Below are 111,622 nucleotides of genomic sequence, written 5' to 3'. Positions count from 1 at the left end.
CTGTTCGCACCAGGGCGTCTGCTTGATCGGGGTGAGGAAAGCGATGTCGACGTCGGAATGGGGCGCCATCTCGCCCCGGCCGTAGCCGCCGACCGCCATGATCGTCAGCCGCTCTCCCTTGGAGCGGTTGCCCGCCGGGTAGACATTGGTGACGACATGGTCGTGGATCACGCGGATCAGCTGGTCGGTCAGGAACGCCTGGGCTTCCGCCACTTCATGACCGGCAGAAGGCTTGGCATCAAGGCGGCGGGCGATTTCCTCGCGTCCTTCGGCCAGCGCGCTGCGCAGCGTCTCCACGATATAGCGCCGCCCTTTGGCCGCCCCATAGGCTTCCACCAGCTTCTCGATCGTCTGCACGAGTTCGCGCCGGTCGATCACGGAACGCGGGGAAGGGATTCGGATCACACTCATGGCGGGATGATCTAGTCACTGGCGATGAATAGGAAAAGCATTCGTGGCGGGCACCCTGGCACCCAAAAGTGAAAACTCGGCTACCATCGCGCACCGGCCTATGCCAGAAGGCCGCCCATCGAGGCCGACAAGGCCCATTTCCATAAACTTCGTCCAGGTCGAAACACGAGGTCCGCCACTTGTCCCTGACACTGCTTGCCGCCGCCGCTCAGGCGCCAGAGCCCATCTACTGGGTCAACCTTGGCCTCAAGAACTACCTGTTCCGCATCGGCAGCTTCGAACTGCGCTGGTACTCGCTGGCCTATCTTGCAGGCATCGTGCTGGGGTACTGGCACCTCAGCCGCATGATCCGAGAACCCGGCGCACCGATGGCGCAGCGCCATGCCGACGATCTGTTCTTCTACTGCACGGTGGGCATCATCCTTGGCGGACGCCTTGGCTATGCCACGTTCTATACCGGCGGCAGTTCCGATATTCCCAGCCTGTGGCTGCATCCGGCCGAACTGGTGAAGCTGTGGCATGGCGGCATGAGTTTCCACGGCGGCCTCATCGGCGTGATGCTGGCGATGGCCTGGGTTTCCTGGCGCAACCAGCTGAGCCTGATCCGGGTGGCGGACTTCATATCCGTCTGCGTGCCTTTCGGCATGCTGTTCGGCCGTCTGGCCAACTTCGTCAACGGCGAGCTGTGGGGCCGCGTGGTCTCCGGGCCGCTGCCCTGGGCGATGGTATTCCCTGACGCCGGGCCGTTGCCGCGCCACCCCAGCCAGCTTTACGAAGCCGGGCTTGAGGGACTGTTGATGATCGTCATCATGGTGCCGCTGTTCTGGAAAACCCGCGCCCGTTTCCGGCCCGGCCTGCTGGTTGGTGTGTTCACCACCGGCATCGCCTCGGCCCGCTTCATCGTCGAGTTCTTCCGCGAGCCTGACGCCCAGTTGCAGCGCTTCGCGCAGGTTACCGGCCTGTCGATGGGCCAGTGGCTGACGATCCCGCTGATCCTGCTTGGCCTGTTCCTGATCAGTCGCGCACTGACCCGGCCCGAACTGTCGACCCGGCGCCCGATCGAGATCACCTGATGGCCGAAGAAACGGCGGGTCAGGAATCTCTGGCAGCCGTCTTCCGGCGGCTGATCGCCAACTACGGGCCGATCTCGCTCCAGCAGTACATGGGGGAATCGAACGCCCGCTATTACTCCGGCAAGGATCCGCTTGGCGGAGCGGGCGATTTCGTCACCGCACCCGAGATCAGCCAGATGTTCGGCGAACTGATCGGCCTGTGGCTGACCGATATCTGGATGCGCGCGGGCGCACCCGCGATGGTCCACTATGTCGAGCTTGGCCCCGGTCGCGGTACGCTGGCGCGCGATGCGCTGCGGGTCATGCGCCGTCAGGGGCTCAATCCGCAGGTCCATCTGGTCGAGGGTTCCGAGGCCCTGCGTGCCGAGCAGCGCAAGGTGGTGCCCGAGGCGCAGTGGCACGACGACATGGACAGCCTGCCCACAGACGGCGTGCTGCTGCTGGTCGGCAACGAGTTCCTCGACGCGCTGCCGGTGCGTCAGATGGTCAAGACTGCGGCGGGCTGGCGCGAACGTATGGTCGGCCTTGAAGGTCACCGTTTCGTGCCGGTCGCAGGCGATCGCCCGATGGATGCCGCCGTGCCCGAAGCATGGCTCGACGCGCCCGAGCAGACCCTGATCGAGACATGCCCCGGCGCCGCCGCCGTGGTGGATGAGATCGCTCGTCGCCTTGAAAGCCAGGGCGGCGCTGCCCTGCTGATCGACTATGGCTATGCGCAAAAGCGCACCGGTTCGACGCTTCAGGCCATTCGCGCGCACACCAAGGTCGATCCCTTCGCGCATCCCGGTGAGGCGGACCTTACCTGCCTGGTCGATTTCGCGACGATGGCCGAAGTGGCCGTTGCGGGTGGGGCGCGCCACCTGGGCACGGCGCCGCAAGGCGCGTTCCTGCGCGCGCTCGGCATCGAAACGCGCGCGGCGCAATTATGTAGCGTTGCGCCGCAGCAATCTTCTGCCATAAACTCCGACAAGGATCGACTGATCGACGAGGGGCAGATGGGGCAATTGTTCAAGGTCATGGGGCTGGCTGCACAAGGCTGGCCCGACGGTGCCGGTTTCGGCGCAGGCGTGTGATGGCCGGCGCAGCAAGGTCCATCGCACCTGATCGGCTGGAAAAGCTGCTCGGGGCACTGGCGCTCGTCATGCTGGGTTTCGTCGCGGTCGCGGTGCTCAAGGGCATGGCGGAATGGGCCAACATTCCCGGCGTCATCTGGCTGCACCTGCTTACCATCGTCGTTGCGCTGGCGCTGACGCCGGTCCTGCTGTGGAAGCGGCGGGGCACGCCCGGCCATCGTGCGCTTGGTTATGCCTGGGCAGCGGCGATGTTCCTCACTGCCGTCGACAGCCTTTTCGTGACGACGAAGCCCGGCCATTTCAGCCTGATCCATATCCTTTCGGTCTTCACCATCATCATGGTGCCGGTACTGGTGCTCGCCGCCCGCAGCGGCAACGTGGCGCGGCATCGCCGCACGGTGCGCGGGCTGATCATCGGCGCGCTGCTGATCGCGGGCTTCTTCACTTTCCCGTTCAACCGGCTGCTGGGGCACTGGCTGTTCAGCTGAAGGCGTCTGTCGATGGGCCATGGCCGCTCGTCGATTGCAAACCTTCTGTGCATCGATAGTCTGGCATCGCCACTCGGCTGCGCGCCTTTCAAGGTGCGCATCAACAGGGACACATCCGGGAGCACCATCGCCATGAGATTCGGCACCGTTCGTCGCGCCGTTCTGCTTGCCGCCGCATCGTTCGCCACGGCATCCGCCGTTCTGGCCGCACCGCCAGGGATGGCGGCCCCCAAGGTGGCGGCTGCTGCTGCCCCTGCGGCGGCGCAAGTGCCGGTGGAATATCACAAGCTGGCCAATGGCCTGAAAGTGGTGATCTCTCCCGACCATTCGGTGCCCACCGCCACCGTCGGCGTCTATTACGGCATCGGTTTCCGCATCGAGCCCAGGGACCGCACCGGCTTTGCGCACCTGTTCGAGCACATGATGTTCCAGGGCTCGAAGAATCTCGGGAAGGCGGAGTTCATCGGTCTCGTCAACGCCAACGGCGGGGTGCTCAACGGATCGACCCGGTTCGACTTCACGAACTACTACGAAGCGATCCCCAGCAACACGACCGAGACCTTCCTGTGGGCCGAAGCGGACCGCATGAAGGGGCTGGATATCACGCAGGATAATCTGACCAACCAGCAGGGCGTCGTGAAGAACGAGGTCAAGGTCAACGTCCTCAACCAGCCCTATGGCGGCTTTCCGTGGCTCGACCTGCCGCAGCTGGCGAATACCAACTGGTACAACGCGCATAACTTCTACGGCGATCTCAAGGAGATCGACGCGGCCACGTTGACCGACGTGCAGGCGTTCTTCAAGGATTACTACGCCCCCAACAACGCCGTGCTGGTGGTCGCCGGAGACGTTGACCCCAAACAGGTCATGGCATGGACCCAGAAGTATTTCGGCTCGATCCCGGCCTCGGCAAGCCTGAAATTCCCCGACATTTCCGAACCGCGCCAGACGGCGGAAAAGCGCTCGGAAAAAGTGGATGCGCTGGCGCCGCAGCCGGCGCTGGCATGGGCCTATCACGTCCCGCCCCGCAACACGCCCGAATGGGCGGCGATGCGGCTGATCGACCTTATGCTCATCCAGGGCGCGGACAGCCGGCTGACGCGTGTGCTCGTCAACCAGAAGGGCTATTCGGGCGATGTCTCGGGCGGGATCAACTGGCCGCTGGGCAGCGCCTATGATTACAACGGGCCGATGCTGTGGTCGGCGTTCCTGATCCATGGGCCGGAAGTGACCGACGATGCCATCCTTGCCGATATCGACGCGGTGGTTAAGGATCTGACCGACAACCTCGTCACCCCGGCGGAACTTGCCCGCGCCAAGACCAAGGCGCGTTCGGAGATCTACGATACCATGGGCGACGGCTATCGCTTCGGGCTGGTCAACCTGCTCGCCAGCTTTGCATTGTTCGATGACGATCCCGGCCGGATCAACCGGATGGAGGCGGAGATCGAGAAAGTCACTCCCGAACTCATCCGCAAGACCGCGCGCGAATATCTGCGTTCCACCAACCGTACCGTGATCAGCCTGAAGCCCGGCGCCGCCAGCACCACGACTGCTGCCGCTACGGCTCCGGCGGCAGCGAAGTAAGGGAGGACACAGCGATGACCATGATCCGCAATCTTCTCCTCTGCGCCGGCGCACTGGTGCTGACCGCCGCTCCAGCGATTGCCAGGGAAGCGGCGCCGCTACCGGCAGCTCCCAAACCTTTCGCGCTGCCGCCGCTGACCGAATTCACGCTGGCCAATGGCATGAAGGTCACGATGGCGCAGCACGGCAATGTGCCCAAGGTGACGATCGTCGCCAGCGTGCGCACCGGCAACATCGATGACGGGCAGAACGTCTGGCTGGCTGACCTTACCGGCGCGTTGATGAAAAAGGGCGCAGGCGGGCGCGACGCTTCGCAACTGGCCGAGGCTGCAGCCGGGATGGGCGGTGCGCTGGCGTTGTCGACCGGGCTGGATTCCAGTTCGGCCACGATCGACGTGCTGAGCGAATCGACGCCTGCCGCCGTCGCCCTCGTCGCCGACCTGCTCCAGCGCCCGGATCTCAAAGCGGAAGAACTGGAAAAGGTGCGCGCCGACATGCTGCGCAACCTGATGGTGGCCAAGTCCACTCCCGGCTCGATCGCGTCCGATGCGTTCGCGGCGGCGCTCTATCCCGAACACCCCTATGGCCGCACGTTCCCGACACCGCAGCAGCTGCAAGGCTATACGCTGGAGCAGATCAGGGCGTTTCATGCGGCAAACTTCGGCGCGGCGCGCACGCACCTTTACATCGTCGGCCGCTTCGACCCGGCGGCGGTGCGCGCGGCGGTGGAGAGGGCGTTCGGCGGCTGGGCGGCAGGCGCTGCGCCCACCGCTCTGCCCGTGCCTGCCGAGCCTGCGGCCAGGGTCGTGCTGATCGACCGACCCGGCGCGCCGCAGTCGACCGTGTGGATCGGCAAGCGCGTGGCAAGGCCCGGCTACGACATGGATTTCCGCGCCGCCAACACGCTGCTGGGCGGGTACTTCTCCTCGCGCATCACTCGCAATATCCGGGAGGACAAGGGCTATACCTATTCGCCTGGCGCCTCGCTGTCGCAGCGGGTGCAGGGGGCGTTCTGGGTGGAGGACGCGGATATCACCGCCGAATCGACCGGGCCTGCGATCACCGAGATCTACAAGGAAATCCGGCGCATGCAGGACACCTTGCCGACCGACGCCGAAGTGCAGGGCATCCGCAACTACATGAACGGGACTTTCGTGCTGGGCCTGTCATCGCGCGATGGGCTGGCGGGATCGCTGGCGAACCTCGACGTGCAGGGGCTGGGGGTGGACTACCTAAACGGCTACGTCAGTCGGGCCGGTGCGATCAGGGCAGCGGATTTCCAGACCGCCACGAAGCGCGAACTGCCGGTGGACAAGCTGAGCGTGGTCATCGTGGGGCCGCTGGAAAGCGTGCGGCCGCAGCTTGAACAGGTGAGCGAGATCGCGGCGAAGCTGCCGAAGAAGTAACGCTCCAGCGTCGTGCGCGGCGCTTCGACAGGCTCAGGGCGAGCGGGGTTGGGTTGGAGCAACCTCGCGAACCCGCTCAGGCTGAGCTTGTCGAAGCCGCTGCGTCCAAACCTACCCACCCGCCTTTTCCGCCAGCAACGCGGGCGTCAACACCTGAGGCAGCGTTTCGGCGCGGCCATTGCGGCCGTACCAGACGTAGAGCGGCACCCCGGCCGCACCCTGCTCGGTGAGGTAGCGGGTGATCGCCGGATCGCGCCGGGTCCAGTCGCCGCGCAGCACCGCGACCCCGGCCTTTTCGAAGGCGTTGCGGGTATCTTCGCGCTCGATCGCGGCGGCTTCGTTGACCTTGCAGGTGAGGCACCAGTCGGCGGTCATCCACACGAACACCGGCTTGCCGCTGGCGCGGGCCTTTGCCAGTGCTTCGGGCGAGAAGGCTTGCGCCTTGATGATCGATGCTTCTTCCTGCGCATGCGGTTGGGGTTCCGGCATCGTCAGCACGCCGACGGCCAGCACCGCCACTGTGGCGAAAGCGGGCATGAGCGCGCGCTTTCCGGCACGCTGCGCACGCCCGACGAGGCCGAGCAGCGCCAGTACCAATGCCGCCAGCGCGCCGACATAGGCCAGCGAAGCCGATCCGCCGAGGCGCCAGATCAGCCAACCCAGCGCTAGCGCGGTCAGCCCCATCGGCACCGCCATGACCCGCCGGAAGGTCACCATCCACTTGCCCGGCCGGGGCAAACGGGCGCGCAGGGCTGGGACGAAAGCGACGGCAAGGAACGGCAGCGCGATGCCAAGGCCCAGCGTTGCGAACAGTGCCATCGCGGGCGCGACCGGCAGCAGCAGCGCCGCGCCCATCGCGCTTGCCATGAACGGGCCGGTGCAGGGCGTCGCCACGAATGCAGCCAGCAGGCCGGTCGCGAAGGCGCTTTGAGGTGACCCGGCCGAAGCGAAGCCGGGAACGGAAAATTCGAACAGTCCCAGTAGGTTGGCCGTGATCGCCACCGCCAGCGCGAAGAGCGCGACGACGACGGCCGGCTCCTGCAACTGGAAGGCCCAGCCGACCTGCTCGCCGCCGGCCCGCAGCGCCAGCAGCATCGCGCCAAGGCCAAGGCAAGCGATGATCACGCCCGCCGCATAGGCGAGGCCCTCGATCCGCGCATGGGCCTCGCTCTCTCCGGCGCGGGCGAGGCTGAGGGCTTTGAGCGAAAGGATCGGGAAGACGCAGGGCATGACGTTGAGCAGCAAGCCGCCCGCCAGCGCCGCCAGCAGCAGCCAGGGCAGGGCGGGGAGCTTCGGCGCCTCGCTGCCCGCCAGCATCGTGCCGCCGCTGGGCACCGGGCCGGGCTTTGCGGTCAGGGAGATGCCGTTGCCCGCGGCGTCGAGGCGCAGGACGGCGTCGATTCCCTCGGCATTCTGCGCGGCGAAGCGCGCGCGGGGGATCGTCACCAGCAGCATGTCACCCTTGCGCGCAAAGGCTTGCGGGGCGGCGTAGTCGATCAGCTTGTCCTGCCCGACGAAGAGGTGCGGGGCATCCAGCGGGACCGTCGCGGGCAGCGGGATGGCAAGGCGCAACGCCTTGTCGTTCAAGGAAAAAGCGGCTGGTGCATCAAGCGGCGCGGGCAGGCGCTGGGTCCATGTGTCGAAGCGCGGATCGTGTGCCGCGTCGGCGACGATCTCGGTCGCGAGTTCGGTGCGTTCGGGGACGCAGATCTGTTCGGTGCAGGCCAGCCACTGGGCTTTGAGACGCACGGGAATCCGCGCCTTTCCGGCAGGCACCGTGACCGGGACCAGCACCGCGTATTCGCTTTCGTAGACGTGGTTCATCAGCCCCTGAACCACCAGCGTCTGCGGCACCGGATAGCGCGGCTGGCCGGTCTTCACGCCCTCAGGCATGTCCCACGAAAGCTGCATGCCAAGGCCCGCATCGCCCGGATTGAGCCAGTATCCGTGCCATCCCGCCTCGGGTGTCATGCGGATGGCAAGGGTCGCTTTCCCATCCTTCACCGGCCCGGCGAGCAACTGAGCCGCGATATGGGTGGGCGCGGCGCGGGCGGGGACCGAACCGGCACCCAACAGCACCATAACGGCACCTAGCAGGACCATAAGATGACACAGAACTGTCACAGGCAGTCGGTAGCGGCGCTTTTGCATGGTGCTCCGTGGGTTAGGCGAGTCTTGCGCCCGGTCGACGATCGCGTCATCGCAGCATCTGCATCCAACGCTCGGACTTTTCAAGGAACCTCCCCCGATGCGCCTGCCGCTCTCCTCGCTCGTCGTTGCTCTCGCGCTCGGCACTTCCGCCCCCGTCTTCGCGCAGGAGGCGGCCCCGTCCTCGGCCCCGGCCCCGGCCCCGGCCCCGGCGGCAGAGGCCGCTCCCCGGACTCCGCCCAAGCTGATCGTCGCCATCTCGGTCGATCAGTATTCGTCGGACCTGTTCCAGCAATATCGCGAGCGTTATTCCAAGGGCCTCAACCGGCTGCTGACCGGCGCGGTGTTCCCTTCGGGCTTCCAGTCGCACGCGGCGACCGAGACGTGCCCCGGCCACTCCACCCTGCTGACCGGCGTTCACCCCAACCGTACCGGCATTCCGGCGAACAGCTGGTTCGAGCCGGGCATCGGGCGTGAGGACAAGGAGGTCTACTGTTCGGAGGACGAAACCAACCCTGCCAGCAATTCGCAGGATTCGGTGATCAGCCCGATGCACCTCAAGGTGCCGACGCTGGGTGATCTGCTGAAAGCGAAGAACCCCGCCACGCTCAACGTCGCGGTTTCCGCCAAGGATCGCGCGGTGGTGATGATGAGCGGGCATACCTCGGATGCGGCCTACTGGATCAAGGGCAAGGGCTTCGTCACGTATGACGACCGCAAGCTTTCCGCCGCTGCCGTGGCGCAGAATGCCGCGATCACCAAGGCGGTGGAGGCCGGCGACGGCGATCTGCCCGCGCCAGGCTGGTGCGCGCCTTACGACCATGCGGTCAACCTTGGCAGCTTCTCGATCGGTACCTTCCGCTTCCCGATCAAGCCGGGCGATTACAAGAGCTACCTCAACGGCCCGCGCGTCGATGACGTGACCACGGACATGGCGATCCGCCTGCTCGACGAGATGCCGCTGGGCAAGGATGACGTGCCCGACGTGCTTTCGGTCAGCTATTCGGCGAACGACAAGGTCGGTCATGCCTTCGGGACCGAGGGCGTGGAGATGTGCATCCAGCAGAACGTGCTGGATGCGACGATCGGCCGCCTGCTTGCCGCGCTTGACGCGCGCGGGATCGACTATGCGGTGGTGCTCAGCGCCGACCATGGCGGCATCGATGCGCCCGAGCGCCTGAAGCTGCAGGGCGTGCCCGAAGCCAGCCGCCTTGATCCGGCGCTGACCGACAAGGGCCTCTCCGCCTTGGTCTCCAAGGCGACTGGCATCGTCCCCAAGGACGGTCCGCTGCTCTACGGCGCGGGCGCTTCGGGTGACATCTGGCTGAACGCAGGGCTTACGGCGGCGCAGCGCAAGAAAGTGATCGCCACCCTCATGACGCAGCTCAAGGCCAATCCGCAGATCGCGGGCGCCTATACCGCCGACGAACTCGCGAAGGTGAAAGTCCCCGCCGGTCACCCGCAGGACTGGACCCTGATCGAGCGCGTTGCCGCATCGTTCGTGCCGGGCCGTTCGGGCGACGTGCTGATGATGACAAAGCGCGCGGTCGTTCCCGGCGTGGCCCCGCGTCCCGGCGGCGCTTCGACGCACGGCAGCCCGTGGGATTATGACCGCCGCGTACCGATGCTGTTCTGGCGCAAGGGCCTGACCACGATGGAGCAGCCCCAGCCGGTGGAAACCGTCGATATCGCACCCACCCTTGCCGCGCTGGTCGGTTTGAGCGAACCTGCAGGCACGTGGGACGGAAGGTGCCTCGACATCTACGCCGGGGAGGCCGATAGCTGCTCGCGATGAGCGACTCGAATATCGTTAGTGCAGCGCCGGAAAGGCGCGACCTGATCATCCTGGGCGGCGGCCTTGTCGGCATGACGCTGGCGCTTGCCGCTGCCCGCGCGGGGATCACCGCCCACGTGGTCGACCGGGCCGACCCGGCTGACCTCGTGGCCGAAGGTGCGGATGGCCGCGCCTCGGCGATCTCGACGGCAAGCTGGAACCTGTTCGCCAATATCGGGCTGGGGCCGCAACTGGCCGCGCTCGGCTGCCCGATCGATTCGATTGCGGTGACCGACGGGATGAAGCCGGGCCGCATCGATTTCACGCCCAAGGGCGATGAGGGCAGCCTTGGCCGCATGTACGCCAACCGTGACTTGCGCATCGCCCTGTTCGATGCCGCGCGCGATGAGCCGAACATCGCCTGGCACGTGCGCACCGAAGCCGTGCGCAAGGATCGCAGCGCCCACGGCGTCGAAGTGGAGCTGTCCGATGGGCGCGTGATCACCGGATCTCTGCTGGTGGCGGCGGAGGGGCGCCAGTCGCCCACCCGTGACGAAGCCGGCTTTGCGCTGGCGAAATGGGAATACCACCACCGCGCCTTCGTGACCGGGTTGTTCCACGAAAAGCCCCACGGCAACACTGCATGGGAAATCTTCTATCCGGCCGGCCCCTTCGCGCTGCTGCCGCTGCTGGATGACGATCAGGGGCGCCACCGCAGCGCGCTGGTGTGGACCGTGGCGGAAAAGGACGCGGCGGGCGTCATCGCCATGCCTGACGCGATGTTCGTCAACGAAGTGATGGAGCGGATGCATGGCGTGTTCGGCAGGATCGAACTGTCCGCCCCGCGCATGAGCTATCCCTTGCGCTTCCACCATGCGGGCCGCGTGGTGGACGACCGGCTCGCGGTGATCGGCGATGCCGCGCACGGGATGCACCCGATCGCCGGGCAGGGCCTGAACCTGGGCCTGCGCGATGTCGGCGCGCTGGTCGAAGTGCTGGTCGAAGGGATGCGCCTTGGGCTTGAGCCGGGCGATGCGCAACTGCTTGCCCGCTACGAAAAGTGGCGCAGTCTGGACAGCCTGATGGTCATGGCCGCCACGGACGGGCTGACCCGCCTGTTCGGCGTTCCCGGCCGCAGCGCCAGTGCGGTGCGGCGCCTTGGCATGGGCGTGGTTCAGCGCACCCCCATGCTCAAGCGCTTCTTCATGGACGAGGCGCGCGGCATGTCGGGCAAGCTGCCCGAGCTGCTGCAGGCGTAAGCGCCGGTCTGCAGGCCCGCCGCCGGCGGACCTGCAGAAGATTGTTCAGAAATCGACGCTCAGCGATGCGCTGAAGCGGCGGCCGTCGAGGATGTAGGCAAAGCCGTCTTCCGGCGTGACCTGCTTGTTGGTCAGGTTGTAGACGCCCAGGTTCAGGCGCAGGTCCTTCTTGGGCTTGATGACCAGCCCCAGGTTGTAGAACGTATAGGGCGGATAGCGGAAGTCGTTGGTCGCCGAACCGCTTGAGTTCGTGGTCCGGCCCGAAGTCTTGCCGCGATAGTTCAGCTGCCCCCAGACCTTCAGGTTGTCGGTCGCGTCCCAGTCCAGTGATGCGTTGAACATGTGTTCGGGGATGTCGTTGAGCGGCTTGCCCTTGTTGTTGCCCGAAGTCTGCTCCGTCTGCGAATAGGTGTAGCTGTGGCGATAGCGCAGGCCGTTCAGCACGCGCCAGTCGAAGGTCCACTCCACGCCCTTCAGTTCAGCCGTGTCGACATTGACATAGGTGGTGTAGCCGTACTGGTGCGCCGGATAGGTCACGCCGCCGTAGACGCATTCCACGTTCGCCTCGCAGATGCGCCCGGTGCGCAGCAGCTTGTCCTTGAAGTCGCTCTTGTAGGCGGTCAGGCTGGTGGAAATCCCGGCGCTGCGGCTGGAATAGCTGATGCCGGCTTCGTAATTGGTGGTCTTTTCCGGCTTCAGGTCGGGGTTGCCGATGATCACGCCGCCCCTCGACGTCGATCCGAAATCGGTCGCCGCCATGCGCAGGCTGGGCACCTTGTAGCCCGAAGTGATCCCGCCCTTGACCGTCAGGTTTTCGGTCACGGTATAGACCGCGTAAGCCTTGGGGCTGAAGCGGGTGCCGAAGGTTTCGCTATGGTCAAGACGCCCGCTCAGCAGCAGCGAGAGGTTGTCGATGATCTCCCAGTTGTCTTCAAGGAACGCTGCGTACTGCTTGCGATCCATCGTCACCACGTCGGTGGGCACCACAAGGCCGGGCAGGTTCAGGCCGTTGGTGGCGCCGTCCTGCAGCTTTTCGTGGAAGTAGTTGAGGCCGCCGACAATCTTGTGGCGCGATAGCGACAGCGCGGCCTGGGTATTGGCCACCAGCGTGTCGAAGCCGATGGAATTGCCCGTGGTGGCGTTCACGCGGGTCGGGTTGGATGAGGTGTCGTAAGTGACGTAGCTGTTCCACACGAGGTTGCCGTAATCGCCCTCATGCGTGATGAAGTAGTTGTCGCGCAGGGACTTGCTGAAGGTCGTTTCCTCGCCTTCGGCAATGCTCTTGCCGGGGTGCGCGGTGCGTTCCTGGATGGTGTGGCCGCCCCCTGCGGTGAAGGTGTTGGCATCGTCCAGACGGAAGCTCAGCTTGCCGCCGATGTTGCGGCGCTTGAATTCGGGGTCGGCCGCCGCGCTGTCGCTGCCGCCGACGAAGTCCGCCTCGTCCTGATAGCGAAGGCCGCCGGTGATCTGCAGCGAAAGGCGGTCCCTGATGATCGGCACGTTGAGCGCAAGGCTGGCATTGATGCCGTCCTTGGTCACGTCGTTGCCGGGGCCGGCCTTGATGTATTCGGTGGTGAAGCTGCCGCCGAAGTCGTTCATCACCTTCTTGGTGATGACGTTGATCACGCCGCCGATCGCGTCCGACCCATAGAGCGAGGACGCCGGGCCGCGGATGACTTCGATGCGTTCGATCGAATCAAGCGGCGGCAGGAAGTTGACGGGCGTACCTGCCTGCGCGCCGTTCAGGCCGAATGCCTGATTGTCCTGCATGCGCTTCCCGTCGACGAGGAACAGCGTGTAGTCCGAACTCATGCCGCGCATCATGATCGACTGCTCGACGCCGCCGCCCTGGATATGGACGCCGGGCACGTTCATCAGCACGTCGGTGATATCGGTATAGGAGCGCTGCTTGATCTCGTCGGCGGTGATCACCGAGATCGTCGCCGGGGCGTCCTTGACGTTCAGTTCATAGCCGGTGGCCGAAACGACGATATCGTCCGGGATCGGTTCGGATCGAGAATAGGAACTGCCCGCCTGAGCGTCCGCTGCCTCCGCAAGCGCCGCGGTGGGCAGGGCCGAGAACATGGCGAGCGACGTCGTCGCGAGAATACGCGTGCGAATAGTGATCACTGAAAACCCCCTTTTGATTCAATGCATCATGGCGCTTCCCGCGCGCCCGGTAACAGGCTTGAGTAAAGCGCCCCGCCCGCATCCCTCCCTGGAACGAACCTGCTTTGCATCGTAATTTCTGCTAATGCGAATTGTTCGCGGCCAATATGGGGGAGGTTGGGGGATGGCAATAATCAGGGATGGATAAGCGCTATTCGCTGGCGCATGCGGCCAGTATCGGGCGCATCAGTCCGAAAGAAAAAGGGGCGCCCGACCGATGTCGGGCGCCCCTTCCTGATTCCAGCACGCCGTCTGAACGGCGCGGTTTTTGTTAGACGTCGAGGTTGGCGACGTTGAGGGCGTTTTCCTGAATGAAGTCGCGGCGCGGTTCGACGATGTCGCCCATCAGGCGGGTGAAGATTTCGTCGGTCACGTCGGCGTCCTCTACCTTGACCTGCAGCAGCACGCGGTTTTCCGGGTCCAGCGTGGTTTCCCAAAGCTGTTCCGCGTTCATTTCGCCCAGACCCTTGTAGCGGGCGATCGACAGGCCCTTGCGCCCGGCGGCCAGCACCAGCGCGAGGAGCTGGCTGGGGCGGGTGATCACGTCGGCGCCGTGCAGCGGGCGAGCGGTGGCGGGGGCTTCTTCCTCACCCTCAGCCGCTTCGGTGGCTTCGGGTTCGACTTCGGCGGCGCTGGCGCGCACGAAGCGGGCGGTACCGGCGTAAACTTCGGCGTTCTCAGCGGCAAGGCGGGCCAGCTTGCGGGCCTCTGCGCTGGACAGGAAGCTGCCTTCGATCTTGTGGTGATCGGTGACGCCGCGCCACAGGCGCTCAACCTCGACGGTGCCGTCTTCGGAGAGGCGGGCAGACCAGCGCGCTTCGGTGTCGCCGCGATCGAGCCATGCGGCGGTGCGGGCAAGCGCGGCGCTGCGGGCTTCGGCCGACAGGTCGGGCTCGAAGGTGCCGGCCAGCGCCAGTGCCTCGACGATCATCGGATCGTAGCGGCGCGGCACGAAGGCCATCAGGTTGCGCATGCGGATCGCGTGTTCGACCAGACCTTCAAGGTCGGAACCGAGGCGTGCCCCGCCCGATGTTTCCAGCACGCGGCCATTCAGCCCGGCTTCGACAAGATAGCGATCGAGCGCCGCGTTGTCCTTGAGGTAGACCTCGCTGCGGCCCTTCGACACCTTGTAGAGCGGCGGCTGGGCGATGAAGAGATGCCCGGCGCGGATGATTTCGGGCATCTGGCGGTGGAAGAACGTCAGCAGCAGGGTGCGGATGTGCGCACCGTCGACGTCTGCGTCGGTCATGATGACGATCTTGTGGTAGCGCAGCTTCTCAAGATTGAAATCGTCGCGGATGCCGGTGCCCATCGCCTGGATCAGCGTGCCGACTTCCTTGGAAGAGATGATGCGGTCGAACCGCGCGCGCTCGACGTTGAGGATCTTGCCCTTGAGCGGCAGGATCGCTTGCGTCTTGCGATCGCGGCCCTGCTTGGCGGAGCCGCCTGCCGAGTCACCTTCGACCAGGAACAGTTCGCAGAGCGAGGGATCGCGCTCCTGGCAGTCGGCCAGCTTGCCGGGGAGCGAGGCGATGTCCATCGCGCCCTTGCGGCGGGTCAGTTCGCGGGCGCGCTTGGCGGCTTCGCGGGCGGCCGCAGCGTCGATGATCTTCTGGACGATCGACTTGGCGTGCGCGGGGTTCTCTTCCAGCCACTCCGTCATGCGGTCGGCCATCAGGCTTTCCAGCGGCTGGCGCACTTCGGAGGAGACCAGCTTGTCCTTGGTCTGCGACGAGAACTTGGGATCGGGCAGCTTGACCGAGACGATCGCGGTAAGCCCTTCGCGCATGTCGTCGCCGGTGAGCGAGACCTTTTCCTTCTTCAGCAGCCCGGACTTTTCCGAATAGCTGTTGAGCGTGCGGGTCAGCGCCGCGCGGAAGGCTGCAAGGTGGGTGCCGCCGTCACGCTGCGGGATGTTGTTGGTGAAGCACAGGACGTTTTCGTAATACGAATCGTTCCATTCCAGCGCCACATCGATGCCGATGCCGTCCCGCTCGGACGAGATCGCGATGGGCTCCGCCAGCAGTGCGGTCTTGTTGCGGTCAAGGTACTGCACGAAGGCCGCGATGCCGCCTTCGTAGAACAGGTCGTGCTCCTTGACCTCTTCGTGGCGCTTGTCACGCAGCTTGATGCGCACGCCCGAGTTGAGGAACGCCAGTTCGCGGTAGCGGTGCTCCAGCTTGTCGAAGTCGAATTCGGTGACGTTCTTGAACGTGTCGGTGGAGGCGAGGAAGGTCACGCGGGTGCCCTTCTTGAAGCCGTCTGCGTCCGGGTTCTGTTCGGCCTTGGGGGCAGGGCCCTTGACCACCAGCGGGCCAACGGCATCGCCGTGGGCGAACTTCATCCAGTGTTCCTTGCCTTCGCGCCAGATGGTCAGCTCCAGCCATTCCGACAGCGCGTTGACGACCGAGACGCCTACGCCGTGAAGGCCGCCCGAAACCTTGTAGGCGTTATCGTCCGAGGTGTTCTCGAACTTTCCGCCCGCGTGAAGCTGGGTCATGATGACTTCGGCCGCCGATACGCCTTCTTCGGGGTGGATGCCGGTCGGGATGCCGCGGCCGTTATCCTCCACCGAAACCGAGCCGTCCGGGTTCAGTTCGATCAGCACGAGGTCGCAGTGACCTGCCAGTGCTTCGTCGATGGCGTTGTCCGAAACCTCGAAGACCATGTGGTGCAGGCCCGAGCCGTCATCGGTATCGCCGATATACATGCCGGGGCGCTTGCGGACCGCGTCGAGGCCCTTCAGCACCTTGATCGAATCGGCGCCGTAGGAGTTCTGGTTCTTGTTTTCGGAAGTGCTGGACATGCCGAGCATATAGGGTTTGCGGCCCCTAAACCCAAGCGAAACCGGGCGCGCGGGCCATGTTTTCCACAAGGGTGCGACGGTCATCCGACGAGGCTGCGGCCAATGGATGGGCAGGGGATGCGGATCGATATGACGACCTTGTGACTTCGGCGCGCGCAATCGCGATGAAGCGGCGGGGCGCAAAGGTTTGCAGCGCAGTAAAGATGATCAGTATTAATACTCAAATAAGTATATCAACGTAGCTTCACCGCCGAATCAACGGGGTGAAGCACAGGTGACAACAGCCATTTCCAGGCGCGAACTCGTCTGGCCGAATCTGGCCAAGGCGGGGTGCATTCTGCTGGTGGTGCTCATGCACCTGGGTGAGCAGGTAGGGCAGATGCCCTGGGTCGCCAATTCCGAACTGGAGGCGGGCTGGCACGTCGTCAACGGTTTCATCCGGCCGGTACGCATGCCCCTGTTCTTCCTGGTGTCGGGGCTGCTCGCGTCGGATTCGATCATGCGGCCACGTGCCGATACGCAGCGCAACCGGCTGGTAAAGCCGCTTTACCTCTACTTCACATGGGGGCTGATCTATCAGTTCTTCTTGCCGATGGACGCGGCGGCATCGTGGACCGAACTGACCTACCACAACCATCTGGTGCCCGTCCTGCTGCTCGCGCGGATGTCGTGGTATCTGGTGGCGCTGGGCATCTATTACCTGCTGACGCGCATCACTCTGCCGCTGCCGGTCTGGGCAACGCTGCTGCTGTGCGCGGTGCTCTCGGTGCTGGGCACGGTGTTCGAAGGCCAGCTTGCCGCGCATGAGCCCAAGATGCTGCGTTGCGCGATCTTCTTCGTTGCGGGCGTGCGCATGAAGGATGAGATCCTGGCCTTCGTCGAACGGGCGAGCGCGTCGCGGGTGCTGCTGCTGGGGGCGGGCTATCTGGCGGGTGCGGCGCTGGCGCTGAAGTCCGACACGTTCCTGCTGCCGGTGGACGTGCTGGCGGTGGCGGCCGGCGCTATGCTTTGCGTGCTGGTCGCGCGGCGTGGCTCGGTGCTGATCCGGCCTGCGTCGTGGCTGGCGAAGCGGACCCTGCCGATCTACCTGCTGCATTTCCTGATGATGCCGGCGCTGGCGTTCCTGATCGAGCGCTGGGCTGCGCCGGTGCTGGGCAGCGTCTGGGCGGGGGCCATCTATCCGCTCGTCGCGGTGCCGGTGGTGGTGGTGGCGTGTCTTGCGGGCAATGTGTTGCTGGTGCGCACGCGTGCGGCAGGCTGGCTGATGGACCTGCCGACGTGGCAGCGGCCTGCGCCAAAGCCTTCGGCCACGGTTCAGGCAGGCATGGAAGGGCCGGTCAAACTGGCCGCCTGATCCACATACGAAAAAAGGCGGCCCAAGGGCCGCCCTTCTCGTGGGTAATTCAGGGTTACGCCCCCTGGGCCTGATGATCAGGCGAGGGTGAGCGCAAACGCCAGCGCGCTGGTGCCCAGCGCGGCAGCGAACCCGAACGTCCGGTGGACGAGGGTCATGATAAAGGCTCCTGCAAACATTCTTTTGGTTTCATCGCATGTGCGGAACGTTCCGGCGTTCCGCCCTGCTAGCCGCGTGAAGCGTTCCGGCGCCTCATGCTGCGATGCGGCAAATAGCGATGCTTAAAAATTGCGCAAATTCAAAAGCGTCAATTTATGTTGCATGAAACGCAATGAAACCCGTTTGTTTCGTGCAAGACGCTCAATCTGCAGTCGGAAACCGGCAGTTTTGCGTTGCCTCTTTGGTTTTTACGCTTTTCAATCGACGTCTCCGCCAATTGCGTGACGGTGCGATGTGAAAGCTGCTGCCTAAAAAATGGGCAGCAATCCACCCTGCGGTCAATGCTGCATTGCGAGCGTGAAAAGCAGGTCGTGGCAGTGCCAGCTCGAATAGTGCGCGCGGGCGGCGTTCGGGGAACGAATTATGCGCCGATCGCCCCCTTTCTGGGACTGGACAGCAAACGCGCGCGCGACTAGTGGCTCGCCATGAATATCCAGCCCACCGAATCCGTTCTGATCGTCGACTTCGGCAGCCAGGTGACGCAGCTGATTGCGCGCCGTGTGCGCGAGGCCGGCGTCTATTCCGAAATCGCCCCCTTCAATGCCGCCGAGGAAGCCTTCCACCGCATCAATCCGGTGGGCGTCATCCTTTCGGGCTCGCCCGCTTCGGTGCTGGACGAGAACGGCCCGCGTATCCCTGACGTGATCCTTGAAAGCGGCCGCCCGATCCTGGGCATCTGCTACGGCCAGCAGTCGCTCATGCATCAGCTGGGCGGCGAAGTGACCGGCGGTGACGCGGGTGAGTTCGGCCGCGCTTTCATCGAGATCGCGGACGAATGCGCGCTGTTCAACGGGCTTTGGAAGGTCGGCGAAAAGCATCAGGTCTGGATGAGCCATGGCGACAAGGTGACCAGCCTTGCCCCCGGCTTCCGCCCGGTCGCCTCCAGCCCCGGCGCTCCGTTCGCGGTCATCGCCAACGACGAGAAGCGCATCTACGCGATGCAGTTCCACCCCGAAGTCGTGCACACGCCCGACGGCGGCAAGCTTCTCAAGAACTTCGTGCGCCACGTCTGCGGCCTTGCCGGTGACTGGACGATGGCGGAATTCCGCAAGACCAAGATCGACGAGATCCGCGCCCAGGTTGGCGAAGGCCGGGTGATCTGCGGTCTGTCGGGCGGCGTCGATTCGGCGGTGGCGGCAGTGCTGATCCATGAAGCGATCGGCGATCAGCTCACCTGCGTCTTCGTCGACCACGGCCTGATGCGCATGGGCGAGGCCGATCAGGTCGTCAGCCTGTTCCGCGGCCACTACAACATCCCGCTGGTCCACGTCGATGCGTCGACGCTGTTCCTCAAGGGGCTGGAGGGCGTCACCGACCCCGAAGCCAAGCGCAAGTTCATCGGCAAGACCTTCATCGACGTATTCGAGGATGAGGCGAACAAGATCGGCGGCGCCGAATTCCTGGCGCAAGGCACCCTCTACCCCGACGTGATCGAGAGCGTCTCGTTCACGGGCGGCCCCTCGGTGACGATCAAGAGCCACCACAACGTCGGCGGCCTGCCCGAGCGCATGAACATGAAGCTGGTCGAACCGCTTCGCGAACTGTTCAAGGACGAAGTGCGCGAACTGGGCCGCGAACTGGGCCTGCCCGACGTGTTCGTCGGGCGTCATCCGTTCCCCGGACCCGGTCTGGCGATCCGCATCCCCGGCGAAGTCAGCCGCGAACGTTGCGACATTCTGCGCAAGGCGGATGCCGTATACCTTGAGGAAATCCGCAACGCGGGCCTCTACGACGCGATCTGGCAGGCTTTCGCGGTGCTGCTGCCGGTCAAGACCGTGGGCGTCATGGGCGACGGGCGTACATACGACAGCGTCTGCGGCCTGCGCGCGGTCACATCGACCGACGGCATGACGGCGGACATCTACCCCTTCGATGCCGCGTTCCTCAGCCGCGTGGCAACCCGCATCATCAACGAGGTGAAGGGCATCAACCGCGTGGTCTACGACTACACATCGAAGCCGCCCGGCACGATCGAGTGGGAGTGATTTGCCGTCTGGCACCGACAGGTAGTCAGTAGCACGAAAACGGAACTAAGCCCGCAGAGATGCGGGCTTATTTTCGTTTTGGCGTTTGCCTGCCCGATGTTCGCCGTCGCGATCAGTGGCGACGGGCCGTGCGAATGCATGCCCTTTTCCGACGCGTTTTGAGGGTCGTTGGGCTGGCAGCATTCCGATCAGGGGATGTCCCGAGTGCGGCATGGGGAAAACCCCGATGATCGATGACGGCGCCGGGGCGTAACGTTCCGCAAGGCAAGGTGATCTGCGGTTGCAGAGCCGCCGGGCCCAATGTGGCTGTCCTGCTGTTGGTCAAGGCAGGCTGTTCTTGTGAGGAACATTCTATGGAGCGTCACTTCCGATCGAAGTACCCTTGCCGGATCCGTTCCGGTTCTGCCGTTGCAACTGCCACGCTCCGTTTGGGCAGGGCCATTCGCCCCTCTGCTTCGCTGGGTGTCATCGCTGCAGCGCTGCTGTGGCAGGCACCCGTGCAGGCGCAGACGCTGTCGGACGATTTCTGGATCAATGTCCAGGCCTATTACCCCAAGGTCGATACCAGGGTTCGGGTGGACGCCAATACCGAACAGGCCATCGGGACCGATATCGATCTGGAGCGCGATCTTGATCTGGACGGCAAGGAAGTGCTCCCCGCAGTTTCGGCCGGAGCCCGGTTCGGGCGGGTCGTCGTGGGCGCGGACTTCTTCAGGCTCAAGCGCAGCGGATCGGTGGGGCTGGCCCGCGAGATCGAGTTCGACGGTACGACATATCCGGTCAATGCCCGCGTCGACAGCGGGTTTTCCAGCGACGTGTACCGCCTGACGGTCGGCTATGCCTTCGTCAGCCAGCCCGATCTGGAAATCGGTGCAGCGCTGGGTCTGCATGCGACCAATTTCCGCGTGTCTTTGTCCGGAGAGGCGTCAGCAGGCGGTGAGGGGGTAGAGGTCACCGCGCGGCGCAAGGAAGTGTTGGCTCCGCTGCCGACCATCGGCCTGTTCGCCACCTGGCAACCGGCTCCGCGCGTGGAACTGACGGGCCGCGTGGACTACCTCTCGCTCAAGATCAGCGATTACGATGGCAAACTGCTGAACCTGCAGGCAGGGGCGGCCTATCGCCTGTTCGAGCACGCCAGCCTGGGTCTTGCCTATCGCTATGTCGATTATCGACTGGGGGTGGAGAAGGATTCGTGGAGCGGCCGGGTGCGCTACAAGCTGCGCGGCCCGGCACTGATCCTGCAGGCGTCCTTCTGAACCACGCGTTCTTTTGAACCAGGGGGTGGCGCGTCAGCCCTGCGACGCGCCGCCCTGCTTCGTCAGCAGATGGAGCAGCGGCAGGGAGATGAGCGTCGAGATCACCATCGACATGACGATCGCTGCCGGCGCGAGCTTCGCATCCGGGAAGCTGTGGGTGGCAATGGCCACGGCGACGCCGGGATGGCGCGATGCAGCGGCGAGGGCCAACGCGGTACGATCGCCCGGATCCTTGCCGCCCAGCATGTAGCCGGCGGCAAGCCCGGCGATGATTGCCGCCGTCAGCACCGCCAGCGTGCCTTGTCCGATCAGATGGATGATCGCGGGCATCAGGACGATGACCAGGCCCAGCATGGCCACCACCAGAAGCAGCGACCCCAGTTTGCTGCCGATGGAGCTGACGATATCGACGTGGCGGCCCAGAACCGGTCCCGCGATCAGCCCAAGGAACAGCGGGAGGAGAATGGAGATCACCAGCGGCATCGCCACGCTCATCGGGGTGATGCTTGCTTCCGCGTCCAGCAGATATGCGCCCAGCGACACGCCGAAAGGCGCGATGACGATCGAGGCGAGGGTGGCGAGGATCAGCAGCCCGGTTACGTAGCAGGCATGACCGCCTGCCTTGATCTGCTTGCTGGGCAGAACCGGCGGTATGGGCGACAATGCGATGGCCACAAGCGCGATCTTCACGGCCGGGTCGATATCGAACATGCTGGCAAGGATGATCGAGACGGCGGGAACGACGATGAACATCGCGATGATCGCGCCGAGGCCCAGCTTCCAGTGTGTGACCATGTAGCCAAGGTCGGCAAATCGCGCCCTCATCGAAAGAGAGAAGAGCAGCAGGATGATGCTTACCGTAAGCATCAGTTGCAGGATGGTGACGATGCTCATGCTGCTCTCCTCAGTCGGGGGGAATTGGCCGCTCAGCGCGGGGGATTGACGACGACATACTGGACCGAGGAGCCGGCATATTGCGGCTGGTACCAGGTGCTGCCGCACTGGGAGTAGTTGATGCCGTTGACCATCACGGAGTTGCAGCTGGGCGGGACGCTGCGCACGATGCTGCCCACAACGGCTGCAGTCACCGCGACGGTTGCGGCGGTTTCCAGCGGGTGCCAGCCATCGTCCCAGTCATCCCAGTGATCGTGATGACCGTGGTGGCGGCCATTGTCGTAGTAGTTGTGGTTGATGTTGACGTTGGCACCGCCGCGCGCCGGCGGACGCCCGTGCGAGTGGCCGCCCCCGTGGGGCCGGTTGTGAGAGCCTCCCCCATGCGATCCGCCATGCGATCCGCCTCCGGGGCGCGAAGCGTGGCCGCCGCCGCCGGGGCGTGAGGCATGGCCGCCCCCGCCACCCTTGGGCGGGCGCTTTGCGCCGCCGCGTCCCTTGGGAGCCATCTGCGCGTCTGCCGGGGTAACCGCAGGTGCGGCGATGTCGCCATGCGCGACCGGATAGGCGGCCAGCGGCATGCCGGTCAGAGCCAGTGCGCCGACGCCGATCGCCAGCGCGGACTTGCCGATGATCCTGATCACTTGCCTTCTCCCTGGTCGGCCGCAGCCTGAGCGATGGAGATCTTCTTGGCGTCGGCCGGCGGCGCGAAGGCGATTGCGGCGGGGTCTACCGGCGTGCTCAGATCCCAGTTCAGAACTGCGATGTATTGAGGCTGCGATGCATCCTCGGTGCTGGTGATGACGATCTTGCAGGGCAGCGGCTTTTCGCCCTGATCGATCCAGACCTGCCAGTCGACCTTCTCCTGGCGGAAGGCGTAATGCATGCAGGTGCGGCTATCGATCCGTTCGGGTCGGATCACCATGGCTTCCTTCACGCGGGCGCGGATGGTCTGGTCGGTGCCCCAGATGAACAGGTCGGCCAGCGGCACTTCCAGCGCATATTCCGTGCGCGCCTTGTCAAGCGTCTGGCCGATCGTGGCCGGCGCATCGAACGCAGCGTAATAGCCAAGGCGCGGGGCGAAGATGGTGAAGGTCTTGCCGTCGTAGTACATCTCGCGCGTCTGGGTGTCGGCCTCGGCGGCGACGCGGAAGGCGTTGGGGCGCTTGACCTTGAGATCGACGTGGCCGGAGAACTGGATCTTCTGCCCCTTTTCAAGAACGATCTCGGTCGTCGCTTCGGACTTGACGGAGAAGAACTGCAGGGTCTGCAGCGCGGCGCTCATCCGGTCCATTGCGGCCATCGCTTCGGGATCGATGAGGGGGGGCTCGCTGTCGGCAGGGGCGGCGGTGGTGGTCGCCGTATCCTGCGCGGCTGCGGTCAGCGGCAATCCCGCTCCTACACAGGCAAGCGCCAGTACCACGTGTCGCAAATTCGCATTGGCCATCGCTTCGTCTCCTCCACATCCCGGCCTGGTTCCGCACGCCCTGCGGCGGGCGGAGGGGCAGGGGCTGTCTTCCACTGACTGCGTGACTATCGAGCGCACTTGCAGCGCGCCCCATCGGGGATTGTGCTGAGTGGGCAGGGTACGAACCCTGCCGTGCGGCTCAGGCGATCCGCGATTTCACTTGGGGAACAGGAGCGTCATCACGAAGCGCGCGCCCCAGCTTGGCCCACCTTCGGGTCGCTCTGCATAATAGCGGGCCCCGACGCCGAGGCTGACCGGCTGCTTGCCGAACGCAAAGACGTGGCTGACGGTGGCGTTCACCGGCACCACCCAGCTTTCGGATTTCCAGTCGTAGCTGGTTTCCACATTGAGGCCGAATGCGGTCGAATCGGGCAGCGTCTTGGTGACGAAAGGCTGGATGAAAGTGGCGCTGACATCGGGCCGGTGCGCATTTCCGGCATCGGCGAAGGACCAGATGTGGTTCGCCAGCAGGCCAAAGGTCATGCCGCCGCCCTGCTTGAGCATCACCGCCGTTGGCCCCGCGCCGAACTTCTTCGCGGAAAAGGCGTCCGCGCCGGTCGGCCACAGGATGACCGGGCCTACGCCCCAGACGAAGCCGTTGCTGGCATTCTTGGGGGACAGGAAGAAGCTTTGCACCGTATCGCCCAGTCCGCTGGCGCCGCCGACGCCGCGCACCGTTTCTCCCTGCGTGACGACCGGCAGGATGGTACGGGTGATGAGATTCCAGTCGCTTCCCACAGAGATCGGGATGACGGGCTGGATGTTCACGGTCAGCTTGTCGCCGTCGGCCGGGCCGTAGCAGCAGTCGTAGTTGAACTGGAACGGCACCGAGATGAGGTTGGCCACGGGGTTGGCAAGCTGGTCGGCAAGGCCCTGGCTCGAAGTTTCCGCAGCCGGGGGAGCAACGGGCGCCACAGTTTCGGCCTCCTGCGCATGCAGGGGCGTGGTTAAGGTCGCCCAAGAGGCGGCAACAGTGACGAAGGTCAGGACGCGTCGCTTCATGAAAATGGTTCCGTTGTCATGTCTGCGAGGGAAAGCATTCGTCAGATGCGAATAGGGAGCCATCGGGGATTGCCCCCATCGACCATGGGGACGACCCCGCAGTTCGAACGGTGTCGTCTCTCGGCCTTCCCGTTCTAGGGGCTATCCCTTGGAGATGCCGGGGTTGGCCCCCGATTGTCGGGGCAGGGGCACTGCGGGAAACATCAGTTTTCCTGACAACCAAAGCCGGAGCCAGCATGGAACCGATCCGTCCCGAGCGCGTAGTGCCCGAAACCGTGCCCGACCTTCCCCAGATCGCCGCCGAAGAGGCATCACAGGCCTCGACGATCTATTCGCGCTTCCGCACCGGGCTGTCGCGCCGGCGCACGGGCCTTTCGGAACATCGGACCGATCTTTCGGAATTCCGCACCGACCTGTCCGAGCATCGCACTGAACTGGGCATGCGGCGCACCGGGATGGCCATCCAGCGCACGCGCATGGCGGCGGATCGTACGCTGATGGCCGAACTGCGCACGTCGCTGTCGATGATCGGGTTCGGCTTCACGATCTACGAGACGTTCCGCAGTCTGGCCAAGGCAGATATGCTGACGGGCAGCCACGCCCCGCGCAATTTCGGCCTCGCGCTGATCCTGCTGGGCATGCTGATCCTTGCAGGCGGCATCTGGCGTCACATCCAGTTCGCCAACGAATTGCGCAGGCGGCGCCTCGAACTGACCGAACAGGGCCTTATCCACGGGGAAAGCGCCTATCCGATCTCGGTAAGCCTGGTCGTGGCGCTGGGGCTGCTTCTGGTAGGCTGTGTGGCCGCCGCCAACATCATCTTCGGGCTGACCTTATTCGGCAGCTGACCCTGAGGGCCGGGGCTTCTTTTCCTCCCCCGGCCCGAAGGCTTCGATATCGCGTTCAAGGAAGAAGCTGAGGCCCGTGCGGATCGCCGCGATCGCCGCCAGCTTGCCAACGTCGTCCCAGGTTGGCGCGATGGCGGTGCGGATGATGTCGGCCCCCAGCGCGAATTCCAGCGCCAGGATGATCCACTGGGCAAAGTTCATCCATATCCGCCGCCGCATCACCGGATCGGAACGGTCGAGCGCCAACCCTGCCATGCGCACCAGTGCCTCCAGCGCGCCGTACATCACCAGCAGGGCGACGACCGCCTCCAGGATCAGCGCCGACCATGATGCGACAAGACCGAGCAGTTCTTCCATCGCGCAATCCTTTCAGTTGGATCAGTTGGACGGCAGGTTCATGTGGATCGGCACGGAGAAGTCGAGCCAGAACGAGGTGCCCTTGAGGCGGTTGGTGGTGTCGAGTTCGCGGAATACGCGGCCGCGGAAGGTGGCGGGCACCCCGGCCATCGTCACCGTAGTGGCGGCGGTGGCGCCGACCGCGAACACCTCGCCCCGGAAGGGGCCAAGCGCACCGTCGTCGTCAGTCACCTGTTTCTGGTAGTACGTCTGCAGGCCAAGCGAGAACTTGGGCGAGAACGCCTTTTCGATCGAGCCTTCGAGATGGATCTCGTTGCCGCTGTCATAGCCTGTCGTATCGTTATGGCCGTTCCAGGTGTGGCCGGCCTTGGCGGTGATGTCCCAGCCCGAATCGGTGTCATGCCAGCTGAGTGCCAGCGAGCCGTCCACTGCCCAGCGGTGCAATGACAGGTTGGCAAGCGCGCCCTCGCGGTAATTGCCCACCGGCACGTTGACCATCGTGGACAGCTGGATGTTCAGCTTGTCCGCCTTCCAGCCCAGCATGCCCACGGCAACCGGATCGCCGGTGGTGAGCGCACTGTCGTGACGGCGTCCGGACAGGGAAGGCCCGCCGGGCGTGGTCAGCAGCGCTTCGACGTCGATCATCGGCGCGCCGAACGGCACCGTCACGCCCAGCGCCAGCGTGCCGCCCAGCGCGTTGGTGGTCGGCACGAAGAGCATCGTCGGGAAGTCCGCGACGATCGTGGTATCGAGGCCGGCGGCGATGTTGCCGTTGATCGGGAAGCTGCGCTGGGCGCTGGCGCTGCCGTCATAGACCCAGATCACGTTATCGAAGTAGACGCCTTCTACCGGCGCCATGACCGCAGTGCCGGGCCCGCCCGAACCGAGCAGGTACAGCGACGCCCCGCTTTCCGTGGCGTGCGCGGCGCCGGGCAGCGCGAAAAGCGCCGCCGCGCCGACCGCAGCGGCAAGCATCGTGCGATGTGTCCGTTGTTCCATTGGCTTTCTCCGCCAGACCTGATCGAGCGTCGAGCCTATGCGCGCGGAAGGAAAGGCGAATCGGGATTTACCCCGAGCCGGGGCATAGACGGTTCCCCGCGCGCGTGGTCAGAACGCCTCGCCGATGCCGAAGTAGACTGCGGCGCCGTCCTTGCCCCAGGCAACGTCCAGGCGCAGGTTCACGTTGTTGGCCTTTGAGGCAAGGTAGCGCAGACCCGCGCCGCCCGATGCCAGCACGTGGCTGTGCTTCCAGATATCCTTGCTGCTGGCCGCGATGCCGCCGACCCCCGCGAAGCCGACCACGCCAAGCTTGCCCGTCACGCGCTGGCGCACTTCGGCCTGCAGCGCCCACGTGGCGCCATCGCGGTAACGCCCCGCTTCGTAGCCGCGCAGGTCGTTGTTCCTTCCGAACATGCACAAGTCGTAATAGGGGGCATTACCTGACGTCGCGCACATCGTCTTGCGCACGGCAAGCACCGTCCCCTTGCCCAGCGGGAAGAAGGCGGTGGACAGGATCTCCAGCTTGCGATGTTCGAAGTCGCTGCCAAGAAAGCCCGCGCCGAACATCCATGTGCCTGTTACCAGCACGCCCTTGCGGGGGGTGAAGGGGTGGTTGCGGGTGTCGAAGGTAAAGGACGGCCCGATCGCGGCCACGCCGCTGCGCAGTTCGAAATCGGGCAGTTCCAGTTCGGGATGGTTCGGTGTCGGAATGCTGATCGACGAACGCACGCGCAGGAAGCTGACCCGCGCGCCGACATGGAGATTGGACAGCAGGCCCTTGTCGAAGATCCGCATCTGCCCGTCCAGATATGTCATCAGGCCCCGGTCGCGCAGCTTTACGGAGACGCCTGCGTCACCGGCATTCGACCCGATACCGTAGAACTTGAGCCGTACATCGCCGTAGCCTGCAAGCGCGGTGATGCGAAAGCGGTCGTCGTCCAGCGCCATGTTGTGGAAGAGCCCCGCCGCCCAGCTGTCAGTGCTGGTGTAGCCGGCGGCGACGGCGGTGACCCATGGTTTTGGGGAATTGTTGGGGTTGTAATAGAGCACGCCTGCCAGCGCCCCCCCGGTGCCGAAGGCTGGATTGGAAACCGGTATTGGGGCGATCAGCAAGTCCGGCTTGACGCGGTCATCTGGGGCGGCCTCCGTTCCATGCGGGGGTTCCCCTGGTTCGGAAGGCGCGGGGCCAAGGGTGTCGGTCTGCCGATCGAGTTCTTCGGGCATGATGGCCGCCTGACCCCATGCCGCCGGGGCCATGGCCATCGCGGCCACAGTGATCGTGCCCATCAGCCAGCTTCTGACACGGCGCATGCACAATTCTCCCTGCGTGCCCGGCGCTCAGGCTAGGGTGGGCAGGGAAGGGTGCCCATCGGGACTTCCACCCAGACCCGATGCTGGCGTGCCCCGGTTGGGTGGGGCGCTCCGGGAAGGATCGGGCCGGGAAGGATCGGGCCGGGAAGGATCGGGCCGGGAAGGATCGGGCCGGGAAGGATCGGGCCGGGAAGGATCGGGCCGGGAAGGATCGGGTTGGGCTGGGCCGCCTGTCGGCATGTCTTGGGAGTAACCCCGATACCGCCCATGCATTGCGGCATGCATGCTGGCCTGATGATGCAACGCCCTGTGCTCGCCTCGCTCCTTGGTTGCCTGATCGGCAGCGCTCTTCTGGCGCCGTCTGGTGCCTATGCAGGGGAAGGGGATGGCGAAGGCGGGGTGGCTGATCCCGAACCCCTCGCAGGCCCTCAGATCGAGGGCGTAGATGACGGCCCAGAACAGGGCGCAGCCCGCCCTGTCGATAGTCAACGCCTCGCACTGGCGGAGAGCGCGCCGGATCCTGCCCAACCGCCCGAAAAGGAGCGGCACCGGCTGTTCCCGCTGGGCGGGCGTGCCGCGATCGCGCGGGGCTACCGCATTCCCGAGCCGTGGGGGCTGGGGGCGCTGATGGTCTGGACCGATACCCGCTTCGATACGCGCAACTTGTCGGCGGCCGTGCGCAAGGGCGGCGATCCCAGCCCCGACGTCCAGATGACGGCGCTGCCTTCGGTCACCACGCACAGGCTGGAAGGCGACAACCGGCTGATGGGTTTCAAGGCCGACCTGTGGCTGTTCCCCGGCGTCAATTTCTTCGCTTCGATCGGGAAGGTTAAAGGAAACAACCGGATCGACGTGGACGTCGATCTTGATCAGGTCGTGCCGTTCCCCTTTTGCCGGCCTGCCAAGCCCTGCGGGACCGTTCGCCTGCCGATCGATACCCGTGTGAGCAACACCACGGTCACGCTGGGGACCATTCTTGTCTACGGCAACGAGAAGTGGTTCGTGCTGGGCACCGTGGCAAAGACCGTGAGCATTTCGTCCAAGCAGCGCTCCGACGTCGAATCGACGAACCTGGGCCTGCGGGGAGGAACTCGCTTCCGGCTTGGGGAAAACACTTATCTCGCCCCGTACTTCGGCGCGAATTACTTCGATCTCGACACCACGGTCAAAGGCGTGGTCGCCAGCGGCCCTCTGTTCGAGGACGGAGAAGGCATCCACTTGCGGTACAAGGTCGATATGTCCGCGCGCAAGCCCTGGGCAGCGGTGGCCGGCTTCAACGTGGAACTGAGCCGCCACCTGACATTCCAGGCCGAATTGCAGGCCGGGGCCGAATCCACGCGCATCCTTGCCAGCACCGGAGTTCGGTTCTGACCCGATCTTTCTCTCAGGGTTTTCCCTAAGCGGAAACTACTGATGACACCGATATCCCTGGCGGCAAGGGAGCGGTAACTTGTCAATCAAAGTGGTTAGGAGGATGGAAGTTGGCCACGCGTGCAGAGGCGAACCTCGCCGGAATGATCCATCTTGATGGCGGCATCTACTGGATGGGGTCGAACGACCACTATCCCGAAGAAAAGCCATCCCATCCCGTTGCGGTCGATCCTTTCTGGATTGACGAGACCCCGGTGACAAATCGCGATTTTCAGGCATTCGTGGCGGCGACCGGGCATGTTACCAGCGCCGAGATCGCGCCCGACCCGGCGGACTATCCGGGGGCCGATCCCGCATTGCTCAAGCCCGCCTCGCTGGTGTTCGAACCGCCTGCCCGCAGGGTTTCCCTGCACGACTTCTCGCAATGGTGGGATTACCGACTCGACGCTGACTGGCGCCATCCACTGGGGCGCGGGTCTTCGCTGGAGGGGTTGGAGGATCACCCGGTCGTGCACATCGCGTTCGAGGATGCGCAGGCTTACGCAAAGTGGGCGGGCAAGGAACTGCCCAGCGAAGCGGAATGGGAATTTGCCGCACGTGGCGGGCTGGACCGCACGGAATTTGCCTGGGGCGATGAACTCATGCCCGATGGCGTTCCTCAGGCGAACACCTGGCAGGGAGAGTTTCCCAATCAGAACACCATGATGGATGGCTTCATGCGCACGTCTCCGGTGCGCAGCTATCCGGCGAATCGGTATGGCCTGTTCGACATGATCGGCAATGTCTGGGAGTGGACGGCGGATTATTACGCCGACCATCATGCCGCAGCGCCGCTCAAGGCCTGCTGCGCACCGCGCAATCCACGCGGCGCGGCGCTTGATGACAGCTATGATCCGGCGATGCCCGCGATCCGCATCGCCCGCAAGGTGCTCAAAGGCGGTTCGCACTTGTGTGCGCCCAATTATTGCCGCCGTTACCGGCCGGCAGCCCGCCATGCGCAGCCGATCGATACTTCAACCAGTCACGTAGGATTTCGTTGCGTAGTACGCGGCGGCCGTCAAGATTGATGGCTTTTTGGCAAGTGTATCTCGGTAAATTAGCGTTAGTTTACCTATATATTTTTAAAATAGGTGAATATTGCATGAATTTATTTGCCACGCTTAGGGGTTTTCCCTAATCTTATCGGGACATTGGCTTGAATGAGGAAAACTCATCAAGTTGTCGCAGGCTAAGGGGGAATGTATGCACGCCGTCAATTCGGATGCTTTCAACAGGGCACTGCGGGTCGGAACAGTATTGGAGCGGGAAGCGGCATTTGGTACGGACCGCCGGGATGACACCGCGCTTTGCGTACTGCGGGCAAGAAACGACGAACGAAGGCAGATAGCGCGTGAACTGCACGACGTTACCGCCCAGCTTCTTCTTGAACTGGATTTTGCGCTCAATGTCATGGGCAAGTCGGGCGATCTGCCGCCCCAGGCCGACGCCAGAGAAGTCGTGGCACGGTTGCAGGAGCAGATGCGGTGCCTTTCCTATATTCTTCACCCCCCCGAACTGGAACGTTATGGCCTGGTCGGAGCGCTTGAGGCGCTGACGCTGGGCATGGCGGCGCGCACGGGCATCGACATTTCATTCAGCACGCGCGGCTATCGTGATGGCCTGCCGCCGGAAATGGAACTGGCGGTCCTGTGCATCGCGCAGGAAGCCCTGATGAATGTCTTCAAGCACAGCGGTTCGCAGCGGGCGGAGGTACGGCTGCATTGCAACTGCAACTGGATGTGCCTGCGCGTGCGGGACTATGGTATCGGCAGCGGCGCGCGCGATGCGATCTGCTCGGGCCTCGGCGTAGGCGTCAGGGCCATGACCGAGCGCATGGAGGAAGTGGGCGGCCGGGTGCGGATCAGCCTGTTCGAACAGGGCACGGCGGTTTCGGCCATCGTGGGCAATCCCTTGCGGATCTGCGCGACGACCGAGGGCCCGATGGGATGGGCGCCGGGAGGGCGCTGAGCCTTACGGTTCGATGATATTGTTGCGCACTGCGTAGCGCACCAGATCGGCGGTGCTGTTGAGGTCGAGCTTGTGCATCGCCGCCGCCCGGTGCGTCTCGACCGTCTTGATCGAAAGGCCAAGGATGGCCGCGATTTCCTTGTTCAGCCGACCTTCCGCGATCAGCTGCACGATCTCGCGTTCGCGCGGGGTAAGCGCGGTCGCGGATGTTTCGCGTGCGGCCATCTCCACGAAGCGGTCCAGCAGCGTTTGCGATACGTTGCCTGAGAAATAGGGCCGCCGGATCGACAGTGCCTCCACCGCCGCGATCAGGTGCTTGCTGGCGTCCGATTTCAGCAGGTATCCGCGCGCGCCGGCCGTCAGCAGTTCCGCCAGAACGTCTTCCCGATCGTGCATGGTGAAGATCAGGACTTCGGTTCGTGGAAGTTCCTTCTTGATCGCCCGCGTCAGTTCGAGGCCGTTCATCATCGGCAGCGAATAGTCGAGGATGGCGATGTCCGGGCGTACCGACCGGATGATTTCCAGGGCCTCGCGCCCATCCGATGCCTCACCGACGATGCGCCAGTCGGGATGGGCGGACAGGACCGAGCGGACGCCCAGCCTGATGGCTTCATGGTCGTCTGCCAGAACGATACGACGAACAGGACTGCTCATTTCCCCTCCTGAGCCGTTCGGCGGCGATGTGTGGCGCGCTGCATTGTAGGATGATCGTGATATTCAGGCGGTGTCGCCATCGGGATTGCCCCCTAGACACGCGGATGCTCGCCCCAATCCACGCATGATTACTGGTCCTTGCAGAACATTCCTCCGGCGCTTGGGGGTGTTCGCTCCTGACTAGCGGGTTTCTACTGATGGAAACAATAGCCCTATTTCAACAACCTACCGGCGGATTGAAATAATGCCGGAGTATCCGCAGTGGGGCAGTGGTTGTTGACGGCGCCGATCTGGATGATCGGCATTGTGATTTACCTGGGCATGCTGATCGCTGCCCTTGTCGGCTGGAAGCTGCGCAAGCGGTTTACCGACAGTGAAGGCGAACGTTCGCATAATGAAGAAGGCTATGTCGTCTCATCGGTGATGGGGCTGCTGGCGCTGCTGGTCGGCTTCACTTTCGCGCTTGCGATTGACCGCTACGACACCCGCCGCGCCGTCGTGCTGGAGGAAGCGAACGCGATCGGCACCACGTACCTGCGCACGCAGCTTCTCGAAGAGCCGCACCGCACCCGTATCAGCAAGCTGCTGACCGACTATACCGCGAACCGCGTGGCGCTGGCGCGCGAGAAGGTGGGGGCCGATCAGGAAAGGCGTCTTGCCGCAAGCGACGCGCTGATCATCGAACTGTGGCAGGCGACGGTGGCGGCATTCCCGACGATGCAGACGCGCCCGTTCTCGGGCTCGTACCTCACCACGATGAACCAGATGATCGACATGGACGCGTCGCGCCAGCAGTCGCGCCGCGCGCACGTGCCGATGGAGGTGTTCCTGGTGCTGGTCATCTATCAGATGATCGCAGCGGGCGTTCTGGGCTATGTATTGGGCGGGCGCAGGGGGCGCACTACGGCGTCGCTGTTGCTGGTTCTGTTCGGCGGGTCGCTGTTGCTGGTGATCGATATCGATCGCCCCAATTCGGGCGGCATCATCGAAACGCAAAAGCCGATGGAGCTGCTGCTCGACATGATGCGCAAGAACCCGGCGGGAAGCTTTGACCGGATGGCGCAGGCTGTACCGGCCCAGCCGGTGCCATGATTGTCAGGCGGCGGTCGATGCGGCAGCGGACGGGTAAGGCCCGCAAGCCAAACTCAGGCGTTTTCCCGATGGCCGCCCTGCCGGCGCGCGCTCAAGGTATCGATCGGGCCGGTCCCAACAGCCACCGGGTATCCGGCCCGAACCTCGCAGTTTTTCGGCAAGCTGTGGGGGGACCAAGTGCCGTTAGCGAAAGGCTGCCGTCACCCGTCCGCAGCGGTGTGACGCAGTCGCCGGGCCGCTGAGTGAGACACCCCCCTGTGGCGGCCCGGCACCCTCGAATGAACATCACAATCCTATCCGGAGGTTTCGCATATGGCCGTGCGCCTGAAGCTAGAACGTATGTCCGGCAGCCTGGCTGTCCTTTTGGCGATCGCGGGCTGCGCATCGATCAATGAAATGGCGGCGCGCGAAAGCTCGCTCATCGGGCCGACCTGGCAACTCCAGTCGATCCGGCAGGGCGATGCGGTCAACAACCTGTCGTCGGAGCAGGCCGCCCGCTACACCATAGAGTTCGTGGCGCACGACAATGCGCGGCTTCGGCTGGACTGCAACACCGGGACGGCTGGCTGGTCTGCATCGGTGATGCGGCGCGTGCTGCGCATTGATGAAATCCGATCGACGAAGATGAAGTGCCCTGACGACCGGATCGCCGGGGTGGTGCTATCGGGTCTTCCGGGCGGCAACACATATGGCTTCACCGATGACGAGCGCACCCTGATCGTGCAGTCCGGGACCGCGACCTTCACGTTCAGGGATGCGGCTCATTAAGGGCGGACAAACTCGGGCGCGGGCAGGATCGTGGGGAAGGGATTTAAAACGGCTGGCCCTGCCGATGACGCTTGTGTGGAGCGGGGCCATTGTCCCGCAGGCCGATGCGCACGAAGCTGCGCCCGCGGCCGGGGCCGAGGGATCGGTCAGCGGTCTGGACATTACCCGCCCCTTGCACCGCATCGAATTGCGCACGGAATTTGCGGATGAGGGGGAAGAGGACAAGACCACGTTCACCCTGCGCCATGTCCGGCCGGTACAGGTCGCTGACGATTTTCGCCTGAACCTGCGGGTGGAACTGCCGCTGGTCATCGCCGACAGCCCCGAGGAAGGTTCGGAAACCGGGATCGGCGACATTCGCCTGCAGGCAGTGGTCGTGCATGACGATGGAGGGCCGCGCGCCTGGGGCGTCGGCCTTCAGGTACAGGCGCCGACCGGCAACGAGCGGCTGGGGCGCGGCCAGTGGCAGCTGCTGCCGCTGGCGGGGTATCGCTGGTCGTTGGCCGGACTGTCCGAGGAAAGCTTCTTTCAGCTCGTGGCGCGTTACCGCATGAGCTTTGGCGGGGACCGCGACCAGTCCAACATCAGCGAGCTGCAACTGGCGCCCAACCTGGAAATCGGTCTGCCCGGCAAGGTCTACCTTTCATTCTTTCCCAGCAACGACGTGCGCTATGACTTCAAGCGAGACGGCATATTCGTTCCCCTCAATGTCGAAGTGGGCAAGGAATGGGACAGGACCGTCTTGTCGCTGGAAGCTGCCGGGAAGGTGATCTCCACCAACGGCGTCAGCCCCTACGACTGGCGGGTAGAGGCGCGCGTGGGCTATCGTTTCTGATCCGGGTTCAGTAATCGAATTTCACCGTGACCCCGTAAGTCGTGGGGGCGGCGCGGTTGGTGGTGGCGCCAAGGCCGGTGGAGATCTTCTGCTCGTAGTATTTCGTGCCGGTCAGGTTCTTGCCCCAGATTTCCACGCCCCAGTTCTCGTTCAGCCAGTAGGCGACAGAGCCGTTGAGCAGGGCGAATTCCTTTTGTCGCAGCAGGCCATCGGACTCGAAGGGGAAGCCGCTGTTGTAGTTGCCCAGCACGTTGAAGCGCAGTTCGCCCGTCTCGTTCACCGGCACCGTCAGGCTGGCGCCAAGGCTGGCGGTAAAGTCCGGAGCGCCGGGAGTCTGGAAGCCCGATGCATTGCCGAAGCATGTCGTGAAGCCGCCGGTAGGGGCGCCGGTTGTGGTGCCCGGATCGGCGGTGCCCGGCGCATCGCAGACGGCAGGGTTGGGGTAGATGAACGGCGCCAGATAGTCCGAACCGGGCTTGCCGAAATTGCTGAAGCGCGAATTGAGCCAGTTGAAGCCGCCGAAGATGCGCAGATGGTCGGTCGGCGCGGCATCGAATTCCACATCAAGGCCGTCCACCTTCACGGACGCCGCGTTGAGCAGCACGGCAGCGGCAAGCGCGCCCGCTGCGGCCGAGCGCAGCTGGTAATTGGAGATGTCGTAATGGAACACCGCCGCGTTGAGGCGCAGGCGGCGGCCGAACAGTTCCGACTTCACGCCCGCTTCATAGGCGTTGATGTACTGCGGCTGGACCGCTGCATTGGTCGGGCTCTGCAGCGAATACGTGCCCGCCTTGAAGCCGCGGTTGTACGATGCGTAGACGCTGATATCGTCGGTCAGTTCCTGCCGGATCGCGGCGCGCCAGGTGAACTTGCCGTAGCTGATCGAATCCTCGGTGGGGGTAAAGGCGCCCAGCGTGTCATTGGCGACGACATATTGGCCGCCGCCCAGCTTGCGGGTGTCCTTGGTGTAGCGCAGGCCGCCGATCACGGTCGTGGTGGGCGTCAGCTTGTAGCTCAGTTCACCGAACACGGCATAGGAATCGGTGTCGAGCGTCGCGTCGATGAAATTGCCCGCGTTCACGCCGCCCACGCCCAGCCCCCGGAAACGGGACGCGTTGTCGACTTCGGAACGCAAGTAGAAGCCGCCGATCTGCCAGCTCAGTGGGTCAGTGGCTGCCGATGCGAGGCGCAGTTCCTGCTGGTACGCGCGTGAGCCGGATTCGAAGCTGATCCGCAGCCAGGGCACTTGCGTGGCGTCGACGTCGAAGTCGGAATTGTTCAGGCTGTCGCGGATCGAACTGATGCTGGTCAGACTGGCGAAGCCAAGGTCGGCCTCGATCGTGCCGCTGAAGCCCCAGGTCGTCAGGTGGGTGAGTGAATAGGTGTCGGATGCCGCATCCATGCTGCCGATCGAATAGATCGGGCCGGTCAGCCCGCGCACCGGGAAATCCTCGTCCACCGACCAGGCGATGGAGGTATTGTCGTCCATGTCGTAATAGTCGCCCGAAAGCGTGACTTTCACGGCATCGCTGGCTTTCCAGACCAGTTTGGAGCGGGCGCCCCAGTATTGCATCTTCTTGATGTCACGGTCGAGAGTGACGTTGCGGCCCCAGCCCTTGGCCTGATCGTAGCCGGTCAGCGCAAGGTCCATGGAGAGGCCATCGGCAATCGGGCCGCCGACGTAGAGCTTGCCTTGCGCGGTTTCATAATTGCCGTAGCCGCCTTCGCCCTTGGCCTCGAACGTCTCGCCGGGTTCCTTGGTGATGATGTGGATCAGGCCGCCGAAGGCATTGCGTCCGAACAGGGTGCCCTGTGGCCCCTTGAGCACTTCGATGCGTTCTATGTTGTTGAACTGTGTGACGGTTCCGGAAAGGTCGGGAATGTACACGCCGTCGACGTAGAACGCGTTCGATCCTTCATCTCCGACAGACGCGTTGGTGGTGCCTACCCCGCGCACGAAGAACAGTCCGCTCGCCCCCGAACGCTGGAAATTGACCGATGGGACGACCTGGCTGATGCTGTTGGTATCGTTGACGCCTGCGCGGCTGAGCGCATCGGCGGTGACGGCGGCGATGGCGATCGGCACTTCCTGCAGGTTTTCCGCGCGGCGCTGGGCCGTGACGATGATCTCGTTGAGGCCGCCGGAAGGCTCGCTTTCCGTCTGGGGCGGCGCATCCTGCGCCATGGCGGGCGTGGTGAGTGCCAGGGTGCCCGCAGATGCAGCGGCGAACCAGGCGTGCAGGCGCAGTCGATCGTTGCGATCACCCATCATCGTCTCTCTCCTCCATGGACGCCGCGGTATTTATGGTTCTTCCGGGTCGCCGTGCGCGCGGCCGGGCGGTTGTCACTCCTGAAGAGGATGTCCGCCCGATCGCTGTTGATCGTATACATTCGGGGCGGTCGATGGATTGTCAAGCAAGGCGGGGAGCCTGATCCTGCGCTCGATCTTGACCTTGCAGGCAGGGCGCGCGCAATGCGGGCGAAGCCGGCGCATTCGCGGGCGCCAGTCGGGCATCGTCGGTGCGATCAGTGTCACAGGCATCGCAAACAGCGAAGAAGGCGGCCGGGGATTATTCCCCGACCGCCTCCTGCGTGCGACCGCTCTGGGCTCAGTTGGCCGATGCGACCTTTTTATAAGGGACGAAATCCTGCAGGCCGACGAAACCGTTCCACATGAAGTTTGCGTTACGGTCGTGCAGTTGCACGGTATCGAGGCGGCACAGCTGCGAGGTGTACAGCTTGGTCACCATCACGTCATCGTCGGTCAGCCGGTCCACGTTGGTGGGGCGATTGACGTAGAGGGTGCTGCCCACCCGGTAGACGATCGCGGTCTTGTCGATCACGGTCGTGTTCTGGGTCTGCGAATAGGGGATGCAGTTCACCGGCTTTCCGGCTTCACGCCCTTCGAGCAGCTTGGCAAGCTGCTGTTCACCGGTCAGTTTGGTGCGCGCCTCGGCGGCAGGCACGGCGAGCAGCGAAATGGCGGCGAGCGCCGCATAGATCGCAAGCGTCTTCATGGCCTTCTTCCTTGTTAACGCACCCCGCGTTGATCCTGTGTGTAGCACGATTCGTCTGAACTGACGCTGACTGTTCGCGAGCGGGGTGTGGCGCCTTGCCCCTTCGACAAGCTCAGGCTGCGCTTGTCGAAGTCCCGTCAGCCGAAAAGTGCCTCAGGCCGTGCCGCCCACCGTCAGCCCTTCGATCAGCAGGGTGGGCTGGCCTACGCCCGCAGGCACGCTCTGCCCGCCCTTGCCGCACACGCCCACGCCCCGATCCAGTTCAAGATCGTTGCCGATGCCCTTCACCCTGGTCAGCACCGAAGGCCCGTCTCCGATCAGCGTGGCACCCTTGATCGGGGCGCCCAGCTTGCCGTTTTCGACCATGTAGGCTTCCGTGCAGGAGAACACGAACTTGCCCGATACGATATCGACCTGACCGCCGCCGAAGTTCTTGGCAAAGATGCCCTTCTTCATGCCCGCAAGCAGTTCTTCCGGGTTGTCGTTACCGGCCTTCATGAAGGTATTGGTCATGCGTACCTGCGGGGCATGGGCGTAATTCTCGCGGCGGCCGTTGCCGGTGGGGTCGACGCCCATCAGGCGCGCGTTGAGGCGGTCCTGCATGTAGCCCTTGAGGATGCCGTCCTCGATCAGCACGGTTTCGCGGGTGGGGGTGCCTTCGTCGTCGATCGTCAGCGAGCCGCGGCGGCCTGGGATCGAGCCGTCGTCGACGATGGTGACACCGGGCGCGGCCACGCGTTCGCCGATGCGGCCGGAGAACGCCGATGTGCCCTTGCGGTTGAAATCACCCTCCAGACCGTGGCCGATCGCTTCATGCAGGATCACGCCCGGCCAGCCGGGGCCGAGCAGCACGGGGAATTCGCCGGCAGGCGCATCAACGCTTTCGAGGTTCACCAGCGCGGTGGCAAGCGCGGTGTCGATGCCTTCGTTCCAGTTTTCCGGCTTGAACAGGTCGTCGTAGAGGAAGCGACCGCCCATCCCGAACGATCCGGTTTCGCGCCGTCCGTTGCTTTCCGCCACGATCGAGACGTTGAGGCGCACCAGCGGGCGCACGTCGGTGGCGATGTAGCCGTCGGGCCGGACGATCTCGACCACCGACCATGATCCCGAAAGGCTGGCGCTGACCTGGGCCACGCGCGGGTCGCGGGCGCGGGCGGCAGCGTCGATCGTTTCGAGCAGGCGCACTTTCTCGGCGAAGGGCACGAGATCCAGCGGGGAAACGTCGGTGTAGAGCTTGGCGTTGGTGCGCTGCGGCGCGGCCGGGCGGATGCCGGTGGCGGGATCGAGCAGGCGCAGCGTTTCACCCGCACGGCGGATGGCTGCGGCGGAAATCTCGTTGGCGTGGGCAAAGCCCGTCATCTCGCCCGAAACGCCGCGCAGGCCGAAGCCCGCGTCGCGCGAATAGTCGGCGGTCTTGAGGCGGCCGTCGTCGAAGCCGAATGCTTCGCTGGCGACGAACTGCATGAACAGTTCGCCGTCCTCGCAGGACTTGAGCGTCTCGGCGGCAAGCGCCTGTGCCTCTTCGGGCGAGAGCTGGGTATAGAGCAGCGAGCGCGGATCGGTCATGGTCATGCTGCCGATATAGGCAGCATTATCCGCCCCGGAAAGACAAGAACCGCGAAGGGATCAGGCGGCCTGCTGATCCGCAGGGCCACCCCTAAGAACGAAGCGGCGATCGCAATAGCCGCATTCTACATAGCCCTTCTCGTCGATTTCGAGCCAGACGCGCGGGTGGCCAAGGGCCGCTCCGGCGCGGATGTCGGTGGCCCCGTCGCAGGAGACGCGGTGGGAATCGGTGAAGACGGTTTCAGGCGCGTTGGTCATGGTGGGGCCGGAATACCAAGGCTCTGCGCTAATTTCCAGATGGAATGCGCAAAGTGCGGCCCCTGCAAAGCCCCCGTCCCGCAGGACGGGGGAGAAGCCCGATCAGGCGGCGACGGCGAGCGCGCCGGCCTGCTCGATCGCGGTGGCAACCGATTTGGCGCGGGTGTCGGCATCGATGGCGATGCCTTCGGCCAGCACGAAAGTCGGCTCGGTGATGCCGATGAAGCCGAGCACGGCGCGCAAGTAGCTTTCGGCATGTTCGAAGGCGGCGGCGGGCTGGCCTTCGCCGTAGTAGCCGCCGCGTGCAAGCGCGACGTAGACCTTCTTGTCGCCGACCAGACCGACCGGGCCTTCGGCGGTGTAGCGGAACGTCTTGCCGGCAATGGCGATGCGGTCGATCCAGGCCTTGAGCTGGCTGGGGATCGAGAAGTTGTAGAAGCCCGCGCCGATCACCACCACGTCCGCATCAAGGAACTGCGCCAGTTCGGGCGTGCCTTCGGGATTGCCCAGCACGTCCAGCGTCAGGTGCGCCAGCGGCTCTGCGGCGAGATCGCGGTAGGTGACTTCGAGCGAAGGGTCAGCCTTGGTCAGCGACGCGACGATGGCGGCGGAGATGGCGCGGCTGGCGGAATTGTCGCCAAGGATGCTGGAATCGAGGTGGAGGAGCTTCATGGGAGGGTGCCTCAGTCTGGAAATGTGACCAGGTCTAGCTATGTTGCCAGGGTGCCTCAGCCAAGAGCGCATATTTTCGGGACCTGGTATGATGAAGCTGACTACGTTCGATGAAGCTGACCGGCCAGTGGTTGCCGTTGAAGAGCCGGTCGTTCACGATCAGGTCTTCCATGAGCCCAATGGCCGCGATTGCCGCCTTGTCGGCGATATCCTCGCCCGTGTTGGGGACAAGTGGTCGATGCTGGTGGTGATGACGCTGCTGGACGCCCCGCTTCATTTCAACGAGCTGAAGCGGGCGATCCGCGGCGTGTCGCAGCAGATGCTCTCACGCAACCTGCGCGCGCTGGAGCGGGACGGGCTGCTGACGCGTACCGTCCATGTCGGTGTCCCGGTGCGCGTGGAATATGCGCTGAGCGACCTTGGCCGGTCGCTGGCGGGGCCGGTGCAGGCACTGGGCGCCTGGGCGGTAGAGGCGCGCCCGGCGATCGAGGCGAGCCGGGCGGCCTTCGACCGGGAACTGGATAAGATCTAACTCTCCAGCCGCAGGTGGAGGTTCGCCAGCCCCCGGATGATATAGCTGGGTTCGTAGTCGATCCGGCGGGCGCCTGCGGGCCCGTGGTGGGCCTCGTCCAGCGTGATCGCGCTGGTATGCTCCAGGAACCGGTCAAGCAGCACTGCCACTTCGGCGCGCGCCAGCGGAGCCCCGGCGCACGTATGTGCCCCGCGCCCGAAAGCCAGATGTTCCTTGATGCGCGGGCGGCCGATACGGAAGGTGTTGGGATCGTCCCAGCGGCGCGGGTCGCGGTTGGCGGCTGACAGGGATACCACCACGCGCTGGCCCGCCGGAATCTGCCTGTCGCCGATCTTCGTGGTGCGTGCGGCGATGCGGAAGGTGGCCTTGGTGGACCCTTCCACGCGCAGCACCTCTTCCAGAAACGGGCCGATCAGCGTGCGATCTTCACGCAGGGCCTGTTGCATCGGCTGGTCTTCGCACAGGCGGCGCAAGGCATTGCCGATGAGCTTGGCGCTGGTGTCCTGTCCGGCCGCAAAGAGGAACATCGCGGACTTCACCACTTCCATCGCGTCGGGCGTCGAACCGTCCGGATACTTGGCAAGTGCCATTTCCGTCATGACATCGTCCTGCGGCACGGCGCGACGTTCAGCGATGTAACGGGCGAAGTATCCGGCCATGACCATCAGCGGATGGATGCTTTGCGCATCGGGCGTGTCCATGTTGCCGGGGGGCGGGGCATCGTCGATGATCTTGCGGAATGCCTCGCGGTCTTCGGCCGGAACGCCCAGCAGGTCGGCGATTACCATCGTGACGAAGGGCGTGGCGATGGCGCCCACCAGTTCGCATTCACCCGCCGCGACGGCGTCCTTCACCATATCATCGGCATAGGCGCGCATGAACGCCTCGTTGGCCTTGAGGCGCGAGGGCACGAACAGCGGGTTGAGCAGGGAACGGGCGGCAAGATGCTTGTCGCCATCATAGGACACCATCAGTTCCATCTGCCCGCTGGGGTTGGCGTCAAGCAGGTCGGAAATGTCATCTCCTTCCACCGCGAAGGGCAGCGGGGCCAGCGGATCGGGGTTCAGCCAGGATGAGAAATCCCGCTTGTTGAGAAGCACTTCGAGCGCTTCGGCAAAGCCCGTCACCACGATCACGTCGCGGCTCTGCATCTGGTAGACCGGACCGTGGGCGCGGATGGTTTCAAAGTAATCGTAGGGATCGAGCAGAACCGAATGGTCGGTGAAGTAATCCTTCTCCACCTGTGCGGCTGCGGTTGCCATGGGCGCTCTCCTTCATCGGTCGCTCGTTATGCGACACTTAGTGATATATGGTGGATCATATCATCTGCCGGGTACGCGTCAACGCGCTACCTGCGGTCTTTACGCCGTGGCGATCATGGCCCACATGCACGGCCATGAGCACTTCGACTCCCGCAATCGCCATCCGTGATCTCGTCAAGCGCTACGCCCCGGCCGGGGGCGGAGAAGGCAAGCTGGCGCTGAAGGGCGTCTCGTTCGACGTGCCCGAGGGCGGGATCTTCGGCCTGCTGGGGCCGAACGGGGCGGGCAAGTCGACGCTGATCAACATCCTTGCGGGCATGGTCATGAAGACGTCCGGCTCGGTGGACATCTGGGGCTTCGACATCGATCGCGACCAGCGCAACGCCAAGCGCGCGATCGGCATCGTCCCGCAGGAAATCGTGTTCGACCCGTTCTTCACTCCGTTCGAGGTGCTGGAGATCCAGGCCGGCCTCTACGGCATCGCCAAGACGCTGCGCCGTTCCGAAGACCTGCTTCGCGCGGTCCATCTGGCGGACAAGCGCGATGCCTATGCCCGCACGCTGTCGGGCGGCATGAAAAGGCGTCTGCTGATCGCCAAGGCGCTGGTCCACCGCCCGCCCGTGCTGGTGCTGGATGAACCGACGGCGGGCGTCGACGTCGAGTTGCGTCGCCAGCTGTGGGAACTGGTGGGTGAACTCAACAAGGAAGGCGCGACGATCGTGCTGACCACGCACTACCTCGAAGAAGCAGAGGAACTGTGCGACCGGATCGCCATCATCAACCATGGCGAACTGATCACCAACAAGCCGACGCGCGAACTTGTTGGCATGGCGCGTGAGAAAATCATCGTCCTGACGCTGGATCGCGACGTGACCGAACTGCCCAGTCACCCCGGTTTCATGAAGTGCGCAAAGACCGGCGACCGGGTTCTGGAGATTACTTACGACAAGGATCGCGCCAACGCCGGTGAGATTATGTCCGCACTGCAGTCACAAGGCTTCTCGATCGTCGATGTGACGACTCGCGAAGCAGACCTTGAGGACGTGTTCGTTAGCCTGACCACGGCGGTTCAGTCCGCCGCCTGACCGGCCAGCCGACTGTCGTATGACAGGCACAGCTCACCGAGCAATCAAGTTATGGTACGTGTGTATCATAATTTCCGGGCGATGCCTGGGAATTGATCTGTCGTGCGTTGGACAATGACAAGATTGTAAGGGTGCCTGCGGCAAGCATTCGCGGGTTTTCGGCGATGTGCGGTGCAGTATCAGTCAAGAAAAATCAAATTCTGTAAAGCTAAGGATTCTTACTTACTTGTCGTCTGCTTCGGCGCTTTCAAGTTTCCAGACCTTATGTTTGATGCGCCTGATGGGTTTGCCGCAGTTTTTGCAGCATCCAACGTAATTAAGTCCATCCCACTTGACCTCGTTGCGGATCGGTTCATGCCTATTAGCAAAGCAAAGGGGAATCGAAATCGCCACGAGATATTTCCTCAATGAGAATCGCAAGCTGCCTAGACTAAACATCAGGCTTGGCAAGTAGTAAAATGTCGTAAGTTAACCGTCTTTGTAATGACTTGGTCTATCATATATAAAAACCATATCGCGCCGCAACATAGAAGTATGGCGTTCGCGTAAACTGTTGCAGTGGTGATAAAGGCTTGCCGGAGCAGCCACGGCTCTGCCGCGCACGCCTGATCGCTCCACGCTTGTCTGCATGACGCGCCTTTCCGAGAGATCAGATGATGACATCGGGTTGGAAAACGCTCTAGGAGCGCGTCATGGAAACGCCATCCAGCGCCTCCGGCGCATTCGATGTCCTCGTGATCGGTTCCGGCGCGGCCGGGCTTACGGCGGCGCTTGCGCTTGCCGACAAGGTGAGAGTCGCGGTCGTTGCCAAAGGCACGCTGACCGGCGGGTCCACCGCCTGGGCGCAAGGAGGCATCGCGGCGGTGCTCGATGCGGGCGACACGTTCGAGGAACATGTCCACGACACCATGGTCGCCGGCGCGGGCCTCAACCGGCGCGACACGGTGGAGTTCGTGATCGAACGCGCGCCCCATGCGATCGAACGACTGGTGGAACTGGGCGTCCCCTTCAACACCGAGGGTGAGGCCCTGCACCTCACGCGCGAGGGCGGGCATTCGCACCGCCGCATCGTCCACGTCGCCGATGCGACCGGCTGGGCGGTGCAGCAGGCGCTGCTGCAGGCGGCAGAGGCGCATCCCAACATCACCCTGCTACCGGGCTATTCGTGCATCGACCTCATCACCGGGCGGCACGAACAGCGCTATTCCGGCTCGGGCCGCGTCTGGGGCGTCTATGCGCTAAACGAAGCGAGCGGGCGGGTCGAAGCCTTCACTGCGCGCGCCACGGTGCTGGCGACGGGCGGCGCGGGCCGCGTCTACCAGTTCAGCACCGCCCCGCGCGGCGCCACGGGCGATGGCATCGCGATGGCGTGGCGTGCGGGGGCGCGCGTCTCCAACATGGAGATGATGCAGTTTCACCCGACCTGCCTCTACAATCTGGAGGTCAAGAACTTCCTCATCACCGAAGCCGTGCGCGGGGAGGGCGGGCACCTCATCAATCCGCGCACCGGCAAGCGGTTCATGACCTTCTACGATCCCGAGCGGCTGGAACTGGCCCCGCGTGACGTGGTGGCCCGCGCCATCGACTCCGAGATCAAGCGCTTCGGCCTCGATTACGTCCACCTCGATATCAGCCACCAGCCCGAAGCCTTCGTGAAAGAGCACTTCCCCAACATCTACGAGAAGCTGCTGGGGCTGGGTATCGACATGACGAAGCAGCCGATCCCGGTGGTGCCCGCGCAGCATTATACCTGTGGCGGCATTCTGGTGGATCTGGATGGCCGCACCGACCTTCCCGGCCTCTATGCGGCGGGGGAGTGTACGGAAAGCGGACTGCACGGCGCCAACCGTCTGGCGTCCAATTCGCTGCTGGAATGCTTCGTCTTCGGCGAGGCGGCCGCCGCCGACATCCTCGCGAAGTGGGACAGCTTCGAGGCCCCGCCGCAAGTGCGCGCCTGGGACGAAAGCCGTGTTACGGATTCGGACGAGGAAGTCGTCATCAAGCAGAACTGGACCGAAATCCGCCGCTTCATGTGGAACTACGTGGGGATCGTGCGCACCACCAAGCGGCTGGAGCGGGCCATGCACCGCATCCAGATGCTCAATGGCGAGATCGAGGAATACTATCGCCACTTCCGCGTTTCGACCGACCTGATCGAACTGCGCAACCTGCTGCAGAGCGCGGAGCTGATCGTCGAATCGGCGCTCAAGCGGCACGAGAGCCGGGGGCTGCACTATACGCTGGACTACCCCGCGGCCGATGCGCAACCGCTCGATACGGTGCTGGTGCCCTGATGCGGACGGGGCTTCGACAGGCTGAGCCTGTCGAAGTCCCATCCGCAGGGCGCCGCCTCAGCCGATATGAAGCAGCCGCCCGATGAAGATCAGCGCGATCGCGCCGATCACCGAGGCGAGGCACCCGGCGCGGCTGAAATCGCCGCGGCCGCGACTCGTCACCAGTCCGGCCATCAGAGAGCCGCCGATGCCCAGCAGGATTGTCGGGATCCAGCCCATCGGCACGGAGCCGGGATAGAACCAGCGCGCCAGTGCGCCGATGACAAGGCCGCTGATGATGGCGCCGATGATGTTGAGCATGTCTTCGGTAAACTCCCCTTGCGCCGCAGTGGCGCTTCGCAACCACGCTCATAAGCGTCGAGGCGCAACGAGGTTGCAGTCGCTCTGCCAGCGTCGGATGCGCATCGATCAAAGGCGATGCATCTTCGGTGGAAAGCATGGCTGGGGAAGGTTGACGCCCTCTGTTCGTCGCACGCCCGATTCGTTCCATCGGTGATTTATGTGGAAAAATTTACGCGCCGAAGGATGATTCAAAGGGTTGCGCTTCTGAAAGACAACGGAAACTCGGCGCGTCGCGCAGGGGGCATGACGGCTCCGTGACGAAAGCGGCGGGCAATGTCGCGTATGGTCCCCCTCTTGAACCTGTCGCTGGAAAGGGCACTATAGGTTGTGTCGCGCCGATGAAGGTGCCTCAATACCTAGAGTGCAGTGCGGAATGCCGAAAGGCGTGCGCAGGCTCTCGAAGGGCGTTTGAGGCAAGGCCTTCGTCCCGGCGCGCCGGTTGTCTGGCAGGGAATGTCGTTCTCTTTTTGTGCTGGTTCTGGTAAGTAGGACGTTCTTTGGCGCCCTTCGACTCAGTGCTGGCCCATCAGGCCGCCGCAAGCAGTTTGGATCGTCCCCGTGGCGGTTCGATGACAGGTTTTGACGATACATTGGGGGCGCACCAGTGGATTTCAGGAATGGAAGCGACGGACACGTGTCTGAATCGGATGTGAGCTACGCGGACCCCGCACAGGTCGATATGGAGGCGCTGCTCGCCGGCCATGTCTCCGAAGCGCGGATGAAGAAGGAAGCCCCGGCAGTGGCCATGGACAAGACTGACGCTGCAACGGCCGATCTGGTCGCCGGCGATGCGGTGAAGCCCAAAAAGAAGGCCGTCGATTCCAAGACGATCCACGATCGCCGCTTCACCATCGTCACCGACGAATCGCGCAATGCGCTGCTGACCGACTTCGGCAAGGAAACGCTCGACGACCGTTACCTGCTGCCCGGCGAGAAGTATCAGGATCTGTTCGCCCGCGTGGCCGATGCCTATGCGGACGATCAGGAGCACGCCCAGCGCCTGTACGACTATATCTCGCGCCTGTGGTTCATGCCCGCTACCCCCGTGCTGTCGAACGGCGGCACCGGTCGCGGGTTGCCGATCTCGTGCTATCTGAACTCGGTGGAAGACAGCCTCGAAGGCATCGTCGCCACCTGGAACGAGAACGTCTGGCTTGCCTCGCGCGGCGGCGGCATCGGCACTTACTGGGGCAACGTGCGCGGCATCGGTGAGCCGGTCGGCCTCAACGGCAAGACCAGCGGCATCATCCCCTTCGTGCGCGTGATGGATTCGCTGACCCTCGCGATCTCGCAGGGCTCGCTGCGCCGCGGTTCGGCCGCCTGCTACCTCGACGTCTCGCACCCGGAGATCGAGGAGTTCCTGGAGATCCGCAAGACCTCCGGCGACTTCAACCGCAAGGCGCTCAACCTGCACCATGGCGTGCTCTTGACCGACGAGTTCATGGAAGCCGTGCGCGACGGCACCGACTTCGCCCTGCGCAGCCCCAAGGACGGTTCGGTGCGCGGCAAGGTCCACGCCCGCTCGCTGTTCCAGAAGCTGGTCGAAGTGCGCCTCGCCACGGGTGAGCCCTACCTTGTCTTCTCCGACACCGTGAACCGCATGATGCCCAAGCATCACCGCGATCTCGGCCTCAAGGTGTCAACTTCGAACCTGTGCTCGGAAATCACGCTGCCCACCGGCCGCGACCATCTGGGCAACGACCGCACGGCGGTGTGCTGCCTCTCCTCGCTCAACCTGGAAACCTGGGAAGAGTGGAAGGGTGACAAGCGCTTCATCGAGGACGTGCTGCGCTTCCTCGACAACGTGCTGCAGGACTACATCGACCGCGCGCCGGACGAAATGGCCCGCGCCCGCTATTCGGCAGAGCGTGAACGCTCGGTCGGCATGGGCGTGATGGGGTATCACTCCTACCTGCAGAAGAAGGGCATCGGCTTTGAAAGCGCGATGGCCAAGGCGCTGAACCTGCAGATGTTCCAGCACATCAACGCCAAGGCCAACGAAGCCTCGATGATGCTGGCGAAGGAGCGTGGTCCGTGCCTCGATGCGGCCGATCAGGGCGTGATGGAGCGTTTCAGCTGCAAGATGGCGATCGCGCCCACCGCGTCGATCTCGATCATCTGCGGCGGCACGTCGGCCTGCATCGAGCCGATCCCGGCGAACATCTACACCCACAAGACGCTTTCGGGCAGCTTCGTGGTGAAGAACCCCTACCTGCAGAAGCTGCTGGCCGCGAAGTCCAAGGATTCCAACAACGTGTGGAATTCGATCCTGGAGCACAACGGTTCGGTCCAGCATCTGGACTTCCTCTCTGCCGAAGAGAAGGCGGTGTACAAGACCAGCTTCGAGATCGACCAGCGCTGGCTGCTCGAATTCGCGGCGGACCGTACCCCCTACATCGATCAGGCGCAGTCGCTGAACCTGTTCATCCCGGCCGACGTCGACAAGTGGGATCTGATGATGCTCCACTATCAGGCGTGGGAAAAGGGCATCAAGTCGCTCTACTACCTGCGCTCCAAGTCGGTCCAGCGCGCCGGCTTCGCGGGCGGCGTCGAGGCCGACAACACCAGCGAGCTGCCCAAGTTCGAACTGGCCGCCAGCGGCGGATCGACCGACTACGACGAGTGCCTGGCTTGCCAGTAATGGCCTGCCGATAGACGTCAGACTTCACCGAGAGCGGCCTTCCGGGTGACCGGGAGGCCGTTTTCGTTTGTACGGTGCTGCCGTTGGCACATCGCACTCCGCTCATGCTGAACTTGTCGAAGCATGAGGGGCAGGGCCCGGCCTCGGGGGCCTCGACAGGCTCAGCCTGAGCGGGGTGGGGAGGTCTGATTTAGGTGGTCAGTTGCCGCTCTCGGTAGGCTGTTTGGGCGGTATGGTGCCGATCTTGAAAGAACGCTGCCAACCCTTTGCTTCGATAACCCGACCGCCTTTGAATTTAAATTCGACGCGCGAGACTAAATGGTCGTTCGCATCTATGAATTCTACAGAAACCTTTTGCTCCGCGCATCCCCGCGCCGGACCGTCCATATAGTCCCAGCCGAAAAACCTAAATTCGGTAGCTTTCATCGTGGCGGCTAGAGCCTTCGCACCGATAATGCCGGTTCCAAGAGGCCTACCTACATCTCCCCCTCCGAGACTGAATTCGGCAGTGCTATCAAGCAAGCGTGATAGCTTAGGATCGACGCCAGAACCTGTCGCAGTGGATGCAGCGACCACCAAACTTACAGCTCGATGGGCAAGCACATCATGCAATTCACTTGCAGAGGTGACATTCTCCAGTTCGCAGGATTGAACGGGAGTAGCAACTGCGAGGAGAAGTAGAGCGGCGATCATTAGCGAATGTTGCCGCCAACCGCAGGCGTCTGCAATGGGGCGTAACACCATTGCCCGCCTGCGGGATTTCCCGCCCCTCACAGGCACTTGACGGACCTGACCGTTGTGTCATCCTTTGCCCTTGCTGCACCGCAAGGTGGCGGTGCCGGAAGGAGGGCTATGGCTGGTCGACCGGTTGGAGCTTCGTCGGATTTCGGTGCCTCATCGGATTTCCTCAGGCAGCTTGAAGGCTATGGCCTCACGACTGTCGAAGTGCATTATTTCCTGCCCGACCACCCCCGGCTCTTACAGCTTTTCGCCTTCCAGCAATATGACGTGGCGCCACGCTTTCCGGTGCTGCGCGGGTTTCTCGACTACTGGACCCGCGAAATCGACGGGCCGCTGCATTCGGTTCGCATCGCTCATAACCACCTGATCGGACCGCAGGAGTGGCGGGCGGTGGATGGCATCATCTCGATTCATTGATGGCGCGCAACCGCCGGAAGTGCGATCCGTTGCCTTACGGAAATTTCGTGCTCACCAACCGAAGGATCTGCAGCCATGTCCAAGATCGCCGTCGTCGTCGGCAGCCTGCGCGCCGAATCGTTCAACCGCAAGCTGGCGGACGCGCTGATCCGCCTGCCCGCAGCGCAGGGGCACGACTTCACATTCGCCGATATCGGATCGCTGCCGCTCTACGATCAGGATGATGACGGCGATCAGGCGGACAGCGTCAAGGCGCTGAAGACGCTGATCGCGGGCTCTGATGGGGTGATGTTCGTGACGCCGGAATACAACCGGTCGATGCCCGGCGTGCTCAAGAACGCGATCGATCACGCCTCGCGGCCTTATGGGCAGAGCGCATGGGCGGGCAAGCCTGCGGGCGTCATCGGCGTATCGGTGGGGGCGATCGGGACGGCGCTGGCGCAGCAGCACTTGCGCAATGTGCTGGCCTATCTCGACATGCCGACGCTGGGTGCGCCCGAGGCGTTCCTGCAGTGGAAGGACGGGCTTCTGAACGAGGACGGCACCGTAGGCGCACAGTCTGCCGATTTCCTCGGCGGCTGGATGGCGGGCTTCCTAAGCTACGTGGCCATCCATAGCTGACCCATCGTAACAGGCAGGTTCCTCCCCGAGACAAGCACGGGGAGGAACCGGATATCAGATGATGCTGACGGCCTGACCGGCGCGGGTGAACATGCCGATGATCTGCTGGACCTGCTCTGCCGAATGTTCGGCGCAGAGCGAGCAGCGCAGCAGGGTCATGTTCGCAGGCGTTGCCGGCGGACGCGCGAGGTTCACGTAAAGCCCTTCGCGCAGCAGCGCTTCCCACATCATCGCGCCGCGTTCCAGATCGGGCATGATGACCGAGATGATCGCGCTTTGCGGTTCGGTGGTGCCCAACTGGAAACCGGCGTCGGTCAGCCCCTTGTGCAAGGTGCGCGAGCTATCCCACAAGTGGGCGCGCTTTTCCGCCGCGGTCATCAGCTTGCGGATCGAGGTGGTCGCGGTGGCGACGACGCTGGGCGGCAGGCTGGCGGTGAAGACGTAAGGGCGGCAGACCAGGCGCATGATCTCGAACTTGGGGTGGTTCGAAACGCAGAAGCCGCCGACGGTGCCGACCGACTTGGAGAACGTGCCGATCACGAAGTCCACGTCGTCGAGGCAGCCCTGTTCCTCGGCCACGCCGCGCCCGTTGGGGCCGATGAAGCCCATCGAGTGCGCTTCGTCCACCAGCACCATGGCGCCGTACTTCTTGGCGACCGCGATCATCTCCTTGAGCGGGGCGATATCACCCAGCATCGAGTAGACGCCTTCGAGCACCACCAGCTTGCCGGCGCCTTCGGGAATGCGCTTGAGGCGCTTTTCCATCGCTTCGATGTCGTTGTGCTTGAAGGGCACGACTTCGGCGTCGCCCATCTTGCAGCCGTCCCAGATCGAGGCGTGGCTGTCGATATCAAGGACGATGTAATCGCCCTTTCCGGCGATCGTCGAAATGATCCCGAGGTTGGCCTGGTAGCCGGTCGAGAACACCATCGCGTGCTTCATGTCGTAGAAGTCGCATAGCGCTTCCTCGACCGCCTTGTGGCCCGCGTAAGTGCCGTTGAGTACCCGGCTGCCCGTGGTGCCGGAACCGAAATCGTCAAGCGCCTGCTTGCCCGCCGCGATCACGTCGGGGTCGAAGGTCATGCCCATGTAGTTGTAAGTGCCCAGCAAGATCGTCTCGCGACCGTTGCACATGGCGACGGTGGGCGAGATCACCCGCTCCATGACGAGGCCGAACGGATCGGTCACGCCGGTAGCGAGCAGGTCGCTCCGCATCTTGATCAGCGGGTCGAACTTGCTGAAAAGATCAGTGGTATCAGACATTTAAAATCAGCCCTTGAGCTTGACCACGGCGTCGACGAGCTGGCCGAAATTCTCGATTTCAGCCTGCTGGTTCATCGAGATGATGATGTCGAACTCGTCCTCGATCGCGGCGACGAAATCCATCACCGTCAGGCTGTCGAATTCCAGATCGTCGGTGAAGCGGGTGGCGTCGGCCACTTCGATGCCCTTCTTGTTGAAGGGTTCGATCAGTGCGGCGATGCGGGCCGAGGTCTCTGCGCGGTCCATGGGTACTTAACTCCGAAAGCGTCGGGCGGCTCTCTGGCCGGGAATTGCGGCGCAAAAGCGGCGCAGGTGTAACATGTCAAGGCCGCTCGTCAGAGCAGGGCACGAACGGCCTGCATGAACGGACCGATGGAAACCGGTTTCGCCAGATAGCCTTCGGCCCCGGCTTCACGGATGCGTTCCTCGTCGCCCTTGCCGGCATAGGCGGTTACCGCCAGCACCGGAATCGTGCGAAGTACCGGATCTTTCTTTGCCGCTTCGATGAGGTCGAGGCCGGAAACGTCCGGCAGCTGGATGTCCATGATCACAAGGTTGGGCACGAACTGGCGCGCCTTGTCCAGAGCGTCGAGGCCATCGGCGCACGGCTCCACCGCGTAGCCCTGACTGCGGAGCACGTCGCAAAACAGTTTCCGGTTAAGATCGTTGTCCTCGACAACGAGGATTCGCTTTGCCATTCGACGCCCTGATGACCATCTGGGTTTGAGCCCCTTCCTATGCGACGCGAGCGAGACTGACAATTCTTCGAGAATCATCATCCCCATCTGACCCGCAGACGCTGGTGCTCAATGCCCTTGGCTGGCTGCTGAGCGAACAGAGCCGCGCCGAACGCTTCCTGTCGCTGACCGGCCTGACCCCGGATGACTTGCGCGGATCGCTGGGCGAACCTGCAACGCTGGGCGCGGTGCTCGATTTCCTGTGCTCGCACGAGCCGGACCTGCTGGGCGCGGCGGATGCGCTGGGCGTGCCGCCCGAAACGCTGGTGGCCGCACGCAGGGGGCTGGGCGCATGACGAAACCGTTGCTCATCACCGATTGCGATGAAGTGCTGCTGCACATGATCAAGCACTTTCGCGACTGGCTGGCCGAGGAAGAAGGCGTCCATTTCGATATCGAGAACGGAGAGTTCTACAAGTCGATGCGCCGGATCGGCAGCGACACCCCGCTGGAACAGGCGGAGATGTGGGCGCTGCTCAACGGCTTCTTCGATTCGCAGATGCACCGCCAGACCGCGATCGAGGGCGCGGTGGAAGGCATCGCCGCGATCCGCGAACATGCCGATGTGGTTGTGCTTACCAATCTCATGGATTTCCGCCGCGAAGCGCGCGCCGCGCAGTTGATCGAACACGGGATGCCCTTGCGCGTCTTCACCAACCAGGGGCCGAAAGGCCCGGCGCTTCAGGCGATCCTCGATGAGTACCAGCCCAGCCGGGCGGTGTTCATCGACGATCTTTCGCAGCATCACGGCTCTGTCTTCGAGGTTTCGCCCCATGTTCGCCGCCTGCACCTGTGCGGCGAACCGAAGATCGCCCCCAATATCAAGTGTGCCCTCCAGCTTGGTCACGCGCATGCGCGGATCGACGATTGGGCCACGGCATTGCCCTGGCTGCTCGACAGCCTGACCCGCGAAGAAGAGGAATTTCATGAGCAAGATTGATGCCCGTCTGGCCGAACTCGGCCTGACCCTGCCTGCCGCAGCAGCCCCTGTCGCCGCCTATGTCGCGGTGGTCGAGACGAACGGTCTTGCACACGTTTCGGGTCAGCTGCCCTTCGTCGATGGCAAGCTCGTCACCGGCCGTCTGGGCGAGGATGTCAGCATCGAGGCAGGCACCGAAGCGGCGCAGGCTTGCGGCGTGATGATCCTGGCGCAGCTGAAGGCCGCGCTTGGTTCGCTTGATCGCGTGGAGCGGATCGTCAAGCTGGGCGGCTTCGTCAATTCGACCGGCGATTTCACCGACCAGCCCAAGGTCATCAACGGCGCGTCGGAACTGATGGTCGCGGTGTTCGGCGATGCAGGCAAGCACGCGCGCAGCGCGGTCGGCGTTCCCGTTCTGCCGCTGGGCGCCGCCGTTGAAGTGGATGCTATCGTTGCCGTTCGCCCTGCTTGATCGCTGGTGTTCGCCGGCACCCGATCCGCGCAAGGTCGCGTGGATCGGGGCGCAGGACTATGCCCATCGCGGGCTGCACGGCGTCTTCGAAAATGGCGGGGACGGGGGCGGGGGCGGGGGCGTGGACGGGGGCGTGCCGGAAAACTCGCGCGCGGCCTTCGCGAAGGCCATCGCCGCGGGCAATGGCATCGAACTGGATGTGCAGCGTTCCAGCGACGGGCAACCCATCGTCTTCCATGACGATACGCTTGACCGCCTGACCGCCGAGAGCGGCCCGACCGATCGCCGCAGCGCCGCGCAACTGGGCGCGATCACGCTGTCAGGCACCACCGAAACCATCCCCACGCTGCGGCAGGTCCTGGCGCAGATCGGGGGGAAGGTGCCGGTGCTCATAGAGATCAAGTCCGACCGCAAGGTGCGCATTGCCGCGCTGTGCCTTGCCGTGCGCCGGGTGCTGGAAGGCTATACGGGCAGCCATGCGGTCATGAGCTTCGACCCGCGCGTCTCGCGTTGGTACTGGCGCCATTCGCCACATACCGTGCGCGGCCTGATCGTCTCGGAAGGAGAGGATCGCGCGCTTCCCGGCAAGATCCGCCGCCACTTGTGGCTATGGCACGCCCGCCCCGATTTCCTTGCCTACGACGTGCGCGACCTGCCGAGCCGTTTTGCAGGCGCCCAACGCCGCCGCGGCCTTCCCGTAGCGACATGGACGGTGCGCGAACCCGAGCACGACGAACGCGCGGCAGCCCATGCCGATGCGGCGATCTTCGAAATCCGCGAAGGGGACGCGTGAGCGAGGGCAGCTTCACCGCCCGCCTTCTGGGCGCCGTGGGCGATCTGCCCGCCGACCAGTGGGATGCACTCACCGCAGGGGCTGGGGGCGGCCCCAATCCTTTCGTCAGCCATGCCTTCCTGACCGCGATGGAGCAATCCGGCAGCGTTGGCGGGCGCAGTGGCTGGACCCCGTTGCCGCTGGTTATCGATGGTCCCGACGGTACGCTTGCGGCCGCATTGCCCGCCTATCTGAAAGAGCACTCTCAGGGGGAATACGTCTTCGACCATGCCTGGGCCGATGCCTGGCATCGGGCAGGGGGGGAGTACTACCCCAAGCTGCAGATCGCGGTTCCCTTCACCCCGGCGACCGGCCCGCGCCTGCTCACCCCGCACCCGGAACTGATGGTGCCCCTGTTGCGCGCGGCGGAAACGCTGTGCCGGGACAACGGCCTGTCCTCCGCCCACGCGACTTTCATCGAACCCGCGCAAGTGCCGGTGTTCGAGAAGGCGGGCTGGCTCATGCGCGAAGACATCCAGTTCCACTGGGAGAACCGGGGCTACGCAACCTTCGACGACTTTCTTGCCGCACTGTCCTCACGCAAGCGCAAGGATCTGCGCAAGGAACGCGAGAAGGCGCAGGAAGGCGTCGAAATCCGGGCGCTGTGCGGCGATGATATCACCGAGGCACACTGGGACGCGTTCTGGGACTTCTATCAGGATACCGGCGCGCGCAAATGGGGGCGTCCCTATCTTACGCGTGAGGCGTTCAGCCTGCTGGGCGAGACTATGGCCGACCGCATCCTGATGGTCCTTGCCTTCATGGACGGGCATCCGGTGGCAGGCGCCCTGAACTTCATCGGCGGCGATGCGCTATACGGCCGTTACTGGGGTGCCGTGGTGGACAAGCCGTTCCTGCACTTCGAACTGTGCTATTATCAGGCGATCGATGCCGCGATCCGCCTTGGCCTGAGCCGGGTAGAGGCCGGGGCCCAGGGCGGGCACAAGCTGGCGCGGGGGTATGAACCTGTTCGCACGATATCGGCCCATTACATCGTGCACGATGGCCTGCGCGCCGCGATCGCCGACTATCTGGAGCAGGAGCGAGCAGGCATAGCGCGCGACCAGATCGTGCTCGATACCCGGTCCCCCTTCCGCAAGGGAGAGGGTTAGGCGGCGATGCGGACGGTCGCGCCCAGCCACTGGCGCGCGCGGCGCTGGGCTTCGGCGATTTCGCGGGCGGTCATGTCGTCGGCCACTTCGGCGCGGCAGACGGCGGCTTCCTCGTGTCCGCCGACGGCGGCAAGGTTGAACCACTTGTGCGCTTCGATCAGATCGCAGGGCGCGCCGTGGCTGCCGGTCGAGAACGCCACGCCCAGATCGAAGTAGGCGGATGCGTCGCCCTGGGCTGCGCTGGCCAGCGCCTCGGCGATGAGCATGTCTCCTGCGAAGTCGTTCGCGGCGGCAGGCATGGACAGGTTCTGGTTAATGCAGACAGTTTCCATCGTAATCCCCGTACCTTCGGAAAAGGGTTGTGACCGCGTGGACCTAAATCGTTTGCAACTGGCCTCTGCGTTCGATTTGGCGAATCTGGATGATGCCGATCAAGAAATGGTTAATCGCAATTGCGCAGCCTTCCCTGCGCAGATTAACTTTGTGTCATCCCGAGGCATCGTTAAGAATTTTGTGGACGGTCATGCATATGCGCTTGTGCCTTCAGGAGTGCGGACTTATAGGCCGCCTCAACTGCGGATCGTTGTACGGTCACCGGAAAAGTTCGGGGCTGCAGGGCGTTGGCGATCCGTGGAAGCACTGCGGAGTTTCTCTGGATGGCAACGGCCCTAGCTGACGAAATCGATGTACTCGCCAAGGCAAAACGCGCGATTGGCGGCGCTTACATTTCCGAACCGAACGAAGAATACATGAACGAGTCGCAGCAGGATTATTTCCGCAAGCTGCTCCTCGCCTGGAAAAAGTCGATCCTCGATGCCGCAGCGGGAACGCTGCAGCAGTTGCAGGACGGCCCCATTCGCGAACCCGATCTCAACGATCGTGCGTCAAGCGAAACGGACTGGGGCATCGAACTGCGCACCCGTGACCGTCAGCGCAAGCTGATCGCCAAGATCGATTCGGCCATGCGCCGCATAGAAGAAGGCGAATACGGTTATTGCGAAGTCACAGGTGAGCCGATCGGCCTCGGGCGCCTTGAAGCCCGCCCGATCGCGACCATGACGGTCGAGGCTCAGGAAGCGCACGAACGGCGCGAGAAAGTCTCACGCGACGATTGATCGCGATACTTGGCCCCGCCGCTGGTGGGGTCGAAACCCGGCTCCGATGCAGCCCGGAGCCGGGCCATTAAACCTTTGTTTGCCAATGTCGGCTAGGAATCGGGGCCAAGGCACGGTAGTTTCCGCGCATTGGCGGCACGGTGACGACGTGCATTCTGAAACGCCCGGACGAAGATCGCATGACCCAAGGTGAAAATCGGCAGCTTGCGCGCGACAGCCTGTTCCTCATGGCTGACCTTCGCGTGGACGGTCTCGACGGCGACTTCCGGATCAAGGTCCGCAACCTTTCGGCCGGCGGCATGATGGGCGAAGGCAACGTCTGCGTGGTGCGCGGCACGGTTGTCTCGGTCAATATCCGCAACATCGGCTGGGTCGAAGGATCGGTCGCATGGGTGCAGGAAAGCCGTTTCGGCGTTGCCTTCCGCGACGATATCGACCCGCGCCTTGCCCGTGCGCAGGCAGGCGCCCAGCCCGGCAAGGTCGAACACACCGCGCCGGATTACCTGCGCAACTATCAGGCGCCCGTGACGGACGCGACGCTGCTGCGCAAGATCTGAGCGCAGGCGCGGAAAATTCCGCAGAGCCGGTTGCGGGGCTCGGGAAATCGGCTACTCCATTTTTCATGCTGTCCAAGCGCCAAGCCTCGCGGGTGCTGGCCATTGCGGCCGCCTTCACGCTCGCCTCCTGCGGCGGTTACGACAATTCGGCGTTGGGTGTCGCCGTGGTCGGGGAACCCGACGACCTGTTCGTCAAGGGGGCAGGGCTCACTGCCGGCGCCGTGCTGGTGCGCGCTTCGACGGTAGAGGGGCTGGTCGCCTTCGATGACGCGGGGCGCGTCATTCCCGCGCTGGCCGATCGCTGGATCGTCACCGACGACGGGCAAAGCTACATCTTCCGCCTGCGCGAAGGCAACTGGAGCAGCGGGGAGCCGATCACCGCGGATTCGGCGCGCCGGGCCATCAATACGGCGCTGAAGGGACTGGATGACAGCCCGCTGGCGCATGATCTTTCCGGTATCGACGAAGTGCGGGCCATGGCGGGCCGCGTCATCGAGATCCGCCTGAACCGGCCGATGCCCTACCTTCTTCAGTTGCTGGCGCAGCCGGAACTGGGCCTCTACCGCAAGGGTGAAGGCACCGGCCCGATGAGCGTCACGCGCACGGGCAATACTGCCGCGCTGAGCGCGATCGACCCGGCAAAGCTGGGCATGGCCCCGATCGAGAACTGGGCGGAGCGCACCCGGCCGGTGCATCTGCGTGCACTGCCGGGCCCTCAGGCGGTTGCTGCGTTCAATGACGGCAGCGTCGACCTTGTGCTGGGCGGGCGCATTCAGGACTTCTTCCTGACCCGCTCGGTGGGCATTCTTCGCGGAACCATCCAGCTGGACCCGGTGGTGGGCCTGTTCGGCCTGCATGTGATGAACGACAAGGGGTTCCTGGCAGAGCCCGCCAACCGCGAGGCACTGGCCATGGCGGTGGATCGAGACGGGCTCATCTCGCCTTTCGGCGTCGGCGGCTGGGCTGCGACGACGCGCCTTGTCACGCCCAGCCTCGACGGTGATCTTGGCACGATTGGGGAACGCTGGGGCGGGCAGACGCTTGAAGAACGCCGGGCGGTGGCCGCTGCGCGGGTGCGGGCATGGAGCGGTGCGGGTGCTGCAGCTCCGGTCGCCGGGGGGCAGGAACCGTCACCTCGGCCCGATGGACCGCGCGTTCGCCTGCGGGTCCGCCTGCCCGAAGGGGCCGGCAGCGTCACGCTGTTCACCCGCCTTGCCGCGGATTTCGCGGCGATCGGCGTCGGTCTGGACCGGACGACGGATGCCGATATGGCAGACCTTGAACTCATCGATGACGTTGCCAGCTACCCGCGCGCGGCGTGGTATCTCAACCGCCTGTCCTGCCATGCCGGGACAGGTCTTTGTTCGCAGGAGGCGGACGCGCGGGTGACCGAAGCCGCCGCTGCCGCAACGCCCGCCGAACGGGCCGCGCTGCTGACGGAAGCCGAAGCGGAACTGACCGGGGCCAACGTCTTCATCCCCTTCGGCACGCCGATCCGCTGGTCGCTTGTCCGCGGCAGCGTCAACGGGTTCTCGGTCAACCCGTGGGGCTGGCATCCCTTGATGCCGCTGGCGTGGCTTCCCAAATAGGCTTTGCGGCGCTTTTGGCCGCGTTTCGAAGCGAGGCTGGGAACACGTGGTCAACCAATCGGCACGGCGCATGGATTTCGAGCTTCCGCTCGGCAACGATCCGGTATCGGTCCGCCGCCGTGTGGAAGCGCTGGAGCGCGTGCTGGAACGGGCTTTCACCGTGCCGGGAATCCGCCGCCAGGTGGGGCTGGACGCCGTCGTCGGTCTGGTTCCGGTCGCGGGTGACGTGGTTGCGGCCGCGATGGGCCTCTACCTCGTGTGGGAGGCGCGCAATCTTGGCATGTCGAAGTGGCAGCTGGCCCGGATGACCGCCAATGTCGGTTTCGATACGCTGGTGGGCGCGGTGCCGATCGCAGGGGATCTGTTCGACTTCCTGTTCCGTTCGAACAGCCGCAACCTCAGGATCATCCGCAAGCATCTGGACAAGCATTACCCGCAAACGCGGGTCATCGACGGCTGACGGCGCGGCGGCTATGAGCAGGGCATGAGAACCGCCTTGTCCGCCATGGCCCTGCTTGCGCTGGCCGCCTGTTCGAAATCCGACACCGCGCCCGGCCCCGGCGGCGTGACGATGGGCGAAGCGCGCGCGCTGGACGAGGCGGCTGCGATGCTCGACGAACGGCGCCCTCCGTCAGAGGGGCAGGCTACCGAGGCACCTGCCGCGCCGGAGCGGTGATCAGTCGAAGCTGACCTTGCCGCGCCCGGCCTTCACCGATCCGCGCAGCTTCTTGCCTTTCAGGCGCTGTTCCTTGCCGACGCGGTTGAGGCGGCTCTTGGCGCGTTTTTCCGGCAGCTTGTGCGCTTCTGTAATGAGTTCGGCCAGACGTTCGCGCGCGTCGGCACGGTTCGCTTCCTGCGTGCGAAAGCGGCGGGCAGTCAGCACCAGTTCGCCGCGCGCGGTCATGCGGCTGCCCGCCAGTTCGCGGAAGCGGGCGAAGACCGGCGGGGTCAGCCGCAGGGCGTAGACGTCGATGCGCAGCTGCACCGCCGTTGCCACCTTGTTGACGTTTTGCCCGCCGGGGCCGGTCGAGGCGATGAAGCTCTCTGTGGCAAGAGCCTGCGCGCGCTCGACGACGTCGTTCATTCGGGCGCTGCTTCCGGCGCGTCATCCTGGAAGCCGAGGGCGGCGAAGTCTGCGGGCAGCGGGGCGGTGGCCACGATCGGGGCCTTCTCTCCGCGCGGCACGGTCAGGCCCGCGGCGTGGAGCATGGTGCGCGGCGCGCCGCCCTTGGTGCCGTAGACCGGATCGCCCAGCAGCGGGAAGCCCAGGCCCGAGGCAGCATGGACGCGGATCTGATGCGTGCGGCCGGTTTCCGGGCGGAATTCGACGAGGGTGAGGCCGTTCCTGACGTCCAGCTTGCGCCAGTGCGTGACGGCGGGCTTGCCCTTGCGCGCCGGGATCATGCGCCAGCCGTCCTTCGCGGTGCTGACCTTCGACAGATTGAGGGCGATGGTGCCTTCATCTTCGGCCACTTCGCCCGCGACCACGCCGAGATAGCGCTTTTCGACCGTGCGCTCTTCGAAGGCGGCGGAGAAGCGCTTGAGCGCCTTGGGATTGCGCGCCAGCAGCAGGCAGCCCGAGGTGTCACGGTCAAGGCGGTGCACCGGGAACGGTTCGCGCTGGAAACCGAGCTTGAGTTCGTCGAGCCGGTCTTCAAGGCACGGACCACCGGCGCGCGGACGATCGAGCGGAAGGCCCGCAGGCTTGTCGATGACGATCGCTTCGCCGTCTTCGAAGAGGATTTCGAGTTGCATCATAATCTCTTTCGTCGTCCCGGCCGGTGGGCCGTGAACCATGTTCGTGCCTGTCAGCCCACCGCCTCGGCAATCCGTCGGCATGCCTCGACCAGCTTGGCGTCATCCGCCGCGAAGCTGATGCGGAAACCGTCGCGTCCGCCGAAGGCCGATGCGGGAACGATTGCGACGCCGTGATCCAGCAGGTGCAGCGCCAGCTTCGCATCGTCACCGAAGCGGTCCATCAGCGGCGCGGCATCGACCATGCAATAGAACGCGCCGTCAGGCACGGGCGTCGACAGGCCGGGGATCGCGTTGATCGCGCGAACCACCAGATCGCGCCGCGCGCGGAAGCGCTCGCACCACTCTGCAAGGAACGCTTGCGGGCCTTCGAAGGCGGCGACGGCGGCGGCCTGGCTGATCGAGCAGGGATTGCCCGAGGAGTGCGACTGCAGCCGCTCCATCGCCTTGATCAGCCATTCCGGCCCGGCGGCGACGCCGATGCGGAAGCCCGTCATCGCGTGGCTCTTGGAGACGCCCGAGATCGTCAGGATACGGTCGGCAAGGTCGGGGCACAGGTTCGCCAGCGTGGCGTGCGGGCCGCCGGTATAATTGATCGGCGCGTAGATGTCGTCGGACATCACCATCACGCGCGGATGGCGGCGCAGCACGTCACCGATGCCGAGCAGCGTTTCCGCAGGCAGGCAGGCGCCGGTCGGATTGCCGGGACTGTTGAGCAGCACCCACAGGGTATTGGGCCCGATCTGGGCTTCGAGGTCTGCGGGCGTGAAGCGGAAGTTGTCCTTCGCGTGGGTGTGCAGCGGCACCACCTTGCCGCCCGCGAACCGCACGATTTCGGGGTAGCTGACCCACCAGGGAGCCGGGACGATGACTTCGTCGCCCCCAAGATCGCCGGCGCTGATCGTGGCAAGCATGGCGTGGAAGATCGCCTGCTTGCCGCCCGCGCTGACGGTGATCTGCGACGTGGGAACCGTGATCCCCAGATCGCGCGCGAAGTGCAGCGCGGCGGCCTGCTTGAGCCGGGATGTGCCGCCGACCGGCGTGTACTTCGTCTGGCCGCCGTCGAGCGCGTCCTTGGCCGCTTGCAACACGTGCGGCGGTGTATCGAAGTCAGGCTCGCCCACGGAGAGCGATATGATGTCGCGGCCCGCTTCGCGAAGCTGGGTGGCGCGGTCTGTCATCGCCGTGGTCTGCGACGGGGCGATGCGGGATAGGGCGGTGGAAAGGTGCATCAGTCGAGCAGCCGTGCCGGGATCAGGCCGCGCAGGGCGTTGCCGATGAGGAACCCGCCCGCAAGATCATCGAGCGTCAGGTCCGCTTCCACCGCGCGGCCGCTATCGATCAGCGACCGGCGCAGCACACCGGGCAGCAGGCCAAGGCGTGCGCGCGGGGTCAGCAGCGTGCCGCCCTGCTCCACGAACAGGTTGGTGAAGCAGCCTTCGGTGACAAGCCCATCGTCGCGCAGCAGGATCGCTTCGTCCGCACCGTTGGCATGGGCCACTTCAAGGCCCTTGTCGTAGAAGGCGCGGTCGGTGGTCTTGTGCGCAAGGCGCCAGTCGCCGCTATCCACCGGCAGGCGCAGCACCGCGACCGTGGCCGGTTCGGTGAGAGGCGCGGGCAATGCGCTGAGTTCCAGTGAGAACGCGCCGGAACGGCCGACCACCAGACGCAGCTTCGATGCGGCGTCAGCCTCGAAGCACAGGGCCTGAATGGCGTTGCGCACCGCATGCCGATCGAACCCGAAGCCCAGCGCCACAGCGCTTGCGGCAATGCGTTCGAGATGCAGTTCGAGCAGTGCGATGCCGTCTTCGGGCGTGAAACGCATCGTCTCGATCAGATCGAAGTTTGCAGGAGACAAGACTTCCCCGGCTACCTGCACTTGCGACTCTCGCACGAAACCCCCTTTGATCAGGCATTCCCGCCATTCGGGAAGCGCTTGCGAATCCGCGACCACGGCGGACCCGACCCCTAGGACAGCGCGACCGTCACGGTCGAGACGCAGAGTGCGGATTGCCACATTGAAAGCCGCATCGCCAGAGGGTTCGATATAACCGATGGAGCCGCAGTAGAGTCCGCGCGGGCTGTGTTCGACCTCGGCGATCAGCTCCATCGCGCGGATCTTGGGCGCTCCGGTGATCGAGCCGCAGGGAAACAGCGCGCGCAACAGGTCGAATGAATCGCGCTCCGGCGGCAGGGTGGCGCGCACCGTCGATACCATCTGGTGGACGGTTGGATAACTTTCGATCGCGAAAGGGTTTTCCACCCGCACGCTGCCCGCTTCGGCGACGCGCGACAGGTCGTTGCGCATCAGGTCAAGGATCATCAGGTTTTCGGCGCGATCCTTGGCGCTTGCGGAAAGTTCGGCGGCAAGGGCGGCGTCTTCCACCGCGTCACGGCCGCGCGGGCGGGTGCCCTTCATCGGGCGTACCGTGACCTCGTGGTCCGAAAGCGTGAAGAACAGTTCCGGGGAAAAGCTGAGATGCCAGCGCGCGCCGTCGTGGATCACTGCCCCGTATCCCGCCGCAGCGCGGGGACGCAGCGCCGCATAAAGCGCCTGCGGATCGCCGCTCCACGGGCCGACCAGCGGCATGGTAAGATTGGCCTGATAGATATCGCCCGCCTCGATCGCGCCGTGGATGGCGGCGAAGGCGTGCTCGTAGCCGCCAAGGTCTACCTGCGGTTCCAGTGGGCCGATCGTGGGACGGTCCGCGCCTGAGCGGCCGGCAAGCCATAGCGGAACCTGGGTGGGAGAGAGTGTCTCGTACCCCTCGAATGCGCCGAACCAGAGCAGCGGGGCCCCAGTTGCGGCAAAGCGTCCGGAAAGACGCGGGACAAGGCGCGGCTCCAGCGCCAGCCCGGCCTCGTATGTCAGGTAGCCGGCGAGATGCAGCCCTTGCCGCGAGAGCACCTGCAGGCGCTCCAGCGCGGGCCGCACGTCCTCGCCGCGCATCGCCACCACGGTTTCGCGCGGTGTGCGATAGAGCCGGGCGTCGGCGGCGCCTTCGCTGCGGGCGTCATCGAGAAGGACGAATGGTTCGGTCATGGGATTGCGCGGGCCTTTAGCGGGAGTTTGCGCGTCTGCCCACCCCGGTCGCACGGCCTGGGGATGGCCCTTCCGCAGCACCGCCTGCCACGCTACACCCCCGCTATACCGATGTGGCGACAGGGCTTGGAGACCACGTAAATGAGCGAGATTTTCCTTGGGCTTGGCGCCGATGGCGAGCGGCAGGTGCTGCGGCTGGGCCGGGCCAACCGCCATGGCCTGATCGCGGGCGCGACGGGGACCGGCAAGACCGTGACGTTGCAGACCATCGCGGAGCAGTTCTCTGCCGCCGGGGTGCCGGTGTTCATGGCCGACGTGAAGGGCGACCTCTCGGGCGTCTGCATGGCCGGAAGCCCTCAGTTCAAGAACGCTGCAATCCTGGAATCGCGGGCGAAGGAAATCGGCATTGCCGACTATGCCTATGCCGATAACCCGGCGGTTTTCTGGGACATCTACGGTGAGCAGGGCCATCCCGTGCGCACCACGATCTCGGAAATGGGACCGCTTCTGCTGGCCCGGCTGATGGATCTGAACGAGACGCAGGAGGGCGTGCTCAACATCGTGTTCCGCCTTGCCGACGACGAAGGGCTGCTGCTGCTCGACCTTGAGGATTTGCAGTCGATGCTGGCCTATGTGGGACAGAACGGCACTCAACTGGCGCTCAAGTACGGCAATGTCTCCAGGGCGACGGTTGGCACCATCCAGCGCCAGCTCCTTGCGCTGGAGAGCCAGGGGGCGGCGCAGTTCTTCGGTGAGCCTGCGCTGGAAATTGCGGATTTCATCAAGTGCGACGATCAGGGGCGCGGCTACATCAACGTGCTGGCCGCCGACAGGCTGATGCGCAGCCCCAAGCTTTACGCCACCTTCCTGCTCTGGCTGCTGTCCGAACTGTTCGAGGTGCTGCCCGAAGTGGGCGATCCCGAAAAGCCTTGCCTCGTCTTCTTCTTCGATGAGGCGCACCTGCTGTTCGACGATGCGCCCAAGGCGCTGCAGGACAAGGTGGAGCAGGTGGTCCGGCTTGTCCGTTCGAAGGGTGTGGGCGTCTATTTCGTCACGCAGAACCCGATCGATATCCCTGAGGAGATCGCCGGGCAGCTGGGCAACCGCGTCCAGCATGCGCTGCGGGCTTTTACCCCGCGTGACAAGCGCGCGATCAAGGCGGCGGCCGAAACCTTCCGCATCAATCCCGCGCTGGACGTGGAAACCGCGATCACCGAACTGAAGGTGGGTGAAGCGCTGGTTTCCACGCTGGACGATGACGGCGCGCCTTCGGTGGTGCAGCGCACGCTGGTGGCGCCGCCGCGATCGCGGCTGGGGCCGATCACCGCGAAGGAACGCGCGATCGTCCAGTCGATCAGTCCGTTCGACGGCAAGTACGACACCCGCGTCGACCGCGAGAGTGCAGAGGAAGTGCTGGCCGCCAAGGCCGCCGATGCGGCCGCCACCGCTCAGGAGGTTGAGGAAAAGGGCCGCGAGGAAGTGGCAAAGCAGGAACGCAAGAGCCCCGGCCTGTGGGACGGCATCGGCGGCAAGGTGGCCAAGGCCGCCGCCGGGGCCGCCGCCGCCAGCGCCGGATCAATCCTTGCCCAGACCATGCAGGGCAAGAAGAGCCGCGCCAGTCCCAAGGCTTCGGCCGCCAGCGCTGCGGCAGGCACGGTGGCCGATACGCTGGGCAAGGCGATCGGCATTCCCGGCCTTGGCAGGTTCGCGCGCAATCTTATCGGAGGGTTGATGCGCTAGTGCGAAGGGGCCTTGTCCCTAAGCTGATCCTGAACGGCAGGCAGTTCCTGTGCGGGCGGGTGCCTGGGATAATGATGGCCCTGATGTTCGCCTGCGCAATCGGCATTGCGCAGGCGCAGCCGGTTCCGAACGGGCGGCTGGACGATACGGTCAGGCCCGTGGCCTATCGGCTGGACCTGACCGTCGATCCTTCGAACCCACGCTTTTCCGGCCATGTAGAGATCGACGTGGCGCTGGCGCAGGGGGCATCCTCCATCGTGCTGCACGGGCGCGGGCTTGCCGTGTCGCGCGTGACCGCGCTGGCGGCGGGGCGGCTGCTGGAAGGGCGCTGGGAGCAGCTTGATCCTGTCGGCGTGGCGCGCGTGGGCTTTGCCGAGACGCTGCCCGCCGGGCCGGTGACGCTGGCTTTCGATTACGATGCGCCCTTTGCCGATGGTCCCGCAGGGCTGTTCCGCGCGCAAGTGGAGGGCGCATGGCATGGATGGTCGCACTTCGAGGCGATCGATGCGCGCGCGGTGTTCCCCGGCTTCGACCAGCCCGGCTTCAAGACGCCCTTCACGCTGACCCTGCACACACCGGAAGGGCTGACCGCAATCGGCAATGTGCCCGAAACCGGGCCGCCGATGATCGAGAACGGGCTGGCGGTCCACCGCTTCGCGCCCACCCCGCCGCTGCCGACGTACCTTGTCGCGATCATGGTCGGCCCTTTTGTTTCGGTGTCGGGAGAGCTGGGGGCCTTGCCGGTGCGGATCGTCTCCACCCGACAGAACGCGGACCGGATGGCCTTCGCGCTCGACGGCACCCGCCGCATCACCGCGCTGCTGGAAGACTACTTCGGCACGCCCTTTCCCTTTCCCAAGCTGGATCAGGTGACCAGCCCGCTGCTGCCCGGCGCGATGGAGAACGCGGGGGCGGCGCTCTATCGCGACGATCTGCTGGTGATGGACGCAGAGGCGCCGGTAAGCCGCCAGCGCGCCTTCGGCATGACCGTGGCGCATGAACTGGGGCACCACTGGTTCGGCAATCTCGTTACTCCGGCGTGGTGGGACGATCTGTGGCTGAACGAAAGCTTCGCCAACTGGATCGGCTATCGTATCGGCGACGCCTGGCGTCCCGACCTTGGCATTGCGGGCGATGCGCTGGGGACGGGTTTCGAGGCGATGGAAACCGACGCGCTGCTGGCCGGGCGCCCCGTCCGCCAGCCGATCACGGACAGTCGCCGGATCGACACGGCCTTCGATGCGATCACATATGGCAAGGGCGGGCATGTGGTGGGCATGGTCGCGGCATGGCTGGGCGAGGATCGGTTCCGGGAAGGCGTACGCCGCTACATCGCGGCCCATGCCGGCGGCAGCGCCACCAGCGACGATTTCTTCGCGGCGCTGGCGCAAGTCGCGGGCGATCCCCGGCTGGTTCCCGCGATGCGAAGCTTCGTGGAGCAGCAGGGCGTGCCGCTGCTGGCCATGCGGCGCGATGGCGACCGGGTAACGGTGACGCAGCTGCGCTACACCACGGCAGGCGTCGCCCCGCCCGACATGCGCTGGACTATCCCGCTGTGCCTGCGGCGAGAGGCGACACGCCGCTGCTTCATCATGGACCAGCGCACGCAAAGTTTCACGGTGCCGGGCAAGGGGCCGGTGTTCCCCAATGCGGGCGGAACCGGCTATTACCGTTTCGAACTGACCGCAGGCCACTGGCAGGAACTGATCGCCGGTGCCGACCGGCTGCCGGGCGGAGAGGCGCTGGCGCTGGTCGATTCGCTCTGGGCCTCGATCCGGGCAGGGCGCGGCACGATCGGCGAGATGGCCCGGCTGGAGCGCAAGCTGATCCACCATGCCGATCCCCACGCCGCCGATGCCGCCGACAAGGCGCTGTCGAAACTGGTGCGCGAGAACATCGTGGGGGCGCAAGGACGGCGGGGCTTCCGGCTGCTGCGCGAAAAGCTCTATGGGCCGCTTCTGAAAACCTATGGCTTCGATCCGCGCGCGGGCGTCTATGCGCAGGAGGCGGCGGCGCGCGCGCAGCGGCGGGTGCAGGTGGTCAACGCGCTGGTCGGCACGGGAACCGGGCGCAAGCTGCGTCGCCAGCTGGATGCAGCGGCCGTGGCTTATCTGGGAGGGCAGCACGGCGCGCTGGACCCGGCGTGGTTCGACCATGCCTTCGACCTCTACCTCTATGACCGGGATACTGCGGCGGTCCGGTCGCTGCTGGATGCGGCGCTGGCTTCGGAAGACCCGGTGTTCCGCCCCGCAGCGCTGGGCGCGGTGGCGCGGACGGGCTTTGCGCAAGTTGCCGCATGGCTGCTCGTGCTTGACGACCCGCGCCTGCGCGAGACGGAACGGCGCGATCTGCTGGACGGCATCATGGCGCGCAGTTCAAGCCGCGAATATGGCTATGGCTGGGCGCTTGCCCATGTTGCGGCGCTGCTTGGCGGTGCGGACGGGCAGGCGGTCTCGACAAGACTGCCGCAGATGCTGGGCCGGTTCTGCTCCGTCTCATGGGCAGACCGCATCGCGCGCGATTTCGGGCCTGCCTTTGCCGACACCCCCGGCGCGCTGGAACTGGATCGCGCGGTGGAGCGGGTGCGCAACTGCGGGCTGCTGGACGACATGATGGGCACGCAGATCGACGCCGAATTCGCGACGCTGCGTTAGGGGCAGATCGTTGGGAATCAGCCCAGCGGCAGTTCCAGCCTTACCGTCAGGCCCGCAACCTTGCCGTCGGCGGAAACCCGGTTGGCCAGTACTAGCGCGCCGCCGTGCTGGTCGGCGATGGCGCGTGCCAGCGCAAGGCCAAGACCCGCGCCGCCCGTGGCCTTGTTGCGGGACGGATCGCCGCGCACGAAGGGGTTGGTCATCGCCTCGATCTCATCGTCGGGGATGCCGGGGCCGTCGTCTTCGATGCGGATGACGGCGCGATCGCCTTCCTTTTCCAGCCCCACCCGTGCGCCCTCGCCATAGCGCAGCGCATTGTCGATGAGGTTGCGCAGCGCGCGCCGCAGCCAGGTGGAGCGCAGTTCAAGGACGATGCGCTGGGTGTCGCCAAGGTCCACCGGCTCGCCCATGTCCTCGTATTCCTCGACCACCGAGGCGACGAGGGCGGACAGTTCGGTGCGTTCGCGCGGGTCGCTCGGGCGGCCGACGCGGGCGAGCGAGAGGATGTCGTCCAGCGTGCGCACGATGTCCTCGATCGTGGCGGCCATGCGGGCGCGTTCGGTATCGTCTTCCACCGATTCGATGCGCACGCGAAGGGCGGCAAGCGGGGTCTTCAGGTCGTGCCCGATGGCGCCCAGCATCACGTCCTTTTCGTCCAGCATCGCGACGATGCGCGCTTCCATCGCGTTGTGGGCCACGATCAGTCGCTGCATGTCTTCAGGCCCGCTGGGGTCGAGCTGGCCCGCAGAGCCGGGGGCGACGGCGAACTGCTCCACCCGCCGGGTCAGCGCGGCGAGCGGGCGGGTGATGCGCCGCAGGATCAGCGCGACGGCGCCGACCAGCACGAGGTAGATGATCACCGTCTGCACGATTAGCGGCCGGATCATCACGTTGAAGGCACGCGGACTGCGCACCCGCGCCACCATCCAGTTGGCCTTGCCCGGCTGCTTGACGCCGACCACCAGCAGGTGATCGTCGATCATGTCGGCGACTTCAGGCCCCTCCAGCCGGCCCTTTGCGGCACGGCGATAGATATGGGACCGCGCGAAGCTGTCGTGCCCGACCGTGCGGTGAATGACGACGATTTCGGATGCGGGAAAATCCTGTTCCGCCAGCGTGTGCTGCAGCCGCTCTTCCATGTCGGCATCGCGCTTTTCGCCACCGCGAACGGGCGATCCGTTGCTGAATTCCAGCGGGAAGCCACGCAGCGGCGGGCCGCCGAAGGGCGCGCGATCGCGGTCGTGATCGCTTCCGCGCAGCATCCGGCCAAGCGCCCCGCGCCCGCGCGTTTCGGCGATGAGCTTGAAGGCGACGGCATTGCTCATGCCCGCTTCATAACCTTCGCGCTGGGCGCGGTAGACGAGCAGGGCGCCGATGCCCTGCACCAGCAGCAATGCGGCAGCGACGGCAAGCAGCATCTGGCCCATCAGGCTGCGGGGCCTGATCGCGGAAGGAATGGGTAGGTGCATCAGTCCTCTATCGGTACGCGGCGCACGTCCGCGGCCAGCATGTAGCCGCCGCCCCAGACGGTCTGGATCAGCTGGGCATTGCGGCTGTCCTGTTCGATCTTGCGGCGCAGGCGGCTGACCTGATTGTCCACCGCACGGTCGAACAGGTGCGCCTCGCGGCCCTGCACCATGTCGAGCAGGCGGTCGCGGTTGAGCACCTGCCGGGGGTGTTCGAGGAAGGCCATCAGCAGCCGGAACTCTACCGAGGAAATGGCGACGACCGCGCCTTCGGCATCGATCAGCCGCCGCTTGAGCGGATCGAGCCGCCAGCCCTCGAACTCGAACGCCTCGTTCTCCACCGCCGCAGGGGCCGCGCGCGAGGCGCGGCGCAGCACGCTGCGCACGCGGGCGACCAGTTCGCGCGGTTCGAACGGCTTCACCACATAGTCGTCCGCGCCGATTTCCAGCCCGACGATGCGGTCGGTCGCCTCTCCGCGCGCGGTGAGGAAGATCACCGGCACGTCCTGCGCCTCCACCAGATGGCGGCAGAGCGACAGCCCGTCCTCACCCGGCATCATGATGTCGAGCAGGACGAGGTCGAATTTGGCGTCCCGCAGGCGCGAGCGGGCCTCGGCCGCGCTCGATGCCTGGACGACGGCGAACCCCTGCCGCGACAGGTAGTCGCCCAGGGGTTCGCGCAAGGATGCTTCGTCGTCGACCAGCAGGAGCCTGGCCGGTGACGGGGCCGGAGAAGGAGTCAGCGCGGTATCGTTCATCTCAAGATCCATGGCGTTACCGCGCCTTCCTGTCAGTTTGCGGCCTTCTTGTCAGCCTTCTTGGTTTCCCAGCGGGCCTTGCGCTCTTCCATGTGGGCCTTGCGCGCGGCCTGGCGTTCTTCCTTGGTCACCTTGCCGTCGTGGTTGGCGTCCTGCGCATCGAAGCGCTTGAGAGCGGCCGCGACGAATTCGGCTTGCGAGACGGCACCGTCGTTGTTGGTGTCGGCCTGCTTTTCCATCATCATGCCGCCACGCGGGCCGCCGAAGTGGCCGGGACCACGGTGATGGCCGCCGCGGCCCATCTTGCCGCGATGTTCGCCGCCGCGCATGCCGTCATGCTCACCGCCGGGAGGGGGCGGCGGCGGGCCGTCCATGCTGTCAGCACCGGGGCCATCAGGACCGCGTCCATCAGGGCCACGTCCATCAGGGCCACGTCCATCAGGACCGCGATCGGCCATGAATTCGGCCTTGGAGATCGAACCGTCGCCATTGGTGTCGAGCTTTGCGAACATCTTTTCGCGCATCTGCTGGTGCATCAGTTCGCGGTCGGCCTTGTCGAGCTTGCCGTCCTTGTTGACATCCAGCTTCGCGAACAGCTGCGTGGCGCGGGCCTGCGCTTCGGCGCGGGTGATCACGCCGTCGCCATCGGCGTCCATCTTCGGACGCTCCATGCGCGGCTTCTGGGCAGCAGCGGCGTTGTTCGCAGGGGCCTGGGCGCAGGCCACGCCGCCGATCGTCAGTGCAGCAGCCGAAAGGCCGAGCATCAGGGTCTTCATCGAGGTCATGTGTCTTGTCCCGTAACAATTGGATGAGAGCCACAGACCAGAAGGGAAGGGAGGGGGAAGAACTGCCCTGTGGCTCTCTGTGATCCCTTCTAAACGCGGGTTGTCGCTAAGGTGTGCCGGGACAGGCGTTTATTGTCGTGAATTGTCACAAGTAGGGCGAGGTGTTCATCCGATCGCAAACTGGCGCAATCAGCGCGGGCGGCCCTCAGTACCCATGCCCGCCGTTACAAAAAGCGCGCTGGCGGGCTGCGAGACATCGGCGGTGTGCCACACGCCCGCCGGGTTCACGATGTACTGGCCGGGCTGCAATGTCTCGCAATGCAGGCGGCCATCGGGGAATTCCTGGATCAGCGTGATTTCGCCTGAAAGGCACACGACCAGTTCGTCGCCCTCCGGGTGCATTTCCCAGGAATCCCAGCTGACGGAGAAATCGAACAGGCTGACAAGGCGGCCTTCCTTGCCGTCCGCCGCCGTTCGCGCGGCATAGGCGGCATACCAGTCCATGCCGGTGAAGGCAGGCTGATCCACGACCTTCGCACCAAGGCCAAGGTGGACCGGATGGGTGCGAAGGTCGTGTGCGCTCATGTCAGAAGGGCCGGGTCAGAGCGGTTGGCACTGCGCCTCGAGCCAGGCCAGCGCCTCGCCCTCAAGCTGCGGAGCCACGATTTCCCGCACCCGCGCGTGGTAATCGTTCCACCACGCGATCTCCTGCGGGGAGAGCAGCGCAGTGTCGACCAGGCGCCGTTCTATGGGCACATGGGTCAGCGTTTCGAAGCCGTAGTATTCGCCGTCGGAACCGGCGATCTCGCGCTTTTCGACAAGGATCAGGTTCTCGATCCGGATGCCGTATTCGCCCGTCTTGTAGTAACCCGGTTCGTTGGAAAGGAACATGCCGGGCAGCAGCGGCTGGTCGGTTCCCGCCTGACCGCCCGATGACTTGGCGATGCGCTGCGGCCCTTCGTGGACCGCCAGGAAGCTGCCGACGCCGTGGCCGGTGCCGTGGGCATAGTCCAGCCCGACCTGCCACAGCGCATGACGGGCCAGCACGTCCAGCTGGCTGCCTGCCGTGCCCTTGGGGAACACCGCAAGGGCCAGCGCGATGTGGCCCTTGAGCACGCGGGTGAAGCGGTCCTTCACTTCGGCAAACGGCGCATCGGGCCCGACCCAGACGGTGCGGGTGATGTCGGTGGTGCCATCCGGGTACTGCCCGCCCGAGTCCACGAGGTAGACCGAGTTGGGTTCGAGCGTGAGGCTGGTTTCCTCGGACACGCGGTAGTGCGGGCTGGCTCCGTTCGGCCCGGCGCCGGAAATCGTGTCGAACGACAGGTCGCGCAGGCTGGGATCGATGGCGCGGAAATCCTGCAGCTTTGCAGCGGCGGACAGTTCGGTGACTTCACCCTTGGGCGCTTCGAGCGCCAGCCAGTGGAGGAAGCGGGTGACGGCGGCGGCGTCACGCCCCTGCGCGGCGCGGTGTCCGGCCTGTTCCACCGGGTTCTTCACCGCCTTGGGCAGCACGGTGGGGTCGCGTTCCTCGACCAGCGTGGCGCCGGCGTCGCGAAGCTCTTCGAAGATGGCGCTGACCGCACGCTCGGGATCGACCGCGACGCGCTTGCCCGCCAGTTCGCGCAGCCCTTCGACGAAGGCGGCGCGTTCACGCACGGTGACGGCGTTGCCAAGGTGGCGGCGCACGTCGTCCGTCACTTTCTCTCCGGCGATGAACAGGTCGGCGGTGCCGTCCCTGCGGGCGATGACGTAGGACAGCGCCACCGGGGTGCGGTCCACGTCGGCGCCGCGGATGTTGAGCAGCCAGGCGATCGAATCGAGCGCGGTGATCACCGTCGCGTCAAGGTTGCGGGCGCTGAGCCATTCGGAAACGGCGGCGCGCTTGGCCTCGCTGGCCTCGCCGGTGAACTGGTCGGGGTGGACGATGGCGGGGGCGGCGGAGGGCAGCGGCTGGTCTTCCCACACCGCGTCGATCGGGTTGCCTTCCACCGCGATCAGCGCGCCGCCCTGTGCCGCCAGCGTGATTTCCACCGCCTCTGCCCACCTGGAGCCGTGCAGCCATGCATCGTAGCCGATCCGCGCGCCCTTGGGCGCATGCTGCGCCAGCCACGCCGGGACGCTGGTGGCGGGAACGCTTTCATAGGCATAGAGCCGCCCGTCCACCTGATCGCGCACCTGCAGGGTATAGCGCCCGTCCACGAACATGGCGGCGGCGGGCGAAAGGGTGGCGTCGGTCAGCACCACGGCGGTCCCGGCCGATCCGCCGAAGCCGGTCAGCCATTCCAGCCGCTGGGCATAGGCGCCCACGTATTCGCTCATATGTTCGTCGGAGATCGGGATCACGAAGCCATCAAGGCCGCGCGCCTTCAGTTCCTTGCGGAGCGCATCGAGGCGGGCTTCGTGGGTATTCATCAGCATGTCATGGGTTCCGGCTTGCGGGGGGTATTGTGCAATCATAGATGGTGCGCATGGCAGATTCCACCCCGACCCTGATCGGTCCCCCGCAAGCGGCGAAGAAGCCGCACTCCTTCACCCGCCACGGCGTCACCGTCAGCGACGATTACGCGTGGCTGCGCGATCCCGGCTATCCCGACGTGAAGGACAAGGAAGTTCTGGCGCATCTGGAGGCGGAGAACCGCTGGTTCGAATCGAAGATGGACCAGCACAAGGGCCGCATCGACGGTCTGTTCAAGGAAATGCGCGGCCGCATCAAGGAGGCCGATTCGTCGGTGCCGCAGAAGGACGGCGACTGGCTCTACTGGATCGAGTTCGAGGAAGGCGCCGAATACAAGAAGTGGTGGCGCAAGCCCGTGGCGGGCGGCGATGCCGAACTGATCCTTGACGAAGTGGCCCTGGCGGAAGGCAAGGAATACTTCCGCCTCGGCGCGATCTCGACCACGACCGACGGCAAGTTGCTGGCCTATGCCTGCGACGACAACGGTTCGGAACGCTTCACCGCGCGGATCAAGAATCTGGAAACCGGCGAACTGCTGCCTGACGAGATCCCCGGCACGCTGTCCTCGCTGGTCTGGGTGGCGCAGGACAAGGGCCTCGTCTACTCGCTGGCGAACGAGCAGTGGCGCACCGACAATGCCCGCCTGCACTGGCTGGGCCAGCCGGTGGAGGATGACGTCGAACTCTTCCATGAGGATGACGAAGGCTTTCGCGTCGGCTCCTCGCTTTCGTCGAATGAAAAGTGGCTGCTGATCGGCACCAGCGATCATGAGACCAGCGAATGCCGCATGGTTCTGGCCGACGATCCGCTGGGCGAACAGATCCTCGTCAAGCCGCGCGTCAAGGGCGTGGAATACGATGTCGATGAGCGCGACGATGTGCTCTACATCCACACGAACGACACGCACGAAAACTTCCGCCTCGCCACCGCGCCGCTTGCCAACCCCGGCGAATGGACCACGCTGATCGAGGGTACGGACGCGTTCTACCTGACGGGCATGGACCTGTTCCGGGACTTCTACGTGATAGAGGGGCGCAAGTCGGCCGGCACCGGTGCGGGCCTCGACCAGATCGAGGTGCGCTATTACGACGATCCGGCCCGCGTCGAGCCGATCTCGTTCCCGGAAGCCAGCTATTCGGCGGGCATGTCGAACAACCCCGAATGGCACATGGAAAAGCTGCGGCTGACTTACGAGTCGATGGTCGCGCCGTCCTCGGTGATGGATTACGACGTTGCCGCGCGGACGCTGGAGACACTCAAGGTCCAGGAAATCCCCTCGGGCTACGACGCTTCGCTTTACGCCACCGAGCGGCTTGAGATCCCTGCGCGGGACGGCACCGCGATCCCGGTGTCGATCGTCTACCGCAAGGACCGCGCCGAAACCGTGGGCGGTTCGGGCCCGCTGCACCTCTATGGCTACGGTGCCTATGGTATCTCGATCGATCCGGGCTTCTCCACCTCGCGCCTCAGCCTGGTCGATCGCGGCTTCGCCTATGCCATCGCGCATATCCGCGGCGGCGACGACCTTGGCCGCGCGTGGTACAAGGCGGGCAAGCTGGAGCGGCGCGAAAACGCCTTCAACGACTTTGTCGATGTGGCGAAGGGCCTGATCGAGCGCGGCTTTACCGAGGCGGGCCGGATCAGCATTTCCGGCGGATCGGCGGGCGGCGAACTGATGGGCGCGGTGATCAATTCCGATCCCGAACTGTTCGGCGCGGTGGTGGCGCACGTGCCCTTCGTGGACGTGCTCAACACCATGCTCGACGATACCCTGCCGCTGACGCCGGGCGAGTGGCCGGAATGGGGCAACCCGATCGAGGACAAGGCCGCCTTCGACCTGATCCTTGGTTACAGCCCCTACGATCAGGTCAAGGCGCAGGACTATCCGCCGCTGATGGTAACGGCGGGCCTCAACGACCCGCGCGTGACCTATTGGGAGCCGGCCAAGTGGGTGGCGCGCTTGCGCGAGGTGAAGACCGACGGCAACGAACTGCTCCTCAAGACCAACATGGGCGCAGGCCACGGCGGCAAGTCCGGCCGCTTCGAGAGCCTGAAGGAAACGGCGGAGGAATTCGCCTTCATCCTGTGGCAGCTGGGGATCAAGGGCTGATGTTCACCCTCACCTTCACCGCAAGTCCGGAGCACATCGATGTGATGGGCCACGTGAACAACGCGGTGTGGGTGCAGTGGATGGAGGCGATGGCGGGCGCGCACTGGGCCGCCGTCGCCCCGGCCGAACATCAGGCGAAGTACGCCTGGCTCGTCACCCGTCACGAGATCGACTACCGCGGTAATATCCGCGAGGGCGAAAGCGTGACGGGGGAAACCTTCATTCCCGATGGCCCGGTCGGCGCGCGGTTCGACCGGCGTGTGGATTTCCGCAACGGTGCGGGCAAGGTGATCGTGTCCGCCCGCACGACCTGGGCGATGATCGACATCGCCTCGGGTCGGCTGATGCGGGTGCCGTCGGAAGTGGCGGCGCCGTTCGTGGGGGCGAAGCAGCCTTAGCGCCGATCCCTTGGACGCTGGGTGATGATATGTTCGCGCGCGGCGCGCAGGTCGCCGCTTTCATATTGCAGGGTCAGGCGTTCCTTGTCGCTCTTGCGATAGGCCTGTTCCGCCCGGTCTATGTCGGCCAGCGCGATGTCGAGGCCCTTGAGAGCCTTGCGCGCCAGCACCACGGCCGATTCCATCACTTCGCGCGCCATCGATGTGACCGGCGAATCCTTCAGGCGCAGCAGCGCGCGGCGGTCGAACACGCGGGCGTGGATCTGCGCGTGGGGGAACGCGGTGTGCACCGCCTGCAGGAAGGCATCGGTCAGCTGGTCGCCGTCGATGCAGAAGACGATCAGTTCCGCTTCTCCCGCGCCTGCCTGGCGCAGCAGGTCGATCCGGGTGCCGTCGCCGAACCAGACTTGCGCGCCGAAGCCGCGTGCGATGTCGATCATCTCGATGTCGGTGTCGATCATCGTTACCGGAATGTCGGCGGCGATGAGGATCTGCGCCACCGTCTGCCCGAAGCGGCCATAGCCAACGACGATGGCATTGGCGCCGTCCTCGTGCGGGCCTTCGCGCTCTTCCTTCTTGCCTTCGGGCCTTTCGCGGATGCCGCGCGTCGCCATCATCAGGAACGGCGTGGTCACCATGGAAAGGGTGACGATGGCGCTGAACAGGCTGGTCGCTTCGGCACTGATGAGCAGGGCGCTGCTGGCCTGCGCGAACAGCACGAAGGCGAATTCGCCCCCCTGGCTCAGCAGCAGGCCCAGCGCCAGCGCGCTGCGCCACTCCATCCGGAAGGCAAGGCCAAGGAGGAAGATGATGCCGCCCTTCACGGCAATCAGCGCCAGCGCCATCGCGATCACGAACAGCGGACGTTCGGCGATGGCGGACAAGTCTAGCAACATGCCGACGGACATGAAGAACAGGCCCAGCAGGATCGCGCGGAACGGCTCGACATCGGCTTCAAGTTCGTGGCGATAGGGCGAATCCGCCAGCATGACGCCGGCGATGAAGGCGCCCAGCGCGGTCGACAGGCCCAGCGCCTGCATCAGTGCGCCCGATGCCATGACCGTGAACAGCGCGGCGAAGACGAACATCTCGCGTTCGCCCAGATTGCCGATCAGGCGGAACAGGGGGCGGATCGCGAAGCGGCCTGCAAGGATCAGGCCGACGATTGCGGCGATCGTCTCCAGCCCCAGCACCCATCCCGGCGGCCCGGAAGGCAGCGCGGGGTTGCGGTTCATGGCCGCGATGATGGTGATGAGCGGGATGATCGACAGGTCCTGGAACAGCAGGATCGCGAAGGATCGCTCGCCGAACGGCGTGTGCAGGCGGCCCGCGCTCTGCAGCATCGGCAGAACCTGCGCAGTGGAGGACAGCCCAAGCGGCAGCCCCAGCGCCAGCGATGCTTCGAGGCTGAAGCCGGTGAAGAAATAGATCACGCCCGAAACGGCCAGTCCGCACAGCACCACTTGCAGCAGGCCCAGCCCGAAAATCTCGTGGCGCATCTTCCACAGGCGGGCGGGCGCCAGTTCAAGGCCGACGATGAACAGCAGCAGGGTGATGCCCAGCTCCGCGATCCCCATCTTGCTTTCGGGATCGCCGACAAGGTTGAGGATGTAGGGGCCCAGCACCGCGCCGGTGGTCAGGAAACCCAGCGTGGCACCGATGCCAAGCCGCCGGAACAGCAGGACAAAGCCTAGCGCGGTGCCCAGCAGCAGGAAACCGTCGCGCAGCAGGAATGCCTGGGCATGTTCTTCCATCGGGGCCTTTCGGGAATTTCGTGTGTGTGGGGGCAGGTGCGCCTGTCTTAGCGGGCGGCAGCGTTTTTGGCCAACCATACGATGGTGGGGGCGCCGCCACCACTCAAGGCCCCGTCAGCGCGGCAGTATGCCCTGGCAAACGTAGCGGATGACAAGGCCGTCCTCGTTGTCCCAGCGCACCCGCTGCGCCGTGCCCGGAGTGGCCGAACCGCCCAGCGTCGCGCCGTTGGCGCCGATCATCTGCCATTGCTCCACACGCGTGGTGCCGGTGGCGCAGTTCACGCTGCGCAGCATGAACTGCATGGTGCCGCGCGGCAGCGCGCCCCGGTTTTTCGTCAGCACGTCCAGTTCGCGAAAGCTGCGGCCCAGTCCGCCCGCCTTCATGCTGGCCGCATCGACGCGGACGCTGCGGCCCACGGCGGTTTCGACCTCCTGCGTGAACACCCGGACCCAGCTGCCGCTGGTGGTGGTAAGCACAGGCGCGGCGGCCATCGCCGCCACCGGAATGCCCGCCATGACCAGCGCGGCGATACGCCTCAAAGCGGGTTTCCGTTCTCGTCGCGGTAGATATCGCGGCGGCCGACGTGATTGGCGGGGCCGACATAGCCGTCCTGCTCCATGCGCTCCACCCACTTGGCGGCGGTGTTGTAGCCCACGCCCATCTGGCGCTGCAGCCAGGACACGGAGACTTTCTGGTTTTCGAACACCAGCTGGCAGACCTGCCGGTACTTGCGTTCGTCCGGGGCATCCGACGCGGTGGCGTCAAGGTCGTCGAAGCCGAAGCTGCCTTCCTCGGGTTCGTTGGTGACGGCATCGACGTAGTCGGGCTTGCCCTGCGAACGCCAGTAAGTGGCCACGTGTTCGACTTCCTCGTCGGAAACGAAGGGGCCGTGGACGCGCTTGATCGGGTCGGAACTGGGCTTGTAGAGCATGTCGCCCTTGCCCAGCAGCTGTTCGGCGCCCTGTTCGCCAAGGATCGTGCGGCTGTCGATACGGCTGGTGACGGCGAAGGACACGCGGGTCGGCAGGTTGGCCTTGATGACGCCGGTGATGACGTCGACCGAGGGGCGTTGCGTTGCCATGATCAGGTGGATGCCTGCCGCGCGGCTCTTTTGCGAGAGGCGCTGGATCAGCACTTCGATTTCCTTGCCGACGGTGACCATGAGGTCGGCCAGTTCGTCGACGATAAGGACGATCTGGGGCAGCACTTCATAGTCGAGCTGGCGGTCCTCATACAGTTCCTCGCCCGTTTCGGGGTCGAAGCCGATCTGGATGCGGCGGCCCAGCGGCTTGCCCTTGGCGGCAGCGGTACGGACCTTTTCATTGAAGCTGGCAAGGTTGCGGACCGAAATCTCGCTCATCTGGCGATAGCGACGTTCCATTTCCTCGACCGCCCACTTGAGCGCGCGGATCGCCTTGGGCGGTTCGGTGACCACCGGCGAGAGCAGATGCGGGATATCGTCGTAGCTCTTGAGTTCGAGAACCTTGGGATCGACGAGGATCAGGCGGCACTGAGCGGGGGTCAAACGATACAGCAGCGACAGCAGGATCGCGTTGAGGCCGACCGACTTGCCCGAACCCGTCGTACCCGCGACAAGCAGGTGGGGCATCGTTGCAAGGTCGGCCACCACCGGCTCGCCCGCGATGTCCTTGCCCAGAATGATCGGCAGCATGCCCTTGTGATGGGCGAACGCTTCGGAGGCGACCATCTCCTTGAACGATACCATCTGGCGATCGGCGTTGGGCAGTTCGATGCCCATGACCGTGCGGCCGGGGATCGAGGATACGCGGGCCGAAATCGCGGACATGTTGCGGGCGATGTCGTCGGCCAGACCGATCACGCGGCTGGCCTTGATGCCGGGGGCGGGCTCAAGTTCGTACATGGTGACGACCGGACCGGTGCGCACCGCGGTGATTTCGCCCTTGACGTTGAAGTCGTCGAGCACGGTTTCCAGCAGGCGCGCGTTGCGTTCGAGGCTGAGCTTGTCGATCTTGGGCTGCGAGTTGGGGGCGGGGTCGGCCAGCAGGTCGAGACTGGGCAGTTCGTACTTGTCGAACATGTCCTTCTGGCGGCTTTCCGATCCGAACTGCGCGGGGATCGGCGCGGCCTTGGGGGCGCTGATCTCGGGCGCCTTGCGGGCTGGGGCAGAGGCGGCGCCAGAGGCGGAGGGCGCCATTTCCGCCACGCGCATCGGCGCTTCAGCCTTTTCCGGCTTTTCCGCGCGTTCGGCCTTTGGTTCGCGGTCCTTGGCCGACTTGAACGGCAGGTCATCGGCCGAGGGGAGGGAGATCGGCAGGCGGCCGATGCGGCCGGGCAGGGTCAGCAGGCGGCCCCAGTCGAACGCGAAGACGCGGCCCGCCAGCACCAGTCCAAGACCGAGGCAGACGACGGCAAGCGCGAACTTGATCCAGCTGTGCGCGGCTTCGGGCGCAAGTCCTGCCAGGGCGGTGATCGCCTTGGCGCCCAGCAACCCGGAAATGCCGCCCATCGATGCGGGCAGGCTGCCGCCCGGCTTGGTGAACCACAAAGAGAGCACCGTCGCGATCAGCAGCATCGACAGGGCCAGCACGCCCACCGGCACCCACCAGCGCTGGTCGCTGTGCTCCACTTCGCCGTCGTCCTCTTCCACCAGCAGCCACAGCTTGCGGCCGAAGACGTAGAGCAGCGGCACGAATAGCGCGGAAACCGGGCCGAACAGGAACAGCGCCCGCTCCGCCGTCCACGCGCCGGTGGCGCCCATCCAGTTCTGCACGTCGCCGCCCGCCGCAGTGGAGGTGGACGGGTCGGTCTGGTGGTAGCTCACCAGCGAAAGGGCAAGGAACACCATGCCCGCAAAGAGCACCAGCGCGCCGGACAGTTCTCCGGCACGGCGCAGAGAGCGCTTGAGTACGGCGCGCCAGTCCGGCTTGGCGATACGCCGACCGGGCGCGATGGGGCGGGTGGCCATTAAAATTTCCCTCGGGGTTTCCGGGGGCGATTATGCGTTCGCGGGGGACTCCGCGTCAAGAATGGACCGGGAACAGGGCTGTGGAGGCCGGGGTGAGCGGCCCCCACCAGCCGCGTCGGTTCAGTTCACCGCCTCGCGCGCTTCGAACGCCACGCCGGGCAGGTCGGGCGACTTGCGCCAGTCCGCCAGCATGTCGCGCCAGGCGTCCCAGCCGGGCAGGTAGCCCTTGAACAAGGCCCACTTGAGTTCCTTGTCGCCTTCGTTGTTGAAGTAGCTGGGCGTACAGCCCTGCTGGAATTCGGACATGTCGACTTCGTTTTCGCGGCAATGCGCAACATAGCCTGCGACGCCCTCTGCCGTGGCGCAGAACTTGTCTGCGCCGCGCCGGATCGTTTCGCCGATCATGAAGGCAAGGTGTTCGGCCTGCCGCCCGAACTGCTCTGTCGTACTGGAGTTGGTGGCGCCCTGGATATAGCCCATGTAGAACATGCCGGGGAACTTGTCGGTCGTAACGCCGTGCAGTGTGGCCGGGCCGTTCTCCCAGTGGTCGTATATCGACAGGCCGTTTTCGCCCTCCACCGTGGCGATGCCCCAGCGGCGCCTGAGGTCCGAAGTCACCTCGAAGCCCGAGGCGAAGATCATCAGGTCGACTTCGTATTCCACGCCGTCGGCCACGAAGCCCTTTTCGGTCATGCGTTCCACCCCTTGCGTGGACGAGACGTCGATGAGCGTGACGTTGGGCTGGTTGAAGGTGGGGTAGTATTCGTTGTTCGACAGCGGACGCTTGCACATGAAGCGGAACCACGGCTTGAGGCTTTCCGCCGTTTCCCTGTCTTCCACGATCGCATCGACGCGGCGGCGCAGGCGTTCCATCACCTGGAAATCGACGACATCGCGCCGGGCCATGATCTGCCCGATGTCGAGCGCGGGGAAGCCGTCCGCCTCCAGTTCCAGATTGAGGTTGCGGCTGATCTCGGTCCAGATATCGCAGATCTGGTCGGGTTCGCCGGGCAGGAAGAACTGCTGCGCGCCCCGGTGGAAGTTCGCCATGCGCTCCTGCTGCCAGCCCGGCTGCAGCGAGGCCGCCCAGTCCGGGTCGGTCGGCGGGTTGGGCCGTTCGTCGATGTTCGACGGGGTGCGCTGCAGGACGTAGAGCTGCTTCGCGTACTTGCCAAGGTACGGCACGGCCTGAACCGAAGTGGCGCCGGTGCCGACGATGGCGACACGCTTGTCCTTCAGCTTTTCCAGCACCGGCGCGGTCCACGAACCGCCGGTAAAGTCATGCTCCCAGCGGCTGGTGTGGAACATCTTGCCCTTGAAATCGTGGATGCCGGGAATGCCGGGCAGCTTGGGCATGTTCATCACGCCGCCCGCCATGACCACGAAGCGTGCGCGAATGTCGTCGCCGCGATTGGTCCTGACATGCCAGCGCTTCAGCCCTTCATCCCAGGTGATGCCTTCGACCAGCGTGTGGAACAGCGCCTTGTCGGCAAGGTCGAAATCCTCGGCCATCTTCTGGCAATAGGCCTGGATTTCCCAGCCGTCGGAGAATTTCTTCGACGGCATGAACCCGGTTTCTTCCAGCAGCGGCAGGTAGCAGTAGGCGTCATTGTCGCACTGCACGCCGGGGTAGCGGTTCCAGTACCATACGCCGCCGAAACCGCCCGCGTGATCGATGTTGCGCACGTTCGTCACACCCTGCTGGCGCAAGTGATAGCCCGCCAGAATGCCGGAGAACCCCGCGCCCAGGATCGCCACGTCGATATCCTCCACCAGCGGCGCGCGTTCGGCCACCGGGGTGAAGGGATCATGCGCGTAGTTATCGGAAAAGTCGCCGGTGGGACGCACGTACTGCTCGCCCCCTTCGCGGCGCAGGCGCTTGTCGCGCTCGGCCAGATACTTTGCCTTGAGCGCCGGGATATCGAGTTCCTCGGGCGCAGGCACGTCGGTCTTGAGGCAGGTCATTTCGAATCCCATTCGTTCGAGGCGCTGATCTTGTGAGCGGTGGTGGATCGCACTGGATATGTTGTCAACAGTGTTGTTGATTAGTGCGCCTCAGCGATTTCGGAACGCGCCATGGCGAAGCTGTAGCCGATGTGATCGACATGGCCGTGGAGCCCGAAATCCAGCACTTCGCCCTTTTCATGGAAGGCCGGCGACGCGGCGGCGACATCCTCGATCGTCCAGCGCGGGCGGTAAACACCGCGGGTTTCGGCCACGAACATGCGGGCCACGCGCCCTGCCATCGATGCGATCATCTCTCCGGTCACGTCGCAGCTTTCGTGGGCCAGCCAGCCGACCACCGGAGCGACCAGTTCGGGCTCCATCGGCGGGTACTGCGAGATATCGAGCCCTTCGGCCATGCGGGTGACGGCGCCGGGAACGATGACGTTGCATCTGACGCCGTGCTCCTCGCCCTCAAGCGCGGCGATGTTGTTGAGGCCCAGCATCCCCGCCTTGGACATGCCGTAATTGACGCAGGTGGCGTTGCCGTAAAGTCCGCCGACCGAACTGGTCAGCACGATGCGGCCATAGTTCGCATCGCACATCGGCCCGAACGCGGCCTGAACGACGTGGAATGCGCCCAGCAGGTGGACGTCCAGTACGGAGCGGAAATCGTCATACGAAAGGTCGCGGATCGCGCCGTAGCGCACGTTGCCCGCGTTATGGATCAGCACGTCGATGCGGCCCCATGCGTCGAGCGCGGCCTGAACGATGGCGCGGCCGCCTTCGGGCGTGGCGACCGTGTCGGCATTGGCGATCGCCTCTCCGCCCGCGGCGACGATTTCGTCCACCACGCTCTGCGCCACGCTTGTATCCGGTCCGTCGCCCCGGATCGCGCCGCCAAGATCGTTGACGACGACCTTGCAGCCGCGCTCGGCCAGCAGCAGGGCATAAGAGCGGCCAAGGCCCCGGCCGCCTCCGGTGACCACCGCGACGCGGCCGTCGAAACGCAGTTCAGGCGTGGGCATGGTGTGGGCGTCCTCTCTCGGGCGAGCGCCCGCGCCGGAAAAACGGCGGCATTCTGTGCTCGGCGTTCCGGTCTGGGCGCGTCTCAACTGGTTATCGGTCAGGCGGACGAATATCTGCACGCGGCCCGGCTTGGCAACGCCGGGCACGTCGCTCGGGCGATGCCGTGATCCGGGCCGTGATCCGGACGCACATCGCGTTGCACCTGCCCGCGCCCGCCTATACCGTCCGGCAAAAGACCCGGCTCCGCGCTGGGGGAGAGGAATGTATACATGCTTGAAGCCGCAGGCCGGAATGCCAATGCGATAGCCGCCAGGCCGGGGGAGGGCTGGGGCCTTCATCGCATGACCCCCGCAAGCCGCCTCAACGGCGCCAACGGCATCCGAACCGGCGCGGACGGGCGCATCTACGTGGCGCAAGTTGCGGGCAGCAAGGTCAGCGCGATCGACGTGGACAGCGGCGCGATCGAGACGATCAGCCCCAACGGCGGCGGCATTGTCGGTCCGGACGATCTTGCCTTCGACGAAGCGGGCAACCTCTACTGCACCGAAATCACCAAGGGGCGCGTCTCGATGATGACGCCTTCGGGCGATTATCGCGTGATCCACGGCGACATTCCGGTGGCGAACCCGATCACCTACCATCAGGGCCGCCTGATCGCGGGCGAACTGCGCATCGGCGGACGGATCATGGAATTGGACCGCAACGGCGGGCCCCCGCGCGTCATCTTCGAAGGGGTGCCGATGGCCAATGCCTTCGAAGTCGGCCCCGACGGCAAGCTCTATTTCCCGGCGCAGGGCGCGAACGAGATCTGGCGCATCGGCCTTGACGGCGGTGAACCGGAAGTCGTGGCGAAGGATCTTGGCGTGCCGGATTCGGTGAAGTTCCACCCCGATGGCTCGATCATCTCCACGCAGGTCTATTCGGGGCAAGTGCTGAAGATCGACCCGCGCACCGGTACGAAGACGGTGCTGGCCGACATCGGACCGGGGCTGGACAACGTGGCCTTCGTGAACGGGCGCACATTCGTCAGCCACATCAACGGCTCGATCACCGAAATCGTCGCGCCGGGGCAGACGCGGCCGCTGGTGGAGAAGGGGCTGCAGTGGCCGCTTGGCCTGGCCGTCGATGCGCATGGCCATGTGCTGGTGGCGGATGGCGGCTTCACGTACCTGCTGCGTCCCGGTGAGCCGCTGCAACTGGCGGGTATGCTGTTCTCTCCCGGCTTCCCCGGCTGGGTGCGCGATGTGGCGGCCTCCGGCCCTGACGAATGGATCGTCACCACCGCCAATGGCGATGTCGCCCGCTGGAACCCGGCCGCCGCGACAAGCGAAGTGCTGGCCGGCGGCTACGACAGGCTGATGGGCGTGGCCGTGGCACCGGGCGGAGTGGTCTTCGCGGAGTTCGGCACCGGCAAGGTCCATGCGGTGGAGGGGGGCACCCTTGCCGAACTCGCTGCCGGGCTGGATCGGCCGATGGGCGTTGCGGTGTCCGGCGATGGCACCGTCTACGTGGCGGAAAGCGGCGCGGGGCGCGTGGTGAAGCTGGTCGGCGGTCGCAAGGAGGTGGTGCTTGACGGGCTCTCCCGGCCGGAAGGGCTGGCGATAGCGGGAGGCACGATCTTCGTTGCCGATCCGGGGGGCAATGCGCTGGTCTGCTGCGATCTTGCGGGTGGCGGGCGTGAAGTTGTGGCCAGTGATCTGCCGATGGGCGGGCCGGGCGGCCTGCAACCCGTGCAGCTTGGCGGCGTGGGGGACATGTGCGGGCCGATGAACACGTTCACCGGGGTTGCCGTGGCGCCTGACGGCACCGTCTACCTCTCCGCCGACGCCGAGGGCAGCGTGCTTGCCTTCCGCCGCCTTTAGCCGCCGTCTCTGAAGGAGCCTTGTCGATGCTCAAGCAGATCTGCTTTTTCCGCAAGCGTGCGGACATGACCATGGACGAATTCATGGACTACTACGAAAACCAGCATTCGCAGCTGGCGAAGAAGTCCGGCGCCAAGCCCGCGATCCCCAATGCGGTGCGCTATGTGCGGCGCTATCTGGTGCCGGAAAGGAACCCGATCACCGGGCAGATCCACGATCCGGGCTATGACTGCATCATGGAAATCTGGTGGAACAGCCGCGAGGATTTCGAGCGTTCGCAAGCGATCATCGCCTCGCCAGAGCGTCTGCCGATGACCCGCGCGGATGAGGAAAGGCTGTTCGCGAGCCACGACAATCCGGTCGTGACCTGCATCGAATACGATTCGCCGATGGGCCCGAACGGCGAGGCCACGCATGTGGACCTGCGGTACGGGAACTGAGATGCACGCCCCCGCATCCCCTACCGCCCGCGATGAATGGCGCGCGCATCCGCTGCTGCCGGTGGCGGCGGGGCTGGGCTATGCCACCAGCGTGATCCACATCTACGGCGTCGGCCCGTTCTACGGCCCCGTGGCGGCGGAGTTCGGCTGGAGCCGCACCGAAGTCACCTTCGGGCTTACGCTGGCGACTTTGGTGCAGGCGGTGGGGGGCGTGTTCATCGGCCTTGCCGTCGACCGCTTCGGCCCGCGCCGGTTCGGGGTTGCCGGGCTGGTGCTGCTGGGGATCGCCTTTGCTTTGCTGGGAAGCGCCAACGGATCGTTGCTCAACTGGTATCTGCTCTGGGGCCTCATCGCGCTGGCGGCGCTGCCGGTGCAGGCTTCGGTGTGGACGAGCGCGGTCGCATCGCGCTTCACGGTATCGCGGGGCATGGCCTTCGCGGTGACCTTGTGCGGAGCCTCGATCGCGGCGGGCGTGTTCCCGCCGATGGCGACATGGCTGATCGGTACTTTCGGGTGGCGGGGCGCATTCCCGATGCAGGCGGCGATCTGGCTGGGCGTGGCCTTCCCGGTGATCTTCGCCTTCTTCCACGGCCGCTACGACAAGGGGCGCAAGCAGCAGGCCGAGGACGCCGCCGCGCGCCCCGCCGACCTGCCGGGCGCATCCCTGCGCGAAGGGCTGACGTCCAGCGTCTATCACCGCCTGTTCGTTGCCAGTCTGCTGTTCACCTTCACCGTGATCGCGCTGGTGGTGCACTTCACCGCGATCCTTGGAGATGCCGGGGCAAGCCCGATGACGGCGGCCGCGATCGCATCGTTCGTCGGCTGGTTCTCGCTTGCTGGGCGGCTGGGGACAGGCGCGCTGCTTGACCGCCTGCCGGCTTCGCTGGTGGGGGCGGCGGTATTCATGCTGCCGGTGCTGGGGTGCCTGCTGCTTTTGCTCGGCGGGGGTTCTCTGGCGGCGATGGGGGCGGCCTCGGCGCTGATCGGGCTGACGCTGGGGGCGGAGATCGACGTGGTCGTCTACCTTCTCACCCGCCACTTCGGGCTGCGCAACTTCGGCGGGCTTTACGGCGGGCTGCTGGCGGCGCTGTCGATCGGCACCGCGATCGGGCCGCTTGCCGCCGCGCAGTTCTATGACCGGACCGGAAGCTATGGCGGATTCCTGTGGCTGGCGCTGGCCTTCATGGCGGCAAGCAGTGTGGCGATCGGTACGCTGCCACGCGGCAAGGAAGCCTACGCCGCACACTGAAGGCCAAACACTGAAGGAACGCCCCGGCGGTTTGCCCAGTCATGCCGATAATGAGATAACGGCCGCAAACCCGAACAAGCAGGAACGAGGATATCCATGGGCGAAATCGGCAAGATCGTTCAGGCGCCCGAGGAACTGGTCGCCCCGGTCAACGTGCCCGCCGAGGCTTACGTCTCCCCCGAATACGCGCGTGCAGAGGTGGACCGCCTTTGGCGCAAGGTCTGGCTTCAGGCGGGCCGGGTAGAGGATATTCCCGAGGTGGGCGATTTCATCACCTTCGATATCGTCGATGATTCGGTGGTCATCGTTCGGGCCTCGGAAACGCAAATCCACGCATTCCACAACGTCTGCCCGCACCGGGGACGCAAGCTGGTGGACGTGCCGCCGGGCCAGCGCAATGCGCGGGGCAACCGGCGCACGCTGATCTGCGGCTACCACGGCTGGACCTTCGATCTCGACGGCGCGAACACTTATGTCGAGCACCGGGACGACTGGCAGGGGCACTTGTGCGCGGGCCGCGCCGATCTGGGCAAGGTGCGGGTGGAGACATGGGGCGGCTGGCTGTGGGTCACCCTTGATCCGCAGGCGATGCCGCTGGCCGAATATCTCAATCCGGCGGCGACGATGCTGGATCCCTACGGCCTTCAGAACATGCGTCCGCGCTGGCGCAAGTGGGTGGTGTTCGAATGCAACTGGAAGGTGGCGATGGAGGCGTTCTGTGAAACGTACCACGTTTCCACCACGCACCCGGAATTCATGGAATTCGGCCAGTTCCGCGGCTGGGCCCGCAATCAGGGGCTGCATTCCAACATCGGCTATGAAGCGCCCAAGGGCCAGGAAGAGGATTCGGGCAAGCTGCGTCTGGGCGCAGGCGAAGACCCGCGCATGACCACGGCGGACATGCAGAATTTTACCTGGGCCAATGCCAATACCAACACCACGATGACGCTGGTGGGGGTGGCCAACCGCCTCAAGGACGAACTGCCCGAAGGCACCCCGGCGGCGGAAGTGTCCAAGTACTGGATCCAGACCGCCAAGGCGGAAGATGCGGCGCGCGGCGTGGTCTGGGCGCAGGTCGATCCGCTTCACACCGCGCAGGCGGGCACGGCCTGGCAGATCTTCCCGAACTTCCAGATCGGCCACGCGGTCAACAACATGCTCTGCTATCAGGCGCGGCCCTATGGCACCGATCCGGACAAGTGCATCTTCGAGGCTGCCGTCTACGAACTGTGGCCCGAAGGCGAAGCGCCGCAGACCGAATGGGAATATACCGAACCTGCAGACTGGCCGCCGGTGCTGCAGCAGGATTTCGCCAACATGGCGGCGGTGCAGCAGGGCATGAAGAATGTGGGATTCCGGGGCGCGCAGCCCAATCCCTACATGGAACGCTCCGTCGCATCGCTGCACATGAACCTTGCGAAGTTCATGGGGACGGGGGCACCGAAGACTTACTGAAGTGCAGTTCCCCCTTGTCCATGTCAGCTGGGCATTGGCCGACAACACGCAGCGTCCGGCCTGCGATGCGTTCTTACGCGACGTGTTCGGAGCTGAGGCCGCTTACGAAATCCTTGTGACGCCCGAAACAGAGGCGCTGGGGCTGGATCGTGAGGAATCGCTGATGATGATCGGCGATACCATGGTGATCCCGATCGCCCCTGCGGGCCGGGGCGCGCAGGCGGGCAACCCACTGGGCGACATGCTGCGCCGTTCGGCAGGCGCAGCGCGCTGGATCGGGCTGGCGCTGAAGGTCGCGGACCTTGCAGCAGCGGATGCGTGGTTCGCCGGGCGCGGGTTCCGCCGGTTCTACGATCCCGGCATGGAGGCGCACTACTTTCTTGTGCCTCGCAGCGAGATGCTGGGAATGCGGCTTGAGATCGTGAAGCAGGACATGCCCAACGATCCGCGCCGCGATCCGGCATGGCGGCCTGCCGGTGGTGCTGGGGGATACGGGCCGCTGGGGATAGAGGGGCTGCAGGCTGTAGGCGTCAGCACCCCATCGCTGGCGCAGGCGCGCGCGCTCTTTGCAGACAGGCTGGAATGGCCCGATCTGGGAGAACGCGAATTGGCCGATGCCTGCTGCGCGGCTTTCGCGATGGGCGATACGGTGCTGGAAGCGCTGGAGGGGGCGCCCGGTTCTCCCGTGGCCTGCCATGCGCAGGATATCGGGGGCATCTGCCATCTCGTCTTCAAGGTGCGCGATGCGGCGGCGGCAATGGCATGTCTGCGCGGGCAGGGGCTGCCGCTGGTCGGTACGCAGGATACGCGCTTTGCCGTCCATCCCGATGCCGCGCATGGACGGCTGATCTGGCTGACGGGGCAGACGCCGCCGGGCTATCCGGCGCCGGGGTCGCGGCTTGGGAGAGGCATCGTGGCGCAGCCCTGACCGATGCGGGCTGCGATGGGGCGGAGCTTATCAGGCGGCTTTCCTACAGTCGGGCCGCTGGGATACGATCCACCCATGCCCGTTCCGCCCACGCCCGTCGCGGCCGCCCCATGGCCCGCAAGGTTACACTGCAAGGTTACACTTTCGCCTTGCAAGGTGACACTTCGGCAGCCGGATGTGTCACCTTATGCTGCCAAGGTGACACTTTTGGCCCTCAAGGTGACACCTTTTCACTCTGGACCGTGTAAACAGTGTAAACCCCTGTCACCTTGCGGCGGGGGGGGCAGTGTCACTTCGCCGGTTCGATCCGCGCCAACTTGCGCACCGAGCGCGCGGTCTGGACCACGAACAGGCCGATCAGCACCACGCCTACGCTGCCCACGAACCAGTCGAACCCGGTCATCGCCTCCATGTCGCGCTGCTTGTCACCCAGCACCAGCATCGCGAATGTCAGCGTGATGAGGATCAGGCGCAGTTCGGTCGGCCCGGCGTTGAGGTATGAAAGGCGCATCTCGCCCAGCACGCGCACCGCCAGGAAAGCGTGGATGCACAGCAGCAGATACCCCACCATCGCGATCAGCGAGACTTCAAGCCGTACATAGGGGCTGACGCCAATGCCGAGCAGGATCAGGAAGGTCGCGATGCCATCGCAGCTATGGTCAAGGAAATAGCCGTAGCGGGGGCGCTCGATATGACGGAACCGGGCAAGGCTGCCGTCCATGGAATCGCCGAACCAGTGCAGCAGGTAGCCCGGAATGCACAGCCACAGCCAGTCTTCGTCGAGCAGGCTGGTAGCATATCCGGCGAAGATCAGGACCGCGCCGACCATGCCAAGGCCGGTCAGAAGATCGGGCTTCACCCAGGCGGGCATCCGCGCGCAAAGCCAGTCGAGCAGCCGCCGCTCTCCGATGGCGAGAAGGTTGCGCTGGATTCGGGCGGGGGGCGCAATACGATTTTCCTGCATGGGGCCTTATTGTGACAAGCTGAAGGCTTGGCAAGGCCAACTGCCGCCGCGATGCGGCAGCCCGTCGCGTAAGGGGCGGTTATGCCCCGATCAGATGCACTGCAATTTCTCGGCGATGCGGTTTTTGCCGGTGTTCGGCAAGATAGATACCCTGCCAGGTGCCCAGCGCCATGCCGCCGTCGATGACCGGGATCTGCAGGTTAACGCCGGTCAGCGTTGCCTTGAGATGCGCCGGCATATCGTCCGGCCCCTCATCGTCGTGCATGTAATGCGCACCTTCCGGAGCCAGCCGGTCCAGCCATGCGGCAAGGTCCACCCGCACTTCGCGCGCGGCGTTCTCCTGAATCAGCAGCGAGGCGGAGGTATGTCGGCAAAGCAGGGTCAGCAGCCCTTCCTCGATGCCGGCCTGCGCCACCCATTCGGCCATCGCTCGCGTGATATCGGTAAAGCCGCGGCCGGGCGTATCGATGGAAAGGATGGTCGAGGCTTGTCTCATCGCGCAACGGTGCCCGTTCACGATGCCGCTTTCAACCGCGGCGCGAAAGGAAGAGGACGTCCATGGACACGAAGTTCTGCAAGGTGGCGGTCGATGGCCGGATCATGACGGTCACGATCGACCGCCCCGAAATGCGCAACGCTCTTCACGGCGAGGCGAACTTCGAACTGGGCGAGGTGTTCGACCGCTTCGAAGCCGATCCATCGCTGTGGGTGGCGATCCTGACCGGGGCAGGGGACAAGGCATTTTCCGCAGGCGCCGATCTGCGCACGCCTTTCGCCAAGGACGATCCGCGCGCCTTCAAGGGCATGCCGGTGCCTGCAACCGGGTTCGCGGGGCTGGTCTGGCGCTTTGCCCGGCGCAAACCGGTGATCGCCGCAGTCAACGGCTTCGCGCTTGGCGGCGGCTTCGAGGCGGCGCTGGCCTGCGATGTGATCGTCGCCGCTCAAGGCGCCAGCTTCGGCCTTACCGAACCCAGGGTCGGCCTTGCGGCGCTTGGCGGGGGCATCCAGCGCATCGTGCAGGAACTTGGCCCCAAGCGCGCACATGCCATGTTGCTGACAGCAAGGCGGATTTCCGCTGCGCAGGCCCACGACTGGGGCCTTGTCGCCGAAGTGGTTCCGGACGCGCAACTGATGGATTGTGCCCGTCGCTGGGCGGAAGAGATCGCAGCCTGCTCGCCCGCCTCGATCATTGCCACCAAGGCCGTGATGAAGTCTTATTACGACCTCGGCATGGAAGCCTCCAACGCCGAAATGTTCGCATTGCCAGACGTTCAGGCCATGCTTTCCGGTACGGACCCGCGCGAAGGTGGTACGGCGCTGTTTGAAAAGCGCACTCCCCTCTGGGCCGACCCGCAGTAAATGCCAAGGTCACAAGTGCCCGCGAATTAACTTCGATTAAAGGTGCTTGTGGCACAGGATCATCGAAGGAGTGCCTCGCCCAAGGAAACAAGATGCGGCACGGATCGAGGATCATCACTGCTGCCCTTCCGGTCCTGTTTCTGGCAGGCCATGCGTTCTCTATCCTGTTTGCGGGAGAGCACGGCGCGAAGGTATCGTTCGCCTGGCTGATCGCAGCCCCCGTCCTTGCCGCCGCCGCATGCTTCTATCGCGGCTGGAAGGATGGTTTCGAGGGCTGGCTTGCTGCAAGTCTGGCGATGCTGTGCTGGGCGGGGGGCATGACCTCCACGATGATAGCCACCCTGTTCTTGGACATCGTGCGCGAAGACAGGCTCAGCATGCTGCTATACGTGCTCTACGGAGTGCCGCTGATTTTCGCGCTGGCGAGCCCGTCCGATGAAAAGTGGCAGGTCCGGCTGGTCGATGCGGCACTGGCTGCGGCGTTGGGATACCTGTATTACGTCCATGTCGGAAAGCTGATCTCTCAATCCCGAACGCCGGCAGAGACGATCGGTGCGCTACAACTCATGTTCGACGTCGAGAACCTTTTCATCGCGCTTTTCGCGATCATCCGGTTCATGGTGCGAACCCGCGAACGCGCGCCATTCTTCCGGGCGATGACCGCCTATGCCGTAATTTACCTGATCAGCGCCGGTTACATCAATCACGTCCATGCCCTGACGCCTTATGGAGGCTGGAGTGATCTGGTCGTCGTGCTGCCGTTCCTGATCCTTGCATGGCATGCGATCGGCGCGCCGTATCGGAAAGGTCTGGAGCCCGCGGTATCCGCACCTGCCTGGCCCAGAATCGTTCGTGCAGGCGGGCCTCTCCTGATTCCGGTGACGTTGCTGGCGGTCTCGGTGCTGCTGGTGTCCTACGATCCGATAATCGCGATCGGCGGCTGCGTCACGGCCTCGCTCGGCTATGGCCTGCGCACGACGCTGGTGCAGTTGCGCAACTTTGAGGAGCAGGACGAGCTGGCTCGCCTGTCGCATTTTGATGCGCTCACCGGCATCGCCAACCGTCGCCGCTTTGACGAAGTGCTGGCCAGTGAATGGGCGCGACGGCGCGAGGGTGCGGAGCCGTTGGTGCTGCTGATGGTAGATATCGACCACTTCAAGCTGCTCAACGATGAATTCGGCCATGCCGTGGGCGACCAGCACTTGCGGGCCGTCGCGGCGGCCCTTTCAGGCTGTGCCCGCCGCGACAGTGACCTTGTCGCCCGCTACGGCGGAGAAGAGTTCGCGGTGATCCTTTCCGGCACCGACCCTTTCGACGCCGCTGTGATCGCCGAACGCATGAGGGCGTCGGTCGAGGCGCTCGGCCTGCCTTCGGGGGTGGGTGCGGGGGCAGGGGTCGTCACCATCAGCATCGGCATAGCCTGTGCGCATGCTCTCGATACCGAGATGGCCAGATTCGTATCGTCTGCAGACGCGGCGCTCTATGAAGCCAAGCGGAGCGGGCGCAACCGTGTCACGCGCAAAAGTACGGCCCATCTGCGGGCGGTGGATACCTTCTCGCCGTCGACAGGCGGCAGGGTGGCTTGAACCGGGCGTGGTTTGGCGGACCGCGAAAGAGAGGCGTTGACGACGCGGTTGTCGTCGTGCCACTAGGCCCTCGCCCCGGTGGCCCACTCATCGGATTATGGCATGAAGCGGCGTCGGTCGCTGAATGCGGGTGTAGCTCAATGGTAGAGCAGCAGCTTCCCAAGCTGAATACGGGGGTTCGATTCCCCTCACCCGCTCCAACGCCGAAAACTCCCGTTTACACAACCCGGCCGGAACCACGGCCATCTTCTTAGTGCGGTAACCCTGCGGTAAACGCACCCGGAACACGCAATTCGATCTCGTCGATCAGCTTCTCGGTCGCCGTGAGAGCGAGGCCGAGGTTCGCCGGGTCGGGGATCGCATAGAGGTCCGAGATGCTTGCCTTGCGGTGACCGAGCATCATCTCTCCTTGCGTCCAGTTCGCCTCGCCGATGCTGCGCCGGCAGATCGTCGAGACGCTACGGCGGATCAGCTTTTCACCTGCCTCCGCATCGCCCGGCAGGCCGATGTGAACCTTCATCGCATCCCAGGTATGCCGGATCGTGGAAACGGGCAGGTAGTTCTCGCGCCCCATCGCCTCGTCGAGCCACGGTGCGAACTGTCGGGCGACCGGGATCGCAGGCCGGTACTTCTTTGTCTGCACCCGGCCGGGTCGATTGAGGGCCAGTACGCCCGCCTCGCGGTGCCATTGCCCCTTCGCGCGCAGATCGTAGATCGCGTCAGGCCTTGCCCAGGTAGCGACGGCGGCGCGAAGGTAGCGCAGCAAGTTGGTGCGACCTTCGACAGTCAGCCTGGCCACCTTCGGCGACCATCGCTGCTTTGGCTTGGGCTCCGGGTAAAGGCAGAACCTGAACATCGCTGCGAGCATGTCGATGTCGGCCCGGTAGACCGGGGAATTGGCCAGATCCTTCACCGACCTCGCCTTGAATTGCGCCTCATGGCCTTTCATCGAATTGATGACGGCGGCAAGCTGCAGGACGCATCCCTCGATGCCGCCGGGGGAGCGATCACGAATAATCTTGCCCGCCTTGTTTCGCACCGGCTGCGCCGCCAGCCAGCGGCGGAAGCGCTCGACCCATTCGGCGCTGATCGCCGGCACGGTGATGCCGGTATCCGTGGCCGCGATATACTCGATCACCTTGGAAAGCCTCGGCTTGGTGGAGCGAACGTAGCCGGCCTGATGCTCGTTCTTCAGCATGTAGTCCGAGATCGCAGTGAGCAGCATCGGCGCTGCCTCCCCATTGGTTGCCTGTCCGCAGCGGGGGCAGTAGTGCGCGCCGCTGGCTTCGAGGTATTTGCGGTCCAGCGCTAGCCTGGCTTGTTCAAGATCGCCTGTGCGCGCGCTAGCGCTTCGTTCGCGCTTGGCGTCTTCGTCATACCAGACGATTTCCGGATGGCGGCCGGGGCGGGGGTAGAGGGAGAACTGGCCGCGTTGATAGAGCGGCTTCGGGCGTTTCGTTCTCGGCATTCGGCTTTCCTGAATTCCTGTGCTGCCTTCACGATGGCGTCATACGCGCCGCACTCTACGAGAAGGTCCATTTCCTCGGGGGACAGCTGCATCGCTTTGCGCTGGTCCAGCTTCTTATCGAACTTGCGCTGCAGGTCCGGTGGGTGTGCGGTCATGGCGCGGGGCTACTCCTCTGTGAATTCTGGTCTGCCTTGCGAGCCCTCCACGCCTGGAATTCGTCAGCGTGAGAGGGGCAGAGATCCTTGTCGGGCGCGCACGCCGGTGAGCATCAGGGCCTTGCCGGGCACGTCCTGCAGCGCCTCTTCCAGCGCGGCCGCCATGGGCTCGACCTTGATCTGGCGCGTGCACCAGCGCAGCGTGTTGTTGTTCGGCGGCGGCACGCCCCGGCCGAGGATGTAGACCATGAACCGCTTGTCGAGCGGCGCCCGGACCGTAACGACACGGATCCAGTTGCGCAGGCGCAGCTTCGCCATGATCTGCTCGGCCGCCATCTGGATAGGCGGAAGCTCCTGCCGGGTGTCGGCATAGAAAACCCACAGGCATTCCGGCTGGGGCAGCAAGCCCGCATCGATGAAGTGGACGAGCATCGTCAGCAGCGTGGTGCTGTCCTTCCCGGCCGACCACGCAACGGCGAAGTGCTGATGCTCGGACCAGTAGGCGCGCAGCGACTGGAGCGTAAGTTCAACGCCCTCCGTCTGCACGTCATGGACGGAAACGGGCTTCATGCCGCAATCACCCTGCGCGGCTGGCCCTCAGGCGTGACCGGCGACAGGTCGCCGTACTCACCGCAGCCGCGCCCGATCACGCCCGCGTTCTCTCGGCTGACGAAATCCTCCCAGTGAACCCAGCCGTGCGAGCAAGCGAAGCCCCACTCGCGCACCTTCGGGCCGGTCATGAACAGCGAGATGGCGCTTTGGCCGGGGATTACCTCGAGGCGGTGCAGCGCGTGCGCCGGGCGTTCGATCACGTCACCAGCCTTGCGGACGATGCGGCCCTCGGGCGTGTGCTCGATGTAGCTGCCCGCGATCAGGTAGCTGACGTTCGACCAAGGATGATCGTGCATCGCCCGGTCCTCGTCGCTCTTGAGCACGGCGTGCAGGTAAACGTTCAGCTGCTCGTTGCGGGGGATGATCCACCAGCGCAGCAGCTGCCGGTCGCCGATAATGAAATCCTGCTCGCGCTGCATGATGCCTTCGGCCCATGCCTGCATATCGGGGAGAGAGGCGTAATTCAGGCGCACGCGGCGGTCCTTTCGAGTGAAACTAGGAGGGCGTCCCCACGCGGCCCTCAGCGCGTCCGAATGTCCGCGGGATTGCGGCTGGGGAGGGAATGCGGGGGCCTGAGTGTCCTTTCGGGTTCACATTCCCTGTGGAACTGCGGCTCAGCCTTCGCGGCTGGCTGTGATCTCGCGCACCTTGCGCATCATCAGCCCGACCAGCGTGCAGAGCATGTCGTGGGGCGGCACCTCGGAAAGGCCCGTGGCGCCCTGCCAGACGCGCTCGACGTAGGCGGCGACTGCCTCCTCCTCGGCTGGCGTCAGGTGAAGGGTGCCTGCGGCAGCACCGGAGGCCGCAGGCAAGGAGGGGGGCAGTTCCGGAACCCGGGGGGTGGGAAAGTTCCGGCCGGTGCTTTGGGAGATGGTGACGCCGGGCACGGTCAATTGCCGCGCTCCGGCGCCTTGCGACCCGAGCGGCTCGGGATCAAAGCGAGAAGGCAAACCGCCGCCAGCATCACCGCGACGGCGACGGCGATGCCGCCGAAGAACATCGGGAAGAAGGCGTCGGAGAGGATGAAGGCGCGCGCTTCCGAGTTCGAGCTCGTGAGCCAGCTGGCCCAGGCATCCAACCCGAACAGCGCGGCGGTGCCGAAGGTCAGCACGAGGGCGTAGACCCAGCGCATCACAGTTCACCCATGCGGCTGGCAACGAACGCGATCATGTCGAAGGCGTTGTCGAAGATGCGGCAGCGGCCGTTGAGGAGGCGGAGCCGGATCATGCTTCGCCAGCCCACTGCTGGAGGCGAAGCTCAGCCATCGCAGCCGCATAGTTGCGGTACACCCGACGGTGTTCGGCTGGGGCGTTCAAAGCGACCAGCAGATTGTCAATCACAGCCTGCACGAGGGGAAGCTTTACGTACGTTACCTCTTCGGTCCCGTGCAGCGTGCCCTGCGTGATCGTGATGGTGGGGGATGCGGTGCGCATCGGCGGTCTCCACTGGGGCGGTGCGCCCCGATGGAAACCAAACTATGCGGGCAACTTCCCGCAGTCAAGCGGATAATGCGGGCAGCTTCCCGCGAACGTGATTTGCTGCCCGCTCCTAACTACATCCCGAAGGCTTCATCCCAAGGCATCACGCGATGAACCTCGCGATATAGCCGCGAATCCAGGCGGAAAACCGCTGCTGGATTGTATTGCTCAAGTTCGATGTAGCTACCGGACCGGCGGACAAGGCGCTTTATCAACACGCCAGCCGCTCCGTCGCTGTCGTCGCGATTTCGAAGATACACCACAACATAATCGCGACTGCTTGGCGGCTTTTTAGGGTCAACGAGGATCCCGCGGCCCGCCTCGTAAGCGGGTTCCATTGAGTCTCCGGCCACATAAAGGCCATAGACATCGCGGCGGTTCATCAGGTTGGGAGGGCGGCGGAAGCGGTCCACTACTTCTGAGGTGTTTAGGTCGGTTTGCTCTATCGCCACAAGTCCATCTGCCTGGTCGCCATACTCACTTTCGCTGCCTAACGCCGTGCCATAAACCGGAATATCCAGCAGCATATCTTGCGGCCGAGGCACTAGCGCTCGGATGCTTGAGCTGTCCGCCTGGCTGCCGCCAAGCTGGTCAGACGCGCCCTGCAGGTATTCCACAGACGTCTCCAAGACGCCAGCAAGTGCAGAGAGCCGCGCGCCGATAGGCTGACGCCCTCGCCTTATGTCACGGATCATGTCCGGCTTGCCAACGGCCGCCATTGAGGCCTTCCGGTCTGACATGCTGAGCGCCTGCAGGCGCTCCTCAATCCTGTCGATTAAGATCGTATTCCTATCCGTCATGCGGGACTTATCCCGCAATGAACTCTTGCCCGCATCCGGGAAGTTTCCCTTGACATGTGCGGGAAGTTGCCCGCATAAAACCGCATGGCCCATCATCCCCTTATCACCGAAGTGGAAGCCTTCCTGAAGTCAACGGCGATGGCTGACAGTGCTTTTGGTCGGCAAGCCGTCAACGACTGGAAGTTCGTGCGAGATCTCCGCAATGGTCGCCGAGTGTGGCCGGAAACGGAGGCGAAGGTGCGAAACTTCATGGTTTCATACCGTGGCGCCCCGTCGCGGCAGGCCGCCGCATGAGCGCGCACGACACCTTCACCCTCGCCTGCGCGGCGGCGTCCCTCATCCTCTCCGCATGGAACCTCGCGCGCCTGCGCCGTCAGCGGCTGGCGATGGATGCGCTTGAGGCGCGAGTTCGCGAGATCGCCCGCGAGGAGATCGATGCGGACGAGGTCTGGCGGTCCCCGGAACCTGGCAAAACTTACGCCGCGCAGCGCTCCCGCCGTGCCGCCAGCCGCAAAGGCGCTGTGCTGTTCGGCATGCGGGAAAACACCGATGCGTGACCTATACCGACCGAATGCGGGGGGTACCTCGCGGACCTTTCGCCACTGCCTTGAAGTGAGCGTATGCCTTCTCGATGTAATCAGTGATTTCGTCCGAGGACAGGCCGTGTGCGCCTTCGCGCTGCTTGAACATGGACGCCCAGGTTTCGGTGAGCTGCGCGGCGACAAGTGCAGCCGTATCTTCGGAAATCGCCATATCAAATCCTTTCGTGCTCGTGTCGGAACAAGCACGATGACCGAAGCGGCTGGGGCGTCAAGCTCCAGCCGTGGAGGTGCGGGCGCATGAGCGCGCCGTGCATCCACTGCGGCGGCCTGCAGGACGAAGGCACCCCGATCTGGCGCGGCAAGTGGCTCCTGACGCCCGTCGGCGCTTATCGTGACGGCTATCCGATCGAGATTAGCCGCGCTGTCAGCCGCACGCTCTACGCGATCGCCCGTGCGAAAGGTCGCCCGCTCACACACCGCGACTTGCCAAACGCAACGGCTCAGACCTTGGCCAATCACGTCCGTGAAATCCGCAAGGCGACCGGGGGCCACTTTCCCCTGCGCGGTATCGACGGTCGAACGGCGCGCGGCTGGGCATGGGACGCGCGGTCATGAGCCGCGCCGGGCGCCTTCTCGAGCAGGATGACCGGATCCTCGCCGCCATCACGAAGGCGGCCGAGCGTGGTCAGCCCTGCCCGCAGAACGGCGAGCTCGCACGCATGATCGGCGCTTCCAGCAAAAGCGTCCCGGTCAACGCCATGAAGCGGCTGGAAGAGCGCGGCCTGATCGTCGTCGAGCGTTTCAGCATGTCGCGCATCGTCACCATCGTTGCGACCGGCAAGAGCACAGGCGGCCATCCCGCCACCCCACATTGGCGCGTCCACCTGCGTGACGGCGATGTGTCCATGCCCATCGATCACAAGGCGCAACCGGTACCAGCCGCTCCCGTCCCGGCCGTCCACAGCCGACCCGAACCCGTCCGCGTCAATCGCGATCCGTGTCCCTTCTGCGAGATTCGCGGCGACATCGGTTGCCGTCACTCGCGCGCGGCGCCGCGCATCACGTTCGTACCCGTCCATCTTCATGCTGCCGAGGTAACCCAGCTGTGAACCGCACATCCACCGGGGGAAGGCCCATCTTTTCCGCGTCATCCGTCCGCGACACGATCGCCGAGACGCTTGCGGCCATCAAGGAAGAGGACGGCCTCACCTATGCGGACATGGGTCGCGTCATGGGCAAGAGTGGCGACCGTGCCGAGGCATACTGCAACGGCGACTTCTCCGACATGTCGGGCTTCTCGCTTCTTGCTGCATGGCGGGAATGGAACGGGCGCTTCATCGGTCCGATCCGTACCCTCGTAGAAGGCAGCCGGCCCGGCGTCCATTGCGACTATGCAGGGCAGTCGGCCATCCTGAAGGCTGCCCTCGCGATCTCGGTCGCACTGGAAGACGGCGTCGTCGATCAGGAGGAGGTGCGCGCCAACCGCAGCACACTCGAGAACGCGCGCGACGCCATTGATGCCCAGCTCGCGAAGCTGCGGCCAGCCGCCTGACAAGTTTCGGGTCAGGGGGATGGCGCGCACCCCGGCCGGATGACCTGAGATGCGCGCCGGAGTGAACAGCATGGATCATAACGCCGAAACGGGCGAAATCATAGAGGAGCGCGCAGCCGATGGCGGCCAGCGCTATCCCGCCGCCTCCACCCTTACCGACCTGCTGATGATGCTGAAGGACGGCGCGTTCAACGCCGACAGCAGCGAGCCCCTGCGCGAGTTCGCCCAGAAGCTCGAGGCGGCCGGCGTCGACAGCGACAAGAAGGTGAAGGGCTCCATCACCCTAAAGATCGACGTTGAGTTCGATCCCGACCGCGAGTTCTCGGTTCTGACGCCCAGCCTCGCCTTCAAGCTGCCGACGGCCAAGCACGGCGCCACGGTCGCCTGGTTCACCAGCGACGGCCGCCTGAGCCCGAACAAGCCCCGCCAGGGCAACCTGTTCGGCACCATCCGCGAAGTCACCACCGAAGCCCGCGTTGTGCGCGGCTGATCCAAGGACGCAGAGCATATGACCACCGATACCAGCACCACCGCCATCGCCGCGGCGACCGTTGCCGACCGCACCGGCGAACTCATGGCCACGGCCTTCAATGTTGCCGAGAAGAAGATCCGGCCGGAAATAATCCATGTCACTGACCCGCGCGACGGCGCGACCGCGCCTTTCATCGTATCGGGCAAGGGCGTCGAGCCGCTCTATGGCGTGCACTTCGACGACTTCCGTGCCAACCCGCTGTTCCGCGAGGGCACTGCCGTGCTGACGCAGCTGCCGTCGTTCATTGCGCTGACCAACCGCTTCAAGGATATCAACTCCGCGATCTTCGCCGTCGATGACCTCGAGAAGCCGTCCCTCACCGCGATCTTCGACTATCACCCCGCCAACATCGACGAATTCGGCGTCGTAGCCCACGAGCGTGCGCGCCACCGGCGGCACAAGGCGACCTATGCCTACCCGCTCTCGAAGGAATGGCAGGCGTGGTTCTCCAAGGACTGCAAGGCCATGACGATGGGCGACTTCGCCGCGTTCCTCGAGACGCACATCGTCGACGTCTCCGAGGATCCGGTGTCCGCATGGTCGGAGCAGGCGCAGGCTTTCGCCAAGTCCAACCGCGCCACCACCGAAAGCGCCATCGCATCGCCCACGCGGCTGGTCGACCTCTCGCTCAAGTTCCGCATCTACGAGACGGCCGAATCGTGCGAGGCGGTGAACCTGACCACCGGCGAGACGCAGTTCGCGTTCGTGTCCGAGCACAAGCAGGCTGACGGCAAGCCCGTCGACTTCCCCAAGCTGTTCTCGATCGTGATCCCGATCTTCGCGCGCTCGACGGTCTTCTATCGGATCATCGCCCGCCTGCGGTATCGCCTGCAGAGCGGGAAGCCCGTCTTCTGGTTCGAACTGTGGCGCCCCGACCTGACTTTCGAGCAGGCGTTCAACGAGACGCTGGAGCAGGTCGCCGCCGAAACCGGCTTGCCGATCTATGCCGGTACCGCAGAAGAACCTGCGGCCGACGCTGATCACGACCGGCGTCCCTTCTGAGCATGTTCCGCTGGCTCACCCGCAAGCGCAAGCCCGAGCCGGTCAATCCCGGCGTTGCCCTGGCCAAGATCGGCCATGCGCAGCGCCGGGCGCTGATCCGCGCCCGCGCTGATCAGATGCGCGCGGAAATGGGTATGCCTGCCGTGGAATGGCCCGCGCCGTGACACAACGCATGTCCCTTGCCGACTTCGTGTCCCTGCCGCCCGCCAAGAAGGCGGCAGGGAACAAGTATGGCGCCAAGAAGACGCGCTGTGCGGCTGGGCACATCCACGACAGCGCGAGCGAAGCTGCGCGCTGTTACGAGCTCACCATGCTCGAGCGCGCCGGGGCCATCTGCGGCCTTGAGCAGCAGCCGGAATTCAGGTTCGCCGTCGCAGGCCGCCCCGTCATGCTCGAGAACGGGCAGCAGGCGCGACTGCGCGCGGACTTCGCATACATCGAGGGCGGCCGGAAGGTCGTCGAAGACCGCAAGGGCATGATCGTGCGCGACTTCCCCCTGCGCTGGGCACTGGCGCGTGCGCTGTGGCCCGAGATCGATTTCAGGGTGACAAAGAAATGAGCAGCGAGGCCCTCGCCTGGGCATTCCGGCAGGACATCAAGCCGAGCGGCCTGAAGTTCACGCTCGTCGCTATGTGCGAGTGCGCGAACTACCGCACCGGGCGCATCTTCGCATCCATCGCGCACCTGTCCGAGATCACGGGGCAGGACCGGAAGGCGATCATCGCCAACACCGCAGAGCTGGAGAAGCGCGGCTACATCACTGACACTGGCGAGCGCACCGGCCGCACCAATCAGGTGAAGGTATACAGTGCCGGAATGGGAACAGTTCCGCAAACGGAACCATCCCAAAAACGGAACAGTTCCGTTTCCGCCTCGAAACAGTACCGGAAACGGGACACGGAACCTTCTTTGGAACCTTCTACCCCCTCAATCCCTAACGGGATTGATGCACCCCCTGCCGGGGATGCCGGTGCGGATGAGGTTTCCGAAGATCGGGATTTGCTGGGCGATCCCATCGCGCCGCCAGCCGCCCCGCCGGAGATCGAGCCCGACCACGTCGTGGAGGCTTGGAACGCCCTCGCCGGTCGCCTCGGCAAGCCCCGGGTCCGGGCGCTGACCCCGGAGCGCAGGCAGCGGCTCAAAGCCCGCATTGCCGGGTACACGCTCGACGATTTCCGCGAGGTCTTCGGGAACATCGAGGCGTCCGCGTTCCTGCGCGGCGACGAGATCCGGGGAAAGCGCTTTCTCGGCTGCAACTTCGACTGGGCTACCCAGAAATCCAATTTTCAGAAGATTTTAGAGGGTAACTACAATGGCTAATCCACTGATGGACGCTCCGGCCAGACCTTCGAAATCGAAGGGACCATCACCGGATCACTGCCCGGACGGCTACAGCAACGCTCACGCCTGGTGCGCATGGCGGAACCGGGAGAAGACGCGCGCTGACGTCATGTGGATCGTGGGATCGAACGGAACCCCGGTTTGCGTCGATGACGAAGCTGTCTGCGCGGAAATCCGCCGCAAGGACAAGATGCTGAAGGATGAGGAGGCTGATCGCCACAATCACCGGATCATGCATCCGATCACGGAGCGGCGGCCGGCATGAGCATCGACCCTATCCCGGTTCGTGAAGAACTGCAGCGCATCCACGACGAACAGGCCAGACTTGTGCGGCGATCGAACGGTGGCCTCGCTTTGGCATGGCTGTCGGATCACGCCCTGAGCAAGACCGGATCAGGCCAGCGCACGCCGTTGCAAGGGGTGCTGCAGGAACGACTGACGGTCGTTGCAAGCGGCACCACCCATGCGGACAAGGTGGCGCCGTACATCCAGCGCGCATACCGCGAGGCGCAGCGCGGCATAATCCTGCGCGCCATCGAGCTTGCTCGTGCCGATTACGAATCCGGTTCGGATTGCGAATCATGAAGTGCGGCAAGGTCCGCTAACCGGGCGTTCGACAAAAAGCGCTCGCGCGGTCGTATCGACGGCGTGGTCACCGTGGCGATGGCGGTTGGGGCTGCAGCGATGAACGAGCAGCCCAAGAAGAAGTCGGTCTATGCTCGTCGCGGCCTCATCAAGATCTAGCAGGAGGCCGCATGGGATTTCTTGACCGCCTGCTCGGCATTGGCATGCCCGAAACGATAGCTGGCGAGACAGCACCGGTCGATGCTGGCCCGATGCGGCGTTCGCCGGCGGCATACGAAACCTGGGACATGGATAGTCCCGCTCTTGCAGAATTCCTCAGTGATGGTCGCTCGTCTGCTGCCGGTGTCGGTGTCAATGAGGCCATGGCACTGCGCAACAGCACGTTTTTTCGCGCAGTCCACCTGATTTCCAGCGCCATGGGCATGCTGCCGACGCACCTCATGCGCCGGACCACAGATGCGGAAGGCAAGGAGACGATCGCTAAGGCCAAGGATCACCCGCTTTACCGCATCCTGCACAAGCGCCCGAACCAGTATCAGACGGCCTTTGAGTTCAAGAGCTATATGCAGTTGCTGGCACTTCTGGACGGCAATGCCTATGCGATGATCGTTCGCGGGATGTCGCGCGGCCGGGCGAACCAGATCATCGCCCTTGTGCCGCTGAAACGCAAATCGGTCACCCCGAAGTTGTCAGAGGACTTCACTCTCACGTTCGAATACCGGCGCCCGACCGGGGGCACGGTTACGCTCGGGCAGAGTGAGGTTTTCCACTTCCGCCATCCCGTCACCCGTGACGGCTTGAAGGGGGTCAACCTCATCGACATGGCGGTCAATGCCATCGGGATCGCGGCGCAGGCAGAGACAGCCGCAGGCAAGATGCTCAAGGGCGGCGTCATGGCCGGCGGCTCGCTCGAGACAGACGGCGAGCTTGGCGACGAAGCCATTGAACAGTTGCGGGCAGACCTCAGGGAGCGCCGCGCCGATGGCGAAAATGCTGGTGACTGGCTGATTCTGGAAGAAGGGCTGAAAGCCAAGCCGTTCATCGCGAGCGCGAAGGATGCGCAGTACGACGAGATGCGCAAGCGGCAGGCGGAGGAGGTTTCACGCTTTACCGGCGTACCGCGCCCGCTGCTCATGTTCGACGAAACCAGTTGGGGCAGCGGGATTGAGCAGTTGGGCCTCTTCTTCGTAACTTATTGCCTGATGCCGTGGTTCATCGCCTGGGAGCAGGCAATCGAGCGTTCGTGCCTGACCGATGCCGAGCGGGATGCCGACGAGCTCTACGTCAAGTTCAACGAGGGCGCGCTTCTGCGCGGATCGCTCAAGGATCAGGCTGACTTCTTCGCCAAGGCCCTGGGGCCCAACAATGGATATCGAACCCAGAACGAAGTCCGCGGCGCCTTCGATCTCAATCCCGTCGAGGGCGGTGACAAAATCCCCGAACCCAGCGCCAAGCCGGCAGCGCCGCCCAAGGAAAATGTCGATGACTGATCAGCCCTCAAAGCCCGCGCCAGGCGCTCGGCCGCCTGCTGTCCAGACGGTGAACGGCAGGCCGCTTCCCGGCGCACGGCCGATACCCGGCCCCACCGGCTTGCCGCGCTCGATCATCGGTGGCGTCAAAGCCCGCCAGCGCCCCGGAGCCCTCCCGGTCCCGGCTGAACGCGGCGTTTCCGCACTCACGCCCGCCCCCGTTCTGGATCGGTGGAATGCCGACGCTGCAGGCATCCGCCCCGCCGCGCTGGACAGGGGGGACAATGTCATCACCATGTTCGAGGTCATTGGCGAGGACTGGTGGACCGGCGGCGGCGTCACCGCGAAGAAGGTTGCAGCCCAGCTGCGCGCCATCGGCGACCGCCCCGTGGAGGTCCAGATCAACAGCCCCGGCGGGGACATGTTCGAAGGGCTGGCGATCTACAACGTGCTGCGCGAGCATCCGCAGGACATCACCGTCAAGGTCATGGGTATGGCGGCTTCTGCCGCGTCGGTCATCGCCATGGCGGGCGACACGGTGCAGATCGGCGCTGCGTCGTTCATCATGATCCACAATTGTTGGGTCGTTGCAGCAGGCAACCGCAACGACATGGCCGAAGTGGCGGAATTTCTGGCGCCATTCGATCAGGCGATGGCCGATGTCTACGCCCAGCGCAGCGGCAGGACGGCAGCAGAGTGCGCAAAGTGGATGGATCAGGAGACGTATATGTCCGGATCCGTCGCCATTGAGCGCGGCTTTGCCGACGAGCTTCTGTCCGCCGATCAGACCAAGGTCGATGAGAAGGCAAAGGCATCGGACGCGGCCGTAAACGACGTGCGTGCGATGGAGCTGGCGCTCGTCGCCGGCGGCGCGACCCGGGGCGATGCCCGCGCGCGCATCAACAAGATCAAGGGCACGCCCGGCGCTGTCCTCGAGCCTGCCGACACGCCTGGCGCTGGCGGCGATCCCGAACTGGCCGCCGCAATCGAGCGGCTTGCCCAGTCCTTCCGCAGCTAAGCCAACGAGGCAACACCATGAAGCGTACTACCATGACCGCCCTCGCGGCGGTGGCGACCCTGCTCGCCTTTCCGTTCCGCGCCCTCCGCGCCGAAGCCCCGAAGCTGAACCTGGACGCACCTGTCATTCCCGCAATGCCGCGAGCGATCATGGGCGCAAAGGCCCTCAGCAAGCTCGGCATCTCGTTCTATGACCAGTCTGGCGCGCTCAAGCCGCTGAATGAGCAGGCCCAGATCCTGCAAGACGCGCTGGGAGGGCTGACCGACAAGAGCAAGCAGGATGCGCTCACGCCGATCTTCGGCGCTGACGCCGCGCGTACCGCGATCGGCCTCATGAACCAAGGGCGCGAGGGCTTCGAGAAGTACCGCGACGCCGTGGCGAACGGTGACGTCAACGGCAAGATCGACGTCATGATGCAGGGCTCGGAGGCGGCCGGGAAGCGCATCGCCGCGGCGTGGGAGGCGGTCAAGATCTCGCTCGGGCTCGATACCGGCCTGCTGAAATTCACGACGGCCATCAAGAACGGCTTCGCGAGCATGCTCGAGGCTATCGCCAACGCCCCGGTCTCGGTGAAGAAAGTCGGCGCGGCCTTCGCGGCGTTTGCCGCCGCCCTCGGCCCTCTGCTTGTGGTCATCGGTCACGTTGGCGCAGTGCTTCTGGCGAACTTCGCCGCATCGAAGTTCGGCCTGATCGGGCGCGCCCTCGGCCTCATCATCTCGCCCGTCACGACTGTGATCGGATTGCTGGGGGAGATGGGCCTCGCTCGCGTGCTGACTATGGTCGGCGGACGCCTGCTGGCGTTCATGGGGCCGGTCGGCCTCGCGATCAGCGCGATACTGATGTTCAAGGACGAGATCGCCTTCGCGCTATCTGCCGTCTGGCAGAGCATGAGCGAAACTCTCGGTCCGCCGGTACAGGCGCTGTTCGGCAAGCTGAGCGACCTTTTCGCGAAGCTGTCCGGCGGCCCCATCGGCTCCGCGATCGATGGTCTGATTGCCCTCCTGTCGGGCCTGAAGGACGTAGTCGGGACGGTGCTTGTCGGTGCCATCATGCTGGCCGGCGAGGTGATCGAGCGGGTGCTGGCGGGCGTGATCGCCGCGTTCTCCGGCGTCGTGGACATCGTGAGCGGTGTGGTGGACGTCATCAGCGCCTTGCTGAGCGGCGATTTCTCCGGTGCATGGGAAGCCGCTGGCCGAGTGATCGAGGCGGTATACGACACAATCATCAACGTGATCTCGGCCTTGGTGCCAGAGATCAGCGCCCCGCTTCAGCAGACTTGGGCGGCGGCGAAGAAGTGGCTGGCCGATGGCTTCCAGACGATCGTGGCATGGTTCACGAGTTCGGTGCAGTCCGGCGTCAACTTCGTCGCCAACGCCTTCCCGAATGTCGTCGCTGCGGCCAAGGGCGTCTACCAGGGCGTGAAGGCGTGGCTGGTCGATAAGTTCGGCGGGCTGATGAAGTGGATCGGCAACGCCGCGAAGTGGATCGGCGACAAGTATGCGGCGCTGAAGGAGCGCCTCGACCTGGGTGGCAGCGCGAACGACAATACGCCCGCCCCGCCCGCCAAGCCGGAAACCGGAGCCGAGCCCAAGGCGGAGCCGAAGAAGACGGTCAATTTCGAGGACGACCCGGCTTCGAAGAAGAAGGGCGGCTCGAAAGGTCGAAACACGACCTATGATGCTGGCAACCGCCAGCAGTTGCAGGACGATCTCGAACTTGAAGCGGCCCGGCTGCGCGGCGACGTGGAGGCCGAGCGCGCGATTCGGTCGCGGCTGGACCTCAGCAAGCAGATCGAGGCATATCAGCGCACGGGCCTGTCGCTGGAGGCCGCCACGGCGGCGGCCAAGCGTGACATGGCGACGCTGGAGGCTGCGCGCCGCGAAGGGCTGGCAAAGGATCTGGAGCGCGATGAAGAAGCACACCAGATTGACCTCGCGCGGATCAGCGATAACCGCTCGCTGGAAGAAACCCTGCAGCGCCAGCAGGACTTGAAGGCGGCTATCGCAGGCTTTCAGCGGGACGGACTTTCGATCGAGGAGGCAACCGCTCGCGCGCTTCGGCAGCAACTCGACGTAGATCAGGCCCGTGCGGAGATCCGCGCGCGGCTGCTCGCCGAGGATGAGCAGGATCGACAGCTTGAACTCGCGAAAGCGCGCGGCGATAGCGACGAACGCATCCGGCAACTCCAGCGCGAAGTGGATATTCGCCAGCGCATCCGGCAACTCCAGCGCGATGATCCCGACCTGGGCGATCAGGACGCGCTCGACAAGGCATCTCGTGAGTGGGACGAGATGGAGAAGGCCCGGCAGACGGGCATTTTCCGCGATACCTTCAAGGACGGCGTGCGCGCTGCGCTCGATGGCGATCTGAAGGGCTGGTTCAAGAACTGGTGGCGCGACCGCGTCGCGAAGGGGATGGAAGAGGCGCTCAACAGCCTCGCCGATCTCATCTCCAAGCTGTTCTCCAATATCGGGAGCTCTGGAGGTGGCGGCGGTATCCTGGGCGCCATTGGAAGCGTAGTTGGCAGCATCTTCGGCGGCGGGACGAGCCTTAGCAGCAACGCTTCGGCTGCTGCTGCGGCGCAGGGTGTGAACTGGAACGATCTGCCAGGTTTCAAAACCGGGGGATCGTTCAAAGTCGGCGGCAATCCTGGCATCGACAGGAACGTTGTCGCTTTTCGCGCAACGGCTGGTGAGATGGTCGACATCTCGCATGGGAACGACAACAGCGGATTCGGTGCGATGTACGTCGATATCAACATGCCGTTCACCGGCGCTGTCGATCTGGCTACTAAAGCGGAAGCAATCAGGTTCGCCGACGCCGCTCGCCAAGCAGCTATTCAAGGCATAATGGAGGCTCGTCGACGTGGGCCCTGATATCGTTTGGCCAGAGGGCTTGGTGCCCTACAAGACTGCATTCTACCTTCAGCCACATGTCGGTGGGCAGGAAAGCCCTCTTACTCGCACACGCAAGGTTTATGGCCTCTCTGCCCCTCGCTGGCTGGCGCGCCTTACATTCCGCGCGGGGCACGGATACGAGGAAGTTGGCGTCGGTCCAACCGAGAATGATCCTGCGTTTTACGGCGCCCGCCTTGATGCTTTGATCGCCGAGATGGATGGCGGCCTCAATTGCGTGCTGTTCCATGATTTCCGCCGTCCGCGTCCGCAGCATTACCTGACGAACTATCATGGCCCCGCTGTTGTGGCAGTGACTGCGCCGATAGGATCATCCTCGATCACGCTTCAGATTGGCGAGGGGAACCTTGGCCCCTCCATTGGCGACTATGTTGGGGGTGACGGACGGCCTCACATCGTCACCGGCTTTAGTCCAACGATCGCCCGCATGACGTCCATTGCGCCAGCAGACGGGCTGATCACCGTGCGATTTAAGCCGCCGCTATCATCAGCCATACCGTCCGGCGCAGAGTTGCCGATTGGCAAGATTCCAGCCCGGTTCAGATTGAGCGGAGGCGATGATTCTGGCCAGAACGAAGGCGAAGTCGGTTCGCCCATTGAATACGCGCTGGAATTCACGGAGGAGCTGTTGTGAGCGGTTTGCGTGATCTTGACCCGGCGCTGCAGGCGGAGATTGAGAAGTCTGAGCTTCGCCCCTTCATGGGCGTGCACATCGATCTCCCTGATCCGGTCTATGCCGTCACCGGCAATGCCACGATCCACTACGGCGGTGAGGAATGGTCCGCCATCGGAGGGCTTGGCCAGATCGATACGGTAGGCGAAGGCACCGACGGTTCCGCAGTAGGCGTCAAAGCCACGCTCTATCAGGTGCCGTCAGAGTTCCGAGACGACATCGCAGACCAAGCTGTGCGCGGCTGCCTTTACGAGCTTTACGTCGGGGCTCTTGATCCCGGCTATCGCGAGGTTGTCGGGTTCAAGAATATCTGGAAGGGCCGCCTTGACACTTACGAAATTGTCGACGCCGGAGAAACGATCACCGTGACGGCCGGCGGCGAAAGTCGAATGCGAGATCAGCGCAGGCCGGCAATCCGCCGGTTCACTGACTGGTGGCAGCAGCGCCGTTATCCGGGCGACCGCGCCTTTGAGTATGTCAGCAGGATGGTCGAGGTACCTATCCTGTGGGCGAAGTCCAAACAGGATCCTGTTCTGTGAGGCAGCCCGCATGGAGCGACCATTGCGGCGATCGCTGGCGGGCGCACGTGCTTGCCGAAACAGGTCGCGACATTTGCGACATTGTAGGACCATCGCCGCGGCGACCATCCGACTGGGCGCGCATGATGCGGAACCTCGGTGTGCGCGGCATGTCTGGCGTGATCGGCGCAGTCCATGGCGATGCGATCCCTTACCGCCTGGCAATGCGAGGGGACATCGTTCGACGGGGGTGACCGCCAACGGCCTGTGCGGCGTCGATAAGCCGTCAGGCGGTGTCACTCCCGAAACTGTCGTGGGCGGCGTCACCAGCAACGTCTACTTCGCGCGCATCGGCGAGATCGACGGCTTCGAAAACCGCCACCGCCCGCAGGCGAAGACGGCATCGCGCGTGACGCAAGAGCTGCTTGACCGATATGCGGCAATGTCGGTGACGAATATTCAGCTTGAAGGCCCGATGTGCTTCATGGCGAGCGCCCGCGCCGATGACTGGCGAAACATCATCGGCGTGTTCACCGCCGTCGGGTATATCACCGGCCGTTCCTTCATCGACGCCAGCTATGAGATGGACCTCGCCGCTGCGGTGATGGGCAAGAACGGCTACCGCTACGGCCGTGAATCCTTCGCCGAGACGGGCGAGCCGAACGCTGGCGTGCAGCCGCAGGGCATCCCGGCCAACTACGGCCCCGACCAGGGCGGGGGCGTCGGCTTCCAGCAGTACACGGGCACCATCGGCGTTCCTACGCTCGATGAAGTGCAGGCGCTGCCGCTTCCGATCATCGTTCCCGATCCGCTGCAAACGACCGGCCAGGGCGACAAGCTCGTCCAGGCATACAACTTCCGCCTCTCGCTCACCCGCGATCCGGCGAATTACATGCCGCTGATCAAGCCCTATGGGTACGATACCCGCTTCTATGCGACGCTTGCGCAGAAGCTGGCGAACGACCGGCAGGGACGGCCCAGCACGCACCAGAGCTGGAAGATCTGTCGTGGCGGCGGCTCCTACGGATATCAGGAATTCACGGCGGGCAAGAAGGTCAACTGGAACGCCATGGACGCGCTCAATTTCAGCGCGCTCTATCCGGAAGCCAGCTGGGCGCGGCGTCGTGAAATCGTCGAACAGCACGTCCTCTACCAGCAGGGGCAGATGTGGTTCACCGCCAACGACCCTGAGGCCCTGAACTACGGCCTCGGCTACATGCAGGCCGACTGGAACGATACCACCACGCCCGACAACACCGGGGCGACTGGGCCGCTCGGTCTGCCCGGTGACGAATTCCAGTATTCGCAGTTCGGCGCGGGCTGGCCGGAATGGTGCTACGTTCGCGAGACGCGCCGCATGATCGGCAAGGTCACCGTCACGTACTTCGACCAGCTTGACGCGAACCTTGGCGGTACACCTACCAAGGCGACCAGCATCGGCAAGTGGGCTTACACCTGGGATGTCCACGCAATCCAGCTGACCCGCAAGCTGAATGTCGGCGCTGGGGTGCTCTACACCGATCGCCTGCGCGAGGAAGGTACGCCCGCCAACGTCACCGACCACACGGCGGCCTATGAAATCCCGGTCGAGATGATCCTGCCGCACGAGCAGTTCAAGATTG

General features: G+C 64.6%; 110 protein-coding genes and 1 tRNA gene (1 of these 111 cut by a window edge). 62 read left to right on the top strand and 49 right to left on the bottom strand.

Annotated elements, in window-relative coordinates; all coding sequences use genetic code 11:
* Nucleotides 1-411, bottom strand: the beginning of a protein-coding gene (locus A8V01_RS14930; protein ID WP_103096628.1) for a [protein-PII] uridylyltransferase. Its footprint begins 2,340 nt before the window's first position; 411 of the gene's 2,751 nt are visible here — the first part of the coding sequence; it begins with the start codon at nucleotides 409-411; its stop codon lies beyond the left edge, outside the window.
* A 179-nt stretch (nucleotides 412-590) separates the two neighbouring features.
* On the opposite strand from A8V01_RS14930, the gene lgt reads away from it, so the two are divergent.
* From lgt to A8V01_RS14905, 5 genes are all read left to right on the top strand, one after another.
* The gene (lgt, locus tag A8V01_RS14925) at nucleotides 591-1,484 is read left to right on the top strand and encodes a prolipoprotein diacylglyceryl transferase (protein ID WP_103096627.1); all 894 of its coding nucleotides are present in this window, start codon (nucleotides 591-593) and stop codon (nucleotides 1,482-1,484) included.
* A complete protein-coding gene (locus A8V01_RS14920; protein WP_103096626.1) occupies nucleotides 1,484-2,557 on the top strand; it encodes a class I SAM-dependent methyltransferase in 1,074 nt (357 codons plus the stop codon). Before lgt ends, A8V01_RS14920 begins: the two co-directional genes overlap by 1 nt.
* Entirely contained in the window at nucleotides 2,557-3,045 is a 489-nt protein-coding gene (locus A8V01_RS14915; RefSeq protein ID WP_103096625.1) for a DUF2306 domain-containing protein, read from the top strand. The genes A8V01_RS14920 and A8V01_RS14915 overlap by 1 nt, the downstream gene beginning before the upstream one ends.
* A gap of 132 nt (nucleotides 3,046-3,177) precedes the next feature.
* A complete protein-coding gene (locus A8V01_RS14910) occupies nucleotides 3,178-4,632 on the top strand; it encodes a M16 family metallopeptidase (RefSeq protein ID WP_103096758.1) in 1,455 nt (484 codons plus the stop codon).
* A gap of 14 nt (nucleotides 4,633-4,646) precedes the next feature.
* Entirely contained in the window at nucleotides 4,647-6,038 is a 1,392-nt protein-coding gene (locus A8V01_RS14905) for a M16 family metallopeptidase (RefSeq protein ID WP_245892566.1), read from the top strand.
* A gap of 111 nt (nucleotides 6,039-6,149) precedes the next feature.
* On the opposite strand, the gene A8V01_RS14900 is transcribed toward A8V01_RS14905, so the two are convergent.
* Nucleotides 6,150-8,189, bottom strand: a complete 2,040-nt coding sequence (locus A8V01_RS14900) for a protein-disulfide reductase DsbD family protein (protein ID WP_103096624.1) — start codon at nucleotides 8,187-8,189, stop codon at nucleotides 6,150-6,152.
* 97 nt (nucleotides 8,190-8,286) lie between these two features.
* Between A8V01_RS14900 and A8V01_RS14895 the strand changes: the two genes are divergently transcribed.
* Nucleotides 8,287-9,981 carry an alkaline phosphatase family protein gene (locus A8V01_RS14895; protein ID WP_103096623.1) on the top strand — a complete coding sequence of 565 codons (1,695 nt, stop codon included), beginning with the start codon at nucleotides 8,287-8,289 and terminating at the stop codon, nucleotides 9,979-9,981.
* Nucleotides 9,978-11,219 (top strand): UbiH/UbiF/VisC/COQ6 family ubiquinone biosynthesis hydroxylase, encoded by a 1,242-nt coding sequence (locus A8V01_RS14890; RefSeq protein ID WP_103096622.1) that lies wholly within the window; start codon nucleotides 9,978-9,980, stop codon nucleotides 11,217-11,219. Before A8V01_RS14895 ends, A8V01_RS14890 begins: the two co-directional genes overlap by 4 nt.
* A gap of 45 nt (nucleotides 11,220-11,264) precedes the next feature.
* Here the strand turns inward: A8V01_RS14890 and A8V01_RS14885 are convergent, their stop codons facing one another.
* Together A8V01_RS14885 and gyrB are read right to left on the bottom strand one after the other, a co-directional pair.
* Nucleotides 11,265-13,349, bottom strand: a complete 2,085-nt coding sequence (locus A8V01_RS14885; RefSeq protein ID WP_103096621.1) for a TonB-dependent receptor domain-containing protein — start codon at nucleotides 13,347-13,349, stop codon at nucleotides 11,265-11,267.
* 310 nt (nucleotides 13,350-13,659) lie between these two features.
* The gene (gene gyrB, locus A8V01_RS14880; protein WP_103096756.1) at nucleotides 13,660-16,194 is read right to left on the bottom strand and encodes a DNA topoisomerase (ATP-hydrolyzing) subunit B; all 2,535 of its coding nucleotides are present in this window, start codon (nucleotides 16,192-16,194) and stop codon (nucleotides 13,660-13,662) included.
* A 274-nt stretch (nucleotides 16,195-16,468) separates the two neighbouring features.
* Between gyrB and A8V01_RS14875 the strand changes: the two genes are divergently transcribed.
* The 3 genes from A8V01_RS14875 to A8V01_RS14865 all read left to right on the top strand — a co-directional run bounded on the left by A8V01_RS14875 (nucleotide 16,469) and on the right by A8V01_RS14865 (nucleotide 21,008).
* Entirely contained in the window at nucleotides 16,469-17,548 is a 1,080-nt protein-coding gene (locus A8V01_RS14875; protein WP_170065940.1) for an acyltransferase family protein, read from the top strand.
* A gap of 644 nt (nucleotides 17,549-18,192) precedes the next feature.
* Complete coding sequence (gene guaA / locus A8V01_RS14870; RefSeq protein WP_103096619.1) at nucleotides 18,193-19,752, top strand: glutamine-hydrolyzing GMP synthase; 1,560 nt, start codon at nucleotides 18,193-18,195, stop codon at nucleotides 19,750-19,752.
* 353 nt (nucleotides 19,753-20,105) lie between these two features.
* On the top strand, nucleotides 20,106-21,008 hold the full coding sequence (locus A8V01_RS14865; RefSeq protein WP_245892564.1) for a hypothetical protein: 903 nt from the start codon (nucleotides 20,106-20,108) through the stop codon (nucleotides 21,006-21,008).
* 33 nt (nucleotides 21,009-21,041) lie between these two features.
* Here A8V01_RS14865 and A8V01_RS14860 read toward each other — a convergent pair whose 3' ends face one another.
* The 4 genes from A8V01_RS14860 to A8V01_RS14845 all read right to left on the bottom strand — a co-directional run bounded on the left by A8V01_RS14860 (nucleotide 21,042) and on the right by A8V01_RS14845 (nucleotide 24,369).
* Nucleotides 21,042-21,902 (bottom strand): bile acid:sodium symporter, encoded by an 861-nt coding sequence (locus A8V01_RS14860; protein WP_103096618.1) that lies wholly within the window; start codon nucleotides 21,900-21,902, stop codon nucleotides 21,042-21,044.
* A gap of 32 nt (nucleotides 21,903-21,934) precedes the next feature.
* Nucleotides 21,935-22,543, bottom strand: coding sequence for a hypothetical protein (locus tag A8V01_RS14855; RefSeq protein ID WP_103096617.1), 609 nt, complete (start codon nucleotides 22,541-22,543; stop codon nucleotides 21,935-21,937).
* Complete coding sequence (locus tag A8V01_RS14850) at nucleotides 22,540-23,346, bottom strand: DUF2092 domain-containing protein (RefSeq protein WP_103096616.1); 807 nt, start codon at nucleotides 23,344-23,346, stop codon at nucleotides 22,540-22,542. The genes A8V01_RS14855 and A8V01_RS14850 overlap by 4 nt, the downstream gene beginning before the upstream one ends.
* A gap of 177 nt (nucleotides 23,347-23,523) precedes the next feature.
* Nucleotides 23,524-24,369 (bottom strand): transporter, encoded by an 846-nt coding sequence (locus tag A8V01_RS14845; protein ID WP_211295022.1) that lies wholly within the window; start codon nucleotides 24,367-24,369, stop codon nucleotides 23,524-23,526.
* A gap of 236 nt (nucleotides 24,370-24,605) precedes the next feature.
* Between A8V01_RS14845 and A8V01_RS14840 the strand changes: the two genes are divergently transcribed.
* Nucleotides 24,606-25,217 (top strand): YidH family protein, encoded by a 612-nt coding sequence (locus tag A8V01_RS14840; protein WP_103096615.1) that lies wholly within the window; start codon nucleotides 24,606-24,608, stop codon nucleotides 25,215-25,217.
* Here the strand turns inward: A8V01_RS14840 and A8V01_RS14835 are convergent.
* From A8V01_RS14835 to A8V01_RS28230, 4 genes are all read right to left on the bottom strand, one after another.
* Nucleotides 25,203-25,574, bottom strand: a complete 372-nt coding sequence (locus A8V01_RS14835; RefSeq protein ID WP_103096614.1) for a DUF1622 domain-containing protein — start codon at nucleotides 25,572-25,574, stop codon at nucleotides 25,203-25,205. The two genes, A8V01_RS14840 and A8V01_RS14835, sit on opposite strands and share 15 nt — an antisense overlap.
* A gap of 21 nt (nucleotides 25,575-25,595) precedes the next feature.
* A complete protein-coding gene (locus A8V01_RS14830) occupies nucleotides 25,596-26,573 on the bottom strand; it encodes a SphA family protein (protein ID WP_103096613.1) in 978 nt (325 codons plus the stop codon).
* A gap of 108 nt (nucleotides 26,574-26,681) precedes the next feature.
* The gene (locus A8V01_RS14825; RefSeq protein ID WP_245892562.1) at nucleotides 26,682-27,884 is read right to left on the bottom strand and encodes a BamA/TamA family outer membrane protein; all 1,203 of its coding nucleotides are present in this window, start codon (nucleotides 27,882-27,884) and stop codon (nucleotides 26,682-26,684) included.
* Nucleotides 27,885-27,916: 32 nt separating this feature from the next.
* A complete protein-coding gene (locus A8V01_RS28230) occupies nucleotides 27,917-28,165 on the bottom strand; it encodes a hypothetical protein (RefSeq protein WP_146037272.1) in 249 nt (82 codons plus the stop codon).
* Between the two features lie 13 nt (nucleotides 28,166-28,178).
* Here A8V01_RS28230 and A8V01_RS14815 point away from each other — a divergent pair, with 13 nt between their 5' ends.
* The 3 genes from A8V01_RS14815 (at nucleotide 28,179) to A8V01_RS14805 (ending at nucleotide 31,262) form a co-directional block, all read left to right on the top strand.
* Nucleotides 28,179-29,255 carry a porin family protein gene (locus tag A8V01_RS14815; protein ID WP_146037271.1) on the top strand — a complete coding sequence of 359 codons (1,077 nt, stop codon included), beginning with the start codon at nucleotides 28,179-28,181 and terminating at the stop codon, nucleotides 29,253-29,255.
* A 143-nt stretch (nucleotides 29,256-29,398) separates the two neighbouring features.
* Nucleotides 29,399-30,322, top strand: coding sequence for a formylglycine-generating enzyme family protein (locus A8V01_RS14810; protein WP_103096609.1), 924 nt, complete (start codon nucleotides 29,399-29,401; stop codon nucleotides 30,320-30,322).
* A gap of 175 nt (nucleotides 30,323-30,497) precedes the next feature.
* Nucleotides 30,498-31,262, top strand: a complete 765-nt coding sequence (locus tag A8V01_RS14805; protein WP_103096608.1) for a sensor histidine kinase — start codon at nucleotides 30,498-30,500, stop codon at nucleotides 31,260-31,262.
* A gap of 3 nt (nucleotides 31,263-31,265) precedes the next feature.
* On the opposite strand, the gene A8V01_RS14800 is transcribed toward A8V01_RS14805, so the two are convergent.
* A complete protein-coding gene (locus A8V01_RS14800) occupies nucleotides 31,266-31,916 on the bottom strand; it encodes a response regulator (RefSeq protein WP_103096607.1) in 651 nt (216 codons plus the stop codon).
* 294 nt (nucleotides 31,917-32,210) lie between these two features.
* On the opposite strand from A8V01_RS14800, the gene A8V01_RS14795 reads away from it, so the two are divergent.
* The 3 genes from A8V01_RS14795 to A8V01_RS14785 all read left to right on the top strand — a co-directional run bounded on the left by A8V01_RS14795 (nucleotide 32,211) and on the right by A8V01_RS14785 (nucleotide 34,611).
* Nucleotides 32,211-33,008, top strand: a complete 798-nt coding sequence (locus A8V01_RS14795) for a bestrophin-like domain (protein WP_146037270.1) — start codon at nucleotides 32,211-32,213, stop codon at nucleotides 33,006-33,008.
* A gap of 312 nt (nucleotides 33,009-33,320) precedes the next feature.
* Nucleotides 33,321-33,776 carry an META domain-containing protein gene (locus A8V01_RS14790; RefSeq protein WP_103096605.1) on the top strand — a complete coding sequence of 152 codons (456 nt, stop codon included), beginning with the start codon at nucleotides 33,321-33,323 and terminating at the stop codon, nucleotides 33,774-33,776.
* A gap of 64 nt (nucleotides 33,777-33,840) precedes the next feature.
* Entirely contained in the window at nucleotides 33,841-34,611 is a 771-nt protein-coding gene (locus tag A8V01_RS14785) for a transporter (protein WP_170065939.1), read from the top strand.
* A 7-nt stretch (nucleotides 34,612-34,618) separates the two neighbouring features.
* Here A8V01_RS14785 and A8V01_RS14780 read toward each other — a convergent pair whose 3' ends face one another.
* The 5 genes from A8V01_RS14780 to A8V01_RS14760 form a co-directional block, all read right to left on the bottom strand.
* The gene (locus A8V01_RS14780; RefSeq protein WP_103096603.1) at nucleotides 34,619-36,883 is read right to left on the bottom strand and encodes a TonB-dependent receptor; all 2,265 of its coding nucleotides are present in this window, start codon (nucleotides 36,881-36,883) and stop codon (nucleotides 34,619-34,621) included.
* Between the two features lie 337 nt (nucleotides 36,884-37,220).
* Complete coding sequence (locus A8V01_RS14775) at nucleotides 37,221-37,628, bottom strand: hypothetical protein (RefSeq protein ID WP_103096602.1); 408 nt, start codon at nucleotides 37,626-37,628, stop codon at nucleotides 37,221-37,223.
* A gap of 153 nt (nucleotides 37,629-37,781) precedes the next feature.
* A complete protein-coding gene (tldD, locus tag A8V01_RS14770; RefSeq protein ID WP_103096601.1) occupies nucleotides 37,782-39,200 on the bottom strand; it encodes a metalloprotease TldD in 1,419 nt (472 codons plus the stop codon).
* A gap of 54 nt (nucleotides 39,201-39,254) precedes the next feature.
* Nucleotides 39,255-39,452: a zinc-finger domain-containing protein gene (locus A8V01_RS14765; protein ID WP_103096600.1), complete on the bottom strand. Its 198-nt coding sequence runs from the start codon at nucleotides 39,450-39,452 to the stop codon at nucleotides 39,255-39,257.
* A 102-nt stretch (nucleotides 39,453-39,554) separates the two neighbouring features.
* Nucleotides 39,555-40,124, bottom strand: coding sequence for an FMN-dependent NADH-azoreductase (locus tag A8V01_RS14760; protein WP_103096599.1), 570 nt, complete (start codon nucleotides 40,122-40,124; stop codon nucleotides 39,555-39,557).
* Nucleotides 40,125-40,215: 91 nt separating this feature from the next.
* Here A8V01_RS14760 and A8V01_RS14755 point away from each other — a divergent pair, with 91 nt between their 5' ends.
* Nucleotides 40,216-40,656, top strand: coding sequence for a winged helix-turn-helix transcriptional regulator (locus A8V01_RS14755; protein WP_211295029.1), 441 nt, complete (start codon nucleotides 40,216-40,218; stop codon nucleotides 40,654-40,656).
* Here A8V01_RS14755 and A8V01_RS14750 read toward each other — a convergent pair.
* Nucleotides 40,653-41,918, bottom strand: coding sequence for a cytochrome P450 (locus A8V01_RS14750; RefSeq protein WP_103096598.1), 1,266 nt, complete (start codon nucleotides 41,916-41,918; stop codon nucleotides 40,653-40,655). The two genes, A8V01_RS14755 and A8V01_RS14750, sit on opposite strands and share 4 nt — an antisense overlap.
* 134 nt (nucleotides 41,919-42,052) lie before the next feature.
* Here A8V01_RS14750 and A8V01_RS14745 point away from each other — a divergent pair, with 134 nt between their 5' ends.
* A complete protein-coding gene (locus A8V01_RS14745) occupies nucleotides 42,053-43,003 on the top strand; it encodes an ABC transporter ATP-binding protein (protein WP_103096597.1) in 951 nt (316 codons plus the stop codon).
* A 692-nt stretch (nucleotides 43,004-43,695) separates the two neighbouring features.
* Complete coding sequence (nadB, locus tag A8V01_RS14740) at nucleotides 43,696-45,297, top strand: L-aspartate oxidase (RefSeq protein ID WP_103096596.1); 1,602 nt, start codon at nucleotides 43,696-43,698, stop codon at nucleotides 45,295-45,297.
* A 57-nt stretch (nucleotides 45,298-45,354) separates the two neighbouring features.
* On the opposite strand, the gene A8V01_RS14735 is transcribed toward nadB, so the two are convergent.
* Nucleotides 45,355-45,639 (bottom strand): GlsB/YeaQ/YmgE family stress response membrane protein, encoded by a 285-nt coding sequence (locus A8V01_RS14735; protein ID WP_425437330.1) that lies wholly within the window; start codon nucleotides 45,637-45,639, stop codon nucleotides 45,355-45,357.
* Nucleotides 45,640-46,243: 604 nt separating this feature from the next.
* Between A8V01_RS14735 and A8V01_RS14730 the strand changes: the two genes are divergently transcribed.
* Nucleotides 46,244-48,280, top strand: coding sequence for a ribonucleoside-diphosphate reductase subunit alpha (locus A8V01_RS14730; RefSeq protein ID WP_103096594.1), 2,037 nt, complete (start codon nucleotides 46,244-46,246; stop codon nucleotides 48,278-48,280).
* 198 nt (nucleotides 48,281-48,478) lie between these two features.
* Here the strand turns inward: A8V01_RS14730 and A8V01_RS28225 are convergent, their stop codons facing one another.
* The gene (locus A8V01_RS28225) at nucleotides 48,479-48,973 is read right to left on the bottom strand and encodes a hypothetical protein (RefSeq protein WP_146037269.1); all 495 of its coding nucleotides are present in this window, start codon (nucleotides 48,971-48,973) and stop codon (nucleotides 48,479-48,481) included.
* Between the two features lie 159 nt (nucleotides 48,974-49,132).
* Between A8V01_RS28225 and A8V01_RS14720 the strand changes: the two genes are divergently transcribed.
* Both A8V01_RS14720 and A8V01_RS14715 read left to right on the top strand, forming a co-directional pair.
* Complete coding sequence (locus A8V01_RS14720) at nucleotides 49,133-49,438, top strand: usg protein (RefSeq protein ID WP_103096592.1); 306 nt, start codon at nucleotides 49,133-49,135, stop codon at nucleotides 49,436-49,438.
* A 75-nt stretch (nucleotides 49,439-49,513) separates the two neighbouring features.
* Entirely contained in the window at nucleotides 49,514-50,059 is a 546-nt protein-coding gene (locus A8V01_RS14715) for an NADPH-dependent FMN reductase (RefSeq protein WP_103096591.1), read from the top strand.
* Between the two features lie 54 nt (nucleotides 50,060-50,113).
* Here the strand turns inward: A8V01_RS14715 and spt are convergent, their stop codons facing one another.
* The 3 genes from spt to A8V01_RS14700 form a co-directional block, all read right to left on the bottom strand.
* Complete coding sequence (gene spt, locus A8V01_RS14710; protein ID WP_103096590.1) at nucleotides 50,114-51,322, bottom strand: serine palmitoyltransferase; 1,209 nt, start codon at nucleotides 51,320-51,322, stop codon at nucleotides 50,114-50,116.
* A gap of 6 nt (nucleotides 51,323-51,328) precedes the next feature.
* Entirely contained in the window at nucleotides 51,329-51,568 is a 240-nt protein-coding gene (locus tag A8V01_RS14705; RefSeq protein WP_103096589.1) for an acyl carrier protein, read from the bottom strand.
* An 89-nt stretch (nucleotides 51,569-51,657) separates the two neighbouring features.
* The gene (locus A8V01_RS14700) at nucleotides 51,658-52,020 is read right to left on the bottom strand and encodes a response regulator (RefSeq protein ID WP_103096588.1); all 363 of its coding nucleotides are present in this window, start codon (nucleotides 52,018-52,020) and stop codon (nucleotides 51,658-51,660) included.
* Nucleotides 52,021-52,124: 104 nt separating this feature from the next.
* On the opposite strand from A8V01_RS14700, the gene A8V01_RS14695 reads away from it, so the two are divergent.
* Genes A8V01_RS14695 through A8V01_RS14675 form a run of 5 tightly spaced genes read left to right on the top strand, consistent with a single transcriptional unit; the run spans nucleotide 52,125 to nucleotide 55,394 of the window.
* Nucleotides 52,125-52,355 (top strand): DUF3572 domain-containing protein, encoded by a 231-nt coding sequence (locus A8V01_RS14695; RefSeq protein WP_425437329.1) that lies wholly within the window; start codon nucleotides 52,125-52,127, stop codon nucleotides 52,353-52,355.
* Entirely contained in the window at nucleotides 52,352-52,999 is a 648-nt protein-coding gene (locus A8V01_RS14690; RefSeq protein WP_103096586.1) for an HAD family hydrolase, read from the top strand. Before A8V01_RS14695 ends, A8V01_RS14690 begins: the two co-directional genes overlap by 4 nt.
* A complete protein-coding gene (locus tag A8V01_RS14685; RefSeq protein WP_103096585.1) occupies nucleotides 52,986-53,450 on the top strand; it encodes a RidA family protein in 465 nt (154 codons plus the stop codon). Before A8V01_RS14690 ends, A8V01_RS14685 begins: the two co-directional genes overlap by 14 nt.
* Nucleotides 53,422-54,243, top strand: a complete 822-nt coding sequence (locus A8V01_RS14680; protein WP_103096584.1) for a glycerophosphodiester phosphodiesterase family protein — start codon at nucleotides 53,422-53,424, stop codon at nucleotides 54,241-54,243. Before A8V01_RS14685 ends, A8V01_RS14680 begins: the two co-directional genes overlap by 29 nt.
* Nucleotides 54,240-55,394 carry a GNAT family N-acetyltransferase gene (locus A8V01_RS14675; protein WP_103096583.1) on the top strand — a complete coding sequence of 385 codons (1,155 nt, stop codon included), beginning with the start codon at nucleotides 54,240-54,242 and terminating at the stop codon, nucleotides 55,392-55,394. The genes A8V01_RS14680 and A8V01_RS14675 overlap by 4 nt, the downstream gene beginning before the upstream one ends.
* On the opposite strand, the gene A8V01_RS14670 is transcribed toward A8V01_RS14675, so the two are convergent.
* Nucleotides 55,391-55,726: an SEL1-like repeat protein gene (locus A8V01_RS14670; protein WP_103096582.1), complete on the bottom strand. Its 336-nt coding sequence runs from the start codon at nucleotides 55,724-55,726 to the stop codon at nucleotides 55,391-55,393. The genes A8V01_RS14675 and A8V01_RS14670 overlap by 4 nt on opposite strands.
* Nucleotides 55,727-56,050: 324 nt before the next feature.
* Between A8V01_RS14670 and dksA the strand changes: the two genes are divergently transcribed.
* The 5 genes from dksA (at nucleotide 56,051) to A8V01_RS14645 (ending at nucleotide 59,331) form a co-directional block, all read left to right on the top strand.
* Nucleotides 56,051-56,509 (top strand): RNA polymerase-binding protein DksA, encoded by a 459-nt coding sequence (gene dksA / locus A8V01_RS14665; RefSeq protein WP_103096581.1) that lies wholly within the window; start codon nucleotides 56,051-56,053, stop codon nucleotides 56,507-56,509.
* A 179-nt stretch (nucleotides 56,510-56,688) separates the two neighbouring features.
* Complete coding sequence (locus A8V01_RS14660) at nucleotides 56,689-57,066, top strand: PilZ domain-containing protein (protein WP_103096580.1); 378 nt, start codon at nucleotides 56,689-56,691, stop codon at nucleotides 57,064-57,066.
* A 65-nt stretch (nucleotides 57,067-57,131) separates the two neighbouring features.
* Nucleotides 57,132-58,655: an ABC transporter substrate-binding protein gene (locus A8V01_RS14655; protein WP_103096579.1), complete on the top strand. Its 1,524-nt coding sequence runs from the start codon at nucleotides 57,132-57,134 to the stop codon at nucleotides 58,653-58,655.
* Between the two features lie 70 nt (nucleotides 58,656-58,725).
* On the top strand, nucleotides 58,726-59,115 hold the full coding sequence (locus A8V01_RS14650; RefSeq protein WP_103096578.1) for a DUF4112 domain-containing protein: 390 nt from the start codon (nucleotides 58,726-58,728) through the stop codon (nucleotides 59,113-59,115).
* A 24-nt stretch (nucleotides 59,116-59,139) separates the two neighbouring features.
* Complete coding sequence (locus A8V01_RS14645; RefSeq protein ID WP_103096577.1) at nucleotides 59,140-59,331, top strand: hypothetical protein; 192 nt, start codon at nucleotides 59,140-59,142, stop codon at nucleotides 59,329-59,331.
* On the opposite strand, the gene arfB is transcribed toward A8V01_RS14645, so the two are convergent.
* From arfB to pabB, 4 genes are read right to left on the bottom strand one after another with little or no spacing between them, the layout of a single operon-like run.
* Nucleotides 59,332-59,739, bottom strand: a complete 408-nt coding sequence (gene arfB, locus A8V01_RS14640) for an alternative ribosome rescue aminoacyl-tRNA hydrolase ArfB (protein ID WP_103096576.1) — start codon at nucleotides 59,737-59,739, stop codon at nucleotides 59,332-59,334.
* Nucleotides 59,736-60,410 (bottom strand): RluA family pseudouridine synthase, encoded by a 675-nt coding sequence (locus A8V01_RS14635; RefSeq protein ID WP_211295021.1) that lies wholly within the window; start codon nucleotides 60,408-60,410, stop codon nucleotides 59,736-59,738. The genes arfB and A8V01_RS14635 overlap by 4 nt, the downstream gene beginning before the upstream one ends.
* Before the next feature lie 53 nt (nucleotides 60,411-60,463).
* A complete protein-coding gene (locus A8V01_RS14630) occupies nucleotides 60,464-61,642 on the bottom strand; it encodes a pyridoxal phosphate-dependent aminotransferase (RefSeq protein ID WP_103096575.1) in 1,179 nt (392 codons plus the stop codon).
* The gene (pabB, locus tag A8V01_RS14625) at nucleotides 61,642-63,453 is read right to left on the bottom strand and encodes an aminodeoxychorismate synthase component I (protein ID WP_103096574.1); all 1,812 of its coding nucleotides are present in this window, start codon (nucleotides 63,451-63,453) and stop codon (nucleotides 61,642-61,644) included. The genes A8V01_RS14630 and pabB overlap by 1 nt, the downstream gene beginning before the upstream one ends.
* Before the next feature lie 141 nt (nucleotides 63,454-63,594).
* Between pabB and A8V01_RS14620 the strand changes: the two genes are divergently transcribed.
* Both A8V01_RS14620 and A8V01_RS14615 read left to right on the top strand, forming a co-directional pair.
* Nucleotides 63,595-65,193, top strand: coding sequence for a helicase HerA-like domain-containing protein (locus A8V01_RS14620; protein ID WP_103096573.1), 1,599 nt, complete (start codon nucleotides 63,595-63,597; stop codon nucleotides 65,191-65,193).
* 83 nt (nucleotides 65,194-65,276) lie between these two features.
* Complete coding sequence (locus tag A8V01_RS14615) at nucleotides 65,277-67,847, top strand: M1 family metallopeptidase (protein ID WP_245892560.1); 2,571 nt, start codon at nucleotides 65,277-65,279, stop codon at nucleotides 67,845-67,847.
* A gap of 17 nt (nucleotides 67,848-67,864) precedes the next feature.
* On the opposite strand, the gene A8V01_RS14610 is transcribed toward A8V01_RS14615, so the two are convergent.
* The 5 genes from A8V01_RS14610 to A8V01_RS14590 all read right to left on the bottom strand — a co-directional run bounded on the left by A8V01_RS14610 (nucleotide 67,865) and on the right by A8V01_RS14590 (nucleotide 73,277).
* Complete coding sequence (locus A8V01_RS14610) at nucleotides 67,865-69,316, bottom strand: sensor histidine kinase (protein ID WP_103096572.1); 1,452 nt, start codon at nucleotides 69,314-69,316, stop codon at nucleotides 67,865-67,867.
* Nucleotides 69,316-70,071 (bottom strand): response regulator, encoded by a 756-nt coding sequence (locus tag A8V01_RS14605; RefSeq protein WP_103096571.1) that lies wholly within the window; start codon nucleotides 70,069-70,071, stop codon nucleotides 69,316-69,318. Before A8V01_RS14605 ends, A8V01_RS14610 begins: the two co-directional genes overlap by 1 nt.
* Nucleotides 70,072-70,103: 32 nt before the next feature.
* Nucleotides 70,104-70,856, bottom strand: coding sequence for an EF-hand domain-containing protein (locus tag A8V01_RS14600; protein WP_103096570.1), 753 nt, complete (start codon nucleotides 70,854-70,856; stop codon nucleotides 70,104-70,106).
* A gap of 189 nt (nucleotides 70,857-71,045) precedes the next feature.
* Entirely contained in the window at nucleotides 71,046-71,441 is a 396-nt protein-coding gene (locus A8V01_RS14595) for a cupin domain-containing protein (protein WP_103096569.1), read from the bottom strand.
* A 15-nt stretch (nucleotides 71,442-71,456) separates the two neighbouring features.
* On the bottom strand, nucleotides 71,457-73,277 hold the full coding sequence (locus tag A8V01_RS14590) for an aminopeptidase P family protein (RefSeq protein ID WP_103096568.1): 1,821 nt from the start codon (nucleotides 73,275-73,277) through the stop codon (nucleotides 71,457-71,459).
* 50 nt (nucleotides 73,278-73,327) lie between these two features.
* On the opposite strand from A8V01_RS14590, the gene A8V01_RS14585 reads away from it, so the two are divergent.
* Both A8V01_RS14585 and A8V01_RS14580 read left to right on the top strand, forming a co-directional pair.
* Entirely contained in the window at nucleotides 73,328-75,424 is a 2,097-nt protein-coding gene (locus A8V01_RS14585) for a S9 family peptidase (protein ID WP_425437327.1), read from the top strand.
* Nucleotides 75,424-75,822, top strand: coding sequence for an acyl-CoA thioesterase (locus A8V01_RS14580; protein ID WP_103096566.1), 399 nt, complete (start codon nucleotides 75,424-75,426; stop codon nucleotides 75,820-75,822). The genes A8V01_RS14585 and A8V01_RS14580 overlap by 1 nt, the downstream gene beginning before the upstream one ends.
* Here the strand turns inward: A8V01_RS14580 and A8V01_RS14575 are convergent.
* The 5 genes from A8V01_RS14575 to A8V01_RS14555 form a co-directional block, all read right to left on the bottom strand.
* A complete protein-coding gene (locus A8V01_RS14575) occupies nucleotides 75,819-77,576 on the bottom strand; it encodes a cation:proton antiporter domain-containing protein (protein WP_103096565.1) in 1,758 nt (585 codons plus the stop codon). The genes A8V01_RS14580 and A8V01_RS14575 overlap by 4 nt on opposite strands.
* Before the next feature lie 114 nt (nucleotides 77,577-77,690).
* Entirely contained in the window at nucleotides 77,691-78,116 is a 426-nt protein-coding gene (locus A8V01_RS14570) for a hypothetical protein (protein ID WP_103096564.1), read from the bottom strand.
* Complete coding sequence (locus A8V01_RS14565) at nucleotides 78,113-80,524, bottom strand: DNA translocase FtsK (protein ID WP_103096563.1); 2,412 nt, start codon at nucleotides 80,522-80,524, stop codon at nucleotides 78,113-78,115. The genes A8V01_RS14570 and A8V01_RS14565 overlap by 4 nt, the downstream gene beginning before the upstream one ends.
* A 120-nt stretch (nucleotides 80,525-80,644) precedes the next feature.
* Nucleotides 80,645-82,489 (bottom strand): flavin-containing monooxygenase, encoded by a 1,845-nt coding sequence (locus A8V01_RS14560; protein ID WP_103096750.1) that lies wholly within the window; start codon nucleotides 82,487-82,489, stop codon nucleotides 80,645-80,647.
* 80 nt (nucleotides 82,490-82,569) lie between these two features.
* Complete coding sequence (locus A8V01_RS14555) at nucleotides 82,570-83,496, bottom strand: SDR family NAD(P)-dependent oxidoreductase (RefSeq protein ID WP_103096562.1); 927 nt, start codon at nucleotides 83,494-83,496, stop codon at nucleotides 82,570-82,572.
* Between the two features lie 270 nt (nucleotides 83,497-83,766).
* On the opposite strand from A8V01_RS14555, the gene A8V01_RS14550 reads away from it, so the two are divergent.
* From A8V01_RS14550 to A8V01_RS14530, 5 genes are all read left to right on the top strand, one after another.
* Nucleotides 83,767-85,359 carry an NHL repeat-containing protein gene (locus A8V01_RS14550; RefSeq protein WP_103096561.1) on the top strand — a complete coding sequence of 531 codons (1,593 nt, stop codon included), beginning with the start codon at nucleotides 83,767-83,769 and terminating at the stop codon, nucleotides 85,357-85,359.
* Between the two features lie 26 nt (nucleotides 85,360-85,385).
* Entirely contained in the window at nucleotides 85,386-85,799 is a 414-nt protein-coding gene (locus A8V01_RS14545) for an EthD domain-containing protein (protein ID WP_103096560.1), read from the top strand.
* 1 nt (nucleotide 85,800) lies between these two features.
* Nucleotides 85,801-87,048, top strand: coding sequence for an MFS transporter (locus A8V01_RS14540; protein ID WP_103096559.1), 1,248 nt, complete (start codon nucleotides 85,801-85,803; stop codon nucleotides 87,046-87,048).
* Between the two features lie 96 nt (nucleotides 87,049-87,144).
* Nucleotides 87,145-88,503: an aromatic ring-hydroxylating oxygenase subunit alpha gene (locus A8V01_RS14535; RefSeq protein WP_103096558.1), complete on the top strand. Its 1,359-nt coding sequence runs from the start codon at nucleotides 87,145-87,147 to the stop codon at nucleotides 88,501-88,503.
* Nucleotide 88,504: 1 nt separating this feature from the next.
* Nucleotides 88,505-89,431, top strand: a complete 927-nt coding sequence (locus A8V01_RS14530; protein WP_103096557.1) for a VOC family protein — start codon at nucleotides 88,505-88,507, stop codon at nucleotides 89,429-89,431.
* Between the two features lie 289 nt (nucleotides 89,432-89,720).
* On the opposite strand, the gene A8V01_RS14525 is transcribed toward A8V01_RS14530, so the two are convergent.
* Both A8V01_RS14525 and A8V01_RS14520 read right to left on the bottom strand, forming a co-directional pair.
* Nucleotides 89,721-90,395 carry a CDP-alcohol phosphatidyltransferase family protein gene (locus tag A8V01_RS14525; RefSeq protein WP_103096556.1) on the bottom strand — a complete coding sequence of 225 codons (675 nt, stop codon included), beginning with the start codon at nucleotides 90,393-90,395 and terminating at the stop codon, nucleotides 89,721-89,723.
* A gap of 79 nt (nucleotides 90,396-90,474) precedes the next feature.
* Nucleotides 90,475-90,891 carry a secondary thiamine-phosphate synthase enzyme YjbQ gene (locus A8V01_RS14520; protein WP_103096555.1) on the bottom strand — a complete coding sequence of 139 codons (417 nt, stop codon included), beginning with the start codon at nucleotides 90,889-90,891 and terminating at the stop codon, nucleotides 90,475-90,477.
* A 62-nt stretch (nucleotides 90,892-90,953) separates the two neighbouring features.
* Here A8V01_RS14520 and A8V01_RS14515 point away from each other — a divergent pair, with 62 nt between their 5' ends.
* The 3 genes from A8V01_RS14515 to A8V01_RS14505 all read left to right on the top strand — a co-directional run bounded on the left by A8V01_RS14515 (nucleotide 90,954) and on the right by A8V01_RS14505 (nucleotide 93,540).
* Nucleotides 90,954-91,754, top strand: a complete 801-nt coding sequence (locus A8V01_RS14515; RefSeq protein ID WP_103096554.1) for an enoyl-CoA hydratase-related protein — start codon at nucleotides 90,954-90,956, stop codon at nucleotides 91,752-91,754.
* Nucleotides 91,755-91,846: 92 nt separating this feature from the next.
* Nucleotides 91,847-93,340, top strand: coding sequence for a GGDEF domain-containing protein (locus A8V01_RS14510; RefSeq protein ID WP_103096553.1), 1,494 nt, complete (start codon nucleotides 91,847-91,849; stop codon nucleotides 93,338-93,340).
* 126 nt (nucleotides 93,341-93,466) lie between these two features.
* Nucleotides 93,467-93,540 (top strand) — tRNA-Gly (locus tag A8V01_RS14505).
* Between the two features lie 50 nt (nucleotides 93,541-93,590).
* Here A8V01_RS14505 and A8V01_RS14500 read toward each other — a convergent pair.
* The 7 genes from A8V01_RS14500 to A8V01_RS14470 all read right to left on the bottom strand — a co-directional run bounded on the left by A8V01_RS14500 (nucleotide 93,591) and on the right by A8V01_RS14470 (nucleotide 97,949).
* Complete coding sequence (locus A8V01_RS14500; RefSeq protein ID WP_103096552.1) at nucleotides 93,591-94,808, bottom strand: hypothetical protein; 1,218 nt, start codon at nucleotides 94,806-94,808, stop codon at nucleotides 93,591-93,593.
* 218 nt (nucleotides 94,809-95,026) lie between these two features.
* Nucleotides 95,027-95,533: a phosphoadenosine phosphosulfate reductase domain-containing protein gene (locus A8V01_RS14495; protein ID WP_103096551.1), complete on the bottom strand. Its 507-nt coding sequence runs from the start codon at nucleotides 95,531-95,533 to the stop codon at nucleotides 95,027-95,029.
* Nucleotides 95,530-96,048, bottom strand: a complete 519-nt coding sequence (locus A8V01_RS14490) for a cupin domain-containing protein (RefSeq protein WP_103096550.1) — start codon at nucleotides 96,046-96,048, stop codon at nucleotides 95,530-95,532. The genes A8V01_RS14495 and A8V01_RS14490 overlap by 4 nt, the downstream gene beginning before the upstream one ends.
* 141 nt (nucleotides 96,049-96,189) lie before the next feature.
* Nucleotides 96,190-96,387 (bottom strand): hypothetical protein, encoded by a 198-nt coding sequence (locus A8V01_RS14485; protein WP_103096549.1) that lies wholly within the window; start codon nucleotides 96,385-96,387, stop codon nucleotides 96,190-96,192.
* A 77-nt stretch (nucleotides 96,388-96,464) separates the two neighbouring features.
* Nucleotides 96,465-96,707, bottom strand: coding sequence for a hypothetical protein (locus A8V01_RS14480; protein ID WP_103096548.1), 243 nt, complete (start codon nucleotides 96,705-96,707; stop codon nucleotides 96,465-96,467).
* A 91-nt stretch (nucleotides 96,708-96,798) separates the two neighbouring features.
* Nucleotides 96,799-97,008 (bottom strand): hypothetical protein, encoded by a 210-nt coding sequence (locus tag A8V01_RS14475; protein WP_103096547.1) that lies wholly within the window; start codon nucleotides 97,006-97,008, stop codon nucleotides 96,799-96,801.
* Nucleotides 97,009-97,127: 119 nt separating this feature from the next.
* Nucleotides 97,128-97,949, bottom strand: coding sequence for a S24 family peptidase (locus A8V01_RS14470; RefSeq protein ID WP_103096546.1), 822 nt, complete (start codon nucleotides 97,947-97,949; stop codon nucleotides 97,128-97,130).
* Between the two features lie 194 nt (nucleotides 97,950-98,143).
* Here A8V01_RS14470 and A8V01_RS14460 point away from each other — a divergent pair, with 194 nt between their 5' ends.
* On the top strand, nucleotides 98,144-98,410 hold the full coding sequence (locus tag A8V01_RS14460) for a hypothetical protein (RefSeq protein WP_103096544.1): 267 nt from the start codon (nucleotides 98,144-98,146) through the stop codon (nucleotides 98,408-98,410).
* Nucleotide 98,411: 1 nt separating this feature from the next.
* On the opposite strand, the gene A8V01_RS14455 is transcribed toward A8V01_RS14460, so the two are convergent.
* Nucleotides 98,412-98,606: a hypothetical protein gene (locus A8V01_RS14455; RefSeq protein ID WP_103096543.1), complete on the bottom strand. Its 195-nt coding sequence runs from the start codon at nucleotides 98,604-98,606 to the stop codon at nucleotides 98,412-98,414.
* Nucleotides 98,607-98,692: 86 nt separating this feature from the next.
* Between A8V01_RS14455 and A8V01_RS14450 the strand changes: the two genes are divergently transcribed.
* The 16 genes from A8V01_RS14450 to A8V01_RS14380 form a co-directional block, all read left to right on the top strand.
* On the top strand, nucleotides 98,693-99,010 hold the full coding sequence (locus tag A8V01_RS14450) for a hypothetical protein (protein ID WP_103096542.1): 318 nt from the start codon (nucleotides 98,693-98,695) through the stop codon (nucleotides 99,008-99,010).
* A complete protein-coding gene (locus A8V01_RS14445) occupies nucleotides 99,007-99,504 on the top strand; it encodes a winged helix-turn-helix domain-containing protein (protein ID WP_146037268.1) in 498 nt (165 codons plus the stop codon). Before A8V01_RS14450 ends, A8V01_RS14445 begins: the two co-directional genes overlap by 4 nt.
* The gene (locus tag A8V01_RS14440) at nucleotides 99,501-99,947 is read left to right on the top strand and encodes a hypothetical protein (protein ID WP_103096540.1); all 447 of its coding nucleotides are present in this window, start codon (nucleotides 99,501-99,503) and stop codon (nucleotides 99,945-99,947) included. The genes A8V01_RS14445 and A8V01_RS14440 overlap by 4 nt, the downstream gene beginning before the upstream one ends.
* 70 nt (nucleotides 99,948-100,017) lie before the next feature.
* Nucleotides 100,018-100,437: a hypothetical protein gene (locus A8V01_RS14435; protein WP_146037267.1), complete on the top strand. Its 420-nt coding sequence runs from the start codon at nucleotides 100,018-100,020 to the stop codon at nucleotides 100,435-100,437.
* Between the two features lie 18 nt (nucleotides 100,438-100,455).
* The gene (locus A8V01_RS14430; protein ID WP_103096538.1) at nucleotides 100,456-101,481 is read left to right on the top strand and encodes a DUF2303 family protein; all 1,026 of its coding nucleotides are present in this window, start codon (nucleotides 100,456-100,458) and stop codon (nucleotides 101,479-101,481) included.
* A 2-nt stretch (nucleotides 101,482-101,483) separates the two neighbouring features.
* Nucleotides 101,484-101,645 (top strand): hypothetical protein, encoded by a 162-nt coding sequence (locus A8V01_RS28635; protein ID WP_170065938.1) that lies wholly within the window; start codon nucleotides 101,484-101,486, stop codon nucleotides 101,643-101,645.
* Nucleotides 101,630-102,040 carry a DUF1064 domain-containing protein gene (locus tag A8V01_RS14425; protein WP_103096537.1) on the top strand — a complete coding sequence of 137 codons (411 nt, stop codon included), beginning with the start codon at nucleotides 101,630-101,632 and terminating at the stop codon, nucleotides 102,038-102,040. Before A8V01_RS28635 ends, A8V01_RS14425 begins: the two co-directional genes overlap by 16 nt.
* Nucleotides 102,037-102,801 (top strand): helix-turn-helix domain-containing protein, encoded by a 765-nt coding sequence (locus A8V01_RS14420; protein WP_103096536.1) that lies wholly within the window; start codon nucleotides 102,037-102,039, stop codon nucleotides 102,799-102,801. The genes A8V01_RS14425 and A8V01_RS14420 overlap by 4 nt, the downstream gene beginning before the upstream one ends.
* Nucleotides 102,794-103,087 carry a hypothetical protein gene (locus tag A8V01_RS28220; RefSeq protein WP_146037266.1) on the top strand — a complete coding sequence of 98 codons (294 nt, stop codon included), beginning with the start codon at nucleotides 102,794-102,796 and terminating at the stop codon, nucleotides 103,085-103,087. The genes A8V01_RS14420 and A8V01_RS28220 overlap by 8 nt, the downstream gene beginning before the upstream one ends.
* Nucleotides 103,084-103,407 (top strand): hypothetical protein, encoded by a 324-nt coding sequence (locus tag A8V01_RS14415; RefSeq protein ID WP_103096535.1) that lies wholly within the window; start codon nucleotides 103,084-103,086, stop codon nucleotides 103,405-103,407. Before A8V01_RS28220 ends, A8V01_RS14415 begins: the two co-directional genes overlap by 4 nt.
* 170 nt (nucleotides 103,408-103,577) lie before the next feature.
* A complete protein-coding gene (locus tag A8V01_RS14410) occupies nucleotides 103,578-104,897 on the top strand; it encodes a phage portal protein (protein WP_211295020.1) in 1,320 nt (439 codons plus the stop codon).
* Entirely contained in the window at nucleotides 104,890-105,894 is a 1,005-nt protein-coding gene (locus A8V01_RS14405) for a head maturation protease, ClpP-related (RefSeq protein ID WP_103096534.1), read from the top strand. The genes A8V01_RS14410 and A8V01_RS14405 overlap by 8 nt, the downstream gene beginning before the upstream one ends.
* Nucleotides 105,895-105,911: 17 nt before the next feature.
* The gene (locus tag A8V01_RS14400) at nucleotides 105,912-108,770 is read left to right on the top strand and encodes a phage tail tape measure protein (protein WP_103096533.1); all 2,859 of its coding nucleotides are present in this window, start codon (nucleotides 105,912-105,914) and stop codon (nucleotides 108,768-108,770) included.
* A 22-nt stretch (nucleotides 108,771-108,792) separates the two neighbouring features.
* Nucleotides 108,793-109,443: a hypothetical protein gene (locus A8V01_RS14395; RefSeq protein ID WP_245892556.1), complete on the top strand. Its 651-nt coding sequence runs from the start codon at nucleotides 108,793-108,795 to the stop codon at nucleotides 109,441-109,443.
* Nucleotides 109,440-110,021 carry a hypothetical protein gene (locus A8V01_RS14390; RefSeq protein WP_103096531.1) on the top strand — a complete coding sequence of 194 codons (582 nt, stop codon included), beginning with the start codon at nucleotides 109,440-109,442 and terminating at the stop codon, nucleotides 110,019-110,021. Before A8V01_RS14395 ends, A8V01_RS14390 begins: the two co-directional genes overlap by 4 nt.
* Before the next feature lie 229 nt (nucleotides 110,022-110,250).
* Nucleotides 110,251-111,622 (top strand): FAD-dependent oxidoreductase (locus A8V01_RS14380; RefSeq protein ID WP_170065937.1); only part of this gene is annotated, 1,372 nt, incomplete at its 3' end.

It is taken from the genome of Novosphingobium guangzhouense (assembly GCF_002896965.1).
GTDB lineage: Bacteria > Pseudomonadota > Alphaproteobacteria > Sphingomonadales > Sphingomonadaceae > Novosphingobium > Novosphingobium guangzhouense.
Note: the sequence above shows the minus strand (reverse complement) of the source record. Positions and strands in the feature narration are given on the sequence as shown.

Bases quoted from the DNA above. Each gene is read 5' to 3' on its own strand.
- A8V01_RS14920 (WP_103096626.1), top strand. From the start codon at position 1,484: ATGGCCGAAGAAACGGCGGGTCAGGAATCTCTGGCAGCCGTCTTCCGG.
- A8V01_RS14915 (WP_103096625.1), top strand. From the start codon at position 2,557: ATGGCCGGCGCAGCAAGGTCCATCGCACCTGATCGGCTGGAAAAGCTG.
- A8V01_RS14910 (WP_103096758.1), top strand. From the start codon at position 3,178: ATGAGATTCGGCACCGTTCGTCGCGCCGTTCTGCTTGCCGCCGCATCG.
- A8V01_RS14905 (WP_245892566.1), top strand. From the start codon at position 4,647: ATGACCATGATCCGCAATCTTCTCCTCTGCGCCGGCGCACTGGTGCTG.
- A8V01_RS14900 (WP_103096624.1), bottom strand. From the start codon at position 8,189: ATGCAAAAGCGCCGCTACCGACTGCCTGTGACAGTTCTGTGTCATCTT.
- A8V01_RS14895 (WP_103096623.1), top strand. From the start codon at position 8,287: ATGCGCCTGCCGCTCTCCTCGCTCGTCGTTGCTCTCGCGCTCGGCACT.
- A8V01_RS14890 (WP_103096622.1), top strand. From the start codon at position 9,978: ATGAGCGACTCGAATATCGTTAGTGCAGCGCCGGAAAGGCGCGACCTG.
- gyrB (WP_103096756.1), bottom strand. From the start codon at position 16,194: ATGTCCAGCACTTCCGAAAACAAGAACCAGAACTCCTACGGCGCCGAT.
- guaA (WP_103096619.1), top strand. From the start codon at position 18,193: ATGAATATCCAGCCCACCGAATCCGTTCTGATCGTCGACTTCGGCAGC.
- A8V01_RS14865 (WP_245892564.1), top strand. From the start codon at position 20,106: ATGGAGCGTCACTTCCGATCGAAGTACCCTTGCCGGATCCGTTCCGGT.
- A8V01_RS14860 (WP_103096618.1), bottom strand. From the start codon at position 21,902: ATGAGCATCGTCACCATCCTGCAACTGATGCTTACGGTAAGCATCATC.
- A8V01_RS14850 (WP_103096616.1), bottom strand. From the start codon at position 23,346: ATGGCCAATGCGAATTTGCGACACGTGGTACTGGCGCTTGCCTGTGTA.
- A8V01_RS14845 (WP_211295022.1), bottom strand. From the start codon at position 24,369: ATGAAGCGACGCGTCCTGACCTTCGTCACTGTTGCCGCCTCTTGGGCG.
- A8V01_RS14840 (WP_103096615.1), top strand. From the start codon at position 24,606: ATGGAACCGATCCGTCCCGAGCGCGTAGTGCCCGAAACCGTGCCCGAC.
- A8V01_RS14835 (WP_103096614.1), bottom strand. From the start codon at position 25,574: ATGGAAGAACTGCTCGGTCTTGTCGCATCATGGTCGGCGCTGATCCTG.
- A8V01_RS14830 (WP_103096613.1), bottom strand. From the start codon at position 26,573: ATGGAACAACGGACACATCGCACGATGCTTGCCGCTGCGGTCGGCGCG.
- A8V01_RS14825 (WP_245892562.1), bottom strand. From the start codon at position 27,884: ATGCGCCGTGTCAGAAGCTGGCTGATGGGCACGATCACTGTGGCCGCG.
- A8V01_RS28230 (WP_146037272.1), bottom strand. From the start codon at position 28,165: ATGCCGCAATGCATGGGCGGTATCGGGGTTACTCCCAAGACATGCCGA.
- A8V01_RS14815 (WP_146037271.1), top strand. From the start codon at position 28,179: ATGATGCAACGCCCTGTGCTCGCCTCGCTCCTTGGTTGCCTGATCGGC.
- A8V01_RS14810 (WP_103096609.1), top strand. From the start codon at position 29,399: ATGATCCATCTTGATGGCGGCATCTACTGGATGGGGTCGAACGACCAC.
- A8V01_RS14805 (WP_103096608.1), top strand. From the start codon at position 30,498: ATGCACGCCGTCAATTCGGATGCTTTCAACAGGGCACTGCGGGTCGGA.
- A8V01_RS14800 (WP_103096607.1), bottom strand. From the start codon at position 31,916: ATGAGCAGTCCTGTTCGTCGTATCGTTCTGGCAGACGACCATGAAGCC.
- A8V01_RS14795 (WP_146037270.1), top strand. From the start codon at position 32,211: ATGATCGGCATTGTGATTTACCTGGGCATGCTGATCGCTGCCCTTGTC.
- A8V01_RS14790 (WP_103096605.1), top strand. From the start codon at position 33,321: ATGGCCGTGCGCCTGAAGCTAGAACGTATGTCCGGCAGCCTGGCTGTC.
- A8V01_RS14785 (WP_170065939.1), top strand. From the start codon at position 33,841: ATGACGCTTGTGTGGAGCGGGGCCATTGTCCCGCAGGCCGATGCGCAC.
- A8V01_RS14780 (WP_103096603.1), bottom strand. From the start codon at position 36,883: ATGATGGGTGATCGCAACGATCGACTGCGCCTGCACGCCTGGTTCGCC.
- A8V01_RS14775 (WP_103096602.1), bottom strand. From the start codon at position 37,628: ATGAAGACGCTTGCGATCTATGCGGCGCTCGCCGCCATTTCGCTGCTC.
- tldD (WP_103096601.1), bottom strand. From the start codon at position 39,200: ATGACCATGACCGATCCGCGCTCGCTGCTCTATACCCAGCTCTCGCCC.
- A8V01_RS14765 (WP_103096600.1), bottom strand. From the start codon at position 39,452: ATGACCAACGCGCCTGAAACCGTCTTCACCGATTCCCACCGCGTCTCC.
- A8V01_RS14760 (WP_103096599.1), bottom strand. From the start codon at position 40,124: ATGAAGCTCCTCCACCTCGATTCCAGCATCCTTGGCGACAATTCCGCC.
- A8V01_RS14755 (WP_211295029.1), top strand. From the start codon at position 40,216: ATGAAGCTGACTACGTTCGATGAAGCTGACCGGCCAGTGGTTGCCGTT.
- A8V01_RS14750 (WP_103096598.1), bottom strand. From the start codon at position 41,918: ATGGCAACCGCAGCCGCACAGGTGGAGAAGGATTACTTCACCGACCAT.
- A8V01_RS14745 (WP_103096597.1), top strand. From the start codon at position 42,053: ATGAGCACTTCGACTCCCGCAATCGCCATCCGTGATCTCGTCAAGCGC.
- nadB (WP_103096596.1), top strand. From the start codon at position 43,696: ATGGAAACGCCATCCAGCGCCTCCGGCGCATTCGATGTCCTCGTGATC.
- A8V01_RS28225 (WP_146037269.1), bottom strand. From the start codon at position 48,973: ATGATCGCCGCTCTACTTCTCCTCGCAGTTGCTACTCCCGTTCAATCC.
- A8V01_RS14720 (WP_103096592.1), top strand. From the start codon at position 49,133: ATGGCTGGTCGACCGGTTGGAGCTTCGTCGGATTTCGGTGCCTCATCG.
- A8V01_RS14715 (WP_103096591.1), top strand. From the start codon at position 49,514: ATGTCCAAGATCGCCGTCGTCGTCGGCAGCCTGCGCGCCGAATCGTTC.
- spt (WP_103096590.1), bottom strand. From the start codon at position 51,322: ATGTCTGATACCACTGATCTTTTCAGCAAGTTCGACCCGCTGATCAAG.
- A8V01_RS14705 (WP_103096589.1), bottom strand. From the start codon at position 51,568: ATGGACCGCGCAGAGACCTCGGCCCGCATCGCCGCACTGATCGAACCC.
- A8V01_RS14700 (WP_103096588.1), bottom strand. From the start codon at position 52,020: ATGGCAAAGCGAATCCTCGTTGTCGAGGACAACGATCTTAACCGGAAA.
- A8V01_RS14690 (WP_103096586.1), top strand. From the start codon at position 52,352: ATGACGAAACCGTTGCTCATCACCGATTGCGATGAAGTGCTGCTGCAC.
- A8V01_RS14685 (WP_103096585.1), top strand. From the start codon at position 52,986: ATGAGCAAGATTGATGCCCGTCTGGCCGAACTCGGCCTGACCCTGCCT.
- A8V01_RS14680 (WP_103096584.1), top strand. From the start codon at position 53,422: ATGCTATCGTTGCCGTTCGCCCTGCTTGATCGCTGGTGTTCGCCGGCA.
- A8V01_RS14670 (WP_103096582.1), bottom strand. From the start codon at position 55,726: ATGGAAACTGTCTGCATTAACCAGAACCTGTCCATGCCTGCCGCCGCG.
- dksA (WP_103096581.1), top strand. From the start codon at position 56,051: ATGGCAACGGCCCTAGCTGACGAAATCGATGTACTCGCCAAGGCAAAA.
- A8V01_RS14660 (WP_103096580.1), top strand. From the start codon at position 56,689: ATGACCCAAGGTGAAAATCGGCAGCTTGCGCGCGACAGCCTGTTCCTC.
- A8V01_RS14655 (WP_103096579.1), top strand. From the start codon at position 57,132: ATGCTGTCCAAGCGCCAAGCCTCGCGGGTGCTGGCCATTGCGGCCGCC.
- A8V01_RS14650 (WP_103096578.1), top strand. From the start codon at position 58,726: ATGGATTTCGAGCTTCCGCTCGGCAACGATCCGGTATCGGTCCGCCGC.
- A8V01_RS14645 (WP_103096577.1), top strand. From the start codon at position 59,140: ATGAGAACCGCCTTGTCCGCCATGGCCCTGCTTGCGCTGGCCGCCTGT.
- arfB (WP_103096576.1), bottom strand. From the start codon at position 59,739: ATGAACGACGTCGTCGAGCGCGCGCAGGCTCTTGCCACAGAGAGCTTC.
- A8V01_RS14635 (WP_211295021.1), bottom strand. From the start codon at position 60,410: ATGCAACTCGAAATCCTCTTCGAAGACGGCGAAGCGATCGTCATCGAC.
- A8V01_RS14630 (WP_103096575.1), bottom strand. From the start codon at position 61,642: ATGCACCTTTCCACCGCCCTATCCCGCATCGCCCCGTCGCAGACCACG.
- pabB (WP_103096574.1), bottom strand. From the start codon at position 63,453: ATGACCGAACCATTCGTCCTTCTCGATGACGCCCGCAGCGAAGGCGCC.
- A8V01_RS14620 (WP_103096573.1), top strand. From the start codon at position 63,595: ATGAGCGAGATTTTCCTTGGGCTTGGCGCCGATGGCGAGCGGCAGGTG.
- A8V01_RS14615 (WP_245892560.1), top strand. From the start codon at position 65,277: ATGTTCGCCTGCGCAATCGGCATTGCGCAGGCGCAGCCGGTTCCGAAC.
- A8V01_RS14610 (WP_103096572.1), bottom strand. From the start codon at position 69,316: ATGCACCTACCCATTCCTTCCGCGATCAGGCCCCGCAGCCTGATGGGC.
- A8V01_RS14605 (WP_103096571.1), bottom strand. From the start codon at position 70,071: ATGAACGATACCGCGCTGACTCCTTCTCCGGCCCCGTCACCGGCCAGG.
- A8V01_RS14600 (WP_103096570.1), bottom strand. From the start codon at position 70,856: ATGACCTCGATGAAGACCCTGATGCTCGGCCTTTCGGCTGCTGCACTG.
- A8V01_RS14595 (WP_103096569.1), bottom strand. From the start codon at position 71,441: ATGAGCGCACACGACCTTCGCACCCATCCGGTCCACCTTGGCCTTGGT.
- A8V01_RS14590 (WP_103096568.1), bottom strand. From the start codon at position 73,277: ATGCTGATGAATACCCACGAAGCCCGCCTCGATGCGCTCCGCAAGGAA.
- A8V01_RS14585 (WP_425437327.1), top strand. From the start codon at position 73,328: ATGGCAGATTCCACCCCGACCCTGATCGGTCCCCCGCAAGCGGCGAAG.
- A8V01_RS14580 (WP_103096566.1), top strand. From the start codon at position 75,424: ATGTTCACCCTCACCTTCACCGCAAGTCCGGAGCACATCGATGTGATG.
- A8V01_RS14575 (WP_103096565.1), bottom strand. From the start codon at position 77,576: ATGGAAGAACATGCCCAGGCATTCCTGCTGCGCGACGGTTTCCTGCTG.
- A8V01_RS14565 (WP_103096563.1), bottom strand. From the start codon at position 80,524: ATGGCCACCCGCCCCATCGCGCCCGGTCGGCGTATCGCCAAGCCGGAC.
- A8V01_RS14560 (WP_103096750.1), bottom strand. From the start codon at position 82,489: ATGACCTGCCTCAAGACCGACGTGCCTGCGCCCGAGGAACTCGATATC.
- A8V01_RS14555 (WP_103096562.1), bottom strand. From the start codon at position 83,496: ATGCCCACGCCTGAACTGCGTTTCGACGGCCGCGTCGCGGTGGTCACC.
- A8V01_RS14550 (WP_103096561.1), top strand. From the start codon at position 83,767: ATGCTTGAAGCCGCAGGCCGGAATGCCAATGCGATAGCCGCCAGGCCG.
- A8V01_RS14545 (WP_103096560.1), top strand. From the start codon at position 85,386: ATGCTCAAGCAGATCTGCTTTTTCCGCAAGCGTGCGGACATGACCATG.
- A8V01_RS14540 (WP_103096559.1), top strand. From the start codon at position 85,801: ATGCACGCCCCCGCATCCCCTACCGCCCGCGATGAATGGCGCGCGCAT.
- A8V01_RS14535 (WP_103096558.1), top strand. From the start codon at position 87,145: ATGGGCGAAATCGGCAAGATCGTTCAGGCGCCCGAGGAACTGGTCGCC.
- A8V01_RS14525 (WP_103096556.1), bottom strand. From the start codon at position 90,395: ATGCAGGAAAATCGTATTGCGCCCCCCGCCCGAATCCAGCGCAACCTT.
- A8V01_RS14520 (WP_103096555.1), bottom strand. From the start codon at position 90,891: ATGAGACAAGCCTCGACCATCCTTTCCATCGATACGCCCGGCCGCGGC.
- A8V01_RS14515 (WP_103096554.1), top strand. From the start codon at position 90,954: ATGGACACGAAGTTCTGCAAGGTGGCGGTCGATGGCCGGATCATGACG.
- A8V01_RS14510 (WP_103096553.1), top strand. From the start codon at position 91,847: ATGCGGCACGGATCGAGGATCATCACTGCTGCCCTTCCGGTCCTGTTT.
- A8V01_RS14500 (WP_103096552.1), bottom strand. From the start codon at position 94,808: ATGCCGAGAACGAAACGCCCGAAGCCGCTCTATCAACGCGGCCAGTTC.
- A8V01_RS14495 (WP_103096551.1), bottom strand. From the start codon at position 95,533: ATGAAGCCCGTTTCCGTCCATGACGTGCAGACGGAGGGCGTTGAACTT.
- A8V01_RS14480 (WP_103096548.1), bottom strand. From the start codon at position 96,707: ATGCGCTGGGTCTACGCCCTCGTGCTGACCTTCGGCACCGCCGCGCTG.
- A8V01_RS14475 (WP_103096547.1), bottom strand. From the start codon at position 97,008: ATGCGCACCGCATCCCCCACCATCACGATCACGCAGGGCACGCTGCAC.
- A8V01_RS14470 (WP_103096546.1), bottom strand. From the start codon at position 97,949: ATGATGGGCCATGCGGTTTTATGCGGGCAACTTCCCGCACATGTCAAG.
- A8V01_RS14460 (WP_103096544.1), top strand. From the start codon at position 98,144: ATGAGCGCGCACGACACCTTCACCCTCGCCTGCGCGGCGGCGTCCCTC.
- A8V01_RS14455 (WP_103096543.1), bottom strand. From the start codon at position 98,606: ATGGCGATTTCCGAAGATACGGCTGCACTTGTCGCCGCGCAGCTCACC.
- A8V01_RS14450 (WP_103096542.1), top strand. From the start codon at position 98,693: ATGAGCGCGCCGTGCATCCACTGCGGCGGCCTGCAGGACGAAGGCACC.
- A8V01_RS14445 (WP_146037268.1), top strand. From the start codon at position 99,007: ATGAGCCGCGCCGGGCGCCTTCTCGAGCAGGATGACCGGATCCTCGCC.
- A8V01_RS14435 (WP_146037267.1), top strand. From the start codon at position 100,018: ATGGATCATAACGCCGAAACGGGCGAAATCATAGAGGAGCGCGCAGCC.
- A8V01_RS14430 (WP_103096538.1), top strand. From the start codon at position 100,456: ATGACCACCGATACCAGCACCACCGCCATCGCCGCGGCGACCGTTGCC.
- A8V01_RS28635 (WP_170065938.1), top strand. From the start codon at position 101,484: ATGTTCCGCTGGCTCACCCGCAAGCGCAAGCCCGAGCCGGTCAATCCC.
- A8V01_RS14425 (WP_103096537.1), top strand. From the start codon at position 101,630: ATGGCCCGCGCCGTGACACAACGCATGTCCCTTGCCGACTTCGTGTCC.
- A8V01_RS14420 (WP_103096536.1), top strand. From the start codon at position 102,037: ATGAGCAGCGAGGCCCTCGCCTGGGCATTCCGGCAGGACATCAAGCCG.
- A8V01_RS28220 (WP_146037266.1), top strand. From the start codon at position 102,794: ATGGCTAATCCACTGATGGACGCTCCGGCCAGACCTTCGAAATCGAAG.
- A8V01_RS14415 (WP_103096535.1), top strand. From the start codon at position 103,084: ATGAGCATCGACCCTATCCCGGTTCGTGAAGAACTGCAGCGCATCCAC.
- A8V01_RS14410 (WP_211295020.1), top strand. From the start codon at position 103,578: ATGGGATTTCTTGACCGCCTGCTCGGCATTGGCATGCCCGAAACGATA.
- A8V01_RS14405 (WP_103096534.1), top strand. From the start codon at position 104,890: ATGACTGATCAGCCCTCAAAGCCCGCGCCAGGCGCTCGGCCGCCTGCT.
- A8V01_RS14400 (WP_103096533.1), top strand. From the start codon at position 105,912: ATGAAGCGTACTACCATGACCGCCCTCGCGGCGGTGGCGACCCTGCTC.